This is a genomic window from Pseudomonas sp. B1(2018) (assembly GCF_003097365.1).
Classification (GTDB): domain Bacteria; phylum Pseudomonadota; class Gammaproteobacteria; order Pseudomonadales; family Pseudomonadaceae; genus Aquipseudomonas; species Aquipseudomonas laurylsulfatiphila.
Window position 1 is genome coordinate 57,672 of the sequence record NZ_PYUK01000015.1, and the last position, 110,150, is coordinate 167,821.

A 110,150-nucleotide genomic window follows, 5' to 3' on the forward strand; every position below is an offset into this window, starting at 1 on the left:
CAGTTCGCGATAGGCGGGGTCTACCCAGGCCCTTGCCACGACTCGCGCTCCATTGGCCGGATCGAAATCGTTTTCCATGATTTCGGTGAATTTCTCGACATAGCCTTCGGGTAGCAGTTCGCGTTCCTGAAGCGCATTTTTCAGGGCATAGGCGCGAGCGGATGCCGGCGCCGCAGTCTTGTTCAGGGTGTTACTCATGATCATTCTCCTCTTGGCGAATCACCGAGCAGTTCAGGCTCCGCACATCAGCCCTGTACCGGCGTGACAGTTGATGTATTCATAGCGCTGGTCCTCGGCGCGCATGACGCTCACTTCGTGGTAGCCCTTCCACTTCAGATCGGCCTGGAGCGTTTGCACCATGCGCATGAAGGTCCCGAATATCTCGATATGGGTGGGATGGGATTCTGACCAGCGTTCAAGGTGCGCCAGGGAGCGCCAGTGGCTGACCGAAAAACTCTTCTCTTGAAGTTGCCCGCTGGCGTCGATGTGCTGCATGTAACGATTGCTGTAACAACCGACAGGCTGGCCTTCATCTCTCAGGAAGTTCATGCCTTCGCGCAGCACGGGCTCCATCTCGCCGAGGTACAGCTCCCGTTCCTTGCCAACTGTTTCGGTCCAGTCCTGACCCGAGCGAATGACCACCAGGTTTTCATGCCCCCTGACAATCACACGGGAAGGCCTTTCTTCTGCCACCAGGTCCCCCGTAGGCGCCATGGCATCGGTCTGTGAAAGCGCGATCCGGTCGCGCATGGCGCCCCAGTAGCCATGTTCCTGAATCTCGTCGCTGCGGGTCGCCATGACCACGCCCACACCTTCCATGCCCTCTGGCATGGCATAGAGTGTCTCGAAGCGCTCAACGCCCGGCATCAGGATTTCCCGGAAGTAACCCAAGCCATCGCTGCCACGGGATTCGGCGTTCCACCAGTTGGCAACCTGCATGTTCGCTTCCCAGCGGGCGAAAGCGGCGGGATCGTCCCAATAGGCGATGGCCAGCATGTTGTCGTAGCCGGCAGCATCGACGTAGTGAGACAGGTCATGGTGATGAGGGCCATCGTCCAGGGTAAAGCTGGTCATGATCTGCCGCAGGGCTGCACACGCTGCACTCAACTGGCTCTCTCCTTTTGACTGGACACCGAAGTAACCCATTACGAACTGGGTGACTGAAGCATCGGCGCGTCCTACCCAGGCCGGGAATGGAGGGGTGTAACTGTCGTCGATGCGCCGGGTGCGAGTACGAGGGCACATCAGGTGCTTGTCGATTGCTGATTCCATGGGTTCCTCACAGTTTTTGATTGCCATTGACCGCCGATGCGCGGCATGACCTATGGCTGGCTCTTGTTGTTGGTTAAAGCGAGGTCAGAACACCCGCGCGTAGCGAAGATTCATCCGGAAGTCTTCTCGCGGGCCATTTTCAACAGACAGGTCCCGGCCCAGCTGAAGTTGCAACTGGTCCTTGGGGGTAAAGAAACGGGTTGCGGTGAGGCGCAAGTTGGTGGTGCGCATGGCACCATCCAGGTCAGCGCCATCGATCTCGACTTCTCCTCCCCACGTCTGCCCGAAGCCGACGCCCAGTGAAGTTGCCGGGTCCGGCATGTAACGCCCCATCAGCTGCGCAGCGTAGGAAGTTTTCTGCTTTAGAACATCCGAACCGGGACCGTAGTCGTCGTTGTTCCCATACCAGATCGCATCACCCACCAGATCCATCGCCCACTTGTCGTTGAAGTGCTTGATATAGGCCGTCTGGAAATCGACCTTCCAGCGGTTTTCGCCGAGGTTGATCGGATCATCCTTGTCATAGCTGCCGGTAGGTACGTACAGGTAGGCGTTGAGGCTGAAAGTATCGCGGGCGCTGTTAAGCAAGAACTTGATCGGCGCGGTCAGGATCAGGTCGCCGGTGCCGCTGGAATTTCCCAGTGCGGAAGCATCGCCGCCGCTGGAGACGTGACCGAAAGGCAAGAGGAACTGTGGGTCGATGGTGACTGAATCGCTCAACTGATAGACGTGCAGCAGACGCAGGATGCCGATGTCAGAGGTCAGGTTGAAATCTGAACTGGCTTCACGCCCATGGACGCGCAGAGAGTCAGTGGTAGCGTGCTGGTAATAAACCACGCCGATGGTGGCACCCGCGGGGTATTGCTCGTAGTCACCCGGCGCCACCTCCACGGCCAAAGTGGAAAAGGAAACGCCGATAAGCGTCAGCGCTGCCCATACCGATTGTTTAACCTCAGGAAGCAACAGTCTTATTGTTTTCATTATGTCTGCCTTGCTCGGAAAACCCCTCACGGGGAACTTGGGTCTTTGACCTTCCTGGTCGTGCGCCGGGCATGCCTGGCGTACGGGTCGACATCCAACGGCCATTCACACCGCACGTGTTTGTCGCTGACTCAAGGATGAGGCCGCTGTGCATCACACTTCTTGGCTCAGACGGAACCAAAAATATGCTCAGACGGCCCTTCCGTCTCAGGTAGCTGGCGAGTAGCCGGAGGCTGTTGTAAAAGTTGTCCCAAGGCATTTGCAGGCAGTTGCGTACAGGGAACTTCGCTATCCAGTCAAAGAGCCCCGACTGACAGGAAAAGCGAAGCAAACTATGGATCTATCCTGAAAATAAATTCAAAAAACAGGGGTACATTGCAATTGGTCAAAGACGCTCGGCAGTACTCCACAGTGATTCCGCAAACCGGTCGAAAGGTGCTGACGGGCACAGACTGGTCTAGCGAAAGTGTTGACCTCGCGACTCAAAGCAACTCTTTCAATGACCGGGTGGACTACTGGCGGGAAATGATCTTGCGACTGTTCGCCGACGTGGAAATCGGTGCAATTCCGAACCCCGATTTCTTCGGAAAAGTTCGCTCGCAAAAGTGTGAGTTCCTGCGCGTGAGCGATGTCGGAGCCGCGGCACAGGCTGTCAATCGACGGCACTTACAACCTACGTGCCGGGAAGAAGACAGATATTTCGCGGTACTGATGCTTGAAGGCACGGAATGCCTGGAGCAGGGTGGCAACCGAGCGGTGATCCGGCCGGGCGATTTCTCCATCTACGATGCAACGCGGCCGCATTACTTGACGTTCGAGAATGACTGGAGGCAGATCATCGTCAGCGTCCCCCGAACTTGCATCAACCAGTTGGTGGTCAATATGGAGTGCCGCACCGCAACGCGGATATCCACTGACGGCCCTGTGGGAAGGGTCATGCGCTCCTTCCTGGAGAGCATTGCCTCACAGATCGGCCAGTTCACTCCAATTGAAATGGCACGGCTATCAGAGTCGATTACACATTTGATCGCGCTGACACTTGGCCATCTGCAGCCCATGGACTCTGAGCATTCGCGCTCACAGGCGCTGACACTGATGCGGGTCAAAATCTACATTAACGACAACCTGGGCAACCCCACACTGAGCGCGCAGCAAGTTTCCCTGGCAACGGGGGTCTCCGTTCGCTACATCAACAAGCTGTTCGAACAGGAAGGTGTTTCCCTGATGCGCTACGTGCTGCGTCGGCGACTAGAGCGCTGCAGCAGCGATCTTCTCAATCCGATCAATACAGCGCATCGAATATCCGACATTGCCTTTCGCTGGGGCTTCAATGACCTTTCCCATTTCAGCCGGGTCTTCCGGGAGTTCTATGGTGTGGCGGCCAGAGAGTGGCGGGAATCACAATCGAAGCGATGATTGGCGCATATCTGCTGGCCGCGCATACGCAATCTTATGCCTCGACCGGTTGAATCCACAGCCGATTGCGGCCTGTCACGAAGGGCGGCTTGCGCCCCGGATTGTTCCGGGGCTTCGCACTAGCGACGATAGTAACGGCGATCGTCCTCGTAACGGTGGCGCTCCCAATCACGATGGCGCTCGGCTTCTCGGCGGGCTTGCTCTCTACGCCACTGATCTCTGCGCCACTGATCCCTGCGCCAGTCGTCTCGGCGCCAATCGTCTCTACGATCGTGCCAACGGCCGTCATGCCAGTATCGGTCGTCATGGGCAAGCAACGGCCCTGGCTGCTTGCCGGCCATGCTGGCCAAGGTCGGCCAAGGGTTGCCGGTGGCCTGGACGGGCGTCTGGACGGCTGGGGCTTGAGTTGCAAAAGCAGGGGTTGAGTCCTTCATCTGTGTGGCGGATGCCGAGCCCACTGCCGCGAACGCGAACAGGCCGAAGAGCACCCTCCGTGGGACATGGAATTTCATGAGCGAAGACAACCTCTGATGGACAATCGGACGTGTGGCTATCGGGCGGCGGGAAGCTTGTAAGGGGGCGTGCTTACCGAGCGGATGTGCCTATCCACATAGACCGGTAAATAGGGAAAAGTTCTAGGGGGCCGTTGCTTAAATAGCCAACGGTCTCAGTCGTGGGGTGGTAAAAAAAGGTTCATCACATAATTCCGGGAAACTGTAGGAGCTCCCGAAGGCTGCGATCTTTTGATTTTGACCTTCAGCAATCTCCAGATTGCAAAAGCAAGATCAAAAGATCGTCCGAACGCGGCCCGAGCCTTCGGCAGCTCCTACAGATATTTCGTAATCTGTGTTCCCCCGGGATTCCGTGAAGTACTAAAAAAAGTACCGGTTGCGACGGCCCTTGCAGCAGGAACTTCAGGGTATTGGCCGGGTCTATAGCGGCCCTGTATCGGCAGTGCCGTCCGAGTCCAGTCGAGTCCGCCCCCTGATGCCAAACAAGAGTTCTCTGCCGGTCCTCATCCTGGTGTTCTGCGCTGTCGCCTCGTTCAGTGCTGTCGCTGCCGAGCGAAGAGCGCCTGCGCAAAGCAACAACGCATCAACCACCCTGATCGAAACAGCCTCGCGGCAGTATGAAAACGGCCAACTGGACCAGGCCGCCGCCACGCTTGAGCGTGCCCTGCATATCCAGCCGAACAATCCAGCGACGCTGCATTATCTTGGTGTGTTGCGTCTTCAGCAGGGGCAGTACCAGCAGGCTGAAACCCTGGCGGCGCGCTCGAACATGCGGGTCGGTAACAACGTCCAGTTGCGCAACCGCAACTTCCAATTGATCCAGGCGGCGCAGCAGGCCCAATCTTCGGGAACCCTACCCAATGCCAACGCGGACGTGGTCGCGGTACAGAAGGGGCTGGAAGAGGAGACCCAAAGGCGCCGCGAAGCGCAAGTGGCGGTTGCTGAGCAATCCACTGCGGACACCGGGCGTGAGGTTGGCAACTTCACTACTGCTGAGGCAAATCGGGTTTCGGATGTACCGACGGCGGGAAGAGTAGGGGCCGAAGGTCAACTGCAAATGGCTAGTATCGGGTCAGAGAGGGCGTACGCTGAGTTCGAGATTCCCCGCGGCCATATGCCGCCTCCCGGTAAATGCCGAATCTGGTTTCCTGATCGTCCGCCGGGGCATCAGCCTCCACCGGGTAAATGCAAGAAGCTGCGATATCGGGTTCCTTCAGGGGCCTATCTGGTGCGTGGGTGAGTTTCCCGGTGTCCTTTTTTGGCTGACTGCTGACTGCTGACTGCTGACTGTCATGAAGGGCTTCTTCCGACTGCCCGCGATTCCAGTGGCCTGGCACGGTCGAAAATGAAACCGCGCGGAGCGGTGCATGGCGCAGAGTCTGCTCGTCACTGCGAAGTGGGTTAACGGGACGCGGGTCAAGACGTTGGCTGAAAGGTCCATCAATCAGCCAGGTGGTCTGCGTGTGGCGATCAGGTGTCAGTACTGAATCTATCCACGACTTCAAGCATGGATGCCTTGCTGGACTCCTGTGCCGAGGGAGGTGTCATGCTATCCACGCTTGAGTTCGTGCTTCACCCACTATGAAACCGTAGGCTCCTCACCACGTATCGTGCCCGCCGTGCTGGCGACCACAAGCGCCACGGCACAAGCCAGCAATGCGAATGCCGTGAAAACCCCCATCACATGCAAGCATGGCATGACATGATTCCAGGCTCGAGCCACCCCCAGGAAAGCGGCGAACAGCCAGCCACTCATGGAGAACGCCCCCAAGAGTGCAAGGCGACCGCGGTCGGCACTTGGTAACAAGACGAAGGAGGCTTTTTGCAACAACGGGAAGCCGACGCGATGCAACAGACCGCCGTTCAGAGTCAGCAGCGCGACAACCGCCACCTTGGCCCAGAGCTTCTGGTTGAGCAAATACGCAGTGCCCTCGAGGAGATACCCCTGAAGTACCAACAGCAGACCACTGCCCCAAAGGGCCAGTAACGCGAGGGTGGCGATTTTCCTGGTTTCTTCCAGATACTCAAGCTTCGCCTGATCCAGCGCTTCCTTGCGCCAATTCCAAAGCTTGTGATCGGCTAGCAATACCCTGCCGAGGGCAATACAGCTGGCGAGCAGATGAACGTACACGAGGAGCATTTTAAGCATTATTTTTTTTGACCTTCTTATTGTATGGACAATGCACTCCCTGCGTCCTGAGTTTGAATATTAATGATACGTATTCTTGCTTGTAACAACAAGTTTCAAACCCCTCCAGTCAGCATTTTTTGCGCTTGCCTGTACGTGTTGATTGGATCCATTCGGGCATCTGCAGGTTCAGGTGTTCGGTTCTAACCGAGAAATGCCGCTCCTGGCCGTTAAATGTCTGTCACGACTGCTGGATGCGAAGCGCCGCCCGAACTTGTATTAATCAGAGATTGGTCATCAGCTATGCGTCCGCGAGAGGTCGACGGGCTCACTGGCATTGCCCCACAAGCCCTCAAGTTTGAAATGGCTCTTGAGTTTCTGTGCCCACCTCTCACCTCAAACTCATCGAGTTTTTGAAATCACACCACTCATGTATTGATTTATATCGCGCAGATCCTGAATCCTCCAGGAGTACGGCGATAGCTTTACACCATTCTCTTGCAAAGTTCTTGGAGTCAAGTCTCCATTTGGACGAAGTATTATCGATGGCACAATAACACCCGGATAATCATTTAACCGTTTTTTGAAAGCGGAGGTTGTAAGGTCAGGCGTAGGAGGGTTGCTTTTATTAGCCAGTGGTCCTGTTCCTTTGAGATCTGTTCCGTGGCACATGATACATCTCTGTGAGTAGATACTTTTCCCGTTAACATTGTCCGCGAAGGATAGTGAAGTTTGAATGAGCGATAACATTCCGAGCGTGACGATGAATAATGTTTTCATTTTGATGCGGCCTTGTTGTTTAAAACAGATCTGAATCGAGGGGCAAATCCCGGAGTTGCCACTGCAACACTCAGTTCATTAGCAATGTGCTCGCGCCCACGAGAGGTCGACTGGCGAAACACAGTGATCAGGTTGTCAGCGGGCAGTTGTTGTATTCAGGTGCCAGAGGGCCAACTTGAGCGGGCGGTCATTTTGCTTGTCTGGCAACGTCGAAGCCGGGAGGCCGATGGGGGTTTTCGCCAGCGAATGCCTGTAGTTTCAGGCAGATAAGGGGCAGGGCGCCGTGCACTGTTTTCATTGTTTTCATCTTCCTTGATGGGATCAGCGTCGATTGGACGCGATCAGGTGCGCGGGAAAGATATCAGCCATCGTGTCGGCATACACCGTCATTTCTGCTGCCCGTTGAATCTACTCGTTTTTCTGGCGCATCCCAGTGACGTTTTTTGAGCGATTCTGACTTTCACCAGGGGCGGCAACTGCCGCCTCACGGAGGGGGGCGATTTCACCGAAAAGTGGTCATTCAAGGCGGTGTAGCTTGTGCTGGTCTACTATTTCGAAAGCCACGCCTTACGAAGGCCACTAGCTTGATCGTTATTGTTCTTAGAGAAATAACTCATGAAAAATAGAACACGTGACTTCTACAAACTCTTGCACGAAATCGAATATGAGATAGGAAGTGAGTGTTACAATGGGAGCATTCAAAACTTTGGGCCAGGTGGTGCTTGGGAAGGAGAGGGCAGGGACTTCCGCTACCCAATTCGTTTCACGAACTCTGAAGGCGGGCGCGAAAAATACAAAGGAACGTTTCCGTACACGAAAAGCTCTAGCGGAGAAGCGGCATACTGTATACTTGGTGAAGAGCGTTTTAGTTCGGCTCATTATGCCTTTGGGGCGAATGAACTTTATATCTTGCGAGGGATAAAGCACGCGCTCGAAAGGCTGGAGTCACGATTCAATATAGACTTTGACGAGCTATTAAAAAAAGAGAAAGCTCGTGAGAGTGAGGCAAAATAATTAGCCTAATCTATTCGCTTCGTTCGCTCGAATGCCCGTAAGCAGAGCTTGCGGACATTCGAGCGAACGGTCCCTATTGATACTCTCAACCGATCAAGGTCTAGCACTCGCTTTGGGCTGTCGCGACTATTCGCCATCGACCTCTATGAGTCGAATGCTTCAGTCGGGAGACTGCTTTCGACCCCAAACTGCTAAATGAGCAGTAGGCCTGTCGCACCTAATGTGCACGTTAATGTACTCTCACCGCCTTAGGCTTGGATGTACTTTGCACAGTAGCCGCCTGCAGCGGCGGTAGGGATACTGCCCAGTTAATTACAGGAGTTCAAAATTGAATAGAAATTCGCAGAAGACGCCCGAAATGTGGGGAAGTGTCCGGAAGGTGTCGGTAGTGACGTTCACCCTGGTTGTTGTGATTGGGGTAATGGCCATCTCAGCACTTGTTCAAAATCGTGGGCTGCATGTTGAAGCAAAACCCGATCGGATAGGTGTGACGCTGCAACCAGCAGAGCAACCGAGCCCTTCTATCTCCACCCACGGCGACGCCTCCCCCATCATCACCGCACCTGATGCGCATGTCGTAACCGAAGTCAAAGGGCCAAACAGGTCGGCGTCTGCAGATACCCCACCGAAGAACGGAATATCCACCCACGGTGCGGCCTCGCCAATCGTGACCGGGCAAGGCGCTGTGGTTAAATCCACAGTCGACACCCGGCCGTGATGAAAGAAAAACTTCGCCGCGCGGTGATGATGCTTTCGGTGCTGGTGTTGCCAGAGATTGTTCTGGCGCAATCCCAGAATATGCAGACCACGGGCCCGTGCTCGTCGATCGTTACCGGTGCGGGTGCATCGGGAAATAGCACTTGCATCGGCGTCACTGAACAAGTACTGAAGCGTCTGACCGACATCACCGCCGCTAGCCAGGGCCGGAGACTCTATGTTGCAGAGGCTTGGCTCAGTCCAACTCCGATGTTCGGACGACCCGGCAGTGGTAAGCAAACCGTAAATGAGCAGGTCTTTGTTTCAGCCCGTGTGACCAATATCACGGCGGCGCCAATTCTCCTGACGTCAGCCAAGTGGGAAATAGTGCAAGCGAGAAATCTGTCGAAAGGTGGCGCCTCATTCTTCTCCAAGAACTTGTTGTGGCCCGTGATTTCGATGAACAAGCCGATCAAAATCGAGCCTGGGGAACAGGTCGATGTCGAGTTCGCTGAAGGATTGGAGCTGAATGGGATGGCCAGCCGCATCCGTAAGAATCGAGCCCTGGACACTGCTTTTACGGTCCCGGCCGATCCAACGCGGATTAACGGCGACCAATACGTCAATTGGTTCGCCGAACAGATGGGCCTGCTGTACGGTGCCAAGGCAAAGCTGCGGCTCACGCTTTATGAGGGTGACTACAAACCTGTCGCCAGCCTGTTAGTGCCACTTGCCCAGGGCGTGGACTTCTTCTATCACGGCGAGGCGGTGGACCAGAAAGGAAACGTTCAGTACGCGCCCCGCCTGGCTTACGACGCCTTCCTGGGCCAGTACCTCGAAATGCGTGAGAAAATGGAGCCGGGGTTTAGTATCAACACTCCTCCAACGAGGGTGATCGAGGTGATTCCCGATCCTACCGTGTGGGGTAAGCAAAAGTATCGAGATCTCGGAGTTCAAGAGCAGCCGGAGGAGTAACGTGCTGCGGTGGGGTTTAATGATCAGAGTGATAGAGATCTGCGGCAGCTGCACTTATGGCTGCTATCCAGGCTGGCTGTACAGACTTAAATCTGAACCTCATGATGATGGTCCGCTCGCTCCCATGAAATTTATACCGAAATACCCTGTAGCCTAACGTCTCGTGAAACCTCCGCAGTTATCGATGACCTCTCCGTTCAGCACCGCTACAGCAACAGAGCGCGTATGGAATAGTGCCTTGACGGCTTTTGGGGTAAAGCTCATTTCCACTATTGCCATCACCTGAGGTAGGTAAATCGCCGACAGCTGCCTTTCACGAAGGGCAGCAATGGGTCCAATTCGGCCGGTTGTGACTAGTATAAATCTACATAATCCGGCTTGCGTGCGACCAGCAGAAACGGCCAAAGTGCAGGTATACAAGTAACGGTCACAGGTATGCATGCCGATGGCGTCATTGTAGGTGTTTGCTTTTTAACCCAGGCTTTGAGCCTATTGCCGGTCTTCTAATTGTTTTCCTCCATACCCCCAGCTAACATCAACATAAGTAGGAAACCCCACGTGCACGTAAAGGGACTTACCGTTATGGATAACGACGACTTATCTTCCTACCGATTTTTCAAGCATCGGAGCTTTCGACTCAGTGCAACGGCTTCATGCCCATGCCAGAATTTTAGCCCGCTGGAGTTTCGATATCGATGAATAATCGCGCCCTTACGGCCGTGCTTCTAATATCTATAATCCTATGCTCCCCACTAGTTAGTGCGGCAAAAGGAGTAGTTGTTTATTACAAATCTGGATGTAGTTATTACATTGTGCAGACCAATCAAGGTTATACACTTCTTGAGTGGTTCGGAGGAAACGATCCGGGCGAGGGGGATACTTTGATAGGCGATTATGAGGCGTACGGAATGAAAGATATTTATAATGCGACAGCTGACGCAGAAACAAAAGTTTGGGTAGAAGACTATATGCTCACTAAAGACCGCGCCATAGAATCTTACTTCGAAGAGTGTAATTGATCTCTCTTAACTTTCAACTTCGCTATCTGGACGATCCGTTTTTGGTAGCTTTCATCGGTAGCGATCGGACTCGAATTTCACGTAGCGGCTTGCAAAACAGGCGTTTTCACCAGTCAATGATCAGGCAGTTTTGGGAAGCCGGACTTTTTTCAACAGAATCGGCCAGGAGCAGTCAGTCAGCGCGCTTACAAGAGGAGAGGCGATACAGCTTCCCATTCAACTGACCTTGCTGCGATACCAGACGACAGTACGTTCATTATCAGCTTGGGATTTTCGTCTTTCGAACTGCCGTGATTCGTGCAGGACATGTCGCCAGCTGCTGCAACCGTAGCGCTTGGGCATCTGCTCTGGATAGGTACCTCCAATCCAGCGGATGGCTGCTTCCAGTCGCGTCCAGCCACCTTCGGCAAGCTTGGTTTCCGCTTCACGTAAACAACTGCATATCCCACTGCCGGGCCAATCGACTGAGCCATCCACCCGGATACCAACGAACACATCTTCAAATGCTTGGCTCTGCATAAACGAAGCCAGTTTATCTCGTGCCACACTCATGTGTTTGGCCCAGGATTGCAGATTCAGACAGTGCCGATTGATGGTTTCGTAGCTGTCCTCCAGAAAACCATCCGCCGCCTGGCAGCCTGATTCAGTCCAGAGATCGAAACGCTCAATGAAGTGGTGGACCAGTTCATTGCGCAGGTCAACGAGCTCCTTGAGAGCGGCCTTCGTTGCCTCATAGCGCTCGCCTGACATTTCCAACTGGTGTCGATAGCTGAACCAGATCTGGTCACCGGCATCGGCTTGCGTCTGTGATTCTTCATTTTGGGGCGACTGGGTCAGAAAGCTTTCGGTCAACATCCCCATCAACGTGCCCATGGTCTTTTTCTGGGCACATGCGATATTTTGCTCACGGATGATAGGCAGCCGGTCCGCAGGACCGCTCAGCTCGCCATGCGCGACAAGGGCTTTCAACAGCAGTTCGTATTGTTGCAAGCGCAACAGGCAGCGCCCCAGCTTGCGCTGCACTGTAGGTTGAAGGTCAGGTACATCATCCGAGGGCATGTCAGTGACTTCATCCATGATTAACGACTCAGGCATAAGTGGTAGGGCTGGAGCGATTCACTTCAATACGCTTGACCTGCCAGGAGGGCTTGCAACGCGTAAATCGGATGCTTTTCAAGCTCAGTGTAGGTTGAGTCAATCCGCTCGCTCATATCGCCTCGCTCTGCTCCTCGTTACTGCTTCTGCAAATCGCCAGATTTCCACGTCTTGTAGAAGAAGTCCTTGGTCGGGCCATAGAGGTGCAGGATCGCCAAGAAACCCATGTTTCACCGACCTGGATTTTGGGAGGAACACCCATGTGCACGTCAAATCTGCTGCGTGATCTTATTGAGTAAGCTCATGCACTACGGAAGATGCGACTGGGCCGTCCCATCAGTACGACTCCGCCAAACCGGAACGATCCATCATGCGAACACTGGCAAAGGTCGATTCGTTTCGTGCCTGGTCGAGCGCTGTCGGCGGTTTGGTCAATGACGGCTGCGTCGTCGCAGGCGTTGCCAATTTGCGATTCATTTCCGAGCCGGAACGCTCCTCACTGGGTGGCACTCCAAAGTACTCGCGATAGCATTTGGAAAAATGGGGTGTGGACACGAAACCGCATACATACGCCAACTCAATGATCGACAATGATGTTTGCTTGAGCAGTTGTCGCGCTCGAACAAGACGTAACCTCATGTAGTAGCGTGACGGCGTACATTGAAGGTATTTCTGAAATAGCCGCTCCAGCTGTCGACGTGACAGGTCAACGTATTCTGCAAGGTTATCCAGGTCGATCGGCTCCTCGAGATTGGCCTCCATCAACGCGACGATGTCCTGCAGCTTGGGCTGATGAGTTCCGAGCACATGCCTGAGGGGAACGCGCTGATGATCCTGTTCGTTGCGTATGCGCTCGTAGACAAACATCTCGGAGATGGCGGCGGATAATTCTCGACCATGATCGCGACCGATCAGGTGCAGCATCATGTCCATGGGGGCCGTTCCGCCGGAGCTTGTAAAGCGGTTTCGGTCGAGGGTGAACAGGCTCGCGCTGATGCTGACTCGCGGGAAGGCTTCCTGCATGGCCGCCAGAAATTCCCAATGCACGCTGCACTCGTAGCCGTCGAGCAGCCCGGCTTTTGCGAGCGCCCAGCTACCGGTGCACACGCCTCCCAACCGCCTGGATTGACGCGCCAGGGCTTGCAGCCAGGTAATGTGCTCGCGGGTAATCACGCTCTGGATTCCAATACCGCCGCACACGATTACAGTGTCCGCCACCAATGGATTTTTCCATGAAGCATCCGGAGTGATCTGCACGCCGTCACTGGCCCAGACAGGCTCTCCACCGGGGCTGAACGTATGCCAGCGATAGAGCTCTCGCCCCGACAACTGACTGGCCATGCGCAGTGGCTCTACTGCGGACGCCAGGGAAATGAGTGTGAATTTGTCCAGCAGCAGAAAACCGACGGATTGAGTCTTACCGTCGGACACGGTGGAGTTCGATGACATCGTGGTCATGTCCTCACAAAAAGCGATGACGGCCTGAGACACAGGAGCGGGTAATACCCCCAGTCCTGGCGTAGGGGGTATCAGGTTCGGCGCAACTACCTTCCGGGTTTTATCCCACCGATGTCACTCTCGCAGCCTGCGCAGGGTGACGCGATGTCACCAGGCCGATAAAGGAGATCGCCAGCGCCAGGCCAATGGTCGTGCTCACTTCGGTACGGTGATCAGGGGAGGCCATCATCACGGCCAGCGCCGCGCAGATGAACAGGATCACCAACCAGGTGAGCCAGGGAAACAGCCACATGCGAAAGGTCAGCTCGACGTTCTGCCGACGCAACATCCGGCGCATGCGCAGCTGCGACACCGCAATGGCCAGGTACACCACCAGGGCAATCGCGCCGGAACTGGCCAGCAGGAACTCGAACAACCCGGCAGGCATGAAGTAGCTCCACACGGTGATCGCCGCGCCCAACACGGTGCTGGCGATGACGGCTGCCCGCGGCACGCCTTCGGAGGAGGTCGCTTTCAGTGCCTTCGGTGCATCGCCGCGACGGCCCAGCGAATAAAGCATGCGCGAGGCAATGTAGATCGAGGAGTTCATGCAACTGGCCACGGCGATCAGCACCACCACGTCCACCATGAACTTGGCGTGGGGAATGTTCATGATTTCCAGCGCCCGCTGGTAGGAGCCTACCGAAGCCAGCAGCGGGTCATTCCAGGGCACCACGGAGATGACCACGAAAATCGACAGCAGGTAAAACACCCCGATGCGCCAGATCACCGAACGGGTGGCCTTGGCAATGTTCTGCGAGGGATTGTCGGATTCGGCGGCGGCGATGGTGACCGCTTCGGTACCGATGAAACTGAACATGATGGTGATGAAGGCGCCGACTACCGCCGACAGCCCGTTTGGAGCAAACCCGCCGTGCTCGGCCATCAGGCCGCTCAATCCGCTGACTTCCCGATCGGGAACCCAGCCCATCAACACGGCAAAGCCCACGCCGATGAAACCGATGATCGCCAGCACCTTGGCCATGGCGAACCAGAACTCGAATTCGCCGTACTTGGACACGCTGAACAGGTTGGTCACCACCAGTGCAATGATCGACACCAGGGCGAACAGCCAGGCATCGATCTGGGGAAACCACTGGTTCAATACATGACCGGCGGCCAGCGCTTCGATAGGGATCACCAGCACCCAGAACCACCAGTAGAGCCAACCGACGGTGAAGCCGGCCCAACGGCCGATGGCCTGGTCGGCATAGGTGGAGAAAGAGCCGGTGTCCGGGTTGGCCACCGCCATTTCACCGAGCATGCGCATGACCAGAACGACGAGCAGGCCAGAGAACAGATAGGCCAGCAGCACCGCCGGGCCAGCCGCCGCAATGGCGTGTCCTGAACCAACGAACAAACCGGCGCCGATAATACCGGCGATTGACAGCATTGTTACGTGACGAGGCTTGAAGCCCTGCGCCAATTGGCCACTCGAATCCTTGGAGCTCGGGCTAATCATTGGTTTTTTATTCTCTGCCGATCGACATTTAAGCGGATGGATAGGGCAACAGGTCATCATTGCTGCCTGCCGGGCTTCCTGAAGGAAGCACCCTTCAAACGCTGCAGTTCTTATCAAGCCCATCATCGTGACGTGGTCGTTTCGATGAAAAGGTGCGCCACCTTACCCGGCTTGTCCGATGATTCAGTTACCTGATCACGCCACATCCGTGTCTGATATCGACACGGAAAGTCATTGTGTTCGCGATGAAAACCCAATGGTCACTAAGTGGCCAAAGGCAATCATCCGGGTTCATTGAGGGGGGTTATTGGCTCGATAGGGTCCAGAGCGCCCGCAAATTTTGCCGAGACGAGTTATTGATAACGTTGTATGGCAGCATCAATTTGGCCAGTGGGTGAAGGTCGGCTTCTGGCCGATACAAGCCCGGCTGTTCCGATTGGGCCTCACGTTAGCCTGATCACCATCCCTACCGTCCTGGTGTGCGATTATTCCCAAATTCACGGGCATGCACCCAGTCGATGTTGAGCTACTCTTTTCCTGCCGGTTCCCAATGAGGAACTCGCCATGTGCGGCTAGCCTTTAACAGCCTGTTGAAAATTTTCCTTTTTTTGGCTCGCTCGCCTTGAAGGACACCCCCCTTGAACCCTTGGGGTCGGGTGCGCTGTTCAATAACTACGCAAAAGATATGTGTAACGAAATCGATTGAGAGTCGGCCCGAGTAGTCAGGCTGTCGGCTCATGTAGGTTTCGCGTCACTTCAAGCTTGACTGTCCACTGGCGGATGCCTGGTTCAGGTGTCCAATTCTCCTGGGGCGACGGGAGGCATGCGATGCGGCAACCGAAGATCGTAATCGTCGGTGCAGGATTGGTTGGCGGATCAGCAGCCCTGTTTGCGGCCGTGGCTATTCCGAGCGCCGAGATCGTCATCATCGATGTCGCGCGAATACGAGCCGAAGGGCAGACGCTGGACCTCACCCACGCAGCAGCGTTCTGGGGGCACAATCGCTTCTATGCCGGTGATTACGAGAACGCACGCGACGCGGACATCATCGTGATCACCGCGGGTGTCGGTCTGAAGCAAGGGCAGACTCGTCTGGACTTGGCCAGAACCAATGCGGCCATTGCAGCGCAAGTTGTGGATCGCACTGCACCGTTGGCCCCGGATGCGATCTACGTAATCGCGACCAACCCCTGCGATGTGTTGACCAGTGTCGTTTTTGACCGCCTGCGTTGCGCGCGCGAGCGCGTTATCAGCACCGGCACCTCCCTCGATACCGGGCGACTGCGATCGCTGCTCTCCGAGCGGCTGGGTGTCGTGGCGCCTGCGATTCACGCCTACGTTCTCGGCGAACACGGCGAATCCGCGTTGATCGACTGGTCCGGTGCGACGGTCTGCGGAATGCCCCTCGATATGTTCCTGGTCAGGAGCGGTAAAGAGTTGGGGCCTGCCAGCCGCGATCTGATCCTGCGCTCCGTGCACGAGGCAGCCACGCTCATCAAGGAAGGCAAGGGCGCCACCCACTATGGAGTCGCCAGTGCGATTGGGCGAATTTGCCAGGCCATCGTACATAACACCGACCTCATTCTGCCGGTCGCTGTCGTGCATGCTGAAGTCGAAGGCGTACCGGAGGTGTGTTTGTCGCTGCCGATGGTGGTCAATGGCAGAGGAGCGCAGTTACTGGCTTATCCGGAACTCGGCCCCATCGAGCGCGAGGCCTTGCAGCGCAGTGCGTGCATCGTCAAAGAGGCAACCGACAGCGTGCTTCTCGCCCGTTAGGGAAATTGCGCACGCTCTGAATAAACCGAACAGTGCCGCCAAGAGGTTTATATCATGGCTGTATTACCCGCTAAGGATTCGCAACCTGCAAGCCCGGCCATGACGAAACCGACGCCATCGGAAGGGCATCTCAGTAATGTCTGGAAATTTCTCGTCCCGGTGGGCATAGGTATCGTCCTCTGGTTCCTCCCGGCACCGGCCGGCCTCGACGTGAAGGCGTGGCACATGTTCGCCGTGTTCGTCGCCACCATCGCCGGCATCATGACCGCCCCTCTTCCGATGTCGGCGGTAGCCATTATCAGCGCCACGGTAGGTGTGCTGGTTGGCGTCGTGTCCTTTGCCGACGTCACCAAATCCACGGGGACGGACCTCGTCTGGCTGGTGATGCTTGCCTTCTTTATCTCCCGAGGCGTGATCAAGACAGGACTGGGGCACCGCATCGCTCTCCTGTTCATGCGGCTGCTGGGCAAGCGAACCCTGGGGCTGGGTTATGGACTGGTCATGACTGAACTCCTTATCTCGCCCGCCATGCCCAGCATCACCGCTCGCGCCGGGGGGGTGATGCTGCCGATTACCCGAGCGATGTCGGAGGTCCTCGGCAGCCATGCCGATGACCCTGAGTCGCGCGGCAAGGTGGGGAACTATCTGATCCTCTGTGCCTTCCACGCCAACATCATCACCGCAGGCATGTTCATCACGGCGATGGCGGGAAATCCCCTGGCGGTCAAGATGGCCGCAGATCAAGGCGTCTCAATCAGTTGGCTCGAATGGGCGGTGGCAGCATCAGTTCCCGGTTTGCTGTGCCTTGCCCTCATTCCGGTGGCCTTGCTGTGGATTGTCCGGCCGCAGATTCGCCAGACACCCGATGCGAAGGCCCTGGCACAGAGAGAACTCGTAGCGATGGGGCCCATCTCGGCCAAGGAAATCATCATGGCGGTGATCTTCGTTGGCTTGCTGGTGCTTTGGATTTTCGGTGAGGATCTGAAAATCGGAGCGACGCTGGCGGCGGCTCTCGGTGTCTCGTTGCTGTTCATCACCGGCGTACTGACCTGGCAGGATGCCCTAAATGAGAAATCCGCCTGGGACACCATGATCTGGATCGGCCTGCTGATCATGCTGGCCTCCAAACTCAATGAGTACGGCATGGTTTCGTGGTTCGGAAAGGAGTTCGGGGCACACCTGGAGGGTTTCCCGAGGCTGGCTGTCTATATGCTGGTGGCGGCGATCTATTGCTACATCCATTATTTCTTCGCTAGCGCCACGGCACATATCAGTGCTCTGTTTCCCCTCTGCATGGCGCTCATGGTCGCTGCCGGCATCCCGCCATTCACCGCAGCGGTCGCTCTCGGCATCCTGAGCAGCGTCAACGGTTGCCTGACCCAATACGGCATCGGTTCCGGGCCGGTCATGTTCGGTGCCGGTTACGTCACCCAGGGGGAGTGGTGGAAGACCGGTTTCTTGATGAGCGTCATCTACATGGTGATCTGGCTGGTCGTCGGCCCGCTTTGGTGGCAGTTGCTTGGACATGTTTGAGACGGCACCGGAGGATAGAAGTAGCCAGCCACCTGATTGAGAAGAGCGGTACCGCGTTGCGAAGCTGGGTGCGCTGTCTTCCTGCACCCGCTGTATCGGCAGGAGGAGGGATCCCGTTTCATTTCACCTTCAAAACCAGGGTTGATCATGCGGATCCGGATGAGGGGTACAGAGCAGCTTGTCAGCCTGTTGATGATGGCTGCGGGTATCAGCCTTGTCGCAATCATCACTAATGTGCAGGTTCTCGCCGCACCTCAAGTCACTCAAGAGATAAAAGGCTTGCTGGACTTTGTCGAACACAGTGAGTGTCAGTTTGTGCGCAATGGGAACGAATACCCAGGTCCCCGCGCTCGGGCCCATCTGGAGCAGAAACTGAAATATCTCGAAGGCAAGAACTTGGTGAACAGCGCAGAAGACTTCATCGATCTTGCTGCCACTAAAAGCAGCATGAGTGGCCGCGCCTATGAGGTGCGATGTTCAGAAGGTGTAGAACCGGCAAACACTTGGTTGAAGAGAGAACTACAGAGGCAACGGCAACTTCATTGATTTTGTCTCAAGTCCGATAACAGTCTGAATGGCGCTCCGTGGCCAAGAAGGAAAGCGCTCGACTTTTTCCGAGTGTCATATCTTTCCCCTGATTCAAAGAGACCCCTGATCGTCTGCTTTTGGCCGCTTGAAGACATTCGGGTATAGGCAAAGCGTGGCACGGTTTCCGGCGATATTTCGACGTCGCAGCGTTGCCGCGGCAAGGAATTCAATTGAGTTGGCATGGCTGGCGAACAGCCGTTGCGAGAGAAATAAATCTCATTTGCCATTTATTTGGCGCTCATCTGACGCTCGTCTGAAAAACGTCGGATAAATGACGTTTTGCGTTGTTCTTTTACCCTCCTGACCTAGGCTCAAGCCATGTGGGGAGGAGGTGAAGTCCATGCGCAAATTATTGATTGGCTCGTCGATGCTGGCCTGTCTGGTGGTGCTGGGCGGCTGGTTGAGTCGACCACAGCCGTTGCCGGTCAGGCTGCTGGAGGTTGAGCGCGGGCCGGTGGAGACGCTGGTGGCCAACACCCGCGCGGGGACGCTGAAGTCCTGTCGACGCTCGCATCTGTCCTTCAATGTCGGCGGCCAGGTTGCCGAGTTGCTGATCGCCGAGGGCCAGCGGGTCCAGGCGGGTCAGGTGCTCATGCGCTTGCGGCAGGACGAGCAGCAGGCCCGGTTGCAGGAGGCCGAGGCGCGGCTGGAGGCCCAACGCAACGCCCGCGAACAGCGCTGCCAGCAGGCTCATCTGGACCGGCGCGACCTCGATCGCCTGGGCCAGTTGGCCGACCGCAAGCTGGTTGCCGCCGATCGCCTCGATCAGGCCGAGACCAAGGCTAACCTGGCGAAGCTGATGTGCAATGCCAGTAACGTGCTGATCCGCGAGGCCGACGCCAGCCTGCAGTTGCAGCGTTCACTGCTGGAGCAGGCGACCCTGCGTGCGCCATTCGCCGGCATAGTCGCAGAAATCAACGGCGAACTCGGCGAGTTCGTCACCCCTTCGCCGCCGGGTATTCCCACGCCGCCGGCAGTCGACCTGATCGACGACAGTTGCCTGTATGTCGAGGCACCGATCGATGAAGTGGACGCTGCCCGGGTTCGCCCCGGAACTGCGGTGCGGATCACCCTGGATGCCTTCCGTGGCCAGCAGTTCGCTGGCCGCGTCAGCCGCATCGCGCCCTATGTGCGTGAACTGGAGAAGCAGGCGCGCACCGTCGATGTCGAGGTGCGCTTCGACCAGCCGCCGGCGAATCTGGTTCTGCTCACCGGCTATAGCGCCGATGTCGAGATCCTCCTGGAGCAGCGCGAAAGTGTTTTGCGCATCCCCACCGAGACCCTGCTGGAGGGGCAGCGCGTGCTGCGCTATGACCCCAGCGCCCGGGTGTTGCGCGAGGTGGCGGTGCAAACCGGGTTGAGCAACTGGCGCTGGACCGAGGTGCTCGCAGGGCTGGACGAGAACGCGCGCATAGTCGCCAGCCTCGAGCAGGAAGGGCTCAAGGATACCGTGGCGGTGATCCCGGTGGATGCGGCGGAGACCAGGCAATGATCCGCCTGCGCGGCGGCAGCCGCACCTTCCAGTTGGGCGAGCAGCAGGTGATGGGGCTGGACGGCCTGGATCTGGACATCGCCGCCGGTGACTACATGGCGGTGATGGGCCCGTCGGGCTCGGGCAAGTCGACCCTGCTGAACATCCTCGGTTTGCTCGATGCGCCGAGCGCCGGTGAGTACTGGCTGCAGGGCGAGGCCACGGCGACGCTGAGCGAGGCACGGCGCGCCCAACTGCGCAGCCAACTGATAGGTTTCGTGTTCCAGTCCTACCACCTGATCGCACGGCTGACGGTGCTGGAAAACATCGAGCTGCCGATGGTCCTCGCCGGCATCGGCACGGCGCAACGGCACAAGCGCAGCAACCAATTGGTGGAGCGCCTGGGGCTGGGCGATCGCATTGCCCACCGCCCGGGCGAGCTGTCTGGCGGTCAGCGCCAGCGCGTCGCCATTGCACGGGCGATGGTCATGCAACCGGCGCTGTTGTTGGCCGACGAGCCCACCGGCAATCTCGATAGCCAGGCCGGCGCCGAAGTCTTCAGCCTGCTGGAGGAGCTCAATGAAGAGGGGCTGACCCTGATAGTGGTGACCCACGACGCCAGCCTGGGTGCCCGTGCGCAGCGCCAGTTGCACATGCGTGACGGGCGGATCCACAGTGCTGCGTCGCAGCAGGCGCTGGCCTGATGCGTGCCGCCGATGCCCTGGCCTTCTGGCTCGGCGCCTTGCGTGGGCATCGCTCGCGCAGCCTGATGCTGCTGCTGGCCATCGCTATCGGGGTGGTGGCGGTCAATCTGCTCACCGGTCTCGGCGCGGGCGCGCGGGCCTTCGTCCTGAACGAGTTCTCGCTGCTCGGGCGCGACATCCTGATCGTATTCCCGGGCCGCAAGGAAACCACGGGGCGCATGCCGCCGCTCACCGGCCTGACGCCGCACGAGTTGACCTTGCAGGACGTCCAGGCCATCACCCGGTTGCCGGGCATCCGCCGGGTCGCGCCGATGCAGGCCGGGCAGATGGAGGTGATAGTCGGCAACCGCAATCGTGAGGTGCTGACCCTGGGCACCACCCGGGACTTCTTCGCCATTCGCCAACTGACGGTCGTCCAGGGCCAGCCCCTGCCGGCGCTGGACCCTGAGCAGGCCGAGGCCGTCTGCGTGATCGGCGGCAAACTCCGGCGCGAGCTATTCGGTGCGCGCCCGGCCCTGGGTGAATGGCTGCGCGCCGGCGACCGGCGCTTCCGGGTGGTCGGTATCCTCAGTGAGCGGGGCGAATCCCTGGGAATGGATTTCGCCGAAATGTTGATCATCCCGGTGGCCAGTGCCCAGGCCTTGTTCAATCGCGAGGGGTTGTTGCGGGTGTTTGTCGAGGTGCATGGGCCGAGCTTTCTCGAGCGCAGCAAGCGGCAGATACTCGCCGCGCTCAAGGAGCGCCACGAGGGTGAAGAAGACATCACCCTGATCAGCCAGGACAGCCTGCTCAGCGCCTTCGACGAGATACTCACGGTGCTGACCCTGGCGGTGGCCGGGATTGCCGCGATCAGCCTGCTGGTGGCAGGCATCCTGATCATGAACGTGACCTGGATTGCAGTGAGCCAGCGCAGCGCCGAGATCGGCCTGCTCAAAGCCATAGGTGTCACGGCGGCGCAGCTGCGCCTGCTGTTCCTCGGTGAGGCGGCGCTGCTCGCCCTGGCGGGGGCGCTGGCGGGGCTGCTGCTGGCCGAAACCTTGCTCTGGCTGGGGCGCCTGGCGTTTGATCTGCCGCTCTATGCACCCTGGTGGGCGCGCGCTAGCGCGGTGCTGCTGGCACTCGTCACGGCGCTGCTGTTCGCCTGGCTGCCGGCCGCTCGGGCCTCGGCGCTGGAGCCGGTGGCGGCGCTACGCCCGCCGGGAGCGCACTGATGCGCTGGCGAGATGGTTTCCGGCTGACCAGCTCGGCGCTGACCTGTCGCCCCTTGCGCAGCCTGCTGACCCTGCTCGGGATAGCGATCGGGATAGCCGCCGTGGCGTTGCTCACGGCCATAGGCGAAGGCGTGCGCGGTTATGTGCTGGAGAACTTCTCGCAGTTTGGTACGCGGATCATCACCGTGCGCCCGGGCAAGACCCAGACCAGCGGCCTCGGCGGTCTGCTCGGCAGCGTACGGCCACTGACCATCAGTGATACCGACGCCCTGCGGCGCTTGCCGCATGTCGAGGCGGCGGTGCCGATCATTCCGGGCAGCGGGGATGTCCAGTTCGGTGAACTGAGCCGGCGCAGCGACATTCTCGGTGGCGGCCATCAGCTGGCGCAGGCCTGGCGCATGCAACTGAGCCTGGGCGAGTTCCTGCCCGTGGCCCGTGACGGTCGTTCGCCGCCCTATGTGGTGCTCGGCCATCAGCTGCGTGTCGAGCTGTTCGGTGCACGCAATCCGCTGGGCGAGCTGGTCCGCGTCGGCGGCGTGCGTTTCCGGGTGATCGGCGTGATGGCGCAGAAGGGCCAGTTGCTCGGCTTCAACCTCGACGATATCGCCTACATCCCGGTGGATTGGGCCGAAAGCCTGTTCAACCGCACCGGGGTGGTCAAAGTGCATGTGGTGTTCGGCGCAGGCACCACTTCGCGGGTGTTGAGTCAGCAGATTCGCCAGGTGCTCAGCGAACGGCACGGCGAGGAGGACTTCAGCCTGAGCACCCAGGACGACATGCTGCGCAGCTTCAACCGCGTTCTCGGCACCCTGAGCCTGGCCATCGGTGCCTTGGGGGGCATTTCCCTGTTGGTCGGCGCCGTCGGCATTCTCACCATCATGACCACCACTGTGGGCGAGCGCACGGCGGAAATCGGCCTGTTGCGGGCGATTGGTGCCAGTCCGCGGCAGGTGCTCGGGCTGTTTCTCGCCGAAGCGACGCTGCTGTCCCTGGCCGGTGGTCTGCTGGGTCTGCTGTTGATGGGCCTGCTGCTCGGGCTACTGCACCTGGCCATGCCAAGCCTGCCCTTGGCGCTGCAGCCGTTGTTTCTGCTGCTGGCACTGCTGCTGGCGGCGGTGCTCGGCATTCTCGCCGGCCTGGCGCCGGCACTGCGGGCGGCCCGCCTGCATCCGGTGGCGGCTCTGCGCAGTGAATAGCGGCCAGGCCAATGAGCCTGACGGGGTGGCTGTAGGCTGGGTGACAATAACGAAAACGCCGGCGCTGGGCCTAATGCCGATCAGTTAAGCCCCGGACATTGTGGGAGCGAGCTTGCTCGCGATGGCAGACGGTCAGGCACCCCTTGTTTGACTGTCCAGCCGTCATCGCGAGCAAGCTCGCTCCCACAAGGTTTGCGGTGATCAAACGCTTAACTGACTGGCATTAGGCGCTGGGCCGGTGATTTTAATGGGTTGGCGGCGGCAAAAACCGAGTGCAAAACTCCGGCAGCAAGCCCTCGGAATTCAGAGTGTCCGTAGAGGATACATTCCTGCGGGCTTACGTTGATCAATGTTTCGAGTGACCGCTTAGGGGCGGTTGAGGCCTGTAATGAAGGGCAGCAACCGACCCAAAGCTGCCGGTGGCGACAAGTAGTAATCGAATACCGTGACTATTCTTTCGGTTATACAGCCAACAGGAATTGGTCAATGACCCCTCTCACAAAACGTAGAGTTTTACTCACAACAATGGCGTTGCTTGTAATGGTTCCGCCGACAGCATTTGCTGCATTATTCGGTGTTATGGGGCTGATGGCTTCAATCGCGATTATGTCAGAAGGCGACTTCTCGGGTTGGCTGACACTCCCAACGGTAGTGTTCGGTTGGCTAGGGGTTTATTCGGGGTGGCGCATCTACTTTGGACTACTGTGGTCGCGACCCAGATTCAGAAGCAAGGCCAGGTTGATGGTCGGCTTGTTGTGCGGAATGCTTGCAGCAGCGGTCATGATTTACGGTGTTCAACCGCTTAGTGTCAGTATCCCTTTATTTGCGCCCAGCATCATCGCTGCAGCTATTCTGGCCGTGCTGATGTGGAACAGTCCTGCTGAAAACCAATGATTAAAAGCGTCAAACTCACGTGCCATACACTGAGTGTTGAGCCGCCCATTGTGACATGCCAAATGTCCGCTACTGGCCGCTTTCAGCCTGTCACCAGGGGAAATCCATCAATCCAGAGCAGCCCTTCGCGAAAGGGCTGCTAGCGGTCAGAATCGGTCTCCTCTGCGCCTCGTAAACTCGACTTTCAGGCGCGCTTGGGGAGCTTCCAGTTCGGGCGGATGAAGTGGCATGTGTAGCCATTCGGTATGCGTTCGAGGTAATCCTGGTGCTCTGGTTCCGCTTCCCAAAAAGGCCCGGCCGGTTCTATTTCGGTGACTACTCGGCCCGGCCAAAGGTGTGAAGCATCGACATCGGCAGCGGTGTCCTCGGCAATGTCGCGTTGCTGTTCATTGAGGTAGTAGATCGCCGAACGATAGCTGGGGCCCTGGTCATTACCCTGACGGTTGGGCGTGCTGGGGTCATGTATCTGGAAGAAGAATTCAAGGATCTGCCGGTAGCTGATCACGGCAGGGTCGAAGACGATCTCGATGGCTTCGGCGTGGTTGCCATGGTTGCGATAGGTGGCATTCGGCACATCGCCGCCGGTATAACCGACCCGCGTGTGCAGCACACCGGGATAGCGCCGCAGCAGATCCTGCATGCCCCAGAAGCAGCCGCCGGCGAGAATGGCAGTTTCGGTTTGTCTGGTCATGGTCTGTCCTTCCTCTCGGGGACGTTGTGTATAGCCACTGTTATGAGGGCGTGTTGGCCAATTCCAAGGTTTCGCGCAAACAGGACTGGAATGACCGCTCCTGGCCGATTTCTGCCTGTCGCCACCATCAGCTTTGGGTCGGTTTCTGCCCTCCATGAGCGACTGAAACCGACCCAAAACGTACATGAGTGGCAGGCAACGCCCCGGCGATGTTCAAGGAGGAGCAGGGCGCCTGATGCAGAACGGACGATATTGATAAACCGGCGTGGCTCAGCCCGTTCCGAACCCCACTCAGGCAGGGAACCGGGCTATCCAGTGCCTGGCAATCTCTTCGCGCCGGCAGATCCACACCGCGTCGTAGCCTTGTACGTAATCGAGAAAGCGCGCCAGCGCCATCGCACGACCGGGATGGCCGCTGATCCGCCCATGCAGGCCGACGCTCATCATCTTCGGGTGTTGCGCGCCTTCCTGCCACAGCAGGTCGAACGCATCCTTGAGCAGCTGGAAGAAGTCTTCTCCGCAGGCGAAACCGTTCGGCAGCAGATAGCGGGCGTCGTTGTTGACCAGTGTGTAGGGGATCACCAGGTGGGCGGGCGAGCCCGGGAGCCAGTAGGGCAGGTCATCGTTGTAGGCGTCCGAGCTGTAGAGAAACCCGCCTTCCTCACGCAACAGGCGACGGGTGTTCTGGCTGACCCTTCCTGTGTACCAACCGACGGGGCGTTTACCGCAGGCCTGCTCGATCACGTCGAGGGTGAGGCGGATATGGCGCCGCTCCTGGTCTTCCGGCATGTCGCGATAGTCCAGCCAACGGTAGCCATGCCCGGCAATCTCATGCCCGGCCACGCAGAGCGCCTGGCCGATCGCCGGGGTGAGTTCCAGTGCCCGGCCGACGGCGAAGGCGGTCAGCGGCAGGCCTCGGGCGCGGAACAGTTCCAGAATGCGCCACACACCTGCGCGCGATCCGTATTCGTACATGCCCTCGACGCTCAAGTCCGGTTCCCCCACACGCGGCGGGCGGCCCGGTAGCTCGTGAAGCCAGGCCTCCGACTGGGCGTCGCCATTGAGCAGGCAGGATTCCGCGCCTTCTTCGATGTTGAGGACGAACTGGACCGCGACGCGCGCCTCACCGGGCCATCGCGGGTGGGGTGGACGGCCGCCATAACCGATGAGGTCGCGGGCGGACATCAGCCCAGCTCGAAGGTGGTGACGCCGAACACACGCTCGTGCGCGATCGCCGGAGGAGGGCCGAGGTACATGCGTGCGCAGCCGAACACCTCGGTCATGCCCTGTTGGCGCACGAGCGCCATGGCGTCGGGGTTGTTCTCCGGGGCATCGAGAAACAGCGGGCCACCCTGCGCAAAGTCCGCCAGGCGTGCGTAGAGGGCATTGGCCGCCAGGGCGTCATCGGCGAACAAGGGCCCGATCTTGCAGCCTTCCCGGCAGCGCCTTATCACGCCATAGCCGCTCAGCCTGCCCTCGCGCCGGCAACCCACGGCGAGAGCATCGGCCTGGGCTATCCACCCGCTCAGGAAAGTGACGCGCGGGGCGGGGAAGCAGGTGCGGTCGTAATCGACCACCTGATCGAACGGAAAGGCGGCCAACGGGACGATGTCCTGGTCGTCTGCCTGGGAGGTCGTCGGGCGCTCGGTGATCTCGGCACGAAAACGCAGGTTGCGATGGGAGAAGATGAAACCACCCTTGGCGTAGTAGTCCTGCATCGCGAAGACGCCGTCCATGCCGATGCTCGCGCCCGGGCGCAGGCGGGCGAGGAGTCGCTCGCGGCGTGCGTGCCAGAGGGTATTGCCCAGGCCCTGGTTGCGATACTCAGGCCGGACGATGAAAAAACCCATGAAACCGAATTCGCCATGGTAGGAGGTGATGGCACCGCCGCCGATCAATTCCTCGCCCCGGGACGCCGCGATGAAGGCGGCAGGGTCCGTGGCCCAGAACAGCTCGGCATCGTGAAGGCCGGGATTCCAGCCCTCACGGGCAGCCCACTCGACGAGTTCGTCCAGTTCGGGACGGGTCATGTTGCGTATGACCAACTGATTCGACACCGTGAAATTCTCCTCAGACGCTAATCGAGCGTGTGGTCCATCCCCGCCCGGAACCCTTTCGGTATAGCTTCAAGCCGTGTATTGATCCAGCGCGTGATGTCGCCTCAAGGCGTTCACCGGGGCGCTTTCAAAAAGCGTTGTTCATGATCCGGATCCGGCAACAGGCAGGTGTCGTATTTGCCGAAGAGCCGATAACGGTTGAGCGCAATGCGGTCGTAGGCCCAATCCCGAAGTGGGCGAGGGATGATGCGCAACAGGTTTACGGGGCGCCAGATTGCGGGCAACTGGGCAAAGATTTCGAAAAATGCTTGGGAACGCTCCCAGTAGAATCGGTCACGGATCACCGCCATGCTGTGGAATTGATCCAAGGGCAGACCTGCCCAGGCGAGCAGCGCCTGTCCTTCGGGTGACTGAACCGCCGCCAACCGCACGCGCCGCTGATGGTCATGGCGAATCACGAACCTCACCCAGCCATTGCACAGCTTGCAGACACCGTCGAACAACACCACCGTCTCACCGGGTTTGAGCAGCGGCGCGGGGGAGGGGAGGATTTTCGAGGCTGGCATGAGTGTGGGTCCAAGGGCGCCTGGGTATCCCGGATCATAACCGCGTGCCGGCGGTGAAGTCTGTGCGCGACGATCCAGTAACGGTGGGTTCCGTAATTGGTGCAGCACGTTCAGTCGACAGGGGCGCTTTGGTCGACAGCATCGGTGCGCTCCACTACTCGAATGCCTTTTTCCGCGAGCGCTTGCCGCACTGTCACTTGGTAGGCATCTATTGCACCGCGTAGCCAGGTCTCAAATTTTTGGCTGGCCGGTGAGTTCGGTCTTGCCTTGGGTTTGAACAGACTGTAGTTCTGCGCGCTGACCAGGCCCAGCGGGTAGGGAACGATCAGCTCGCCTGTTTGGATGGCGGGCAATGCAAGGAAGCTGTCGCCGATGGTCAGACCGCCACCTGATGCGGCGACCGATAGGCACAGGGTGGTTTCGTTGAACACTGTCTGCTGGCGACGCGGACCGCCAGGATCCAGCCCGGTCAGGGTACACCACTCGTCCCAGACATCGTAATTGGCATCGATCAGGTAAGGCGCTTCGCAAGGCTTGTGGCCCTCACCTAAATAGGTTTCTGCAAAGCTGCGGGTGCAGACCAGAACGTCGATCCAGCGGCACAGCTCAGTCTCTTCCAGCCCTCCGCCCGCCCTGGCTCCATGCATACCATAGAAAATTCGGAAGTCGAAATCCTCATCGAGGCGGAAGCTAAAGTTGTTTTCGGCGGTGATTTCTACGGATATCCCGGGATTGGCAACCAGAAACTTCCCAACCTGGCCGGCCAGCCAGCTTGACGCGAAGTCACGGCAGACCAACACCCGTAGATGCTCTCCCCGCCGTGCCCGGCGGCTGATGGTATCGGTGGTCAGCTGAATCAACTCGAAGGCTTGTTGCAGGGCCGCAAACAGCTCGCGGCCCGCCGAAGTCAGGCGGATCACATTGCCCGTGCGCTGGAGCAGGGCGCAGCCCATGTCGCTCTCCAACTGCGTAACCTGTTTTGACACTGCTGGACGCGTTACATGCAGCTCTTCCGCAGCGGACGAAATGCTATTGAGTCGGGCAACGGCCTCGAAGGCGCGAAGCGCGGTTAGCGACTGATGTTTTCTCAAAGGGGGCGCTCCGTAACCTGAAGTGACTCAGGCTGAAATCTTGTCACTTGCCCGTATAGGAGCCTGACTTTAGCTTTGACGTCAATCCCAACACGCAATTCCGAGGTTTCATAATGCTCCTACCCATCCGTTTTTCTTCGACTGGCCCAAGTGACTGGCAGCAATTGCCGAACGAGGCTCTGGAACATGCCGAGCTGATCGAAGGCCGGCCGATGGGCCTGGATCATGCCTACTTCTGCCGTAGCGAGCCACCGGTGAAGTCGGGTATCTGGCGTTGCGAACCTTACACCGAGCGTTACGAGAACTATCCGGCTGATGAGTTCATGGTGGTACTGGAGGGGGAGGTCACTCTCGAAGCAGACGGTTTCTGCGAAACCTATACCCAAGGTGATTCCTTTCTGGTGCCCAAGGGGTTTCGTGGTGTGTGGCGTCAGCCAGTTCCGATGCTGAAGTTTTATGTGATTGTCGGTTAGCCAGCTGAAGAGTTGGGTGTGAGTCATAACAACCAATCGCAAAGCGCAAACTGAGCAATCGCTCCTTTAAACCAACCCGGACCCTGAACCTGGCGCGGACATTGCCGAGCGGGGTGAATGGGTCTGCCTCCAGCATTACGTCTGTGGGAATCATTACCATGTCGACTCTAAAGCAAACATCGTTATCCAGCCCGCAAGACGAAGGGCGCTATGACTACATCATCGTCGGTGCCGGCGCAGCCGGTTGCGTTATGGCCAATCGCCTTGGTGAAGACCCGGACTTGCGGATATTGGTGATCGAGGCGGGTGGCAGCGATGCCTCGCTCTTCGTGTCGATGCCGGCCGCACTGTCGATCCCGATGAACACCAAGCGCTTCAACTGGGGCATGAAGACCGAGCCGGAGCCTGGCCTGGACGGGCGGCAAGTGAACCTGCCCCGTGGCAAAGGGCTGGGCGGCTCATCGTCGATCAACGGCATGTGTTGGGTTCGCGGAAACCCCATGGATTATGAGCTATGGGAGGCGCTGGGTGCCGATGGCTGGCGCTGGTCCAACGTGCTCCCTTACTTCCAGCGTCTGGAAAACGTCGAGGGCGGAGGCTCACTGCGCGGGGTCAATGGGCCGATGCACATCAAGCGGGGGCCGGAAACCAATCCACTCTATCGGGCCTTCGTCAAAGCCGGGAACGAGGCCGGCTACGCTTTAAGTGACAACATGAACAATCGGCAGCACGAAGGCTTTGGGCCGATGGAAATGAACGTTTGCGACGGGCGCCGCATGAGCGCTGCCCGGGCCTATCTGCGACCTGCCATCGCCCGGGGGAACGTACGTGTAATCAAGGGCGGCCTGGTTGACCGAGTGATGTTCGATGGCCGACGAGCAACCGGTGTTTTGTTTTCGGTAGCGGGCAAGCCAGCCCGAGCCATGGCCACGCGGGAAGTCATCCTGTCAGCTGGGGCCATCATGTCTCCGGTGATCCTCAAGCGCTCGGGCGTGGGACCTGCGAGGGAGCTCGCGCAGCAGGGTATTGCAGTGATCCATGACTCACCCGAAGTGGGCGAAAACCTGATGGATCATATGGAGCTCTACCTTCAGATGGAGTGCACCCAGCCGGTTAGCCTGTTTCCCACCCAGAGCCTTCTGGGCAAGGCCAGGATCGGTATCGAGTGGCTCGCTACCCGGCGCGGGCCTGGTGCGACCAACCACTTCGAGAGCGGCGGTCATATTCGCAGCCGGGCGGGCATCGTTTATCCCGACATCCAGTTTCACTTCCTGCCGCTGGCCATCTCCTATGACGGACAGACACTCGCCGCCGGGCACGGCTTCCAGGTGCATGTCGGCACAAAGCGTTCGAAGAGCCGCGGTTGGGTCAGGCTGCGTGACGCCCGTCCGGAAAGTTTGCCGCGAGTACGCTTCAACTACATGACCCATAGCGATGATTGGACGGAGTTCAGGGCCTGCGTTCGCCTGACGCGGGAAATCTTCGCTCAGCCGGCCTTCGCCCCTTATCGGGGTCGAGAACTGGCCCCGGGCGCGGCAGTGCAGGACGATGCCGCCATAGATGCCTTTCTCAAGCAGAAGTTGGAAAGCGCCTACCATCCCTGCGGCACTTGTCGTATGGGCAGCGACGAAGCTGCGGTGACATTCCCCGACGGTCGGGTGCGCGGCGTGGAAGCGCTGCGGGTGGTAGATGCCTCGCTGATGCCCGCTGCCACAGCTGGCGACTTGCAGGCACCAACACTGATGCTGGCCGAGCGGCTGTCAGATTTGATCCGTGGCCGTCACCTGCCGGAGGCGCAGGGCGCCGAGTTACTGGCAGATCCGCAATGGGCCACCCGGCAACGCGGCCCCAATATCACCCGAGACTATTCCGGCGAGCGAAATCGGCTAGCGGCCGCGTTATTGGAAAATGCCAAGGGACAACAGCTGCCGATGGTGGCGGGTTGAGTCACAGCGTTACCGGGCAACGAAGCTACGCATAATCGAGCTTTCGTTCTGCTTTCAGCTGTACAGGTAATAAACGTTACTGCGATTGACCAGCAATTGGAGGGTGCCCCGGAAAGTTTGATGAATGAAGCCTCAGTGATTCAGCCCCGATCAATCTCAATTAGGAAAACAAGAAAATGGGAACGACATCAAACGGGAAAACAGCCACGGTGACGCCTGTCATTCAGCAGGGCCGACTCGATGGTGCGGAACGGCGCTCTGTAGATTTCGTACCGGTGGCGGAGCGCCATGGCACGGTGCGACATCTAGGTGCGGTCTGGTTAGTTGCCAACATCAATCTGACCGCAATGGCTACCGGCGTTACCACACTGGCGCTTGGCGGTTCACTGTTCTGGACTCTGGTTGCCACCGTGTTCGGTTCACTGTTCGGAACCCTTTTCATGGCTCTGCATTCTTCGCAGGGGCCTCACCTGGGTCTACCGCAGTTAGTTCAGTCCAGAGCACAGTTCGGATTTTTAGGGGCCGCGATCACGGTGTGGGTCTTCGCCTTTGTGAACTACTTCAACTACAACGTCGCCGACGCGATCCTCGCAGGATCGAGTCTGCATTTCCTCCTCGGGATTCCAACTTCCTGGGGGTTCCCAATCGCGGTATTGATCGCCGGCACCTTGGCGCTGTATGGCTACCGGTGGATCCATCGGGTTAACCGATTCCTGGTCGCACCGCTGGCCTTGACGGTCGTGATACTCACCTTTGCTGCGGTGGCGCGGGGCGGGATTCCTTCGGGTGCTTTCACTCCGGGGCCCATTCAATGGCATTCGTTCGCGACCACCTTCGTAATCGTCGCAGGTTTCCAGCTTGGTTGGGCGCCATACGTATCGGACTACTCCCGCTACCTCCCACCCACCGTTTCCACTCGATCGTCGTTCCTGTGGACCTATCTGCCTTCAGCGATATCAGCGCTATGGGTGATCGGCCTTGGCTCCTTGCTCGCGGCAGCGACCCCCGGCGTCTCCGTCATCATGGCGATCGCGCAAGGTGGCGACGCCCTGATGGCAGGAGGTGGTCGAATAGCCGTCGCATTGTTGTTCATCGGTCTTCTGGTGGTGATGGCGCTCAACGCTTACGGAGGCAGCTTGACCCTGATCTCGATCGTCGACTGTTTCCGTCGGGTCCGGCCATCGTTGTTTTTGAGGGGCATCACAATCGTCGCGATGACCCTGTCCGTAGGCGTTGTCGCGGCAATGGTCGGGGAGGAACAATTCAATGTTTTCTACGGCAACGTATTGGTATTTCTGGCCTATCTGTTCACACCATGGACTGCAATAAACCTGGTGGACTTTTATATCGTTCGCAAGGGGTGTTATTCGATCCGCGAACTCTTCAATCCGGCCGGTATTTACGGCCGATGGGGATGGCAAGGAAACGTCGCCTATATCGGAGCACTGGTGATGATGGTGCCGTTTTTTGTCACCGAGCCTTTCACTGGATGGATAGCTCACCGGATGGGTGATATCGACATCTCGATGTTTGTAGGTCTTGTAGTCGCAAGCCTCCTCTATTTGCTCACATCTCGGACTCTTGATTTGAGCTACGAGCGAAGCCTGGTGGAAAAAGAAGGAATAGCTGGCGAGCTATGAAGGCAGTCCGATGTTTCGGGCAAAGAATTTATCCCTATCGACACGAAAAAGTAGAGTTAGAACCATGACGACAACCGGCTGGATTTGGGACGAAAGATTTATGACTCATGACACGCGGGCTTGGAGCCTACCGTGGCAGGAACCCATCGACCATCCTGAGAAGGGCGATACCAAGCGACGCTTCGCAAGCCTCGTCAAGCGAAGCGGCCTCGATCAATACCTTGTTCCGTTAGCATTCAGCCCGGCCTCGGAGTCCGATCTGTTGCGGGTACACACTCCGGAGTATGTCGATCGAATCCTGAACCCGACCGGTCCTGTCTGGAGCGATGCAGGCGACGGTGAAACGCCCGTCGGACCAGGGTCGGCAGACATTGCCAGACTTGCAGCAGGCGCTGTCATCTCGGCGTTCAATGCAGTCGTATCGGGTACTGTGACGAACGCCTACGCGCTCATTCGACCGCCAGGACATCATGCAATTGCCAGTCAGGGGATGGGCTATTGCATATTCCACAACACCGCGGTCGGAATCCGCCATCTGCAGCAAACAGGAGCGGTGAAACGAGTCGCGGTCATCGACTGGGATGTTCATCATGGTAACGGGACCGAGACCCTTTTTTATGACGATCCGTCAGTGCTGACGATCTCTCTTCACCAGGACGACCTTTACCCCATCGGACGCGGAAAGGTACAAGACATCGGAACGGGTCCCGGACTGGGTGCCAACTTGAATATTCCACTACCCGCAGGGTCGGGCCGAGGGGCCTACCTGGGCGCATTCGAGCGTGTCGTAATGCCTGCGGTCCGCCGTTTTCAACCGGATCTCATCGTGATTGCGAGCGGATTTGACTCCGCTGCGATGGACCCCTTTGGCCGCCAACTCCTGTACTCCGGGGCATATCGCGAGCTGACGACTCAGGTAATGAATCTGGCTGAAGAAGTGTGCAAATCGCGGGTCGTCGCTGTGCATGAGGGGGGCTACGATCCGTTGATGGGACCATTCTGCGGTCTCGCCGTGGTTGAAACACTTGCAGGGCGGCGAACCGCAGTCGAGGACCCATGGATGAACACAGTCGCGAATCTTCCGGAACAAGCTTTGTTACCGCACCATGACGCAGCGATACGAGCGTGTGAACAACTTCTCACGGGAGTACCTGATGGGTCCAAGAGCGCGCAATAACGGGGAATTTCAATAGCCTTCCACTGAAGGGGCAAGCCATTTGGCGATGAGGCGCCAGTGCTGACAAGCGCTGCGCCTCGACAAGACTCAGCCCACTGCCTGCAACCAGTTAAGTAAATCCATTTCCAGGCTGCCTGGCTGAGGGGGTTTGGGAGATAACAGGCAATAGCGTGTGCCGTCTTCAATAAATCCTAATGGCGCGGCTAAAACGCCGCTCTGGATATCGTCGCGCACCAAGTGCCATGGGCCAATGGCCACCCCGAGGCCTGCGACAGCCGCCTGGATGCTGAAATAAAAGTGCTCAAAAGATTGCATCTCCATGGCAGGAGCGGGCAGTCCTTTTGCAGTAGCCCACTCCTGCCAAGCTGTAGGTCGGCTATTAGTCTGAAGCAGCGGGGCCGAGGAACGCAGGCATTTCCTGCTTTTGCCAAACCATTGATCTACCTTTTCCGGCCGGCATACAGGGCCGATCTTCTCAGGGAATAGGGTTTCGGCATGATAGTCGGAGGGGCGAGGAAAATCGTCCCGCCGAATGGCCAAGTCGATGCCATGGTCGAATGAAAAGATGCCGCCGCCGGCCACTAAATGAATGTCCAGCCCTCGATGTTGTGTTTGGAAGTCGCTCCAACGAGGGATCAACCATCGCATTAACAGTGTTGGCTCGCAGGACAGGACAAGCTGACGAGTACGACGGGCGTCGGTGCGTATCTCGCGAACGGCCTGGTTCATCAATCCAAGCCCTTCACTAACTGCTTTCACCAGGCGTTTGCCGGCGTCAGTTAAAAAAACCCTTCGGTTACGCCTCTCGAACAGGTCAACGCCCAGATCCTCTTCAAGCAAGCGCACTGCTCGACTTATGGCACCTGGTGTCAGGTGCAGTTCGTCAGCCGCGCGTGCGAAGTTTTCGAACCGTCCGGCGGATTCGAAGCAACGCAACGCGAGCAGAGAGGGCAGGCGAGCCTCGGTGATTAGTGATTTGAAGTCACTATGTTCATCAGAAATCATCGTTATTACCAAAGAGCAGGATCTGTAAACATCGCTTTCTACTACCAGTAATTGAAGGGTGTCGCATGAGCGAATGGATAGCAGTAATCACCATTACAATACTCGCATGCATCAGTCCTGGGCCAGATTTCGCCATGGTTTCTCGCAACGGATTGCTGCTGTCTCGACGGGCGGGCGTCCTCACAGCTGCAGGAATTGGTATGGGGGTGCTTGTCCACGTCTGCTATACGCTGCTCGGACTAGGGTTAGTGCTTCAACAAACGCCTTGGTTGTTCAATGCGCTGAAGCTGGCTGGAGCTGCGTATCTCGTCTATCTAGGCATCCAGATGCTTCGATCCAAGCCGGCTATCGAACAGCTGGACGCACCGCCACCCGCCATGTCCGATCTGGCAGCTCTGCGGACGGGATTTCTCACGAACGCGTTGAATCCGAAAACATCGATCTTCATCGTCAGTCTGTTCATGGGTGTTATACAACCGGACACCGCCCTGACAATGCAAATTGCATATGGGCTGTTTATCGCTGGGGCGCACGCAGTGTGGTTCAGCCTCGTCGCGCTTTGCTTCTCAGCGGGAATGGTGCGCGAAAAATTGGTGGCTGCACGACTATGGATTGACCGAGTTTTTGGCGGCCTGCTCGTGAGCTTCGGGATAGTACTGACAATTGCTCAGCGTTCAGCCTGAGTTGAATTAGCCTTTGCGCAGGGCCTTTCAAGCACACCGCCTGTTCGAGTTGTTTCTCGACCTGGCCGATTGCTGCCTGTCTCGAGGGACATCAACAAACGCGGACGTAGAATCCAGCAAAGCGACTGAGTCAATCACAAACGGGGGCGAGCCCCGTCCGGATAAGCGGGCGCTCACTGATTGCCGACCCCCATCCTGCAATGTCGTTTTCACGTCACTACTCATTTGTAGTTACCCCGGGGGGGTAATTACGCGTCGCTTTACCGCGCTCCATACTCTGGCCAACCCTGGCGGATCGGGCCCTTACTTAACTGTGCAAGGAACAGAGATGAAGATTGAGTTGGTGCAACTGGCTGGCCGTGACGGCGATGTCGTTCACAACCTCGGGCGTACCTTGGAGGCCATCGCTACCTGCGCGGCTGACACGGATCTGTTGATCTTCCCGGAAACCCACCTGACGGGATTTGTCGATGCCGAGCAATTGGCGAGTGTGGCCGAACCCTTGGATGGCCCCACCTTGCAGGCCGTCCAGCAGTTGGTGCGCAAGCGTAATGTCTCGGTCGTCGTCGGCATTGCGGAGAATGATGGCGGCATCTTTTACAACACCTCGGTGCTGGTGACGCCCGAAGGTATCGCCTTGCACTACCGCAAGACCCATCTGTGGCCATCGGAGCGTGGTCTGTTCCAGCCGGGTGACCGCTATGTCACGGCACTGTGGAAGGGCGTGCGTGTCGGCATTCTGATTTGCTACGACATCGAACTCCCGGAAAGCGCCCGCGCCCTCGGACAGCTCGGCGCCGAGCTGATACTGGTCACTAACGGCAACATGGATCCTTACGGTCCGGTCCATCGCACGGCAATCATGGCTCGCGCCCAGGAAAACCAGGCGTTTGCTGTCATGGTGAATCGGGTGGGAGAAGGGGACGACGGCCTGGTGTTCGCGGGGGGCAGTGCAGTGGTCAATCCGTTCGGACAAATAATGTTTGAGGCCGGCCGCGAGGAGTGTCAACAGGTGGTCACGCTTGACCTTGGCCAGCTCAAGGAGTCCCGTCGGGATTACGACTATCTCAACGACCGTCGCCTGCATCTGACAGGTGTACAACTTGAGCATACGGACGGTCGTCGCGAGCTGCTGATTCCTTGAATCGCTCGAATTCTATCCCCCAGTAATACGTTGTTGATCTTGCCGATGTCGGCCCTGCCATATAAATCTAACAATCAGCAGGCGCAGCGCTGATATTTTAAACAGCGCTACCGCTCCGGAGTCTCCAGATGAACCCGAAAGTCGGTTTACAGCTAGTCCTTGCATCACTGTTGAGTACAAGCATTCTCTGCACTGAGGCTGCTGAGCCCCAGATGAATATCTACAGCTGGTACGACTTTATCGCACCGGATGCGACGAAAGATTTTCACAAGGAAACCGGCATCAAAGCGACGTATGACTCGTTCGATAACGCCGATGTCATGCAAAGCAAAGTCATGGCCGGTCGTAGCGGCTATGACGTGGTGATTGCTACCGATGGGCTGTTGCCTAACCTGATAAAGGCCGGTGTCCTCAAGGAAATAGACCGCGCGCAATTGTCCAATTATCACCATCTCAACCCGGATATCCTTGCCAAGTTACAAGCTAACGATCCCGGTAATCGATACGCAATTCCGTATATGTGGGCCACCACCGGGATTGGTTATGATGCGGACAAGGTCAAGTCGATCCTTGGTCCGGATGCTCCGGTCAATTCATGGGACCTGATTTTAAAGGAGGAGAACCTCGCCAAGTTGAGCCAATGCGGCGTGGCCATGCTGGACGCACCGGGCGAGATTTTTCCGATAGTAATGCATTACCTTGGGCTGCCCTATAACAGTCAGAATCCTGAGGACTTCCGCAAAGCTGAGGCGCTGTTGCTGAAGCTGCGCCCCTACATCCGTTACTTCGACTCATCCAAATTCAGCGCTGACTTGGCCAATGGCGACATCTGTGTGGTGCTCGGCTGGGCTGGCGGAGTTTTCGGGGCACAAGAGAGCTCCAGACTTGCTGGTAACGGCCGCAAGATCATCTATAGCATTCCTCGCGAAGGTGCTCCGGTTTGGGTGGAAAACCTTGTGCTGCTTAACGATTCCCCGAATCCAGCGCAAGGAATGGCCTTCATCAATTACATGCTTCGCCCTGAGGTCATCGCCAAGTCCTCCAACTACTTGGCATATCCGAATGCCAACAAGGACGCCACCGCGTTGGTCGAGGAGAATATTCGCAATAATCCTGACGTTTATCCGTCTAAGCAGGTTCTGGATACTCTGTTCCCGCTGGAGCCGATCTCGCTGAAAATGGAGCGCGTACGCACCCGTCTCTGGAGCAAGATCAGGACTGGGAGTTGAGCGTATCTGCGCAAGGATGATCAGGGCCTTTTGTTTGCACGGCCCTGGAGATCTATCGTGACGGCTGATGGCCGATTGTTGTCGGTCAAGAAGAATCTTTTTTTGCTCTTCTGTAGGAGCAGCCGACGCTCGATTGCTCGCGATGGACTTTAACGATGACGCGCAAACTGGATAAGCGTGGCGCACTTGAGCCCATCGCCAGCAATCGAGCGTCGACTGCTCCTACAGTTTCCCGGGATTGCGTGAAGAACCTTTTTTATTGGTTGCCCGGAGCAAGCTCGCTCCTGCAAAGCCCGCCGTGATCGGCCTCTCGAGAGGGCGTGCACCGCAAAAGCACCGCGAGGCGAGCTAACGCTCGGCCTCGTTTTGGTGGTGCATATGTTCCCCTGTAGGAGCTGCCGGAGGCTGCGATCTTTTGATCTTGATCTTCAGTAATCTCCAGATCGCAAAAGCAAAATCAAAAGATCGCAGCCTTCGGCAGCTCCTACAGATATTTGGTTATCTGTGTTCCCCCCCCGGGATTGCTTGGTGTAGCTTTTTTTTTTGGCCGCCTCCACAAATGAGTACAGGCCTATGCTTCTCGAAAAACCGAACGTGATATGACGTGTGTTTTCGCCAATCCGCGATACACCAACCCAGGCCATCCCTCGCCATTTTCAGATCACAGTTGAGTGACTGCACGGGCTTGCCCTCCATTGCATTCGACCTGACCAGTCACTGCCATTGGCAGTGCTTGTTGACAGAGGTGGCAGTGCCGCAACAGGATGGATGGACTCCCAGGAGCCATCATGAAGACCATCCTGCCCACCACAACCAACTCACTCCCACACCCGGATCAATTGCAGTCACTTGTTTCGTTTCTTGAGCACGAACCACATCCGATGATCGTGCTCGATCCGGACTACAACATCCTGGCTGCCAACATCGCCTATCAGCGGCAGTTTGGCAGCGCTGACAAACCCTTTATCGGCCACAAGTGTTATCAGGTTTCACACCATTACGATGTGCCTTGTGATCAGGCGGGGGAGAACTGTCCGATGAAAAAGGCGCGGGAAATGCGCGGACCGGATCGTGTTTTGCACATTCACCATACGCCTCGTGGTCCGGAGCATGTCGACGTCGAATTGCGCCCGATTCTAGACGAGCACGGTGTTATTACCGCCTACGTGGAGCGTCTCACACTGGTTCGCAGCGCATCGGCGCGACCCAGCAACGAAGGATTGGTTGGCCATTCACCAGCCTTTAACCTAGCCCTGTCGGAGCTGCAGCGAGTGGCACCATCAACGCTTCCGGTACTACTGCTAGGCGAGTCCGGTACGGGCAAAGAACTGTTCGCCCGCGCTGTACATGAAACCAGCGAGCGGGCCACTGGACCCTTTGTAGTCGTTGATTGTTCTGGTTTGACCGAAACGTTATTTGAGAGCGAACTATTCGGCCATGAAAAAGGAGCATTCACCGGTGCCACCGCACGAAAGCCTGGCTTGGTTGAAACGGCCCAAGGCGGCACGTTGTTTCTCGATGAGATTGGTGATGTTCCGCTGGCAATGCAGGTAAAACTCTTGCGCCTGATTGAGTCGGGCACTTATCGCCGCGTCGGCAGTGTTGAGACCCTTCACGCTAACTTCAGGTTAATTGCTGCGACCCACAAACCACTGGAAAAAATGATGGAGAAAGGTGAGTTCAGGCAGGACCTGTACTACCGCATCAGCGCTTTTCCAATTCAGTTACCACCCTTGCGCAACCGAGTTGAAGACATTGGTTTGCTGGTGAACTCATTTCTACAACGTGCCAGTACCGGCAAACGCCGGCTGACGATAGAAGCTGATGCCCTGATGCAATTGCAGTGTTTTGCCTGGCCGGGCAACATCCGTGAACTACGCAATGTTCTAGAAAGAGCGAGCCTGTTTGCTGACGATGGTGTGATCCGCTCCATACATTTACCTCAGGCATCCGTCGTGATGGCGGCTCAGGCCTCTACTTCCAATCTTTTCGATGGCAGTACGCTGGAACAGGCACTTGCTACTTTTATAGGTACCCGCAGTGAGCTTGCCAGGCACATGGGTATCAGCGAGCGTACTTTGTACAGACGACTGAAAGTACAAGGTTTGGTGTAGTAGCTAGCGCTCACGCTGCACGACTGCCAATGACTGCCAATGACTGCCATCCTGGCAGCGTATTAACCTGCCAAGGCATCCCGCGTCTTGGCGGTCTGCTATTTAAGTAATTGTTATCAAAAGATAAAAACAAAATATCACCTCCTGGTATGGCGTGTGCTTACCGCATAACCATGACCACTCCTGACAAGCGACTGCGCCGCCACCAATCTCAGTTTCTCGGAATGGTCCAGTGTGTTTGGTAACGCCAGGATCACCGCTGCGTATTTACCCGAACCTAAAAAAATAAAAACAGGTGTCTCTATGCTTCTCGACCATGCGTTGTTAATCGATGCCAGTGGTATGCCGATACGTCAGCACCATAAAAGTTATTCAACCGAATGGGATGAAATCAGCGACTGGTCGAGCCGCGTTTATATGCCCTATCGTGTGTCCCCTAAAGGGCATGCAATCAAGCCCCACGCAACCATGCATTCATCCAGGATTGGCGAGTTGACGCTGAGTCGTTTTGCCTATGGCGTGGCGGTGAGCGTCGATGATTTTTCGCCAGAAGCCGGGAATGCACTTTTGCTCACGACCATTCGCGGCAATGCCCGGCACTGGGCGCAGCGTTCTGTCACTGAAGATACGGCTGCGGGAGGATCCTTCATTGCCGATTGCAGTCGTGTCGATTACCGGATCGACCTTGACCCGGATCACTTGCAGCTGAATCTGACTATTCCTCATGGGATTTTGGAGCAGATGGCACAGCAGTGGTTTGGATTCGTGCCCGATGATCAGTTCTGGAGACACAAGTGCGTCATTGGCGGCGTTGGTTCGAGCTGGCTAAGTCTGCTGGAGTACACGGTTCGTTGTGTGGCGGAGGCACCCGAACACATGGCTAAAGGGCGTATGGGGGCTCACCTGGAGCAAAGTCTTTGCGTTCATCTGCTGCAAGAGTGGGCTGGCCGCGCCGCGCAAGCCGGGTTTGATTTCAGTAGTCCCATGAATCGGATTGCACCCCGTTACGTCAGGGCTGCCGAAGAGTTCATGAGTGCCAATGCCGCGAGCCTGCCGACGATGGCAGAGGTTGCCAGTGCGGTCGGGACCAGTGTGCGGGCATTGAGTGGTGCCTTCTCACGATTTCGCGGTATGACGCCTGGCGCATTCTTGCGCGAGCAGCGATTGCAGGGGGCGCGGCGCGATTTATTGGCGACGGATCCGGAGTCGGGCACGACCGTTTCGGCTATCGCCTTTCGCTGGGGATATCTGAATCTGGGTGAGTTTGCGGGGGGCTATCGCAAGCGTTTCAGCGAGTTACCCTCCCAAACCTTGCGACGCCGGCTGCGTTAGCGATTTGACGCAGGACAAGGGCACCGAGAGCTGTGTCGAAGCTGCTCTCGGTGCCCAGGAATCCAGTCATTTGCTGCGGATCAGAACACCCACAACAGCCGTAGGTTAACCCGCTGCTTTTCCTTGAAACCGTTGTCGACCGAGACGTCCTGGCCGTAATTGACCAAGGCCTGGAAGGCAGGGGTCAACCAGTATGATCCCCCGACACGGAACTTACTGGTGTTGGGTTCATCGTTCTGATCCTGTCCGTCAAGGCGTGTCTCACCACCCCAGAGTTGAGACGCACCGACATGCACCGACAGCTTGGGAGTCACGGCGTACCTCAGGTAGGTCTGGGCTTGCCATTGGGGCTTTTGGCGCAATGTCAGACCTTGACTCGAGAAGTCGTCATTTTTGCCAAACAAGGTCACATCAGCGGTGAGGTCCAGGGAAAAATTTTCAGTGAGACCGGTCACATACCCCGTCTGCAATATCATCTTCCAACGGTTTTCACCAAGGTTGAGTGCATCGTTTCGGTCATAGTTACCGGTCGGCACGTAAAGGTAGGGCGCAATGCCCCAGTAACGGTTCTTTGCCGGGTCATTCACCAGCCACAGGGTGGACGCCAGGATCAGATCACCCACGCCACTGGTTTGTCCCAACGAGTCGTTATCGCGTGTTCCTTCCAGGCGACCGAAGGGCAACAGGAATTGCGAATTGACGGTGTAGTCACCCAGTTGTTGGTAATTTGCGACTCGCAGTATGCCGATATCCGAGTCGAGCCCGGCTTTGACCGCAACCTTGTGACCATCACTGTAAAGCGAGCGCCGCTGCGCATGTTGCAGGTAGAGCAAGCCGATATTGCTGCCGGCTGGCAGCGCAGCAGCGTATTCGCCGGCATCCACATCGACGGCCTGGGCGGTGCCCGCCAGCGTGGCCATCACGAGACCGGCACCAATCGTTGAAGTGTCAAACGCGCATACCAAGGATCGAACGCGCGCAGGAGTACGTATGGAGAGCTCCATGAGTCACCTTTTTTGTTTTTGTTGGTTTTCAGAGAGGGAACAGTTTTTTGCACCATCGCCTGGAGCCCCTGGCGGGCTCTCATAGGACTTAAGGCGAATCAGCTACTGGCTTGGTTGATCAGATGGCGGTAGGCCGCTGTTTCGAAATCCAGATAAGCGTTGACCGAAACAGGGTCTGCGAAGGGCAATACCTGGGTGGCCCAAAAACCACCGATGCCGTTCTTGCGGTCGATCCAATAGTAAAGATTGGCCAATCCGGCCCAAGCCAAAGAGCCCGCAGGTCGGCCGGTGGGGGCGTCTTGTTCGTTGATCATGAAACTCAACGCCCATGACTTGGGCATGCCCGGGAAAAACTCCGCGGTGTTGGAGATGCTTGGAATAACGCCAGGAAGGGCTTTGACTTTCAGATTTTCAAGGCCGTTTTTTTCAGCGAAGCGAATCGTTTCCGGTTTCAGAATCCGTCCATGATCACCCTGCCCATCGTTAAGCCAGGCACGGATAAACAGGCAATAATCCTTCACAGTCGAAAACAGGCCATGACCGCCCATGTGCACTTCGGGCTCCTGCGAAACAATGGAGTCCTCGATTGCCGTCAGCGATCCATCCTCTTCCCGCTGATGCATGCCAGCCCGTCGCTGGAGCATCGACGGGGTCATGGTAAACCCGGTATCGGTCATGCCCAGTGGCTCGAAAATACGCTGTCGCATAACGTCACCCAGACGTTTGCCAGTAATGGCCTCCACCACCAGGCCGGCCCAATCCATACTGGAGCCGTATTCCCACTGTTCGCCGGGCTCAAACAGCAAGGGTGTTTTCAGTGCTGCCAGCGACCCGCCGATGACGCTGGGTTGTCCTTGTTCCTGAACCAGTCTGTTGTAGTTTTCGTTGAAGAACTCATAACCAAAGCCTGCCGTGTGAAGCAGAAGCATTCGAGTGGTGATGTGTTTTTTGGGGGCGCGAAGCCGTGGGGTGCCGTCGCTATCAAACCCTTCGAGCACCTTCAGTTCGCCGATCATCGGTACATAGGTCTTGGCAGGCGCATCGAGATCGAGTCGACCTTCTTCGACCAACTGCAGTACTGCTGTGGCGGTTATCGCTTTCGTCGTGGAATACATGGCGAAAACACTGTCGGTCGTCATTGCACCTGCTTGACCGGACATTCGTTGTCCCGATGCACCCTCGTAGAGCAAACCGTCGCGCCCGGTTATTGCTGCGACCACGCCTGGGACGCGTTGCTGTCCAGCCGTGACAGTATCGAGCAAGTGGTTGAGTGATGATGTAAAACCTGGATTCATTTTTTTATTCTCCTTAAACCCAACCTATAGTCCGCTCGGCTAGAGCCTATGGCGGGGCAGTGGTAGGACTGACTGGGCCGACGTCAAGTGATGAACGTCGGGCCAGTGGAGAGTACGAAAATGGAATCAGAGCGTTTGTCGGCTGCCGGCAGAGGATGTCGGAATCAGGCACTTATTCAAGTACCGCGCAGGTGGGTGCTGTTCGTTTGTATGAGCAGATGGCCCTGCTGAGCCTGCAGCGCCCTGGCAGTTATCGGTTGTACACGGCCCATCGCCTGACCCTGGTGCAGATGATCCGCACGGCCCAGGCGGTGGGGTTCACGCTGGGACGGCGGAACCTGAGATGGACAAGACAGGGTAGGGGTTGCCCCAAGGGACAGAGTCAAGCGCTGGCATCAGGCCCCGGCACTTCAAGATCATCGTTTTTGTGCAATCACACCACCCATGTATTGATTCAAATCGCGCAGGTCCTTAACGCTCCATGCGTGCGGCGATAGCTTTACGCCATTCTCACGCAAGGTTCCTGGAATCAAGTCGCCATTTGGGCGAAGTATTATCGAAGAGACAATCACGCCCGGATAATCATTCAATCGCTTTTTGAAAGCGGACGTTGTCAGATCAGGCGTAGGTGGATTGCTTTTATTGGCCAGTGGTCCTGTTGCCTTGAGATCTGTTCCGTGGCACATGCTGCATCGCTGTAGATAGAGATTTTTTCCATTGGCATTCTCCGCGAAGGCCAGTGAAGTTTGAGTCAGCGATAAAATTCCCAGCGAAGCGATGAACAGTATTTTCATTGTTTTTTATCTTCCTTGATGGGCTCAGCGTCGATCGGACGCGATCTGGTGCGCGGGAAAGATATCAGCCGTCGCGTCGGCCCCCAAGCGGTCTGATCGACCCTTGGCTTGGGTCGATCGGCGATGAGTACGGCATCGAAACCCAAATCGCGGGCAGCACGGCAAGTACTGTCTACGCAGTATCCCCGGGATGAAAGTCGTGTCATGCCTGTTCTCAGGCCCGATTGTGTGTCCCGGGCCGAGCGGCCAATTGCGAGCGGGGCGTCAAGATGGCCAAGGCAACCGTCACCATGAAGAGCGCCGGCACGTCACCTGCCAAGTGCCCCATTTGCCCCGGCTGGGTGACCGTCTGGACGGCCATGATTGCTGCGTGTACGGCGCTGGACCACACGGTGAACCAGATCAGGCTCAGATGGGCTAATGGATCACGTGCGGCCAGGATCAAGAACACGCCAAGTGTGGCGTAGATGCCAACGATCATCATCGGGTAGTCCGAGTGACCGACGTGCCAGGCCCAGCCGGACGGCCAGAACAACATGAGTGGGTAGAGAGCAAGGCAGGCGAGGCCAGCCAAAACCAGGGCGACACGCAAATACCTGAGGCGATCGACTAAGGTCATGGCTGACTTCCTCATTGGGCCTGACTCTAATTTGACCCCAAGTGGGGTAACAACGCCTTTACGGGCTTGATGGATAACAATCTGCTCAATCAGTTCCGGCAGTAGACAAGCATAGGCCTCGTTGCTTGGTGGTGCACGTGTGCCCCTGTAGGAGCTGCCGGAGGCTGCGATCTTTTGATCTTGCTTTTGCGATCTGGAGATTGCTGAGGATCAAAAGATCGCAGCCTTCGGCAGCTCCTACAGATATTTCGTTATCTGTGTTCCCCCGGGATTCCGTGAAGAACCTTAGTTAACCAACACCTCGTCCAGTGCCTGCTCGAGGGTGCTGACCGTGCGCTCGATGTTGTGCAGCTTTTCGAGTCCGAACAGGCCGATGCGGAAGGTCTGGAAGTCGGCCGGTTCGTCGCATTGCAACGGCACTCCGGCGGCGATCTGCAGGCCGTGGTCGGCAAATTTCCTGCCGCTCTTGATGTCGGCATCGTCGGTGTAGCTCACCACTACGCCAGGGGCCTGAAAGCCGGCTGCGGCCACGCTTTTGATGCCTTTGCCGGTCAACATTGCGCGCACCCGGTCGCCCAGCGCCTGTTGTTCGCTGCGGACCTTGTCGAACCCGTAGGCTTGCGTCTCTTTCATCACTTCGTTGAATCGCGCGAGGGAATCGCTGGGCATGGTCGCATGGTAGGCATGTCCACCCTGTTCGTAGGCCTGCATGATCTGCAGCCACTTTTTCAGGTCGCAGGCGAAGCTGCTGCTTTGCGTCTGTTCGATGCGCCCGAGGGCCAGGGAACTGAACATCACCAGGGCGCAGCAAGGGGAGGCGCTCCAGCCTTTCTGCGGTGCGCTGATCAGCAGGTCGACTGCGCATTTGTGCATATCAACCCAAATGGTGCCTGAGGCGATGCAGTCCAGCACGAACAGGCCACCCACCGCATGCACGGCGTCGCCGACGGCCCGCAGGTACTCGTCGGGCAGGATAATCCCCGATGAGGTTTCAACGTGGGGGGCGAAGACTATCTGCGGCTTGTGCGCCGCAATGGCTGCCAGCACTTCGTCCAGAGGAGGTGGGGCGTAGGCCGCCTGGCGACCCGTGTCGACCGGTCGGGCTTTCAGCACCGTGGTGGCCGCCGGGATGTTGCCCATCTCAAGGATCTGGCTCCAGCGATAACTGAACCAGCCGTTGCGTATCACCAGGCATGGCTGGTCGGTGGCAAACTGTCGCGCCACCGCTTCCATGCCGAATGTGCCGCTGCCCGGGACCACCGCAACAGCCTGGGCGTTGTAGACCTGTTTCAGGGTCGTGGAAATGTTCTTCATCACGCCTTGAAATGACTGCGACATGTGGTTGAGCGAGCGGTCGGTGTAGACCACTGAGTACTCGACCAGCCCCTCGGGATCGATATCGGGATATAGCTTTGACATGGGGTGACTCCTTTGGCAGGGATCTCAGTGGTATCGACCCTGCCCTAAGCCTTGGCAAATGACAAGATTGCCCGGGATTGAATGGCGACTTCTGTCGAGCGGTTGGCATCATCAGGTCGATTGCCGGGCGTAGTAATGCTCGCAGGTGGCGGTTGAGTTATGGGGGAGTGGGCCTTGAAGTGTGCCTCAGAGATCAGGACCAGCATTGGTCTCGCTGCGGGCGCGCCCCTGCATCGCTCGCCTGCAGTCCTTAAAATAGCCTGGTGATTTCATTCAGGATCCGATCCTGGGTTTGAGTACTTGGCCTGTGGCGATAAGCTACTGCGAGAAAGGCAACGCCTTCGTAGTCGCAGCGAATCGAAAAAGTCATGCCTTCACGCAACCCATAGACTGATCTTTCTCCTGCTTCAACAAAATATCTCGCTTTCGTAAGAGCCGCTCTGGCGTGCTGCAGGCAACCCGTTTGGCTAAGTGAGTGTTGTAGCCAACTGGTTGTGATTCGCACAGACGACGTCTCGCTGTCATCGACAGGTGGTCGAACAATTTCTTTATTCGCTGCAGTCATGTTCTCGTCGCTGGTGCAAGCGGTCAGCCCCATTGAGATAACACCCAGTAGAAAACCAAGGCGAACGCTTGAATGCTTGAGTGGATTTCGCATGGTGGGGCGTACCTGTGATGATCTGCAATGAATGAAGTGTCAGGCCGCACTTGCCGGTTTCCGTGCTGCCCTCAGGACTGCGGGTCGAACCCGAAGACGCGCAGTTCCTGGTCGCAGCGACAGGCCTTGGCGATGCGCGCTGCCCACGCTATGGCTTCATCGCGCGAAGGCAGTTCCAGCACGGTGAAGCCGCCGTCGAGCGTGGGCGCCCAAGGATAGCCGCCCATTGCAACCGCGCCGTCGGCAGAGACCAGTACGGGCGGTACGTCGTTGTCGATTCCGCCGCCGAAGACGTAGACACCGGCGGTTTTCGCCTCATCAATCACAGCGTGTGAGTCGCGGCGCACCGCTTCCCATTCGCCATCGGGCACAACCATTGCCGCGCTTGGAAAAGAGATCAGGTATTTGGCCACGGTGCTTCTTCCAGGAATTGATGGCAGTCGTGATGCCTGCGGGCGGCCTGCACCGTCCAATGGACTCGCTGGCTGCTCGGGTAAGCGTTTAAAGGCTAGCGCATTGGGCCACCGCAAGGCTGCCGCTCGTCGGCGACAGTGTCTGGCCGAAAGCTGCCCGTAGCGAAGGGAGGGGCGGCATGCCTGGCGATATGGTCTGGCAGCGGTTCGAAACTAAAAATGACAAAAACGTCAATATTGAAATATTCATCAATATTGCATACCTTGACCCTGCCTGACGCTGAGACCTGTGCGCCTCACGACTTCAATCACAACAAGGGCTCGAGATGAACAACAACAAGAAAGTTTGCGAATTGCCTTCCTCCACCGTCGATGTACTGATCGTCGGTAACGGTCCGGTAGGGGCGACAGTCGCGGCGCTGCTCGGCCGCTACGGGGTTACGACCCTGGTGCTGGACAAGCTCCATGAAATCGTACTGATGCCCCGTGCCATTGCTCTGGACAACGAGGCCCTGCGCATCCTGCAACTCGCCGGATTGTCGGAGGACGCTTTCGAAAAGATCGCTATCCCAGAAGTGAGGATGCACTCTCCGGTCCTCGGGCAATTCGGTCGAGCCGATACTCAAGGGTGCATCGATGGCCACCCCAAGCTTGTGACGTTCTATCAACCCGACCTCGAACGAGCGATGCGTGGCCAGGTTTCCCGACTCAAATCAGTGACCAGCCTGGGTGGTTTCGAGCTGGAGAGTCTGGTCGAGGAAGCGGACGGCGTGGTCGCCACCGTACGGGATGAAAATGGGCAGTCGCATGCCGTTCGCGCCCAGTACCTGATCGGTGCGGATGGCGCCAGCTCCAGGGTCAGGGCACTGATCGGCCAGGAGTTCGAAGGACAAACCTATGCAGAGGATTGGTTGATTGTCGATGCCAGGAACCGGCATCAGTCAGCCATTGATCACATCGAGTTTATCTGTGACCCGCGGCGGCCCACGCCGCACATGCCCGCCCCCGGTGGCAGGGAGCGTTGGGAATTCATGCTGCAGCCCGGTGAATGCCGGGAGGAACTGGAAAGCCCGGAAAGCATCGCGCGGCTCATTGCGCCATGGGTCAATCCGCAGGAACTGGAAATCGAGCGCAAGGCGGTCTATCGATTCCACGCGCGTTGCTGCAATAGATTCAGCAAGGGACGTACTTTCCTCGTCGGCGACGCCGCACACATCACCCCTCCTTTTGTGGGGCAAGGTCTCGTAGCGGGCCTGCGTGATGGTGCCAACCTGGCCTGGAAGCTGGCTTGGGTTCTTCGTGGTCACGCCGCGCCTGCGATACTCGATACCTATGATGCAGAGCGCCGCCCGCATGCCCAGGCGATGATCAACCTGGCAAAACTCATGGGCCGCCTGGTGATGCCCAAGAACAGGATCGCCGCATTCTTCATCCACGGCCTGATGCGCACGCTGGCGTTGACCCCCGCGACCAGAAGGTACTTCGAGCAGTTGGACATCAAGCCGAAAAACACCTTCAAGCACGGCCTGTTCGTGCAGCACCGCAGGGGTGACAAGCTGGTACGTGGCAGCCTGTTTCCCCAAGCCTGGGTGCGCACCCTGCAAAAGCAGATCAAGCTGAGCGACGACGCACTGGGAGACAACCTGACCCTGGTTGGATTCGGTGTTGACCCGCTGTCGCTGCTCTCCACTGATCAGATCGTGGCCTGGGAAAAGATGGGGGGCCACTTCCTGGAGGTCAGACCCCGCGGCCAACGTTCCGACGGCCGTTGTGACTTCATCGAAGACATGAACCATGACATCCTGCCGCTGGCTGCAAAAGGAACACTGGTCGCCGTTCGTCCTGACCGTATCATCATGCACCACGCCCCTGGCACAGAGGCCAGCAGACTCCTTCGAGACTGCCGGAGCCTGCTGATGAGTGATGACGCCACGCCTGACCGCGTTTCCATTACTATCAACGAGCCCACCCGATTGCGAGCTTGATCATGCCTTCCCCCACACTTTCGTTAGACGATGCCGCGCCCCAACCGCTTACCAGGGGCTACAAGAAGCGTGAGCGCACCCGTCGCGGCCTGGTGGACGCGGCATTGCGTCTGGTTGCACGCAAAGAGGTGGGGGAGATCGCACTGTTGGAGGTGGCCGCGGAAGCGGAGGTATCCAACGGGACCATCTACAACTATTTCCGCACGCGCGACGAAGTGCTGGAGGCGGTGGGCATCGCCATGGCCGCCGAGTTCTCTGACGTCATTTCCGAGTTGACCTCGGACGTGCAGTGCGGTGCGCAGCGGCTTTCGATTGGCGTTCGCATGTTTATCTGTCGGGCCGCTACCGATCATCAATGGGCAAATGCGCTGCTGCGCATCATCCATTTCGATCAGGCAATGCGCTCGCGCCTGGCTACCCATGTCCTTGACGATTTGCGCGAGGGGCTGCGTGCGGGCACTTTCGCCTACGTGGACGAAGGCGTTGCCCTGGACATGGTCTTGTCATGCACCACTGGAGCCATGCGCGCGGTTGTCGAGGGCCGTGCAGCGGTGGAGCACGATCTGCGGGTCAGCGAAATGATTCTCCAGGCGCTGGGCGCAACACCTGGCAGAGCCAGGAAAATTACCAGCAAGCCGCTTCCCGCCTGATCGGATGTCATCCCGACGTTGCCAGTGACTATCGGGCCGAGAGCTGCCCGAAAAAATACTGAACATGCATGTTCATTTGCGTGCTGTGCGAAGAGCTCATTTTTAGCCTTCTGTGGCTTCTCACGCTCTTTTTTCAAGAGATATAACGCTTTTTATCGGGATTAACGGATTTAATTCAAAAACCACTGTTGACGTCAATTGAGCACGCGTGTTCAATTGACGTCATAGAGGTAATCCTGGAGAGAGAACCGTGGAATCCCTGAATCCAACGCAACGCCGCCTTCATCAAGCCGCTTTTCGCCTGTTCGCTGAACGAGGTACCTCGCAAGTGAACATCCTGGACCTTGCACAAGCGGCCGGCGTGGCGCGCGGAACGGTCTATAGCAACATCGACAACATGGAAAGCCTGTTCGAGGCAGTTGCCGGGCAGCTTGCGGCGGAGATGCATGAGCGCGTCAGCAAGAGCTTCAACTCCCTGTCCGATCCCGCTCAGCGCCTTGCCAATGGCATCCGGTTCTTCATCCGTCGAGCGCATGAGGACTCCCAATGGGGGGCCTTTATCCATAAGTTCGCCATGAGCAACCCGGCATTGCGCGAAATGTTCAGCGGCCAGGCGACGACCGATCTTCTGAACGGACTTTCCAGTGGGCGCTACACCTTTCGCCAGGAGCAACTGCTCTCGATACTCACGCTGATATCGAGTAGCGTCCTCGGCTCTATTTTCCTGGTGCTGGAAGGGCATAGAACCTGGCGCGAAGCCGGCTCTGACACGGCTGAGCTGGTGCTGCGGGCACTGGGCATTCCACCGCAAGAGGCTCGTGCACTGTCAACCTCGGAGTTGCCGGTACTGCCGTCTCCAGACTGATCACCTAACCCACTCGACCCGATAACACCCCCTGATTTTTCAGGGGACGGGACAGCTTTGCCCTAAAAAACCGGGAAACAAGAACAATGACCCACAAAAAAGCACCGCACCGGCTGGCGACTCCGCAACCGGCCCGGCATCCGCAGCCGACAGTGAAGGCGCAGGATCTGACGCACCTGATCTTTCAACGGCCGGACTTGAACCAGGCGGCGCGCTTCCTGACGGACTTCGGCCTGACGGTAGCTCAGCAGGATGCCGATACGCTCTATCTACGCGCTGCTGAAGCAAGCTCCTACTGCTATCGCGTCCAGCGTGCCGAGCAGGCACGGTTTGTCGGGTTCGGATTGGCTGTCGAGTCTCTCGACGATCTGGAAAAACTGACCCGGATCCCGGGTGCGTCATCGATCGAGAAGTCGGAACATCCTGGAGGCGGGTATTGCGTCCATCTGAAGGATCCTTCCGGTTTCATCGTGGAAGCTGTTTTCGACCGGACGCCAGCCAGACCTCTGGTACACAGGGCGCCTCTATCCTGGAACCTGGCGCAGCAGCAACCGCGAATCAACGCCACACAACGCCCGCCGATGGCTCCGCCTGAGGTACTCAAACTCGGTCATATCGTGATTGAAGTGGCCGACTACCAGTCGACCTGTGCCTGGTACACCCGGCATTTCGGATTTATTCCCAGCGATGTGCAGGTACTGCCCGACGGCTCGCCTATCGTCGCCTTCATGCGCCTTGACCTCGGCGAAACGCCCGCCGCACACCATACGCTCGCGATAGCGCAGGGGTTCATGGCTGCCTATAGCCATAGTGCCTATGAAGTCGTCGATGCAGATGCGGTGGGCATGGGGCAGCGCGTCCTGCGGGAGCAGGGGTGGGAACACGCCTGGGGGATCGGCCGGCACATCCTGGGCAGTCAGATCTTCGATTACTGGCAAGACCCATGGGGCGACAAGCACGAGCATTACTGCGACGGGGATGTGTTCACGGCCACTCGGCCTACGGGCATCCATCCCGTGAGCCCGGAAGCAATGGCGCAGTGGGGGCAGCGCATGCCCAAGCGTTTCACAAAACCCAAGATGAGCTTGAGCAATGTGCGAGCGCTGGTCCGCAACCTGCGACGCAGCCCGGACTTGACGATTCGCAAGTTGATCACGCTGATGCGGATGTTCGGGTAGAGCGGCCGCCATGTCGGGCATCGCTACACGGTATGGCCGGCGAGACCTACTCAAAGCCGGAGCCTTGATCGCCAGCGGCTCGTTGATCTACCGCGTCGCCAGCCCACTCTCAGAACAACACCACAGTTCTCGCGCCATCGAGCGCGGGACAAACGCTGCCCCAGGAGTACCTTCAATGTCCGCTGTACACGTCGTCCGCTTTGAGTTTGAGAACGGTATCCACTGGGGCGTGCTGCGCCAAGACCGTATCACGATTGTCCCGGGCACTTTTGAGACCACGGGTGACTTCATCTGCCAGAACAGTATCGACGACCTCGCAAAACTCGAAGGTACGCAGTTGGAGGCGCACGAAGTGAAGCTGCTGTCGCCGGTCACCCGCAACCAACAGTTCGTCTGCCAGGGGGCCAACTACCGGCAGCACATGATCGAGTCGGGCATGGACCCGGATGCGAAGAAATACAACATGATGTTCACCAAGGCGAGCAGCTGCCTGGTGGCCGCAGACAGTGTCCTGATCAAGCCGCGCACCGTGCGCTTCCTTGACTATGAGATCGAGCTCGGGCTGGTGATGAAACGCGCAATCAGCGGCGCAGTGACCGTCAATGACGCCAACCTGCATGAGTTCGTTGCAGGTGTGGTCATTGTCAACGACTACTCGGCTCGCGACATCCAGATCCCGCAGATGCAGTTCTACAAGGGCAAGAGCTTCCGTACTTTTGGTCCGGTCGGCCCGTATCTCAGCCTGCTGGATGCCCAGGGCATGCATTACCTGAAAGCCCTGCAGTTGCGCCTGACGGTCAACGGCGAAGTCCGACAAAGCGACAGCACGGCCAACCTGGTGTATGGCCCCGCTGAAACTCTGACCGAACTCTCCACCGTCCAGGATCTCGCCCCCGGCGACCTGATCGCCACCGGTACGCCTGCGGGATGCGCACTGACCATCCCTTCGCCGGCCAAACAGCGCATTGCCGCCCTGATGCCGGAAGCCACCAAATGGAAATTTTTCCTCAAGGCGCAGGAAGGGCGGACGCAGTATCTCAAGGCAGGCGACGTGGTCGAGGCGCGTATTCGCAGTGCCGATGGCGTGATCGACCTGGGTGTGCAACGCAACCGAGTCGTAGAGGAGGCCTGAAAATGATGGTGCGATCTCTGAGCGACATTGAACGTATCGAGCAGGTCCCGCTGGCAGAGCGTGGCCTGGCTTCAAGCACTTATGAAGCACTGACCCGGGCAGCCGAGCTTGGCCCCAATGCGCCGGCACTGAGTTTCTTCGCCGACGCTACCCGTTTCAGGAACACCCATCACTGGAGCTATGCCGAACTCGTCGCCGACATCACTCGCGCGGGCAATGCCTTCCATGACCTGGGCATTACCCCGGGGGAAGTGCTGGCCTTCATCCTGCCCAACCTGCCGGAAACCCACTTCACCATCTGGGGTGGTGAAGCGGCCGGTATCGTCATGGCGATCAATCCACTGCAAGAGGCCAAGCAGATAGCGGCCTTGTTGCGGGCCGCGAACGCCAGCGTGGTGGTCACGCTCGCGCCGACTCCGGGCAGCGACCTGTGGCCCAAGCTGGCTTCACAGCTGGATCAACTTCCCCGGATCAAGCACGTCGTTTGGGTTGGCATGGGGCCTTACGTTGATGCAGCTCAGCGTGAATCCCTTGAATCCCTGGCAGAAACAGAACGTGAGTTGCACAAGGGCACCTCGATTCACGAGTTACGCACGCTGATGGACGCTCAGCCAGGCACGCACTTGAAGAGTGCCCGGCTGTTTCGCCCGGAGGATCGTTCCTCTTACTTCTGCACCGGCGGTACCACCGGCCTGCCCAAGATTGCGATGCGTACCCATGGGGCGGAGGTTTTCAATGCGTGGGCCATGGCCATGCACATGCAACCACGCGGCAGTGGTCAGGTCATCTTTTGCGGGTTGCCGCTGTTCCATGTCAATGCACAGCTGGTGACCGGCCTGATGCCTTGGACCCAGGGTGATCATGTCATTCTCGGCACGCCGCAGGGTTATCGCGGTGAGGGTGTGATCCCACGCTTCTGGGAGATGGTTGAGTACTTCGGCATCAACTTCTTTTCCGGCGTTCCAACCGTCTATTCAGCACTGTTGCAAAACGAGCTGGAAGGCCGCGACCTGTCCAGCCTTCGTTATGCCATGTGTGGTGCCGCGCCGATGCCGGTCGAACTTTTCCGGGCGTTCGAAGGCCGGACCGGGGTGAAGATCCTCGAAGGTTATGGACTCACTGAGGGCGCGTGCGTCTCTTCGGTCAACCCGCCCCATGGTGAACGCTACATCGGCTCCATAGGTATACGGATTGCCTATCAGGACATGCGCGCAGTCATGCTCGATGACGCTGGAGAGTATCTGCGCGACGCTGACTCCAACGAAATTGGCGTGATCACCATCACAGGCCCGAACCTGTTCGAGGGCTACGTTGAGGACAGCCATAACCGGGGTCTGTGGATCGAGATCAATGGTCAGCGCTGGCTGAACACGGGCGATCTGGGGCGTCAGGATGAAAATGGCTACTTCTGGCTGACCGGGCGTAAAAAGGAACTGATTATCCGCGGCGGCCACAATATCGATCCCAAGCAAATCGAAGAGGCTCTGCAAGCCCACCCGGCGGTGGCGTTGGCGGCGGCCATCGGCAGCCCGGACGCCTATTCGGGCGAAGTGCCGGTCGCCTACGTGCAACTGCGACCAGGCCACGTCTGCAATATTGAAGAGCTTGAGCAATTTGCTCAGCACCACATCAGTGAGCGGGCGGCCATTCCCAAGCGGATCGAAATCCTCGAAGCACTGCCATTGACGGCCGTTGGCAAAATCTTCAAGCCCGCCTTGCAGCAGCGCGAAGTGACCCGAGTCGTTCGGCAGGAAGTGGAACGCATGTGTCTGAAGGACATTGCGGTCGAGGTCATCCAGCATGAACAACGTGGGTTAGTCGCGTGCATCCGCGCCGGAACAGATCAAGCGTCTTTGGCCCTCCTTCTTGGTCGCTATAGCTTTCAAGTGGAGTGGCTCAAATGATTCCGGCTTCATAAGTTCGGCACCTCGGCCCTGGTAGTTGTCAGACAGGGCCTTTCACAACTTCGCACAACGCCTGCCGGCACTGCCAAGTGCACCGGAAGGCGAAGCTTTGCCTGCGCACCAATCAATAAAAACAATACGAGGTGGGAAATGAAACTGAGCAACCGTGCAACCCCGTGTCTCTCAGCTGTGCGAGAAGTGTCTTCCTGGATCAGGTTCACAGGTGCCGCGGTAATACTCAGCGTTTCAACAAGCGCAAGCGCCAATGGCATTGCCCTTAACGAACAAAGTGCAAGCAGTGCGGGAACTGCGTATGCGGGACGGTCATCTTCCGCGCTGGACGCCAGCACCATCTTTGGCAACCCTGCGGGCTTGACCAAACTGAAGCGTACCGAGATTTCCGGCGGAGCCGCGGTCGTCTCGGTGAGTGACGACATCAGTGATGCGCAAAGCAGTGCCCCGGGAACGAATAAAGGGGATTCGGTACCATTGGGTGTTGTGCCCTTCGCTTACATGTCGACCCCGCTGGACGATCGTTTTTCGATTGGCCTGGGTCTCTATGCTCCGAGCGGTCTGATCAATGATTACGAGAGCAGCTTTCAGGGTCGTTACCATGGTTCCTACAGCACGACCAAGGAAATAACGCTGCAGCCCACCGTTGCCTGGCGGATCAACGATTCCCTATCCATTGGTGGTGGACCGACCATCAACCGTTTCAATGCAAAACTTCAGAACGACCTGGCCACCGGCGCCCTGAACAACGGCGAGGACACACGGGTCACCATCAAAGGCGATGACACCGCACTTGGGTACAACGTCGGCCTCCTGGTTGACTTTACCGAGGCTACCCGTTGGGGGATTAACTATCACTCGAAGGTGGACTATGAACTAAAAGGGCATACCGAGATTTCCGGCTCCCCGAGCGTTGTCCCGCTGGATGGAAATTATGACAACAAGATAGACCTCACGATGCCCGAATCCGTGGACACGTCCATCACCCATCATTTCAACAGTCGCTGGACCGGCTACCTGGGGACCACCTGGAAGCGTTGGAGCCGGATCAAGAAGGTCGAGGCCGTCAACAGCGGCCTTACTCCCCTGGGCCAGGCGGCGGGGCTGGGAAGTGTGACCGAAGAAATGAACTGGCGGGACACCTGGAGCACCGCCGTTGGCGCCTCCTGGCAATGGAACCAACAATGGCTGCTGCGTGCGGGCTACGCCTATGATCCTTCGCCCATCAGAAATGCCGATCGCAGCGTGCGCGTTCCGGTTGGCAATCGCCAGGCCGTGACCCTGGGGGGGGCTTATTCACCGAGTCCGGATCTGACGATAGACTTTGCTTATGGTTATCTCTGGGATTCCAAAGTCTCGGTGAAGCAGTCGAACGACTCCGGTCTTCAACCGCAATACAGTGCCAACTACCGCAATAGTGCCAATGGCATTTCCGTGCAGGCCACCTATCGGTACTAAGCGACATCCGGTTCCTTGCTGTCGGTGCACTCTGGTCATTCGGGGGGCAGGGCGGAGCGTTCGATTTCGCCTTGCAGCAACGCCAGGGCCCGATCGAAGTCGAAGCGCTCGAGCTGCTGCGCTACCCGGCTCAGACGCCTGGCCAATGCATCATCGAGGGACAGGCGCCGTAACTCATCAAGCGCCTCGATGGCGGCGGTGTCACTCTCGGCCAATAATTGCCCGAGCCGGGTGAGCCGGTCACTGAGTTGCGCCTCGTGTTGCGGCGGCTGCGCCCCTGAAGCCGTTTTTTCCTCGGGCAAAAGCGCCAGCGCGCTCAAAACGGGTATCAAACACTGCCTGACCTCGGTCAAGTGAGCTTGCACGCCATCGCTCGGCTCGCCAGCCCGGCACGCTTGTTCCAGCTGGGCTGCAGCCTGTGCCAGCGCCCTGGCGCCGATGTTCCCCGCGTTACCACGCAACGTGTGAGCCATTCGAACAGCCGCCGTCGGATCGGCATCGGTGATTGCCGTTTTGAACTGTGCGACGAAGTTCTTCTGGGTCTCATGGAATGTGCGCAGCAGTCGCAAGTAAAGGGCCGTCTTGCCCGAGCAGGCAGCCAGCCCGGCGACCTGATCGATACCTGCAAGCTCGGCGGGCAACTGTCCGGATGTCTCGGCAACGGTCACCTCCCGCGCCCGGCCGTCACGCCCGGGCCGTGGCTGGATCCACCTGGCCAGCGTGGCGAACATGCTGTCTACATCCAATGGCTTGGACAGGTGGTCATTCATGCCGCAGGCCAGGGCGCGTTCGCGGTCCCCGGCCATGGCGTCGGCGGTCATGGCGATGATCGGCAATGCCGCGAAGTTCGATTGCTGGCGAATCCTGCGGGTCGCGGTATAACCGTCCATCACCGGCATCTGGCAGTCCATCAGCACACCGTCGAAATCGCTGTCCCGGGCCAACCTGTCGAGTGCCTGTTGGCCATCATCTGCCAGTTCGAGCTCGATGCCTGCCTCTTGCAACAAGTCGCACGCCAGCTCCCTGTTCAGTTCGTTGTCCTCCACCAGCAGCAGGCGCGCCCCCTTCAGGCGTGCCACGTTGTCAGCGCTCTGCTCGTTGCGTTCATGGGCGCGGGTAACGGTTTGGGGCGCTTTGCCGAACACTGTGCCTATGGCTTCGAGCAAGGTGGACGGCGTGACCGGCTTGGTCAGCACCACCGGCAGATGTACGTCCTGGTGCCTGGCCTGTTCAAGTAACTCCTCGCGATCAAGGGCGGTGACCATGATGACCGACGGTGTGCGTGCCAGGTTGGCGCAGCGCATCTGGCGGACTGTCTCCACCCCATCCATGCCCGGCATCCGCCAGTCCATCAGGACCAGGTCGAAAGGCAGCGAATCCTTCTCGGCCTGCGCCAGCATGCGCAGGGCCATGCGACCACTTTCGGCGACGTCCACTTCGACGCCGAAGCTGTGCGCCATGCCCGAAAGAATTTCCCGGGCACTGGCGTTGTCATCGACCACCAGCACGCGGATACCCATCAGCTCATCGGCGGTGAACATGCGCCGCGCAGTCGCCGCTGCCTGCAGGCCCAGACTTACGCAAAAGTGAAAGGTCGAACCGCTGCCCAGTGTACTTTCGACCCAGATGCGGCCTCCCATCATCTCCACCAGACGCTTGGAAATCGCCAGGCCCAGGCCGGTCCCTCCGTACTTGCGAGTGGTGGAACTGTCGGCCTGGATGAAAGACTGAAAAATTCTCCGGCATTGCTCTTCGCTCATGCCGATGCCCGTGTCGCGCACCCAGAAATGCAGCTCGACCGTGCCCTCGTCACTCCCGACGCGCTCGATGCCCAGCACGATTTCACCCTGTTCGGTGAACTTCGTCGCGTTGTTGCCCAGGTTGGCCAGGACCTGGCCCAGCCGCAGCGGGTCGCCAATCAGTGCGGTCGGCAGATCGGCTACCGTGCTGTAGAGCAGTTCCAGACCTTTATCCTCGGCCCTCAGGCCCACCACGTTGGTGAAGTTCTCCAGCACGTCTTCCAGGCGGAACGGAATAAGCTCCAGGTCCATCCTGCCGGCTTCGATCTTGGAGAAATCAAGGATGTCGTTGATGATCCCCAGCAGGTTCTCCGCCGAACGATGCACCTTCACAATGTAGTTGCGCTGCCGGTTATCGAGGTCGGTGCGCAGCGCCAGGTGACTCATGCCGATAATGGCATTCATCGGCGTGCGGATTTCATGGCTCATGTTGGCGAGGAATTCGCTCTTGGCCCGTGTCGCCTCTTCGGCGATCTCACGGGCGTGCTGCACTTGCGCCTCGGCGGCCTTGCGGTCGGTGATGTCGTAATACCAACTGGCGCTGATGTTGCGCTCACCGAGTGTCAAGGGTACGGCCGAGAGCAAGACCTCGAAACGTTCTCCTCCATCGCGCTGCAGGCTGGCCTCGAAGTTTAAAACCGCGCCCTTGGCGGCTGCGGCCAGGAAGCGGTCGTGTGCTTGTGCATCGCACCAGAAGCGACTTTCATCCATCTCGCCCAGTTGCTCGCGGCTGACGCCGAACAGGCCCTCCAGCTCCGGGTTGCAGTAACTCAGGCGGCCATCATCGCCACGGATCAGCATGGCCACCGGACTGCTGTCCAATACCGCACGCAACTGCGTTTCGCTGGATTTGAGCGCCGCTTGCATCTGCCGTCGCTCGCTGACATCGCGAACAGAAGCGCAGATGCACGTGCCACGCCCCTCCAGAAGCGGCAAGTGCGACAGGCCGATCTCCACGGAAAACAGACTGCCATCCTTGCGAAGGCCCTTGAGGTCATCGAGTTTCGCGCCCATTTGCCGGGTGCTGCCATGGGCGATGAAGCCATTGCGCAACGCCACATGCCGACCGCGCGCCGCGTCAGGCACCAGCCGCTCGATGGTCTCGCCCACCAGTTCACCCGTGGCATAACCGAACAGCGTGTCCAGCTGCGGGTTGGTCATCAGGATCTCGCCCTCGGCATTGATGACGATCATGCCGTCCGGTGCCGCCTCGAGGATCGCGCGGTACCAGGCCTTGGTGGCACGCAAGGCAGTCTGTTGTGCCTCCAGCTCCTTGGATTGCAGCTCCAGCCGCAAGGCCTGCTGACCCATTTCATCGGCCTGGCGCCGGGTCTCGCTCAGCAAGGATTGCACCGCCAGATGACGCTCCATCACCGCCATGGCACCGGCCAGGCGTGGCATGGCCTCCTGCAACAGCGACTGTTCACGGGCCCCCAGCGCTTGATAACCCGCCAGCTCGAGCATGCCGAGCAGACGCTCACCACGCAAAACCGGCTGTACCAGCAGATAGCTGGCCGGCACTTCACCCAACTGCGAATGCAAGCGTCCGAGCGGCTGCGTCAGCCCCTGCAATTCACGGGGCGCACGATCCAGCGCGCACTGCCCTAGAAGGCCGGCTCCCAGAGCCACCATCGGCGCTGGCGGGTAATCGGGATCGGTCGCGTAACCGCCAATCAATTGCAGGCTTTGATCCTGCTCTTGCAGGCTATAGAGCACGCCCCGGTAGATGCCGAGCATGCTCGCCATATGCCGCAAAAAGACCTGGGCCAGCTCCCGTGGCGTTTCCGCTTGTGGCAAGTCAGCCTGGAGTTGCTCGGTTTGCGCCTTGACCCAGCGTTGGCGTTCCAATTGTTGCGACTCGGTCTGCAGCGTCGCGATGGCACGCGCTAGATCACCGGTTTCATTTTGCAGATCGGTATGGGGAATCGTCCCGTCCAGTCGGCCGGCGGTCAGCTCGTCAACGGCGGCGCGAACCCGGTAAAGGGGCAGGCGAATCGAGCGGCTGATCAACCATCCCATCAACCACGCCAGTGCCAGGCCGCCCAGCAGCAATTGATAAGTGAGCCGGGTGCTGCGCCCGGCAAAGTCTGCGATCTGTTTGGCCGTGTCATGAATGGAGGCCTGTTTGATTCGCGCCATCTCCTTGAGCAAGTTGTCCCCGCGCTCATCCAGCCCCTGGAACCCGATGCTATTGATCATCCGCAAGGCTTGCGCCTGATCCCCAGCGGCCAGTTCCAGTGCTGCCTCACTGTCGTGCAGCAAACGCTTCAACAAAACCTCGAACGTGGCGAATCGCTCCTGGTTTTCCTCGCGCCAGAGGGTCGGTTGTGTCTGTAGCAGCGCCTCTTGAAGATGTTGTCGAGCCTCACGAAATTGCTCGATGCCCTTGCTACGATCATCTGCGTTGTTGCCGCCGACGGCATGCTGCAATCCCTGCATGAGATGCGACATCTGCACCCGTGCTTCCTGCAAGGGTTCAATACCCGCCAACTCATGCTGGTACAGCCTCTGCATATCCGTTTTCAACAAATCCTGGGTACGCAGGCTCTGCACGCCGAGCACCAGAACCAGCGCCCCCAGCGTCGCGAAGCCGAGGATCAGCTTGATACGAAGAGGCAGGCGTTCAAGCTGAGCGAGTACTCGGGTCATGGCAATTCCCGTTAATGAAAAACCGGCGCGTTGACCGTTCAGGGTTTCTGGAGAGTGCGATGCAGGTCGACCAGCCTGGCCATGTCCTGGTCGCTGTCCGTAAAACGCTCGGCGATGACATGGAATTGCTCGGCGTTGGCAAGGAAGGCATCACAGACGTCTGGGTCGAAGTGGCTCGCGCGCCCTTGCCGAATGATCTCCACGGCCTGTTCATGCGGCATTCCAGCTTTGTACACACGACGGCTGATCAGCGCGTCATAGACATCCGCCACCGCCATCAATCGGGCACTCATCGGGATTTCTTCGCCAACCAGTCCCTGCGGGTAGCCGCTGCCATCCCACTTTTCCTGGTGGCTGTAGGCGATTTCCTTGGCCATGCGCAGAAAGTCCACCGAAAGGCCCAACTGATCCTCTGCACGCTGGATGGCATCGCGCCCCAGGGTGGTGTGGGTCTTCATGATCTCGAATTCTTCCGGGGTGAATCGCCCCGGCTTGAGCAGGATGTGATCAGGAATGCCGATCTTGCCGATATCGTGCAGGGGTGCCGACCGGAACAGCTGGCGGATGCTGTCATCGTTCAGGAACGGATTGAAACGCGGGTGATCGCGCAGCAGCTCGGCCAGCAGCCTGACGTAGTGTTGGGTACGACGGATGTGGTTGCCCGTCTCGTTGTCGCGGGTTTCGGCCAGTGAAGCCATGGCCTGGATAGTGACGTCCTGAATGGCTATGACCTCACGGGTGCGGCGCTGGACTTCCTGTTCAAGGAAGTCGTTCTGATCGCGAAGGAAGTCAGCCGCGGCCTTGATCTTCAGTTGGGTCTGCACCCGGGCCAGGACCAGTGGTGGACTGATCGGCTTGGTGATGTAGTCGACCGCGCCCAGCTCCAGGCCCTGGATTTCGTTTTCCATTGACGCCAGGGCCGTGAGGAAAATGATTGGAATCTGGCGGGTGCGCAGATCTTGCTGCAGCTGACGGGCCACCTCATGACCCGACAGCCCCGGCATCATGATGTCGAGCAGGATCAGGTCCGGCAGTGGGTTGTTTTGCAGCACGCGCAACGCCGTTTCGCCGCTGTTGGCGGCCTTGACCCGATACCTGTCCTTGAGCAGGTCGGTCATCAGCATCAAGTTGTCTGGCGTGTCATCGACCACCAGAATGGTGGCCGCAGGATAAACATCCTGTTCAATATCCATGTTTTTTGGCTCCGCTGCCCTATGAAGGACTGCGCAAAGTCCCTCCATAGCAGACAAGCGTAGCTCTATTCATCGCAATTGCCGATGGAGAGCCAAGGCCGCTCAATAGCCGCCCTCGGAAAACACGGAATTGCGAAACGCCCGCTGAACGATTCAGCCAATCTGTTGCAACGACCGGTTGAATCCACAGCCGATAGCGACCGGTGAGCGTGGAAGATCGCTTGAGTCATTTCCCGCCCGGCGTATTACTTGTTTCGGGTCGTGCGTCCTGCGGCACTAGCGATGGTTGCGATAGCGTTCGGTCAAGGACTGCACGAGGGTGACGTAGGATTGCGTCTCGGCGTAGGGAGGCACCCCGTTGTACTCGACCACGGACGCTTCGCCGGCGTTGTAGCCTGCCAACGCCAGCACCTGGTTGCCGTTGAAACGCTTGAGCAGCCAGGCCAGGTAGCGCACACCGCCACGAATGTTCTGTCGTGCGTCGAACGGATCGTCCACGGCGAAGCGCTCGGCGGTGGCGGGCATCAACTGCATCAGCCCCTGGGCGCCGGCTTCGGAAATGGCGTAGGGGCGAAACGCCGATTCGGCATGTATCACTGCCCGGACCAGCGCCCGATCGACACCATAAAGACCCGAAGCGGCTTCGATCTCCCGGCGATAGGATTGGGTGTCCAGGCGCAGTGAGGCGACCTTGAAATCCTTCGGCGCCCTGCACAGGTAGCAGCCCTTGATGAAAAAGAGATCAATGACATCGACCCGTGCGGAAATCCCGACGGGGCGCCGGCTCACATATTGACGAACACCCCTGTGGATGAAGGTGAACACCCGAACCCGCACCGCGCCTGAGTTCTCGTCCTGCACAAACCGTGGCAGGGCCATTGCCTTGGTGCCGACACCGGCGCCGGCCACGCCATTGAGGCGAGTGCAGCGGGCGCTGGCGATGGCTTGGCTGGTGTAGCTGATGGCTCCGTCCCTGGCTTGGCACTTGTACATGGCGCTGGCGCACAGTGGAGCGACCAGCAAGGTCAGCCCGATACAGCCAAGAAGGCTCTTGCGAGCCCATCGCCATGCTCTGCAACTCATCACATCGCTCCGCGCCGCAGGCGCCGATCAGGCCTGGGGCGGATGGCCCGGGCGCTGCCTTTGGAGGGCCTGTTCCGGGTGACCCGCCTTTTGATCTGATAGTTATACGCCTTGTAATCGGCCTTGGGACTTGCGTTGACGTACGGGCTGCCGGCGACTCATGGCTACCGGTCAGCATCGGCAGAAATTGGCCGATCGATGCCTGTCGCGAAGGACTGAAACCAGCCAAAAGCAGCCCCCCAAAGCATCTATCAAACCGGGGACAATTCACTGTATCGTCGAATGGCTGCAGGCGAAGCGTTGATGACGTATCTGGCTTCGCCTATTCGAGAGATCTTTGACCAAACATGCGCGAGCTTTTAACAACGGGTCGGCTGTTGACCGCACAGTACAGCCCCCCGGCCAACACCAACCCCATCGCCCAACTAATGTCGGCGCCTAGCCAGTTCGCTACAAAGCCTGTGTAGAACGAGAGTTTCATGAAGGGAATCGTGCCGATTATCGAAACGGCATAGACCATGAGGGTTCGCCCGTTGAAGCGGGCGTAGCGGCCTTTAGGGTCGTACAGGTCACCTACTTCATAGTGGCCGCGACACACCCAGTAGTAATCAACCAGGTTGATCGCACTCCAGGGAATCAGCAAATACAACTGACCGATCAGAATGTCCGCAAAAAACGTGTCAAAACGGTACTGGGTGGCTATGGCGATCAGGGTCGCAGCAACGGTCAAAATGGCCATCACCAATGCTTTTGCTGGAGCCGTGACGTATTTGAGCCCTCCAAAGGCTCCGAATATCGTGACCGAAGACATATAGGCGCTGTACAAGCAGAGTACGTTGTACTGGATGACGCCAAGCGCGATCACGCCCAGTACCAAAGGTGCCCACGGGCCAAACAACATGGCAATGGCGGTTGCAGGGTCGCGCTCAAGCGCTGCAGGTATCGCTACTGCCAGTAAAGCGCCTAATGCCATCATGGCAAAAGAGCCCAGCGCGCAACCACAATAGGTTGTCCAGAACGTGGCACGGGTGCTCACGTTCGCGGGGAGGTAACGCGAGTAGTCTGCCACGTAGGGGCCGTAACCCAAGGTCCAGGAGGCAGCCTGCGCTATGACCAGGTTAAAGGCCGCCAACGTAAAGCCCGTACCTGAGACGGTTGTTGATGCCGCGTCGCTGGGGTGCAGCAGGATCAAGGCCAAGGCGCTTGCAAACACCAAGGTAGATAACAGGCTCATCCACGCCCCCATACGGTGGATCAGCTCGTAGCCTATAAAACCAATGATGAAAGTCAGAATGCCGACCACCACAATGGCCTGGTCGTCGCTCATTGGCACCAGCGCCTTTAAGGCATCGCGCATCAAGACGCCACTGGCGGCAAGAAATAGCACCGCCGCCGTGACCATTACCAGCAGGGGGATCGCGGCGCCGTAAACACCGAACTGTGCCCGGCTCTGGATCATTTGTGGAACCCCCAAGTGAGGTCCCTGGGCGGAGTGCGCGGCCATGAACACGGTGCCGACCAGATTGCCAATCAGCAGGCCCAGCAATGTCCAGCCGAAGCTCAACCCCGAGGCGATACCCAGCGTACCGACCATCAAAGCGGTCACTTGGAAATTGGAACTGAACCAGATGGTGAACAACCGCCGTGGCGTTCCGTAACGTTCACTGTGAGGGACAAACTCGATACTACGCTTTTCCAGCTTCACGACCGCCTCCTGATTTATTTTTATGATTATCAGATAGGTATCGATAGCTTTTCGGCCCAGCTGCGAACGCCTCATAGCTAGTAGCGCCATACCCTCGCGTAAATTGCAGGCGTTTTCACACAGGCTGGACCCAGAGCTGCCTGTCGCAGTCACCCCTGAATAATCCAGCGATGCCAATAACGGCGTGTGTAGTAAGCCCAGCAGCAATTAATGAATTGAATTTAATAATGTAGTGATTTTGAGTTAACCAACGCCTGTTGCTCACTTCGTATATTCCAGCCACACGCCGGCTGATCTCCCTTCGAAGGCGCACGAAAATAAAAGGTGGAGTTGACGATGAACACTTACAAAATTGCAGCGGTTCCTGGTGACGGTATCGGCGTGGAGGTGATCGACGCGGGTGTTGAAGTGCTCAAGGCACTGGCCGAATGCCTGGGCACCTTTGCCCTGGACTTCAAGCACTTTGACTGGAACTCTGACAACTTCCTCAAAAACGGCCACTACATTCCCGAAGGTGGCCTGGAAGAACTCAAGACCTTCGATTCCATTTTCTTTGGCGCCGTGGGTGCGCTCAATGTGCCGGACCACGTCTCCCTCTGGGGCCTGCGCCTGCCGATCTGCCAAGGCTTCGACCAGTACGCCAACGTGCGTCCGGCTCGCGTGTTGCCGGGTGTAAAAAGCCCACTGAACAACGGCCACGAGATCGATTGGGTGGTGATCCGCGAAAACTCCGAAGGCGAGTACTCCGGCAACGGTGGCCGGGTGCATCGGGGCTTGCCGGAAGAGGTGGCCACCGAGGTGTCGGTGTTTACCCGTGCCGGTGTCGAGCGAATCCATCGTTTTGCCTTCGAGCTGGCGCGTACCCGGCCACGCAAGCACCTGACCATGGTCACCAAGTCCAATGCCCAGCGCCATGGCATGGTGCTGTGGGATGAGATTTTCTACGAAGTGGCGAAGGACTTCCCTGACGTGAAAATCGACAAGGAGCTGGTAGACGCCGTGACCACCCGCATGGTGCTCAAGCCATCCACCCTGGATGTGATCGTGGCCACCAACCTGCACGCCGACATTCTCTCGGACCTGGCTGCTGCGCTGTCGGGCAGCCTGGGCATCGCGCCCACCGCCAACCTGAACCCGGGCAAGAAATTCCCGTCGATGTTCGAGCCCATCCACGGCTCCGCCTTTGACATCACCGGCAAAGGCGTGGCCAACCCGATCGCGACCTTCTGGACCGCCGCCATGATGCTCGAGCATCTGGGCGAGGTGCAGGCATCGCGTCAGTTGATGTCGGCCATCGAAGCCGTGACCGAGGCGGGCGTGCATACCCCTGACCTGGGCGGCACGGCCACCACTCGCCAGGTGACTGACGCAGTCATTGCGCTGCTGCGGCGTTAAACACTTCCTTATCGTGCTATTGCGCCACGGGGGCCGGTCACTCGGACCGGACTCCCGGGCATTTCCTGACAACAATAAAAATTCAGGGTCCGCCATGAAACGCATACTCGGCAAACTCTATGTACAAGTACTCATCGCCGTCGTACTCGGTGCAATCGTCGGGGTGCTGTTTCCCGAAACAGGGACAGCGCTCAAACCCATCGGCGACGGCTTCATCAAACTGATCAAGATGCTCCTCGCCCCGGTGATTTTCCTGACAGTGGTCAGCGGCATCGCACGCATGGAAAACATGAAGGAACTGGGGCGTGTGGGCGTGCGCGCATTGCTCTACTTCGAAGTGGTGTCCACCTTGGCCCTGGCCATCGGCCTGATCGTGGTGGATGTGTTCAAGCCTGGTGCCGGCATGAACATCGACCCCAAGGCACTGGACACCTCCAGCATTGCCACCTACACCACCCAGGCACCGCACAACTCGTTCATGGATTTCATCCTGAGCATCATTCCGGACACCATCGTCGATGCTTTCGCCAAGGGGAATGTGCTGCAGATCCTGCTGTTCTCTATCCTGCTCGGCGTAGCCCTGGCCAATGCCGGCCCCCGCGCCAGGATCTTCATCGACGTCATCGACAGCCTCATGCGCGGCATGTTCAACATCGTCAATATGGTGATGCGTCTGGCGCCCCTCGGCGCGTTCGGGGCCATTGCTTTCACCATCGGTAAATACGGTTTCGGCTCGATGTTCTCGTTGGGCAAGTTGATGGCCTGTGTGTACCTGACCTGCGTGGTGTTCGTGATCTTCGTGCTGGGGCCGATCTGCCGCTACAGCGGGTTCAGCTTGTGGAAGTTCCTGCGCTACATCAAGGAAGAGCTGTTCACCGTACTGGGCACCAGTTCCTCGGAGTCGGTGCTGCCGCAGATGATCACCAAAATGGAACAGGCAGGGTGCTCCAAGCCGGTGGCCGGCATGATGATTCCCGCCGGGCTGAGCTTCAACCCGGACGGCCAGGCCATCTACTACACCATCGCCGCCATCTTCATCGCTCAGGCGACCAACACGCCATTGACCTTGACCGACCAGTTGATTGTCCTGGCGGTGTTGATGTTTACCTCCAAGGGTTCGGCGGGGGTGAGTGGCTCGGGCTTCATCATCCTCGCCGCGACGCTGGCCTCCCTGGGCAACATTCCGGTGTCAGGCATGGTGCTGCTGCTGGGCGTCGATCGATTCATGTCCGAGGCCCGCGCCATCACCAATACCATCGGCAACGGGGTAGGGTGCCTGGCCATTGCGAAGTGGGTGGGGGCGCTGGATACAGCCCGGCTGAAACGGGTGCTCGATGGTGAAGAGCAGGTGGTGGAGGAGGTGGCAGCCGCCAAGGCCCCGAGCTTCACCTTGCAGCCTGAAAATGCCCATCCATTGGGTGGTGTGAAAACAGCCTCCCACATCTGATCGAAAGGTCGTCATTGAGCTGTCGATTTCCCCGTGGAGTCGACAGCATTTTTTTATCCGCGGTCTTCGATGTTATCGATCTGCTTGAAGCGTTCGATCAGAAAGTCGATCAGGCTGCGTACCCGGGCTGACAGGTGCAGTTGCTGCGGGTAGACCGCATACACGTCTGCGCGGGTGGGGGTATGGTCCTCCATCACCAGGCGCAGCCGCCCGCTGCGTACGTAGCGGGCGATGTCCCACTCGGCGCGCAGCAGCACACCGTAACCCTCCAGCGCCCAGTTCAGGGCGACCTCACCGTCGTTGCAACCCAGGGCCCCGCGAACCTTGATGCTCTCGGTCCGCCCGCCGTTGTTGAAGTTCCATACACCGTAGGGGGATTCGTTCTGGCGAATGAAAATGCAGTTGTGGTTTTGCAGGTCGGAGAGTTTTTCCGGGGTCCCATGCTTATCCAGATAAATCGGCGAAGCGCACAGCAACCGCCGGTTCGAGGCAATCTTGCGGGCATGTAGCGCAGCGTCCGGCAGCGTGCCGAAGCGAATGCCCAAGTCGAAGCCGTGGGTGGCGAGATCCAGCGGGTGGTCACTGATTTCCAGCTGGATTTCCACCTCCGGATAACGGGCGTAGAAAGCCGCCAGCGCAGGGCCGATATGCCGACGGCCGAAACCCAGTGATGCGTTCACCCGGATCAGCCCCTTGGGCGTGGCGCGGCTGCTGCTGACCAACTGCTCCATTTCGTCGACCTGGGTAAGAATGCGCGCGGTATGCGCGTAATACAGTTCACCCTCGGGGGTAAGGCTCATGGAGCGGGTCGTGCGGTTGACAAGCTGAACCCCCAGCCGTGCTTCCAGCGAAGCCAGGCGTTTACTGACGGCCGGTGGCGTTACGCCAAGCTCCCTGGCGGTGGCGACCAGGCTGCCCTGTTTAGCCAGCAGGAAGAAAAAACCCAAGTCCTGGGTGTTCGTCATTCATGACTCCAGATTAATTATCGCGTTGTTTTACGCTAAACCATCGCTTGCGTTTCAATTCATATACTCCAACCGATCCTGCGCGAAAAGCCTTTGTGTCTATGCCGTTTTCGCAGACGTGAGCGATTGGCCGGGCACGAGCCGTGAGGATCGTGGGCCTGGTTTTTACTGAGAGGAGGGTGATGCAAGGACCTGCGGTCCAGGCGTGGCAGAAAGGCTCAGGGCATTGGCAGGAAAGGGTGTTGCTGAGGGCATTACATGGGATCGGGAAGCACAACCTGTGGCGAGGGAGCTTGCTCCCGTTGGGGCGCGCAGCGGCCCTGCTCTTTGTTTAAAAAAAACAGGGGTCTGCTGCGCAGCCCAACGGGAGCAAGCTCCCTCGCCACAGGTGATCTGTTCGTACTTGAGTGAACAGAATCACCCACCCGCGGATCATTTAATGAAGCGTACCTGGGCGTTGATCTTCTCGATGATCGACCCTTTGCGCTCGTTGAAGCGCACCTTGTTCTGTTCGAAGAGGTTGTTGCCCTTGGTGTCGATGGAAATGATCAGTGGGCCGAACTCGCGTACCCGGTTCACCCAAAGGGTTTCCGGCATGCCCAGGTCCTGCCACTCGGCGCGCTCGATTTCCTCCACCTTGGTGGCGGCCAATACCGCGCAACCACCCGGGAACACCGCATGCACCGCCTTGTTTTCCAGGCAGCCAGCGGTTGTTTCAGGCCCCATGCCGCCTTTGCCGATGATCAGTTTGACCCCGGTTTGTTCGATGAACTGCTTCTCGAATTTTTCCATGCGCATGCTGGTGGTCGGCCCGATGGACACCATCTCGAAGTTGCCATCATCTTTCTTGCGCACAATGGGGCCGGCATGGAAAATCGCGCCACCGCGCAGGTCTACCGGTAGCTCGCGCTTGAGCTCGATCAGGCGACGGTGCGCCACGTCACGGCAGGTCACCAGTTGGCCTGTGAGGTACACCACGTCACCGACGTTCAGACCGGCCAGGTCCTCGTCCTTGATAGGGGTATTAAGGACTTTGATCACAGTACTACTCCTTCATGGGAGAGGATGTCGTAGGACAGGTCGGCGTTGATGCGGATCTTTCCGCGCCGATGCGCCCAGCAACCGGTGGACACGGCCACGCCAATGGTGGAAGGGTGACGCGCCGATGACTCGATGTTCACCCCCATCACACTGCTGTTACCGGTCAGGCCCTGCGGGCCGATGCCCACCTCGTTCAACCCTTCCTCCAGTAATTGCTCCATGAGTGCCGCGCTTTCGTTCGGGTGGCTGGAGTCCACCGGGCGCAGAATCGCCCGCTTGGACAAACGGGCAGCCGTCTCCACCGACGTCGAGACGCCCACGCCGACCAACAGTGGCGGGCAGGCATTGACGCCGCGCGACGTAATGACGTCAAAGACAAACTCGGTGATGCCTTCATAACCCTGACCAGGCATCAACACCTTCGCCGAGCCAGGCAACGTGCAACCGCCACCGGCCATGTACACATCGATCAATGCATAGTCGACATCCGGAATGATCTCCCAGTCCAGCCACGGAATCTTCGAGCCAGTGTTGGTGCCGGTGTTCTTCTCAATAAAGGTCTCCACCGCGTTATGGCGCAGGGGGCCCTTGATGGTGGCCTCGCGCGTGGCGTTTTCGAGGATGCTCTCCAGCTCGCCCAACAGCGGGAACCGGGCGCCGGCGCTGATGAAGTACTGAATCACCCCGGTGTCCTGACAGCTGGGCCGATCCAGCTTGTCGGCGTAGTCCTGGTTCTCGGCCATGGAGTCATAGACAGCAATGGCCAATGGATTGGTTTCCGCTGCGCGCAACTGGGCAGTCTTTTTCTTCACGTCGGTGGGCAGGCGCTTGCCGATATAGGCCGTGAACTTGGCCATCACATCAGTCAGCGAATCAACGGCTGAGTCTTTATCCACTTTGATTTCCTCACTGCATCTCAAGGCTTGTTTTTTTGTTTGGAGCTTTTGGTTGTGCAAAAGGACGCCGGCATGCCCAAGGGGCAATTCCATATGAAAGATGTGGTTAAGGCGCTGAATTAAAATTATCAGCTGAGCTAAAAGGATTGAATGGGGTCGTGGTTATTACACTGTTTACTTAAAGTTAATTATCGGGAGTGAAGTCGAGAGACGGATTGCTGGGTTGGAAAGACGCGTGAAATGGCTTTGGACGAGGGATGTGAATCGGGCATGGGGGAGTAGGTGAGAACCGGGCATCTCAACAGTGGGTATCGATTTTGATGGATTGCATTTGATCGGAAACGGACGACGGCTCAGGGGTGTGAGGTGTTGCGAGTAGGTCAGGAGGGGATGGCTTCTTCGGTTTTATTCCATGAAGCATTGCGGGTGGCCTGAATGGCTGCCACTGGCTGCTTTCTGCCTGTGGCGGCCGGCTGAAAACGACCGGTCATTCGTGACGGGCAGAAAACGGCCAAAATCTTCCCGTCACAACAGACCGGAAATGGCCCAAAGCTCTCATCGTAAGTCCACAAAAGGAGGGCATGGTTTTCGCTGATTTCAGCGTCGCGCAGACAGCTGTTGCGGCGCCAGAAATGCATCGTGGAAATAGTTACGAAACGCCTGCATCGCCGGGCTGAATTCGCGCTCGCGATGCCACGCCAGTCCGACACTCATCGGCGTCACCTTGTCGGTGACTGTCAGGGTTTCGATGCGTTTTCCTTCCAGTGACCAGGGGCGGTGCACCAGGTCCGAGAGGATTGCCACGCCGCTGCCATTGGCGACCATGCTGCGCACCGCTTCGACTGAACTGGTACGCACCCGCACGTTTGGCTGCTGATGCGCATGTTCCCAGTAGCGCATGGCGCTTTGTTCGGCTTCGTCGACGGTCAGCAGGATGTAGGGCTCTTTCGCGACGTCGGCGAGGCTGACGGCCGAGCGTTCGCATAGCGGATGATGGCTGGGCAACCAGAGCCGACGCTCGGAGTTGAAGAGGATTTCCGAGACGATGTCCGGGTGCGTCAGGTTCGCGGTCAGCACCACTGCCATGTCGAACCGACCCTCCAGCAGGCCTTCCTCGATGGCCGTGCGCTCCTGTTCGTGGACCTCGATGGCCACGTCCGGGTGCCAGTGTTCAAGGCGTTGCAGGTGGTGCGGCAGGAAGTACCCGATCACCGTGTAACTCGCTGCCAATCGCAACAGGCCACTGGCGCGAATGTCCGGCAGCGGGCTGTTCAACGCGTCATCGACGCTGCGCAGAATCACATAGGCACGATTGAGAAAGTGCCGACCGGCATCGGTCAGGCTCATGCCCTGGGCCGAGCGCTGGAACAACAGTGTGCCGAGAATCCCCTCCAGTTCCTTGATCGCGGTGGTCACCGCCGACTGGGAAATATTCAAATGAATCGCGGCTTGCGAGATTTGCCCGATTTCGGCCGTAGCGACGAAATAGCGGACCTGGCGCAGGGTCAGTGACATGAAAACTCCGGACGACGAGGTATCTGTTTTTCAGAAGATGGCCCATCTGATAATAGATCTTCCCAAGGGGGTGGCTGGAATTTAACGTGGCCTGCATGAAGTCACAAGCGTCAGGAGCAAGCGTCATGCAGGCAGTAGATTTCAACTCGGACATGGGCGAAGGCTTCGGTCCATGGACCATCGGCGACGGCGTCGACAATGAACTGATGGCCTTCATCAGCTCGGCCAACATCGCCACCGGTTTTCATGCCGGCGATCCCGGCACCATGCGTCGCACGGTCGAACGGGCGAAAAGCCTGGGCGTGGCCATCGGCGCGCATCCAGGGTTTCGCGACCTGGTCGGTTTTGGCCGCCGACATATCAATGCCCCGGCGCAGGAACTGGTCGACGACATGCTTTACCAGTTGGGTGCCTTGCGTGAACTCGCCCGGGTTCAAGGCGTGGCGCTGCAACACATCAAACCCCATGGCGCGTTGTACATGCACCTGGCCCGGGACGAGGAAGCCGCCCGTTTGCTGGTGGAGAACCTGCAGCGCCTGGAGCCTGAGTTGCTGCTGTATTGCATGCCCGACTCGGTGATCTGGCGCGTCGCCAAAGAGCTGGGGCAACCGGTGATTCGCGAGTTCTATGCCGACCGCGAATACGACTTGAGCGGCTCCATCGTCTTCACCCGCAACGTGCGCGCCTACGACCCGGCCCAGGTGGCCGCACGTGTGCTGCGGGCCTGCCAGGAAGGTGTGGTGCGCACGGTCGAAGGTGAAGACCTGGCGATTGAATTCGACTCCATTTGTTTGCACAGCGACACCCCTGGTGCTCTGTCGTTGGTTGAGGCCACACGCAGAGCGCTGGATAACGCCGGGATCAAGGTTCGCGCTCCGCGCTGAAGCTGGACGAATGCCCCGGCACACAGACGCCAGGGATTGAATACCGACTCATTTTTGCCTGCCTTTCTACAACTATTCCAAAAGGAACAGACATGGCCGAACACACTGTCATCACCCCATTGCCAGGAACTTTCTATCGCAAAGCCACACCCGAATCGGCGAACTACGTCGAGGTCGGCGCGCAAGTCAGCGCCGACACGGTGATTGGCCTGATCGAGGTCATGAAGCAGTTTTCCGAACTGACCGCCGGGACGGCCGGTCGCCTCAGCGCCTTCCTGGTAGAAGACGGTGATCCGGTGGAGCCGGGTCAGGTCCTCGCAACACTCGACGACGAGTGAGGGCACGATCATGACTCAAGGCATTCGTAAATTACTGATCGCCAACCGCGGCGAGATTGCCGTGCGGATTATCCGTGCCGCCAAGGAGCTGGGGATTCCCACCGTTGCCGCATGCAGCGAAGCGGACATCGATTCCCAGGCGGCGCGCATGGCCGACGAGGTGCACATTCTCGGCCCGGCCCGTGCCGATAAAAGTTACCTGAACGTCGAGGCATTGCTCGGCGCCCTGAAAGCTAGGGGCGCCAACGCGGTCCATCCGGGATATGGTTTTCTCTCGGAGAACGCCGATTTCGCCGAAGCGGTGCTCGCGGCCGGTGCGATTTTCGTTGGGCCAAGCCCCGATACCATCCGCCGCATGGGCGACAAGGCCGAGGCGCGGCGTACTGCGCAGGAGGCCGGCGTACCGGTGGTGCCGGGTTCGCCCGGTGAACTGTTCGACGTCACGTCGGCGCTCGAGGCTGCCGAATCGGTCGGCTATCCACTGTTGATCAAGGCTTCGGCCGGTGGCGGCGGGCGCGGTATTCGGCTGGCGGAAAACGCCGAGCAACTGAGCGAAGAATTTCCCCGTTCCCAGCGCGAGGCACAGGCAGCATTCGGCAACGGCGCGGTGTATCTGGAGCGGTTTATCAGCCGCGCCCGGCACATCGAAGTACAGGTGTTGGGCGATGGACAGCACGCCGTGCATTTGTTCGAGCGCGAATGTTCGCTGCAACGACGTCGGCAGAAAATCTTTGAAGAAGCACCGTCGCCGGCCCTCGATCCGCAGCAGCGCGAGACGCTTTGCGCCAGCGCCGTACGCCTGGCCGAGTCGCTGGGCTACAAGGGCGCCGGCACCCTGGAATACCTGTACGACGATGCCACCGGCGAGTTTTTCTTTATCGAGATGAACACGCGGATTCAGGTTGAGCACCCGGTCAGCGAGCTGATCACCGGTATTGACCTGGTTCAAGCCATGTTGCGCATTGCCGGTGGTGAGCCGCTGGGCTTCAAGCAAAGCGACATCCAGCTCCAAGGTGCCGCGTTGCAAATGCGCCTGAATGCCGAGGACCCGGCACGGGATTTCTTCCCCAGCCCCGGTCTGGTCGAATCGTTGATCTGGCCGCAAGGCAAGGGCGTTCGCGTTGACACCCATCTCTATCAAGGTTACCGCGTGCCGCCGTACTATGACTCGCTGCTGGCCAAGCTGATTGTCCATGGCTGTGATCGTGCCGAGGCCCTGGCTCGCGCACGGGTGGCAGTAGAGCAAACCACGCTCACCGGCATGGCCAACACCTTGGCGCTGCACGGAGAATTGCTGGAACAACCGTGGCTGCACAGCGCCGACTTTCACACCGGCACCCTGGAAACCTGGCTGGCCGAGCGCCGCAGCGGAGGTGAAGCATGAGTACTCTCATCCGCTACAGCTTTGGCGCCGATGAGCATTTGTTTGCCGAAGTCAGCGACAGCATGTCCCTGGACGCGTTCTTCAAAGGACTGGCCGTCACCCGCGCCGTGGAACGGCTGACGCTGGATGGCGTGCTCGATATCTGCCTGGCCAACGCCTCATTCCAGATTCGTTTCGACCCGGATCGCATCGCCCCTCACACCTTGCTCGAAGCGGTAAAAATCGCCGAGGCCGGAGCCGTTGCCGAGCGCACTTTGCAGACGCGGATTATCGAGATTCCGGTGCTCTACAACGATCCCTGGACCCACGAAACCCTGATGCGTTTTCGCGACCGCCATCAAGACCCGAGCGCCACGGACCTGGAATACGCCGCACGAATCAACGGTCTGGCCGACGTCGATGCATTCATCGCGGCCCACAGTGGCGCGCCGTGGTTTGTCTCGATGGTCGGCTTCGTTGCCGGGCTGCCGTTCATGTTCCAGATGGTCGAGCGCGAGCGTCAGTTGCAGGTGCCCAAGTACCTGCGTCCGCGCACCGACACACCGAAATTGACCCTTGGTCACGGCGGTTGCTTTGGTTGCATTTACTCGGTGCGCGGCGCCGGCGGTTATCAGATGTTTGGCGTCACGCCCGCGCCGATCTACGACCCGCAACAGAACCTCGCGTACCTGAAAGAACACATGGTGTTTTTCCGTCCAGGCGACATCGTGCAGTTCAAACCGATGGACCGTGAAGCCTACGACCACGCGGTGGCCGAAGTGGAAGCCGGTTGTTTTGATCTGCGGATTCGGCCAGTGGAGTTTTCGCTGGACGCGTTCCTCGCCGATCCCGTTGGCTATCCCAAGTCGTTGCAGGAGGTGTTGGCATGATCAAGGTCCTCAAACCCGGCCTCGCCACTTCGGTACAAGACCTGGGCCGCGAAGGGTATTACCACTTGGGCATTCCGCCATCCGGCGCGCTGGATCAATACGCCTTGAGCGCGGCCAATCAACTGGTCGGCAACCCGGCAGGTTTGGCGGCGCTGGAATGCACGCTGCTCGGGCCTGAGTTGGAGTTTCAGCAGGATGCATTGGTGGCGGTCAGCGGCGCGCACATGACGCCACGGGTCGATGGCGTGGAAATGCACCACGACACCGCGTTCATGGTGAAAGCCGGGCAAGTACTGCGCTTTGACTTTCCCAAGGCCGGTGCTCGTGCCTACGTGGCGGTGGCTGGCGGCATTGATGTGCCGGTGGTGCTCGGCAGTCGCTCCACCTATGCGCTGGGCGCTCGGCGGTTTTCAGGGGCGACGCCTGATTGCAGGCGACGAATTGCCGGTGGGCATCGCCAGTGGCAGGAGCCGCGCCGGGGCCAGTTTGCCCATGGCGTTACGGCAATCATTGGGTGGCGAAATCACCCTGCGGGTGGTGCCCGGCTTGTACTACCACCGCTTGACCGAATCGGCGGCGAAGAGCTTTTTCGCCGAGCCGTGGACGGTCGGTTCGGAAGCTGACCGCATCGGCTATCGCTTCAAGGGCGGTAGTGCGCTGAGCTTTCAGCCCCGGGAGCAGCCGTTCGGTGCCGGTTCTGATCCGTCGAACATCGTCGACAGTTGCTACCCGATCGGTTCGATCCAGGTGCCCGCCGGGCTCGAACCCATCGTGCTGCACCGTGATGCGGTGTCCGGTGGCGGCTACGCGATGATTGGCACGGTGATCAGCGCCGACCTCGATTTGATCGGCCAGATGCAACCCAACCAGAAGGCCCGCTTTGTCGCGGTAACCCTCGAAGAGGCGCTGGAAGCGCGACGTTCCTATAAGAAAAAACTCAGCTGCCTGAGCAAGCTGTTCCCTTCCTGATTCTGCCCGCCGTCTAGCGCGGGCCATGCCAAACGGTACGCCAACGCCGCACTTCGGTGCGGTGACGGCTGCCCGCGCTTCAACCTTTGACTGGTTTTGGAGTTCACGCATATGGCTGCTTTATCGCAATCGAGTCAAACCGGGCAAGACCCGGCGCATCATCCTGTTCCCACCGAAGCGCGCATGGGGCGACTGTCCCTGACCATGGCCTGGTGGGCGGTGTGCAGTGCGATGTTTTACATCGTGGTGGGTGCTTCATTGGCGTTGTCGTTCGGTGCGCGCAATGCGCTGATCGGCATGGTCCTGTCGGTGATCAGCTATGGACTGGTCAACAGCGTGCTCAGCCGCTTTGCGATTCGCAGCGGTTTGTCGGTGGCGTTGTTTTCACGGCTGTTGTTCGGCAGCACCGGAGCGTGCCTGGCGACATTGATTTTCTTCTCGACCGCGATCTATTACGCGGTGTTCGAAGGTTCGGTGATCGCCGTCGCGCTCAATCACCTGTACCCGGAACTGGTCTATCCGCTGGCGGCATTGGTGGTGGTGCTCTACAGCGTGCCGATGATCCTGGGCAGCGTGCAGCACTGGCTGGACAAGCTCAACGGTGTGTTGCTGCCGGTGTATCTCGGTGGTTTGCTGGTGGCGGTGGGGCTATCGATCAGCCGTTATGGCTACCAGCCGCAATGGCTGGATTTCGGCCCGGCAACGCCTGGTGCATTCGGCTGGTGGGATTGTTTTGTCGCCTACATGGGCGTCTGGGTGTTGATGCTGTTCACCTTCGACTATGCGCGTTTCGGCAAGCCTGAAGACGCCGAGTACCACGGTCGCTGGAACTTCGGCATGCCGTTCTACGCGGTGACGTTTCTGCTCAACGGCGCGGCGGGCATTTACCTGGTCAGCAGCATTCCCCACGAAGGCGCGCTGAACGAAGTCTCGGTGGTGATGGCGATTTTGCAGTTGATGGGCCTGTGGGGATTGCTGTTTGTCTGGGCCACACAAACCCGGATCAACACCGCCAACTATTACTTGGCAACCCTGAACATGCAGGCGTTCTTTGGTCGAATTGGCCTTCGCGGTTCGTACCTGATGTGGGCAGTGGCGGTGGGGGTGATCGTCTACGGCTTGATGCTCGCGGACGTGTTTGCCTACCTCCTCAAGGCGTTGGCCTATCAGGGGATTTTCGTGGTGGCCTGGGTGGGTGTGGCGTTGGCGCAGATTGTCTACGGACGCAGTGACGTGGCAGCGCTCGAACGGGTGGTCGCGTTTAACCCGGTGGGCTTGACGGCCTGGTTTGGCGCCACCGCATTGGGTCTTGGGTTGATGTTTTCCGGCAGCGGCCTGAGCAGCTTTTCCGCGCCATCTACCGTGATAGTTGCATTTGCCTTGCAAGCCGGCTTATCCCATCGAAGCCGGTTGCGGTTAGGGTTGGCGGAGTAGAGTTTTGCAGTCACTCATCCCGTACCAGCCTGCTCTAACAAGGTAGAGCGGGCAATGGGAAGCTCATTACAAATTCGCTGATGGGTTTTCAGTGACTGTTTCCGGCCGTTTTCTGCCTTTGGTGACCGGCTGAAAACGGCCAAGAGCAGACGCTCTCCCAAGGGCTGTTTTTGACTTTGTTTTCAACCAGTCGACATGTTTTCAGATTCTTTTTTTTCATGCCTGACTGTTATGGCCAAATCAACCCTCACTGTACCTGCGTCTGCCTAATCACCACCGGTTAGCATAACTTCTTCCCGAAGGACGTATTTTTATGCCGGACACCACTAATCTCTACCTTTTCGTTGTTGCAGCCTTGCTGTTGCTGATAGTGCCTGGCCCTAACATGGCTATCGTCACCAGTCATGCAGTTGCCCACGGCTGGCGCGCGGGTATCGCCGCAGCTCTGGGAATAACCCTGGCCGATGTGCTGATGACCATCATTGTCAGTACGGGGCTTGGCGCACTGGTAATGAGTTGGGCTCCTGCATTTGACCTGCTGCGGTGGGCAGGCGCTTGTTATCTGATGTGGTTGGCTTGGCAAGCATTGAGGGCTCCTCCTGTGGATACAGATGCTCAAGCAACACAGGCTTCGATGCGCAAGATTTTTGTCAGAGCCACGCTCAACAGCCTGTTGAACCCCAAAGCGCTGTTGTTCTTCATGGTATTCCTACCGCAGTTCGTCAGCGTGGGTGCAAGTAGCGTTACCTCACAGTTGATATTCTTGGGATTATTGCTTGCGCTGATCGCACTGATTTTCCATTCCCTGCTCGGATTCTTCAGCGGTCGACTGCATGGTCGTTTCCGCGAGGGCCTATTTTCCAAACGCCTTGGCACTTATAGCTTTGCTGTGGTGATGACGGCTCTGGCAGTACGTTTGCTAATGCTCAACCGGTCGGTTTAAAGGCTCGAAGCACATCAGTTTGGCATAAACTTTCTTGCGGACAGCAGCGGCGAACAACATGACTTAGTTCACGGCTCTTCTTGGTCGAATCATATTCGTCTGGTAGTTTCTCTAGATGTGATTCCAAGTAAGAACACATCTTTGTAAAACTCCCAAGCAAGGAAGCACCTTCATGAAAAAGACTCCTCTTTTCTCCCTTTGCCTGCTCGCAACGGCGATGTTGCTCGGCGCGACTGCCGTGCAGGCGCAGAGTGAGCCGGTGGCTCACGTGGCCGGGCCTGAGGCCGATGTGAAGGTGACCGAAACCTATGTGCGCATGATGGCGCGCGAAGCCTATTTCTGGGGTTGGCCGATGGCCAATATCTATAACCGGCGTCTGAAGTTCAAGGATCTGCCGCAAGCCGGCCTGATGGGCGGCATCGTGCCCGTGGCGCCGATCAATCATCTGTCGATGCTCACCGATTACATCTCGCCGGGTGAACGCCTGGTGGCCTGCCCGAACCAGGACGTGGTCTACGGCGCCGGCAGCATCGCGCTGGATCTGGAGCCGGTGGTCTTGCAGGTACCGGATTTCGGCGACCGGTTCTGGGTGTATCAGGTCGTAGACCTGCGCTCCGACAGCTTCGCCGAGCTGGGCAAGATGTACGGCACCAAACCCGGTTTCTACCTGCTGGTCGGCCCGGACTGGAACGGTAAGGTGCCTGAGGGCATCACCCAGGTTTTCCGCGCCAAGACCAACACCGGTTTCGTGATTCCACGGGTGTTCCAGGACGATACAACCGAGGATCGCAAGGCGATTCAACAGTACTTGTCCGGCATCGATATGTACCCGGTGTCCAAGTACGACGGCAAGCTCAAGCAGCGTGACTGGAGCAAGTCGCCGAAATTCCCGGCAGAAGCGGCAGGCGCCGAAGAAACCCGCTGGGTGCTCCCGGAAAAATTCTTCGATGAACTGCCGGCACTCCTCAAGGACGCCAAGCCATTGCCCGGCGAAGAAGCACGTTATGCGCAGTTGTCGGTACTGGCACAGATCGCCCAGCGTGATCCGGAGCTGAAAAAGGCCATGATCGACGAGGCGCAAAAGTCTGATGTCGAAGTGGTCAAGCCGCTGTTGCAGTTCCGCAACTATGGCAAGCAGTTGCCCAATCACTGGAGCACCATCGACAACGGCGCAGCGTTCGGCACCGACTACTTCCTGCGCACGGCGGTGGCCCGCTCGAACATCTTCGTCAACAAGCAGATCGAGACCAAGTACTTCTACCAGGACCTGGATCAGTCCGGCACGCGCCTCAATGGCGGCCAGCGCTACAGCGTGACCTTCCCTAAAGATGCCTTGCCGCCGGTCAAGGGTTTCTGGTCGCTGACTTTGTATAACGAACAGCACTTCTTCGCGGATAACCCGCTGGGCCGTTATTCCCTGGGCACCAAGAACAAATCACTCAAGCCCAATGCCGATGGCTCGCTGACGCTGTACGTGCAGAGCGAATCCCCGGGTGCCGACAAGGAAAGCAACTGGCTGCCCGCGCCCAAGGGCGCCGACTTCTCCCTCTACGTACGCGCCTATTGGCCTGAAGCCGCCGCGATGAACGGCCAGTGGACGCCGCCGGCGGTGGTCAAGCTCAACTGAAAACCATGCCATGTTTTATCTTCAAACTGCGCCACATAAGGACATCCCATGAGCAGCTTGCGTAACACCCTGACCGCCCTGGCAGTGGCGGTCTCCCTGAGCGGCGTCGCCGATGCCGCCACGCGGTACGAAGAGCTGGCCAACCAGCCCTTCGAAAACGGTTTCCCGACCGAGGCCACCGCACGCAGCATGATCGACGAGCTGATTTTCCAGCGTGCCGTGCAGTCGTATCTCTGGTCGTTGCCGGCCATCAACATCTGGTCGATGAAGGAGGCGTCGGAGAAACAATTCGGCGCCGGCTACAACATCCTGCCGACCTGGAAAAAGCGTATCAACGCCAAGACCTTGGTGACCACGCCGAACTCCGACCTGGTCTACGCCATGAGCTATCTGGACCTGGCGAAGTACGGTCCGCTGGTGGTCGAAGCACCGCCCGGCGTGCAGGGCATGTTCGACGATTTCTTCCAGCGGCCGATTGTCGGTCCGACCATCGATGGCAAGACCTGGCGCGGCGACGTCGGCCTGGCCGGCCCCGACAAGGGCAAGGGCGGCACCTATGTACTGTTGCCGCCGGGCTACACCGGCCCGGAGCCCACCGAAGGTTTCGTCTACCGCTCGCGGACCAACAACGTGTTCCTGTTCTGGCGCACCTTCTTCAAGGACCCGAAAGACCTGAGCGTGCCGGTGGCCGAAGTCGAGCGCACCAAGATCTATCCGTTGGGCAAGAAGGATTCGGCGCTGCCGATGCAGTTCCCCGATGCCACCGGTGCACCGATCAACATGCTGTTCCCCGAGGACGGCCGTTACTTCGACCTGCTGTCGCGCTTCATTGAAGCCGAAGCGGTCGACCCGGCGGACATGGACATGCGCGGTTTCCTGCATACCATCGGCATCGAAAAGGGCAAGGCCTTCGCCCCGGATGCACAGCGGCGCAAGCTGCTGGATGACGCAGCGCGCACCGCGTTCAAGATGAGCAAGGTGGTCACCAGTCATCTGCTGATGAAAGAGCCGGGCGGCCTGTACTACACGGATCGCCAGTACGTGAACACCTTCGCCGGGGAAAACACCGAGTTCCAGTCCAGCGGCACGTTCACCAACCTCGAACAGCGTGTGGCGTTCTTCACATCGGCCTACTCGGACAGCCCGGGCATGGTGATGAACATGGTCGGCGCCGGTGCCAAGTATCCCGCCACCACCCGCGATGCCGACGGCAAGTTCCTCGACGGCGCCCACACCTACAAGCTCAACCTGCCCGCCAATGTGCCGGCGGCGTTGTTCTGGTCGGTGACGGCCTACGACAACCTGACCGCCTCGGGCCTGGACAATGGCCAGCCGTTCCCCTCGCTCAACCAGATGGACAAACCGGCGCAGAACAGCGATGGCTCGACCGACCTCTACTTCGGCCCCGAATCACCGGGTACGGGCAAGAACTGGATTCGTACCGTACCGGGCAAAGGCTTCCTGGTGATCGTGCGTTTGTATGGTCCCAAGCAAGCGTTTTTCGACCAGAGCTGGAAGCCCAGTGATTTGATCAAACAGTAACGATGAACTGCCTTGCCCCGTTGTGAAGCGGGGCAGGGCGAACGGCTGGCGCTTGGAGTGTCTACGGCTGCGCCAGATCTTGCAGACCTGAACGATGCACGGAATGGCTTGAGCGCTGACATCCACGCCGCCACAGGTCCAGGCGCCTGGCGCCACTTCCTCAACCAGTGTCCAGCACAGGCTGCGTTGACGTGGATCGTTGCCGATTTGCTCGACCGAGAGGGCCACTTTCATCCCGAATGGTGATCCTCGACCCGCCGCTGGTGACGGCGGGCGCTGCGTCAGGTCAGAGCGATCTGATGTTGCAGCTGCTGCGACAGGTCCTGCGGCAGGGGCCAGGCAGTCAGTAAAGGCCTGTTGCGCTATCAGGTTCGCATACCGGAACCTGGTGCGCGCTGACCATGTTGTAGTTGAGCATGAAGCCGACGCCGCCCTCGGACTCCATCACTTCAGCCATCCAGCCAATAGGGTTGATGAACAATGAGTTGTCGTGGTTCAGCACTCCGACAGCCGCAGTGGTCTCATCAAAATCCCAAACGACATCGCCCCAGTGCCAGCCTTGCCCTTTTACGTATTGGCTGCCGAGCAACGCTCCAAGCGCAAATATGTCGCCCTCGGGCAGCGTTGTGCCACTCGCTTTGCAATTACGCACCCGCTCCGTAATCGCCGCAACCACATCAGCCGAAGCATGATCCTGAGTAAGGCTCAGTAAGTCGAGCCCCTGTTGGCTCAACACTTTGATCTCCTCTGCCAACTCGGCAGTCACCTTGCTAATTTCAGCCATTTTCATTCCTTCGTTTAAAAAACTGCGTCCAGATTCAATATTGGCACAACGTATTGGTTTTGGCTTGTCAGCCTCTTTAGCCTCATCAGCGGATACTGAGTACTCAAAGGGTTGCAAGGTGTCATGCATCGCGGTCCGGTTCGTGCATCGAACGTGCGAGCATTGAACCTTCATTGGAAAAAGTGATCGCACATCGACTACGATCTGTCTCTGCGGTTCAAGGAAGAACAGGTTCATGAAGTCACGCCAGGGAAAAGGAACGCATTGATGATTGTCGGAATCGACTTGGGTACCACCAACAGCCTGGTGGCTGTCTGGCATAACGGCGTTAGTGTTCTGGTTCCTAACGCACTGGGTCAGGTGCTGACCCCATCGGTGGTGGGACTGGACGATGAAGGCCGCATTCTGGTCGGCCAAGCTGCCCGCGAGCGCTTGCACACCCATTCCACCATGACCGCCGCCTTGTTCAAGCGCTATATGGGCAGTGCACACGCCGTGCAATTGGGTACGAAGTCGTTGCGCCCTGAAGAACTGTCGGCGCTGGTACTCAGGAGCCTGAAGGAAGACGTCGAGCGTGCCTACGGCGAACCGGTGACCGAGGCGGTCATCAGCGTCCCCGCGTACTTCAGTGATGCGCAGCGCAAGGCAACCCGTATCGCTGGCGAACTGGCCGGACTGAAAGTCGACAAGCTCATCAACGAACCGACCGCTGCCGCACTGGCCTACGGTTTGCCTCAGCACGGCAAGGAAACCACGTTCCTGGTCTTCGACCTGGGCGGCGGCACCTTCGATGTGTCAGTCCTGGAACTGTTCGACGGTGTCATGGAGGTACGGGCCAGCGCTGGCGACAACTATCTGGGCGGTGAGGATTTCGACCAGGTGCTGGTCGAGCGTTTTATCCAGACCCAGCGCGACCAGCCAGGATTTGCACCGACACAATCCATTGCCCACGCGCTGCGCCGCGAAGCCGAGCGAGTCCGCCAGGCGCTGGGACAGGAAACGGCGAGCGAATTTGTTTTGCGGGTGGACGGGCAGCAATGGAAGCATGTGTTTTCACAGGACGAGATGGCCACATTGTTCGCGCCCTTGCTCGAACGCCTGCGCCATCCGATTGAGCGCGCCCTGCGCGATGCCAGAATCCGTATCAACGAGCTCGATGAAGTGCTGCTGGTGGGTGGCACCACACGCATGCCGCTGGTGCGCAAGCTGGCCGCGGGGCTGTTTGGCCGCTTCCCGTCCATCCACGTCAACCCTGACGAAGCCGTGGCTCACGGCGCAGCCATTCAAGCCGCGCTGAAGTCCCGCAGTGCCGCCCTGGAAGAGGTGGTGTTGACCGACGTCTGCTCCTACACCCTGGGTATTTCAACCTCGGTATGGGTGGGCCAACACTATGAGGAAGGGCACTACCTGCCGATCATTGAGCGCAACAGTACGGTCCCCGTAAGCAGGGTAAAGACCGTGTGTACCGTCCATGAACTGCAGGAAAGCGTACTGGTGAAGATCTACCAGGGTGAGAGTCGTCTGGTGCATGACAACATCGCCTTGGGTGAACTGGAGATTCCGGTCCCGGTGAATACCGGTGGCGTTGTCGAACTGGACGTGCGCTTCACCTACGACATCAACGGCATTCTTGAGTGTCAGGTGCGCATTCCCATGACCGGTGAACAGCATGCACTGGTCATCGAAAACAACCCGGGTGTGCTCAGCAGCGAAGACATTGCCGAGCGCCTGCAAGCGCTGGCCGAGCTCAAGGTGCATCCCCGCGAACAGCAGATCAACACGGTGCTGATCGCCCGCCTGGAGCGTTTGTACCAAGAAAGCCTGGGCGAGCTTCGTGAGCAGATCGCTCATTGGGCCAACCTGTTTCAACAAGCACTGGCAAGCCAGGACGAGCGCCTGATTCGCCAGGCTCGCCATGATCTGAGCGGGCGCATCAGCCTGCTCGAAACCGGTGCCGGATACTGAGCCATGGCGTCTGATTTCGATTGCTGGGAGGTCCTCGACCTACCCGCCCGATCCGACGAGCGCAGCATCAAGCGCCAATACGCCAAACTGCTAAAGGTCACGCGTCCGGACGAGGATCCCGGCGCCTTCCAGCAACTGCGTGAAGCCTATGAGCAAGCCTTGCACATCCTGCGCGAGGGCTGGAGCGAGGTTGATCGGGATGCCGCTGACTCTACAGATCGGCCCACTGCAGAGAACCGGACACACCCGGGTCTGAAGCCCACGCGGTCCCTGCATGAGCAGGCCGTCGGGCTACTGGGCGGATTTGAAGACCGGGCGGTTGATCAATACTGGAACGAGGCATCGACCAGAGGCTGCAACGCCGAGTTCGAACGCCTGCTGTTCCAACGTTGCGTGAACGACCCTGAAGCGCATTGGCACCTTCTGACATGGGGCATCGAACAGCGCCAATGGCTGACGCCCTGGCAGCGGATCCCCGCCAGTGAATTTGAGCAGCATTGTCTTGCCCGCGCCCTGACGGCAGCGCTATACCGCAAGCTCGACCAGCAGTTGGCAACCGGTGAGGAACAGAACTTCTTCGACTGCCTGGAACACCACAGCCAACAAGCCTGGCTTGGTGATTTCGCACGTCGTCAGGCATTGCAGGTGCATGTCCTGAATCTGTTCCTGAATACCGAAGACTGGTCACCGCTGCTGTTTCAACGGGTGTGTCGATTGTTTGCCTGGGATGTTGAAGCGGCGGTGGTGCCCATTGCCCAGGACCAGTGGCAAGCGCTGCACAGGCGCTGCGAGCAGCAAACCTGGCTCGGCGAACTGCGTTCCTTGATGCAGCAACGTCAGCAACACCCCAGTGCGCGCGCCAATGCCGCTACGCTGTTCCTGCTGTCGACCCAACCGGTGCAGCAGGCGGAGCTGGCCACAGGTTTCGTTGAGGCTGACTGGCAGGCCTGCGAACAACTGGCAGAGACCTTTGCCACGCGTTTCCCCGACCTGCTGGGGATGTTCCCCAACCATGATCCTTGGTTCTGGAAGACCCTCATCGGTCACAAGGACCCGCCCCATGGCGTGAAACGTGCAGCCTGCGTCTTGACCCTGACCCTTGCACTGAACAACCTGCCAGGCTCCGGACTCATGGTGACGCTGCTTATGCTGCCACTCTATGCACTGGGTGGTGTGTTGGCGGCACAGGTCGGCAAATGGCTGCTCAGCCATTGGACCACCTTGACGCAATCGCTGCATGACCTCGACCAGCTTGCCAGTGAATGGTGTGTACGACACAAACTGACCGCGGATCGCCGTTACCTGGTGATCCGCAATGGCGGCCCGTTGCTGGCACTTGCCATTGTGATCTGGAACTGGCTTGGGGTGCTGGGGCTGGCGACTTATTTGGTCAACGGGGCGATCGGCCTGCTGCAGCCCGCCAGTGCAGTCCCGGCGGACCGCCAGTACCGTTGGCGAAGGCCACTGCAGGCGACCTATCGGATTGCCGGGCTCAGTTGGCTGCAATGGGTGTTTTGCGTATCGATGGTGATTGTCATTGGCTACGTGCAACTGCGCATGCCCGGCACCCTGCTCACTCAAGGTCGATTGCGCTAAATATCGTGCAGTCAATTCATCAAATCAGGGGAAATGGAATGTTCGAAAACATCAACGTCATAGGCGAGCCCAGGGTGCTGTCGACAGACGCCGAAGTCGATCAAGCGCAACATGCGCTGGGTAGTCGATTTCCCACCGGTTACCGTGAATACGTGACGCAATTTGGCGAAGGCATTCTCGGTGGTGTGTACATCCGGATATACCCGCCACATCAGATACTGCACGGTGAAAACAGTCAGGCTAACTGGCTGGATCGCATTAACCAATACTGGTTCTGGGATGATGACAAAGAGCTCATGCCCAAGGAAAAGGCCCTGCAGTGCATCATCATTGGTGATACCTACGACGGTGACGAACTCATTATTCACCCCGAGGATCCTGAGCGCATTTATGTGTTGCCGCGACACAGCGAAGCCGCGCTGGTTGCCGGCCACGGGCTGGTGGAAGCGATTGAATGGCTGTGCAGTTCGAACGTTCTGACGGAGTCCTTTACCGCGCGGGATTTCGAACCGTTTGACAGCCGAGTCGAAGCCTCTTGATGCATCACAGGCCTCGGTAAACGAATCGCAGGAAAACCGTATGGATCACCGGTTGAAGGTGTTTGAAAGTTTTGTAGCCCAGTTCAATACGTGGCCAGGCTCCCTTGGCCACCTGAAATTCAACCAGACCCCAGCCAATGTTTCTGCCATCGCAGAAGTCCCGAAAAGCGGCGTAATGCGCGATTATTTCGAACGGATAGACTTCTCTGCTCGACCGATGATCGGCGCGGACTTCAGCTTGCAGCTTTACGGCCCCCAGAACCTGGCAAAAGCGCAACAAGGCTGGCATACCACGGAAAAGGAAGATCCGGCATGGGGATGGAAAGACAGCTTTACGGTCTTTGCCGATCGAAATGGCGATGTGCTGGTTTTTGATCGCTGCGATGAGCATTCACCGATCTTCGGCTCGATTCAGAAAAGGTCGTTCAAGGTAGCGACAGACATCCTGGCGTTGATGGGTGCCTTGCAGGCGGGCATCGCCGTGCAAGTGCAGGAATTCAACGACGAAACAATCGATGAAGAGCAAAACTACAAGCCCGCCTTCCTGCACAGAGTCAGGGAAGTTGTGGGCACCGTTGCAGGTGCAGACGTGAACGGATTCATGAAGTTCTTTTTTGAATGAGTATGCTAAAAATCTTTCATCTGGTGCATCCGAATGAACGTGCGTTACACAGAAAAAAACCCACCTGCAGACGTTGAAAAGATCACCTGCACAGCGCAGCAGCTATCCATCAACCCAGATTCATGGATAACCAGATTCTGGTGGTCCTGCGACGGTGCAATGATCGAAGACCTCGTAAAAATTTATTCGACGGATGAAATAGCCGAGCGTCAACAGACATACGAAATAGCCGAGTACTTTCCAGGATATCTGTTGATCGGTGATGACTCGGGCGGCCGGCTGATACTGGTGGACAGATCTGCGATAGAACGTTTTTATCTGCTGGACTCGGGATGCCCATCCATCACGGATGGGCTGGCCTTTTCATCCATGGATGCCCTGATCAAGGAAGTTGTGGGCTAGTCCCGCCCATCACCGGCGCCGGACGACATCATTGAGCAGCCCGTCATGAGGACCCTATGAAGACTTACAGCATCCGCGAAGTTCTACAGCAGATCGAGCACATGCCCAATGCCTGGTTCTACTTGCCCAATACCGGGTGGACGCTGGACACACTTGGCGCGTTCTCACTGGACAGTCGGGACTTCCCCGCCAACTCGAATGAACACCTGCCACCACAGGTGCACAATGAAGGCTGGGTCGAAACTCTGGAAACGGCCATGATCGAGGATGTTATTTCCAACACGAACCAACAACGGGTCCAAGCCACACTGGATGATTACTTCATGGCGTTTAAATACTATTACCAGAACGATGCGTTCATCGTGCTCAAGCCTGGCGACGCCTCATGACCCCTACAGCGAGACGCCCGATGTTGACCCTGAGTAGCGAACGTCTTCAACGAGAGATTCAGGCAGCGTCCCTCAAGGCAATCGAACAATTTCGCAAGGACTTCCCGAACGCCGAGGTCTGCGGATTCGCGTTGTATTCAGACGCCGATGCGCGAAGCCTGGCGCCGGCCTTTAATACCAAAGACCACCTGACACGTTTGCAGGCTGAAAACCCCGATGACCGCCAGTACTTCAAGTGGTCTCCCGCCGAGTGGAGCCACGAAGCCTTTGGCGGACACTTCTTCGCGGACCTGTCGAAAACGCTGTGGAGCATGACCGACGCAAGCTCCCGGGAAAATTTCGAGCAGCATCGCAGTCAGGTTTTCGCGTTATGTGTGGCAGCCATGCAAAAGCTCACAGGCTCGACTTTCGAGCACGCCGTCCATGTATTTTCAGTTTCTGACTTTGAAAACGCACCTGAGGAAATCGCCTGGATCTGTGCGTTGAACACCCCTGAGCAGGCCGGCGAATTCAAGTCCTGGCTGGAGCAACACTCGCACGGGTGATGTATCGATGTAGATAAAAGGCAGTTTGAACCATAACCACAATTCACAATCTGACTGTTGTTACCCCATTGCCCTCAAGTTCAAGGAAGAATACGTCGAGTACGCTAACGCTTCCAGCTCAGGGCATGGCTTTGGATCAAGGACCTTCCAATGAATCTGCCACAGTTCACCTACCACCCGGACCCTGTTTCCAGCGGCTCGGTACAACCCTCCACAAACACCTGCATCAGCTGCGACCAGGCTCGCGGCTACATCTATGTGGGGCCGGTATACGCCGTCGAAGATTACGAAGCCTGCATCTGTCCCTGGTGCATTGCCGATGGGAGCGCTCACCAACGGCTCGGCGCAACCTTTATCGATGAAGACAGCATTGGTCTGGACGCTGAAGAAGAACTTGATGAAGCGCTGGTCACTGAGTTGAGCCAGCGCACACCCGGTTTTAATGGCTGGCAGCAGGAACGATGGTTTACCCATTGCAATGACGCAGGCGAGTTCATCGGCAGGGCAGGCCATACCGAGCTGCTTGCACTAGGGGTAGAAGCAATGACTGCCGTACAGGACGCGACGGGGCTGGAGGAAGGGCCTCAATGGCACAGGTTCTTCAGTGCACTGGACAAGGACCACGGCCCTACAGCCTACCTCTTCAGATGCCGCCATTGCTCTACGTTGGGTGCCTATCAAGACAACCATTGAACGAAAAACCAAGCGTATTGAGTCAGATCTCACCGCTATAGCAAGGACGACTGTCATGTCCCTCGTAGATACCTACCTTGCCGGTCTACGCCATGTGTTGCCGGCTGAAAACCTCGATCAACTGAAACTGGCACATGGCGCTTCGGCGACAGACTTGCAGCAGCTCACAGAGCATTATCCGCTGTGCCCGGCAAGCCTGCTGCAACTGCTCAGCCAGATCGACGGCACACACTTCAGGGATTACCACGACGGCACCGTCATGGTCCTGATGCTCGGCTCGGATGTGTTCGAGTACCCCTATTACCTCAGGTCCGTACGGCAGATACTTGAGGGCGCCCACGCTCACACCCGGAGCATTGCGCAGATATATGAGGGCTACCTGGATCAGGAACCCGACCTGATCGACCCGCTTATCGACAGCACATTGCCCATGAACAAACGGCTGTGCTTCTCCCACTGCATGAACAATGGGGGAACCTCAAGACTGTATATCGACTTCAACCCAGCGCCCGGTGGAACGGTGGGTCAGGTCATGCGATTTCTGCACGACCCTGACAGCTACAAAGTCATTGCGCAAAGCTTCGATTACTACCTGCAACAGCTGATCGATGACCACTACTCGTTTATCTACGAGGATGAATAACGTCAGCGTTGGTCGATTGCTGCCCATCACTGCAGATCGCAATCGGCCATAAGCAGGCATTCATACAACGTCCGCGTTTTCCTGATTGCCAGGATGGGAGAGGGGAACGGTGTAGCTCATCATCATTCCTGGCAGACGACTCATCCTTTGTTTTGTGCGCATCAATTATTTATCCGTACTCAGTCCGTTTGGATTGGTTTCCAGGTCAGGACTTCTCAACGAGTAAGGCCTTGAAGGCGGGTATGCAATTGTCTCCCTGCAGACTCTTCGACTCTAACGTTATCATTACCGGAAAATCGTCAAATGCGAGGAAGAAGTACTCGTTGTCTATCAGCACCTCCCAAATACGCACGTCAGCACCGTCAGACTTGCTGATGACCGATCCCCCAAGTAGTCCAAGAATAAACTCTGCATACTCAGGAAAAGACTCCCAATCGACACTCGATGTCAGGTTCAGGCATGATCGGCCGGCGTGCATTTTTTCAATAGTCAGTTCGCTTGGGACTATTTTGTTTTTCATCAGAATCTATCTCCGCCACCTGCTCTTGTTCGCACGTGCAGGCCGCCTCGTTCCCAGACGAGCGTCTTGGAGATCCTGGCGTTCAGTACCATTGCATACCTCCTGCTGCCCCGGCGTCCTGGTGACCCTTGGATGAAAAGCCGTCTATGCCTGGCCTTGGCTTGACCGACCCTGCCAATCGCGCAGCCATTGCATGCCCTTGGAGGTGTCGCCGCGTGGCCGGTACTCGCAACCGACCCAACCGGTGTACCCCAGTTGATCGATCAGCTCGAACAGGTAGGGATAGTTCAGCTCGTTGTTCATGTCCGGTTCGTGGCGATCCGGCACGCCCGCGATCTGGATATGGCCGATGCCGGCGATGTCCCGTCGCAGCTTCGTCGCCACGTCACCCTCGACGATCTGGCAATGGTAGACGTCGAACTGGACTTTGAGGTTGGCCTGGCCGACCGCTTTGCAGATGGCCTGGGCCTGATGTTGGTGGTTGAGGAAAAACCCCGGCATGTCGCGGGTGTTGATCGGCTCCAGCAATACGGTGATGCCAGCCTTGGCGGCTTGTGTCGCTGCGTGGTTGAGGTTTTCCAGGTAGGTTTGCTGGTGCCTGGCGCGATCCGCTTCGTTGGCCAGCAGCCCGGCCATGACATGGATGCGGTCGTTGCCCAGTACCGCGGCATATTCAAGGGCCTGGTCGAAACCGGCGCGGAACTCCGACTCACGGCCTGGCAAGGACACAGTGCCTTTTTCGCCGGCCGCGATATTGCCAGGCGGTGCGTTGAACAGGGCCTGGACCAGGCCATTGTCGTCGAGCCGCTGTTTCAATTGCTGTGGGCTGTAGTCGTAGGGAAACATGTATTCCACTGCCTGAAAACCATCGGCGGCGGCTGCGGCGAAACGGTCGAGAAAGTCATGTTCGGGATAGAGCATGCTGAGGTTGGCAGCGAAACGAGGCATGAAGACTCCTGCGGTCAAAAAATCGATCTGTGGGTTACCACTGCACACCAAAGGCTTCGTGCAATTCATCCAGCGCCACCTGGGGCAACGGAGCCGGTCTTGGATTGCTCATCAGCCACAGGCGTGCGGTTTCTTCCAGTTCTTCCAGGGCATAGCTGGCTTTGGACACCGAGCTTTCCCAGACCACCGGGCCCAGGCGTTCAAGCATCACGCCGCGCACGCGGTTGGCCAGTTGCGCCACACGTTCGGCCACCTTCGGTGAGCCGGGACGCTCATAGGCAATCAGCGGGATGTGCCCGACCTTCATCACCTGATAGGGCGTCAGCGGTGGCAGGATGTCATCCTCGTGCCAGACACCGGCCAGCGTCAATGCCACCAGGTGGGTCGAGTGGGTGTGCACTACGCCTCCAACCCCCGGGTTGCGATCGTAGACCTGACGGTGCAGGGCCAGGGTCTTTGACGGTTTGTCGCCGCTGACCCATTCTCCTGCCAGGCTGACCTTGGCAATCGCGGCCGGGTCGAGACGCCCCAGGCACGCGTCCGTGGGCGTGATCAGCCAGCCGTCCTCCAGCCGGGCGCTGATGTTGCCGGCGCTGCCCACCGTGTAGCCACGGGCATACAACGAAGCGCCGACCTCACAGATCTCTTCGCGCAGGGCGTTTTCGTTGCTCATGCCGGTACTCCTGCCAGTTGCTTGAGGGCTTTGTCGAAGAAATCCGCGCCGCCGAAATTGCCCGACTTGAGCGCCAGGGCCAGCGGTTCTCCGGGCATACTGACGCAAGCGGGTACACCCGGGTCGATTTGTGCGCCGATCTGCAACAACTGGATGTTCAGCGCCTGGACCACGGCCCCGGAGGTTTCCCCTCCGGCGACCACGAAGCGCCGGACACCTGCCTCGCGTAGCCTGCCGGCGATCCGGCCCATAGCCTGCTCGACCAGATGCCCGGCGCGCTCGGTGCCTAACTCACGTTGCACCGCCTTGACCTCATCCGGGGTACTGGTGGCATAGATCAGCACTGTTTGCCCATGGTCAGCGGCGAAGGCCAGCGCCTCATCGATGACCGGTTGTCCCGCCGCCAGGGCCAGGGGGTCGACACGAAAGGCCGGGCGACCTGCCTGCAGCCAGTTGGCTACCTGGCCATTGGTGGCCTGCGAAGCGCTGCCCGCGAGCACCACTTCACCGCCTTCGACCGCAGGCAGTTGTGCGGCGTCCAGGTCGCGCAATTTGCCGGCGCGTCGAAAGTTGTCCGGCAAGCCCAGCGCCAGTCCGGAACCGCCGGTGAGCAGCGCCAGGTCGGCGCAGGCTTCGCCCAGCACATGGAGATCGGCATCGGACAAGGCATCGGCGACGGCCATGCGCACCCCGTCGGCGCGAAGCTGCGCGATGCGCGCTCGAACGCGCTCGACGCCCCCGGACACGCTGTCATGGCGCAGCAGGCCGACCTTGCCCCGGGTCTGCGCTTGCAGCACGCGAACCAGATTCGCGTCCGTCATCGGCGTCAGCGGGTGATGTTGCATGCCCGACTCACTGAGCAATTGGTCCTGTACGAACAAATGCCCGCGAAAGACCGTGCGACCGTTTTCCGGGAAAGCCGGACAGGCGAGGGTGAAATCACTGTCCAGTGCCTCGAGCAAGGCGTCGCTGACCTGGCCGATGTTGCCGGTCGGGGTCGAGTCGAAGGTCGAGCAGTATTTGAAGAAAATCTGTTCGCAGCCACGCTCGCGCAGCCAGCGCAACGCTTCGAGCGATTCCTTCACGGCATCGGCGGCCGGCACGGTCCGCGACTTCAGGGCGATGACGATAGCGTCGGCGTCCAGTTGACCGGTGACATCGCCGGCGGGTATGCCGATGCTTTGCACGGTGCGCATGCCGCCGCGCACCAGCATGTTGGCAAGATCGGTGGCGCCGGTGAAATCGTCGGCGATGCAGCCCAGCAGCGGTCGGGCAGGGGCATTCAACATGTTGAACTCCTCAAACGGGTTTAGCCGGGCAGGTACTCATGGATGAACTGCTCGATCACATCGGTGAAATCCTCGTCCGCGGTGAAGCCCAGGTCCCGGGAATAGGTGGCGCAAAAGGCGCCTGGCCAAGAGCCGACGATGCGCTCGATCGGCGGATTGCGTTCCATGCGGATGCGCCCAGCCACTTCTGCGCCGGCGGTCTGGCGCAGGGCGTCGATCATGCGTTCGACGGTGATCGACAGGCCTGGCATGTTGATCACTCGACCCTGGGTCAGTTGCTCGCCGGACAGTTCATGACCATGGATCAGGTTGGCAATCGCCTGCGCGGGCGACATCAGCCAGAGCCGGGTATCGAGCGGTACCGGGCAGACGCTGGCTTGGCCGTTGAGTGGCTCGCGGATGATGCCGCTGGCGAAGCTGGAAGCGGCGAGGTTGGGCTTGCCCGGGCGCACCACGATGGTCGGCATGCGCAGGCTGCGTCCATCGACGAAGGCGCGCCGGCTGTAGTCGGCGAGCAGCAGGTCGTTCATGGCCTTTTGCGTGCCATAGGAACTCTGCGGCGCCCAGACCTGATCATCGCGGACACGTTCCGGCAACTGCCCGCCGAACACCGCGACCGAGCTGGTCATCACCCATTTCGGGCAGGTACCGAGCCGGCGAACGCGTTCGAGCATGTTCTGGGTGGCGGTGAAATTGATGCGCATGCCCAGTTCGAAGTCGCCTTCGGCCTGGCTGGAAACCACCGCCGCCAGATGGAAGATGCTGTCGGTGTTGGCATCGATCAGGCGGTCCAGCACTTCAGGGTTGGCGATATCGCCACACACCACTTTTACTCGGGGATCATCGATCCCCGTGAGTTCGACCATGTCGAAGGCGACGATTTGCCCGATGGGCCGGGACTGGCCAGTACGGTCGGTGAGCGAGCCACGCAGCAACAGCGCTTCGATCAGGCGGCGGCCAAGGAAGCCGGCTGCACCGGTCACGAGAATATTCATGAGTTACTCCAAACGTCAGCGGTTGACGAGTTTTCCGGGAATTCTGAAGACCAGCAGGGCGCCGAGGAACAATGCGCTTGCCATCACATACATGCCGATCGTGGTGCTGTGGGTGGCGTCCTTGAGGAAACCCATCAGGTACGGCGAGACGAAGCCCGCCAAGTTGCCCCAGGAGTTGATCAGGGCAATGCCGGCTGCCGCTGCCGTGCCGCCGAGGAAGGCGGTCGGCAGGCTCCAGAACAAGGGCAGGGTGCTCATGGCCCCCATCGAGCCCAGGGTCAGGCCGATCATGGAAACCGTGAAGTTGTCGCTCCAGGTCGCGGAGATGAACAGGCCGATACCACCGAGCACGGCGGTCAGCGCCAGGTGCCAGCGCCGCTCGCGCAGCCGGTCGGCGCTACGCGAAACCAGGATCATGGTCATTGCCGCCGCGGCGTAAGGGATGGCGGTGAGCATGCCGACCTGCAAGACATCGCTGACGCCGGCCTGGCGGATAAGGGTCGGCAACCAGAACCCGACGGTATAGAAACCGGCGATCATGCAGAAGTAGATGGCCGTCAGCAGCCAGATGCGCGGCTGCAGGAACACCTCTTTGAGGCTGTGTTTCTGGTGGCCGGCGGACTCCGCGTCGATGCGCGTCTGCAGCAGGGTTTTCTCTTCCCGGGTGAGCCAGCCGGCACTGGAGATGCGGTCGCTGAGGCAGAAAATCACCAGGATACCGACGGCGATCGAAGGCAATCCTTCGAGAAAGAACAGCCATTGCCAGCCGGCAAACCCGTGGTCACCGTTGAAGGCGCTCATGATCCAGCCGGACAACGGCGCGCCGATCAAACCGGACAGCGGCACGGCGGTGGCGAACAGGGCGTACATCTTGCCGCGACGATGGGTCGGGAACCAGTAGGACAGATAGAGGATGACGCCCGGGTAGAACCCGGCTTCGGCGATCCCCAGCAGGAAGCGCATGATGTAGAAGGACATTGGCGTACTCACCAGTGCCATGGCCGAGGAGATGATTCCCCAGGTGATCATGATGCGTGCGATCCACAACCGCGCGCCGACGCGATGCAGGATCAGGTTGCTGGGAATTTCCACGAGGAAGTAGGCAATGAAGAAAATCCCTGCGCCAAGGCCGTAGACGGCTTCGGAAAATTGCAGATCGTCGGACATCTGCAGTTTGGCGAAACCGACGTTCACCCGGTCCAGATAGGCGACCAGGTAACACAGCAACAGCAGCGGCAGGATACGCCACGCCACTTTGCGATACGCCAGATCCTCGAAGCGATCGGCGGGCACGGCGGCACCGGTTTGAATCACTGATTCAGTCATGTGTTTCCCCCATCCTTATTTTTGTAGTGGGTGACTTTGTTTTTGTCGGATTACATGATGTGGCGTTTTTTATCATAATACGTCATACGAATTCAACGGCTAAATCGAGGGAGGACGGCGGGTCTAAAATGCAGTACCGTTCACCGATTTGAGCCCAGAGATGCCTATGCCCATTCCTGACAAATCTTCCTGTAGCACCGATGCGCTGGGTGTCCTGAAGGACTCCGCCAAGGGCACGCTGTCCGATCAGGTGACGGCGGCCCTCAAGGCCTATATCGCCAGCGGCGAAGCGCTGCCGGGCGATCGCCTGCCCACCGAGCCCGTACTCTCGGAACGTTTCGGCGTCAGCCGCACAGTCATCCGCGAGGCGATCTCGCGCCTGAAGTCAGCCGGTCTGGTGGAGGTTCGCCAGGGCAGCGGTACCGTGGTCAGCGAAGGTGCGCACATCAAGGCGTTCACGATCGACCTGGATGTCGGCGGCTCGATCGAGGCGGTATTGAGGGTCACCGAATTACGCCGTGGCATCGAAGGCGAGGCGGCGGCATTGGCAGCCCAGCGGCATTCACCTGCGCAGCTGGAGGCCATCCACCAGGCGCTGAAGGCCATTGACGCAGCCGAGCAGGCGGGTCGCGATGGGGTAGAGGAAGACCTGGGGTTCCATCACTCCATTTCCAGGGCTACCGGCAATCCGCTGTACCCGTCATTGCACGAGTTCATCGCGCAATTCATCAAAGAGGCGATCCGCATCACGCGCTCCAACGAGGAGCGCCGCCGGGATCTGGCCAAGACCGTGCGGGCCGAACACTTCGCGGTGTACTCGGCCATTGCCGCGCGTGACCCCGAAGGCGCGCGGCATGCGGCGCTCAATCACATCAATAACGCAGTCGAGCGGCTCAAGAGCGCCGATCCCTCCTTCTGGAAGAACCCGGGAACGAGAAGTTCCTAGTCTGCGCACCTCTCAGTCGAGATGGCTGCCCACCACCTCGACTATCCGCTGAGCAATCTGCACGGCGTGGGTCTCCAGCGCGAAGTGGCCGGTATCGAGCATCTCGACCACCGCATTGGGGTTGTCACGCTTGTAGGCCTCGGCACCTGGCGGAATGAAAAACGGATCGCCCTTGCCCCAGATCGCCAGCGTCGGCACTTGGGCATCGCGCAAGAATTGCTGAAACGCCGGGTACAGCTTCAGGTTGTTCCGATAGTCATAAAACAGATCGAGCTGGATGTCCTTGTTGCCGGGTCGTTCCAGCAATAGCGCGTCCAGGTGATAACCCTCGGGTGCAATGAGATCGGGGTTGCTCACGCCTTCCACATACTGCCAGCGCGTGCCTTCCAGGTGCAGGATGGCATCGTTTATCACCTGGCGATTGGCGGGCGACGGCTCGTCCCAGTACTGGCGAATCGGCGCCCAGGCATCCCCCAGACCTTCGAGATAGGCATTGCCGTTCTGCGAAACGATCGCGCTGACCCGCTCCGGGTACGCCAGCGCCAGGCGCAGGCCGACCGGCGCCCCATAGTCGAAGAAGTACATCGCATAACGCTTGAGGCCCAGCGCATCGACGAACTGGCGGATCGTCTCGCCGAGGGCATCGAAGGTGTAGACGTAGTGGCGTTCGGCGGGCACCTCGGTGAAACCGAAACCGGGCAGATCCGGCGCAATCAGGCGGTATTTGTCGGCGAGCCGCGGGATCAGGTCCCGGAATTGGTGCGACGAGCTGGGAAAGCCGTGCAGCAGCAAGAGTACGGGAGCGTCGGCAGCACCGGCCTCGCGGTAGAAAACCCTGATGCCGTCGGCTTCGACGAATTTGCAGGCAGCGGTGGTGAGCGGGAGCGTGGTCATGACGGATGTCCATTGTAACTTGTTAAAGTTTTTTATACGGGTTACCTGTTTTTATTTTGCACGGACTTTGTAACTGGTCAAATAATTTTTGTAGGTTACAATTCGTGCATCGATTCCCGGGAGATTTCCATGACTGACGCCGTCGCCACGCCTGACTTGCCCGTACCGCTGGTGCTGGCCGACCATCCGGCGCTGGACCTGCTGAACACCCGAATGGTGGTCGACGGCCAGCGGCGCGACCTGCTCAATAGCGATGCCGACGCGGTGCGCTGGCTGGAGCAGATCGGTTTCGGTCTGGCGACGGAGGTGGCGGAGGGTGACGGGCAGTTGCTTGCCCGCTTGCGCAAGCTGCGCGACTGCATCGAGCGCCTGCTCGCCGCCCGTCGAGAGAACCGCGTGGCGGATCCGGCAGTGCTCAATGCCTTTCTGCTGCGGGTCGTGCCGCAACTGGTGTGGGAGGAGGCGGGTGCGCCGGTGCTGGATCGCTTGCACCAGGGCGATGCCGGCCACCAGCGTCTGGGCAGGCTCGCTTACGCCGCCGCGGAGTTGCTGGCCGAAGGCGATTGCAGCCTGGTACGCAAATGCGAAAGCGCCGAATGTTCACTGATGTTTTACGACCGCACCAAATCGCACAAACGACGCTGGTGCAGCATGGCGCTCTGCGGAAACCGGCATAAGGTCGCCGAATTCCGCAAGCGACGTCAGAGTGTCGCGGACTGAAGGCCATGAGGCTGCGTGGTATTGGCAGGGCGGCACCCGATCAGCCTGAACCACAGTCATCCGATCTTTCATCGCGCGTTGCTGCCTGTGAAGACCCCTCGTCGAAGGGTGCACGTTGAAATTTCCTGCCGCCATCACGCTCATCCATGGCGGTTTGTGCGAAAACCCGCTCGTTTGCCCGGGGTATTTGCACGAATCTGCACTGCTGTCGCTCGTATCATTTCACTCGGTAAAAACGCTGAGCATTTGCGATGACAAAAAACACGACCCTGTGGGACATCAGTCCACCCTTGAGTAGCGAAACACCGACCTGGCCGGGGGACACGCCTTTTCTGGAGGAGCGTGTCTGGACCTACGGTCCCGAATGCCCGGTGAATGTCGGACGCATCACCCTGTCACCGCACACCGGTGCCCACGTCGATGCGCCGCTGCATTACAGCGCTGACGGCGCGGCGATTGGCGCAGTCGCGTTGGATGTGTATATCGGGCCTTGTCGCGTTTTGCATTGTCTGGACAGCGGCGACCTGGTGCGGCCCGGGCAACTGGAAGGGCGTTTGCACGATGTGCCCGAGCGCGTGCTGCTGCGGACCTATCGCCAGGCACCGCTGGCTGCCTGGGACCCGGCGTTCACGGCCGTTGCCAGGGAAACCGTCGATTTGTTGGCCAGCCTGGGTGTGAGGTTGATCGGCATCGATACGCCGTCACTGGACCCGCAGCAATCCAAGACGATGGATTCGCACCGTGCCGTGGCCCGTCACGGCATGGCCATTCTTGAGGGGGTCGTGCTCGATGACGTGCCGGAAGGGGATTACGAGCTGATCGCGTTACCGCTACGTTTTGCCAACCTCGACGCCAGCCCGGTCCGGGCGATTTTGCGGCCGTTGAGTACTCAACAACGCGAGTGACCCGTTCGGGCGCCGGAACCAGGCGCCGGTTCCGGTGGCCGGTGTCAGGCGTTACTCTCGGTGAATTTTTCGTAGTACAGCTGCACGCTGTCCAGTGCCTGTGCCTGCAGCCAGGTCTTGATCGACTCCACCATCGGCGGCGGCCCGCAGACGTACATGTCGACCGGGCCATCGCGCAGTTCGGCGACGTCGAAGTGTTCGGCGATGTAGCCGCGCTTGCCGGTCCAGTGCGGTGACGGTTCGCTGACCACCTCGGTGTATCGCAGCCCCGGGAGGCGTTGCGCATACGCCTGGATGCGCGCCTGTTCGCACAGGTCGGCCGCATCGCGCACGCCGTAGTACAGATGCACGGGTTGCTCGCAGCCGCGCTCGGCCAGTTCGTCGAGCATGCCCAGCAAGGCAGACAGTCCGGTGCCGCCAGCCACCAGGATCAGTGGCCGGGCGACGTGGCGCAGATAAAAAGCCCCCAGCGGTGCCTCCAGAACGATGGGGTCACCCACCTGACAGCGGTCGCGGATGTAGTTGCTCATCACGCCATCGGGCAGCAGGCGAATCAGGAACTGCAGCCGATTGCTGACGCCCGGCCGGTTGGCGAAGGAGTAGGAACGCTTGTTCTCGGTCCCCGGAATCTGCAGCCGGGCGTACTGCCCGGGCAGGTAATCCAGCGACTGGCCCATATCGCCCAGATCCAGATGCAGGATCGCCGTGCTGGCCGACACCTGTTTGACCTCGGTGACCGTTGCCGTGAGTTGATCGGGGCCGGCGGCGTTGCACAGGCTGGAAGCGAAGTCGAAATAGAACGTTGCGTCGGATTTGACCCGGGTCTGGCAGGTGAGCATTTTGCGTTGTTGCAGGTCCTGGCTGGAGAGGGCTTCCTCATCCACATAGTCCTGGCTGTAATCGCCCGACTCGCAGCGCCCCTGGCAGGTTCCGCAGACGCCTTCGCGGCAGTCCAGGGGGATGTTGATGCCATTGCGCAGGGCGGCGTCGAGCAGGATCTCATTGGCCTGCACAGGGAAGAACAGCGTTTTGCCGTCGGCAAAGCTGAACGCGACTTTATGGTTCATGCCCGGTCTCCCTGGGTTCAGAGGTGATAGAAGTCGAGTACCGAATTGATGGTGTCGTTGAGCAGCAACACATGCTTGCGAACGATCAGCCAGCTATCGGCGTGGGGCTTGAGGCGATAGGTCGCGCGGCCGAAAAACTGCTCGGCCGTGGCCAGGCGGTAATACAGGGTGTGCCAGTTCAGCTGCACTTGCAGTTCATCGTTTTCCAGGGGGGCGATCCGCACGTTGCTGATCTGATGCAGGGTGCGCGGCATCGGCGTCGAGGACGCGGACTTGCCCGTGCGCAGGCGGAACACGCGGTCCTCCAGGCCTGAACGGTTGGGGTAGTAGATCAGCGACATTTCGCGTTTGGGGTCGCGGGTGTAGACGTGTTCGGAGTCCCATTGCGGCAAGTGGAACTCGCTGTGCTCGGCGAACAGCTGGACATAGGCATCCCAGTCCTGGGCGTCGCACAGTTCGGATTTGCGATAGAAAAACTGTTCGATCCGGTACTGCAGTTGCGCATTCATCATTGCACCTCACGGAGTTTCAGGGATTTGGCGTCCAGGCCGTCGAGCAGGAATTTCTGCCAGTTGCTGTGCTGGTTGACGTAAAGCCCTTCATGGGTGAACTCGGTGCCGGTCATGGCCGGGGCAATGCCGATCGCTTCGCTGTTGGGCGTGGCGCCGCTGGCCCAGCGGTGACTGCCGCGGGAGATATCGCTCCAGCGTTCCAGGCGCGCCTGGAAGCCACGCTGGGCTTCACGGAATTCCACCAGGTCATCCGGCGTGCCCAGACCCGAGACGTTGAAGAAATCCTCGAACTGGCGAATGCGGTTTTCGCGGTCGGCGTCCGACTCGTTCTTGACCCCCAGGCACTGGCTGATGATTTCAGTCTTGTTCCACGCCACCGGACGGATGATGCGCAATTGCGAGCTGATCTGATCGAGGAAAAACAGGCTCGGGTAGATGTTCAGGTTGCGCAGGCGATGCATCATCCACTCGGCCTTTTGCTGGCCATGTTCTTCGATCAGTCGCGGCATGATCGTCGCGTAGCCGGAGCGTACCGAAGGATTGGGCATGTCGCTGAACAGCAGGCTGTGACCGTTGTTGAACGCGAACCAGCCATCATCGGTATTGGCGTCGCCGGCGCCGAGCTTGCTGTAGTCGAGGGTGCTGCTGGCGGCGTTGCCGTTTTCGCTGTTGACCTGCTGGCGATGCTGCACCGTGGCGACATAGTTGTAGTGGACGGTGCTGACGTGATAACCGTCGAGGCCGTTTTCGTTTTGCAGCTTCCAGTTGCCGTCGTAGGTGTAGGCCGACTTGCCGGGCAGCACCTCCAGCTCACCGGTCGGCGACTGGGCAACCATCATGTCGAAGAACACTTTGGCATCGCCGAGGAAGTCTTCCAGGCTGTTGTCGGCGTGCACATCCAGGCTGATGAAGACGAAACCCTTGTAGCTCTGGATGCGGGCTTTTTTCAGGCCGCGTGTGGCTTTGTCGAAGCCTTCCGGATACTCGCCCGGTGCCTTGACCTTGACCAGGCGGCCATCGCTTTTGTAGCACCAGGCATGGAACGGGCAGGTGAAGGTCGATTGATTGCCCTTGCCCACGCGGGTCAGCGTCGTGCCGCGATGCTGGCAGGCATTGATCAGTGCATTGAGCCGACCCTCACCGTCGCGGGTAATGATCATCGGCTGGCGGCCGGCGCGCAGGGTCACGAAGTCGTGATTGTTGGCCAGTTCGCTTTCGTGGCAGGCGTAGATCCAGTTCTTCTCGAAGATCAGTTCCATCTCCAGATCGAACAGCTGCGGCTCGGTGAACATCTCCCGGGCGATGCGGAATACACCTTCTGCGGGACGGAAGTCCAGGCAGCTTTCGATAAACGTTTTCCATTGCTCGACGTTTCTTTCGCCACTCATGGTGTGCACCTTTTTTTATTCGGCTAATCGGTGCGCTCATTAGAGAAGCGGGGCGGGTGATGGTCTATCCGATAAGTTGGCGAAGGCAGTCCGTAAAATTGGGGGCCAGGTAACAGTCGGTTGGGCAGCGATGACACAAATCCGCCACCAGGTGATAAACGGCTGCACCTGATGGCGCCAATCAGATACTGTTTTGCACGACGTCGAGTGCGGATCGAGGGCTTTTGCGGCTTCGCCAGCCATGTCTTGTCCGCTTAGTTGCCAATCACTATCCGTTAATTCGGCACCGACGTTTTATGGCGTGGAAGTTGCTCCCATCCCGCCTGACAAGCGCCACCAGAGCGCGCAGAACCAGACTCCGTGAGTGCACCATGATGAGTAGCAAAGTGGATCCGCAGTTTCGCGACATTCGTGTCGACAGCGATAACCTGGAGGCTGCCAGAAGCTGGATGTCCGGTATCTGCGGACCCCATCGACTCGTGAGCGCGACCCCCGAACGGATCCGCTTTCATCACAACGCCAACATGTTCAAATCGATGGCCACCACCCTGGGCACCATCGAATACGGCACCGACGTCACCATCGATATCGAAGACGCCGAGCACTTCAGCAGCTACAGCCTGAGCCTGCCGTTGTCGGGCGAACAGGAGCTGAGCAAGGCGGGCAGCGTGGTCAGGTCCGACCGCGATCAGGGGGTCATCATTTCCCCCAATGAACACCAACTGCTGGCAATCTCCGGTGACTGTCGCAAGGTCCAGGTGGTGATTACCCGAGTGGCGATGAGCGAGGCTCTGGAAGGGATGCTGCAACGGCCGCTGGATGTGCCGCTGCGCTTCGAGCCGATGATGGATGCGATCGATGGGGCGTCGGCGTCGTGGTGGCGCATGGCGCGTTATTTCATCGACGAGCTGGAGCGAAGCAGTGAACTCTTCGAGCAGGTGGCCTTCACCCGGGACATTGAAAGCTCGCTGATCAAAGGCTTGATCCTCGCCCAGCCCAACAACTATTCGCAGGAACTGCGGGACGCGTTGGGCGTGAAGTTGCCGCACTACCTGGTCAGGGCTCGACAGTACATCCACGACAACGCCCGCGAAGTGTTGCACCTGGAGGACATCGAAGCCGCTGCCGGCGTTTCACGCTTCAAGTTGTTCGACGCGTTCAGGAAGTACTTCGCCTTGTCGCCCATGGCCTACCTGAAAAAGTATCGCTTGAATGCCGTACGCCAGGAAATTCTCGAGCACGGTTCGGCACGCAACATTTCCGGGATAGCCATGGGCTGGGGGTTCATGCACCTGGGCCGTTTTTCCAGCGAATACCGCAAGCTGTTCGACGAAACCCCGAGCATGACGTTGCAGCGCAAGGAGGCCCGGCGCCTGCACGGGCTCTGAAGGACACTGCGGTCTTACTTGCGTACCACCAGATCGAGCAACTGCTCGCGCTCCTTGATTTTCTGCAGGACGATCTCCGAACGTATGTCGGTGACGCCGGCGGTGCGGTTGAGGTGATTGACGATGAAATCCGAGAAGTGTTTGAGGTTGCGTGCCTGGACCCGCAACACATAGTTGCTCGCCCCGGTAATGACATAGGCGGTGACCACCTCCGGCCACTGCTGGACCTTCTTGATGAAGGTCTCGTGCCAGTCCTCGACGTCCTGTCGCAACGACACATGGACGATGGCTTCCAGCTCGATGCCCAACCGTTCGGCATTCAGCACCGCGCGATAGCCGGTGATGATTCCTTCGCTTTCCAGCAGGCGCAACCGGCGCAGGCAGGCCGACGGTGACAAGGCGACTTTCTCCGCCAGTTCCTGATTGCTGATTCGGCCATCCTGTTGCAGCTGATGCAGGATTCGCAGGTCTGTCGAGTCAAGATTCATGGTTTGAATAAATCCGCGTTTATGGGTGTTGGATTCGAATTATCTGCGAAATAACTACTACATGGCTGGTTACTTTGCACGAAAATTCTCCAAAGGTTCGTTCATTATCTCTCTACCCAAAGGCAGGTTGATCGCCTTGAACCAGGGCGCCTGATCCGGCTGATGCAACCCGCCCGGATGGCGTCCCATGACAAAAAAACAGGACACTCGATGACGACAAGAAACAGTTGCCTGGCGCTTGATGCCCAGGACGCTCTGGCGCCCCTGCGCCAGCAATTCGCGCTCCCCGAAGGGATTATCTACCTTGATGGCAATTCCCTCGGTGCGCGGCCGGTCGCGGCATTGGCGCGGGCACAAGCGGTGGTCGCCGAGGAATGGGGCAATGGCTTGATCCGCAGCTGGAACAGCGCTGGCTGGCGCGAGCTGTCCGAGCGTCTGGGCGACCGCCTGGCGGGTTTGATCGGCGCGGGGGCGGGGGAGGTCGTGGTGACCGATACCACCTCGATCAATCTGTTCAAAGTGCTGAGCGCTGCCTTGCGCGTACAGGCCACAAGGTCACCGCAGCGGCGAGTGATCGTCAGCGAATCGAGCAATTTTCCCACCGACCTGTACATCGCCGAAGGCCTCGCGCAGATGCTGCAGCAGGGTTATACCCTGCGCCTGGTCGACAGTCCTGAAGCCTTGCCGCAAGCCATTGACCAGGACACGGCGGTGGTCATGCTCACCCACGTCAATTACAAGACCGGCTACATGCACGACATGCAGGCCCTGACCGCGCTGACCCATGAATGTGGCGCGCTGGCCATCTGGGACCTGGCGCATTCCGCAGGCGCAGTACCGGTCGACCTGCACCAGGCCGGTGCCGACTACGCCATCGGCTGCACCTACAAGTACCTCAATGGCGGGCCGGGATCGCAGGCTTTTGTCTGGGTTTCGCCGTCATTGTGCGATCTGGTGCCACAACCCTTGTCCGGCTGGTTCGGCCACTCACGGCAATTCGCCATGGAGTCGCATTACGAGCCGAGCAGCGGCATCGCGCGTTACCTGTGCGGCACTCAACCGATCACCTCATTGGCGATGGTCGAGTGCGGTCTGGACGTGTTCGCCCAGACCGACATGGCCAGCCTGCGCCGCAAATCCCTGGCCCTGACGGACCTGTTCATCGAACTGGTCGAGCAGCGTTGCGCGGCTCATCAACTGAAGTTGATCACCCCGCGTGAACACGCCAGACGCGGCAGTCATGTCAGCTTCGAACACCCCGAAGGTTATGCGGTGATCCAGGCCCTGATCGACCGTGGCGTGATTGGTGACTACCGCGAGCCGCGCATCATGCGGTTCGGTTTCACCCCGTTGTACACAACCTTCACTGAGGTCTGGGATGCGGTGCAGATCCTCGGCGAGATCCTCGACCGCAACACCTGGTCGCAAGCGCGATACCAGGTTCGCCACAGCGTGACTTGAAACCTGCGGCGTCCTGGTCCAGCTGCGGGCATTTTCCCGCGGCGGGCGTTCGGGCGCCGGCAATAACCAGTTCTGCAATCACAATAATAAGGAGCACGCAGAATGAAACTGTCCCTCTGGCCTGCCTTGCCGCTCGCCATCTCCAGTTGCCTTGGCCAAATGGCCTGTGCCACCTCTGACAACGGATTTGTCGAAGACAGCAGCCTGACCCTGACCAACCGCAACTTCTATTTCTACCGCAACAACCTCAACAACCCGGGCGCTCAGAACTATCGGGACGAGTGGGCCCACGGGATCATGCTCGACTACCGCTCCGGCTACACCCAGGGAACGGTGGGTTTCGGGGTCGATGCCTACGCGCAGCTGGGCATCAAGCTCGACAGTGGCAAGGGGCGCACGGGCACAGGGTTGTTGCCGGTCGATTCCGATGGCCGTCCCGAGGATGAGTACTCCGAAGCCGGAGGTGCGCTGAAGGCGCGGATTTCGCAGACCGAGCTCAAGTACGGCAACCTGACACCGCTCAATCCGGTGTTCGGCACCGGCAATGCGCGACTGTTCACCAGCAGTGCCACCGGCTTCCAGCTGACCAGCAATGAGCTCAAGGCGTTGCAACTGGACATTGGCCACTTCACTGCCGGCAACGACAATAATTCGACCAATGCCGATGGCGCCCTTAAAGCGCTGTACGCCGGGGTGGAAACCCGCAGCGTCGATTACCTGGGCGGCAGCTATGCGCTGAGCGATCAGTTGAGTGTCAGCCTGTACGGTTCTCAGTTCACCGACATCTGGCGGCAGTACTACGGCAACGTCAACTACACCTATGTGCTGACGCCAGACCAGTCGCTGAACCTGGATTTCAATCTCTATCGCACCAACGATAACGGCGACAGCCTGGCCGGCAGGATCGACAACACCACCTGGTCGTTTGCCACCGCGTACAGGTTCGGTGCTCATCGGTTGACCCTGGCGTACCAGCGGGTCGATGGCGAAGAGCCGTTCGATTACCTGGGTTTCGACCAGCAACCGGGCACGTCGATTTTTCTCGCCAACTCGATTCAGGTCCTCGACTTCAACGCCCCCAACGAACGCTCCTGGCAACTGCGCTATGACCTGGACATGGCGCCTTTCGGCGTGCCGGGGCTGAGCTTCATGTCGCGTTACGTCAGTGGCGACCACATCGATGACAGCCATTACGACGGCGGCCCCAATGGCGCCTATGGGCGTTACGGCGATGACGGCAAGCGCTGGGAACGCGACCTCGAGGCGCGCTATGTCGTGCAGTCGGGCAAGGCCAGGGACCTATCAATACGCGTGCGTCAGGCCAGTGTGCGCTCCACAGCGCAAGTCGCCCGGGCCGACACCACGGACAACAACGAAGTCCGGGTGATCATCGAGTATCCACTGAGTATTTTCTGATCCGTGTCCTGCTGTGCGTGGCTGATCCCCACCGTTAAACCCACGACGTGCTCTTCAAGAAAGACAAAATCCAGAGGACATAGAAATGACCGATAACTGCGGTTTCGAAACGATATCCAACCGTGAACATGGCCTGCGGCGTCAACTGACGTCGGGGCAGATGAGCATGATCGCCATTGGGGGTGCAATCGGCACCGGGCTGTTCATGGGCAGCGCCTATGCCATCGGTTATGCCGGGCCGAGCGTGCTGTTGAGCTATGCCATTGGCGCAATCATCACCTTGCTGTTGATGGGCTGTCTGGCGGAAATGACCGTGGCCCATTCGACCTCGGGTTCGTTCGGCGCCTATGCCGAATTTTATGTCAGCCCGCTGGCCGGGTTCCTGGTGCGCTATGCCTATTGGGCGGCGATTGTGCTCGCGGTCGGTACGGAAGTGACGGCGGTGGCGATGTACATGAAGTACTGGTTTGCCAATGTGCCGGAATGGATCTGGATCGTCTCGTTCTCCAGCGTGTTGATCGTGCTCAATGCCATCAGCGTGAAGACCTTCGGTACCTTCGAGTACTGGTTCTCGACCATCAAGATCGGCGCGATTGTCGGCTTCATTATCCTGGCGGTGTATGTGGTGTTCGGTTCCGGCAATCCCGAATACGGCGTGCACAATTACACCGCTCACGGCGGTTTCTTCCCCAATGGCCTGCAAGGGATGTGGATCGCGGTGATCGTGTCGATCTTCAGCTACCTGAGCGTGGAGATGATCGCGGTGGCGGCCGGTGAGGCGAAGGATCCGGAGCAGGCGGTGAAGAAAGCCTTTCGCGGGACTATCGTGCGCCTGGTGGTGTTCTACCTGCTGACCCTGGCATTGATGCTGGCGATCGTGCCTTGGGTCCAGGCTGACCATGCCCAGAGTCCGTTCGTCACGGTCATGCAGGCCATCGGTATTCCCGGCGCCACCGGTGTGATGAATTTCGTGATCCTGATCGCGGCGTTGTCGGCGATGAACAGCCAGTTGTACATCACCACGCGCATGATGTTCAGCCTGTCTCGAGCCGGCTATGCGCCAAAATCCATGGGGGTGTTGAGCAAGACCGGGATCCCGTTGAACGCGCTGTTGCTTTCGAGCTCGGGGATCGCCCTGGCGACCTTGCTCAACATCCTGTACCCGGAAAGTTCGTTCACCCTGATGATGGCGATCTCGATGTTCGGGGCGATCTTTACCTGGTTCATGATCTTCCTCACTCACTACTGTTTCCGTCGTTTTCATGAACGCAATGGCAACCGCAAATTGTCGTTCCGCATGCGTCTGTTTCCCTACAGCACCTTGTTGGGGTTGGTCCTGATGGGGGCCGTGATGATCACGACCTACTTCACAGAGGCCTTCAAGATGACCCTGGTGTTCGGTGTGCCGTTCTTGCTGGTGCTGTCGGTTGTCTACGGCATTTTCTTCAGGAAATCCAAGGGCGTTGCGGTGCTGAATCCGCAGCCCAGGGGCTAGACCGAAGGGAGCCTCGCTGTTGCGTAGCTCCCTTGTTTGTAACGCCCGGCCGAATATCTGTTGACCTGGCTGTTTCGTACCAACAGACTTTGTCCTTTTTGTGTGTTCCTAAAGGTCCGTCTGATGCGTAAGTCATTCACTGTTGTTGCATTAAGTCTGCTTGTATCGCAGTACTCCCTCGCCGGCGAAGCCACCAACACGGCTATCGGTGGCGGTGTCGGCGGCGCTCTTGGCAGCGTGGTCGGTCAGGCTATGGGCGGTAGCACTGGCGCTGCGATCGGCGCCGGCGTCGGTGGCGCGGCCGGGGGCGCAATGACCGCCAAGAGTGGCAAGAAGACCGAGTCCGCTATTGGCGGAGGTCTCGGTGCGGCGGGTGGCCAGGTCATCGGCAACAGTGTCGGTGGTTCCACCGGTGGCCTGATCGGCGCGGGTCTGGGTGGCGCAGCAGGTGGTGCGATCGGCAACAATATGGCCGATGTCGGGCTACAAGCAAAAGAATAAACACAAGAATAAACATAAACACAAACATCACGACTGATCGCGGGTGCGAGACAGAGCATTCGGAATGCTTTGTTTTAAAAAGGGGAGCGGGCATGGCGCTCCCCTTATGGTTGGTCTTTCAGGTCATGCCCGAGCCGCCTTGACGTCTCGGCGATCACCCGGGGTAGAGGCCTCTCGCCCACTTGCCCTTTATCCATGAGCCATTGGCGTTCTGCCGATCATTCGATTGCTTTCACACAACGTTATCCATTTACGCCGAGTGCTGACGTGTCTCACCGTCGGTCGGCTTTCTGCTGCGCGGGTTGACCCGGAGCCAGAAAGGGCTAGTTTTCATTGGGTGGGAAAATTTCCCACGCCAAAGATTCAAGGGGAAACAGTAAAGCTTATTCCCATGCCGCTCCCGGATTGCAACGCGGATCGCGTTGACACTGCTCGCGGTAAATCACCAGGAGAATGCACGATGAACACTTACCTGCTTTTCAAGAAAGGTTTATTGGCGCTGGCAATCGGTGGCGTCCTTTCGTCCTCCATCGTTTTGGTACCGGACTCCATTTCCCATGACGCCACTGCCTATGCCAAGGATGGTGGTGGTGGTGGTGGTGGTGGTG

At 58.6% G+C, this 110,150-nt stretch carries 97 protein-coding genes and 4 pseudogenes (1 of these 101 only partly in view); 58 read left to right on the forward strand and 43 right to left on the reverse strand.

Going from position 1 to position 110,150, the window contains the following annotated elements:
* The 3 genes from nthA to C9422_RS22165 form a co-directional block, all read right to left on the reverse strand.
* Nucleotides 1–198 carry the 5' end (the start) of a nitrile hydratase subunit alpha gene (nthA, locus tag C9422_RS22155; RefSeq protein WP_104448132.1) on the reverse strand. Its footprint begins 426 nt before the window's first position, so the window shows 198 of its 624 coding nt (coding positions 1–198); the start codon lies at nucleotides 196–198; its stop codon lies off the left edge, out of view.
* 33 nt (nucleotides 199–231) lie between these two features.
* Complete coding sequence (locus C9422_RS22160; protein WP_116582224.1) at nucleotides 232–1,272, reverse strand: phenylacetaldoxime dehydratase family protein; 1,041 nt, start codon at nucleotides 1,270–1,272, stop codon at nucleotides 232–234.
* A gap of 84 nt (nucleotides 1,273–1,356) precedes the next feature.
* Complete coding sequence (locus tag C9422_RS22165; protein WP_116582150.1) at nucleotides 1,357–2,253, reverse strand: transporter; 897 nt, start codon at nucleotides 2,251–2,253, stop codon at nucleotides 1,357–1,359.
* Between the two features lie 381 nt (nucleotides 2,254–2,634).
* On the opposite strand from C9422_RS22165, the gene C9422_RS22170 reads away from it, so the two are divergent.
* Both C9422_RS22170 and C9422_RS22180 read left to right on the forward strand, forming a co-directional pair.
* Nucleotides 2,635–3,669 (forward strand): helix-turn-helix domain-containing protein, encoded by a 1,035-nt coding sequence (locus C9422_RS22170; RefSeq protein ID WP_256590012.1) that lies wholly within the window; start codon nucleotides 2,635–2,637, stop codon nucleotides 3,667–3,669.
* A 987-nt stretch (nucleotides 3,670–4,656) separates the two neighbouring features.
* Nucleotides 4,657–5,421 (forward strand): tetratricopeptide repeat protein, encoded by a 765-nt coding sequence (locus tag C9422_RS22180; RefSeq protein WP_116582152.1) that lies wholly within the window; start codon nucleotides 4,657–4,659, stop codon nucleotides 5,419–5,421.
* Nucleotides 5,422–5,760: 339 nt separating this feature from the next.
* On the opposite strand, the gene C9422_RS22185 is transcribed toward C9422_RS22180, so the two are convergent.
* The gene (locus tag C9422_RS22185; RefSeq protein ID WP_116582153.1) at nucleotides 5,761–6,330 is read right to left on the reverse strand and encodes a hypothetical protein; all 570 of its coding nucleotides are present in this window, start codon (nucleotides 6,328–6,330) and stop codon (nucleotides 5,761–5,763) included.
* Nucleotides 6,331–6,711: 381 nt separating this feature from the next.
* Nucleotides 6,712–7,089 carry a c-type cytochrome gene (locus tag C9422_RS32635; RefSeq protein ID WP_256590013.1) on the reverse strand — a complete coding sequence of 126 codons (378 nt, stop codon included), beginning with the start codon at nucleotides 7,087–7,089 and terminating at the stop codon, nucleotides 6,712–6,714.
* Between the two features lie 615 nt (nucleotides 7,090–7,704).
* Between C9422_RS32635 and C9422_RS22195 the strand changes: the two genes are divergently transcribed.
* The 4 genes from C9422_RS22195 (at nucleotide 7,705) to C9422_RS22205 (ending at nucleotide 10,793) form a co-directional block, all read left to right on the forward strand.
* Nucleotides 7,705–8,103: a hypothetical protein gene (locus C9422_RS22195; protein WP_116582155.1), complete on the forward strand. Its 399-nt coding sequence runs from the start codon at nucleotides 7,705–7,707 to the stop codon at nucleotides 8,101–8,103.
* A 388-nt stretch (nucleotides 8,104–8,491) separates the two neighbouring features.
* Nucleotides 8,492–8,821, forward strand: coding sequence for a hypothetical protein (locus C9422_RS32065; protein WP_133249028.1), 330 nt, complete (start codon nucleotides 8,492–8,494; stop codon nucleotides 8,819–8,821).
* Nucleotides 8,818–9,774, forward strand: a complete 957-nt coding sequence (locus C9422_RS22200) for a hypothetical protein (protein WP_256590014.1) — start codon at nucleotides 8,818–8,820, stop codon at nucleotides 9,772–9,774. The genes C9422_RS32065 and C9422_RS22200 overlap by 4 nt, the downstream gene beginning before the upstream one ends.
* 695 nt (nucleotides 9,775–10,469) lie before the next feature.
* Nucleotides 10,470–10,793, forward strand: a complete 324-nt coding sequence (locus tag C9422_RS22205; RefSeq protein WP_116582156.1) for a hypothetical protein — start codon at nucleotides 10,470–10,472, stop codon at nucleotides 10,791–10,793.
* A gap of 216 nt (nucleotides 10,794–11,009) precedes the next feature.
* Here the strand turns inward: C9422_RS22205 and C9422_RS22210 are convergent, their stop codons facing one another.
* From C9422_RS22210 to gabP, 3 genes are all read right to left on the reverse strand, one after another.
* Nucleotides 11,010–11,870 (reverse strand): OST-HTH/LOTUS domain-containing protein, encoded by an 861-nt coding sequence (locus tag C9422_RS22210; RefSeq protein ID WP_116582157.1) that lies wholly within the window; start codon nucleotides 11,868–11,870, stop codon nucleotides 11,010–11,012.
* Between the two features lie 354 nt (nucleotides 11,871–12,224).
* The gene (locus C9422_RS22215; protein ID WP_371924822.1) at nucleotides 12,225–13,337 is read right to left on the reverse strand and encodes a GlxA family transcriptional regulator; all 1,113 of its coding nucleotides are present in this window, start codon (nucleotides 13,335–13,337) and stop codon (nucleotides 12,225–12,227) included.
* 109 nt (nucleotides 13,338–13,446) lie between these two features.
* Nucleotides 13,447–14,847 (reverse strand): GABA permease, encoded by a 1,401-nt coding sequence (gabP, locus tag C9422_RS22220; RefSeq protein ID WP_116582158.1) that lies wholly within the window; start codon nucleotides 14,845–14,847, stop codon nucleotides 13,447–13,449.
* An 828-nt stretch (nucleotides 14,848–15,675) separates the two neighbouring features.
* Here gabP and C9422_RS22225 point away from each other — a divergent pair.
* From C9422_RS22225 to C9422_RS22260, 8 genes are all read left to right on the forward strand, one after another.
* Nucleotides 15,676–16,623 carry a lactate dehydrogenase gene (locus C9422_RS22225; RefSeq protein ID WP_116582159.1) on the forward strand — a complete coding sequence of 316 codons (948 nt, stop codon included), beginning with the start codon at nucleotides 15,676–15,678 and terminating at the stop codon, nucleotides 16,621–16,623.
* Between the two features lie 54 nt (nucleotides 16,624–16,677).
* Entirely contained in the window at nucleotides 16,678–18,156 is a 1,479-nt protein-coding gene (locus C9422_RS22230; protein WP_116582160.1) for a DASS family sodium-coupled anion symporter, read from the forward strand.
* A 147-nt stretch (nucleotides 18,157–18,303) separates the two neighbouring features.
* A complete protein-coding gene (locus C9422_RS22235) occupies nucleotides 18,304–18,702 on the forward strand; it encodes a DUF5329 domain-containing protein (RefSeq protein WP_116582228.1) in 399 nt (132 codons plus the stop codon).
* Between the two features lie 382 nt (nucleotides 18,703–19,084).
* Nucleotides 19,085–20,236, forward strand: coding sequence for an efflux RND transporter periplasmic adaptor subunit (locus C9422_RS22240; protein ID WP_007973025.1), 1,152 nt, complete (start codon nucleotides 19,085–19,087; stop codon nucleotides 20,234–20,236).
* Nucleotides 20,233–20,919: an ABC transporter ATP-binding protein gene (locus tag C9422_RS22245; protein WP_116582161.1), complete on the forward strand. Its 687-nt coding sequence runs from the start codon at nucleotides 20,233–20,235 to the stop codon at nucleotides 20,917–20,919. The genes C9422_RS22240 and C9422_RS22245 overlap by 4 nt, the downstream gene beginning before the upstream one ends.
* The gene (locus tag C9422_RS22250) at nucleotides 20,919–22,130 is read left to right on the forward strand and encodes an ABC transporter permease (RefSeq protein ID WP_116582162.1); all 1,212 of its coding nucleotides are present in this window, start codon (nucleotides 20,919–20,921) and stop codon (nucleotides 22,128–22,130) included. Before C9422_RS22245 ends, C9422_RS22250 begins: the two co-directional genes overlap by 1 nt.
* Nucleotides 22,130–23,326, forward strand: coding sequence for an ABC transporter permease (locus tag C9422_RS22255; RefSeq protein WP_116582163.1), 1,197 nt, complete (start codon nucleotides 22,130–22,132; stop codon nucleotides 23,324–23,326). Before C9422_RS22250 ends, C9422_RS22255 begins: the two co-directional genes overlap by 1 nt.
* 486 nt (nucleotides 23,327–23,812) lie before the next feature.
* Nucleotides 23,813–24,220, forward strand: a complete 408-nt coding sequence (locus tag C9422_RS22260) for a hypothetical protein (protein ID WP_116582164.1) — start codon at nucleotides 23,813–23,815, stop codon at nucleotides 24,218–24,220.
* A gap of 184 nt (nucleotides 24,221–24,404) precedes the next feature.
* Here the strand turns inward: C9422_RS22260 and msrA are convergent, their stop codons facing one another.
* The 5 genes from msrA to C9422_RS22285 all read right to left on the reverse strand — a co-directional run bounded on the left by msrA (nucleotide 24,405) and on the right by C9422_RS22285 (nucleotide 28,625).
* Entirely contained in the window at nucleotides 24,405–24,911 is a 507-nt protein-coding gene (gene msrA, locus C9422_RS22265) for a peptide-methionine (S)-S-oxide reductase MsrA (RefSeq protein ID WP_007973026.1), read from the reverse strand.
* A 291-nt stretch (nucleotides 24,912–25,202) separates the two neighbouring features.
* Nucleotides 25,203–26,096 (reverse strand): polysaccharide deacetylase family protein, encoded by an 894-nt coding sequence (locus C9422_RS22270; protein ID WP_116582165.1) that lies wholly within the window; start codon nucleotides 26,094–26,096, stop codon nucleotides 25,203–25,205.
* Nucleotides 26,096–26,968: a GNAT family N-acetyltransferase gene (locus C9422_RS22275; protein ID WP_116582166.1), complete on the reverse strand. Its 873-nt coding sequence runs from the start codon at nucleotides 26,966–26,968 to the stop codon at nucleotides 26,096–26,098. Before C9422_RS22275 ends, C9422_RS22270 begins: the two co-directional genes overlap by 1 nt.
* A 113-nt stretch (nucleotides 26,969–27,081) precedes the next feature.
* Entirely contained in the window at nucleotides 27,082–27,534 is a 453-nt protein-coding gene (locus C9422_RS22280; protein WP_116582167.1) for a thiol-disulfide oxidoreductase DCC family protein, read from the reverse strand.
* 110 nt (nucleotides 27,535–27,644) lie between these two features.
* Entirely contained in the window at nucleotides 27,645–28,625 is a 981-nt protein-coding gene (locus C9422_RS22285) for a LysR family transcriptional regulator (RefSeq protein WP_116582168.1), read from the reverse strand.
* A gap of 113 nt (nucleotides 28,626–28,738) precedes the next feature.
* Here C9422_RS22285 and C9422_RS22290 point away from each other — a divergent pair, with 113 nt between their 5' ends.
* From C9422_RS22290 to C9422_RS22305, 4 genes are all read left to right on the forward strand, one after another.
* Complete coding sequence (locus C9422_RS22290) at nucleotides 28,739–29,098, forward strand: cupin domain-containing protein (RefSeq protein ID WP_007973008.1); 360 nt, start codon at nucleotides 28,739–28,741, stop codon at nucleotides 29,096–29,098.
* A 158-nt stretch (nucleotides 29,099–29,256) separates the two neighbouring features.
* Nucleotides 29,257–31,044, forward strand: coding sequence for a choline dehydrogenase (locus C9422_RS22295; protein ID WP_116582169.1), 1,788 nt, complete (start codon nucleotides 29,257–29,259; stop codon nucleotides 31,042–31,044).
* A 176-nt stretch (nucleotides 31,045–31,220) separates the two neighbouring features.
* Entirely contained in the window at nucleotides 31,221–32,684 is a 1,464-nt protein-coding gene (locus tag C9422_RS22300; RefSeq protein ID WP_116582170.1) for a cytosine permease, read from the forward strand.
* A 64-nt stretch (nucleotides 32,685–32,748) separates the two neighbouring features.
* Nucleotides 32,749–33,861 (forward strand): class II histone deacetylase, encoded by a 1,113-nt coding sequence (locus C9422_RS22305; protein ID WP_116582171.1) that lies wholly within the window; start codon nucleotides 32,749–32,751, stop codon nucleotides 33,859–33,861.
* A gap of 87 nt (nucleotides 33,862–33,948) precedes the next feature.
* On the opposite strand, the gene C9422_RS22310 is transcribed toward C9422_RS22305, so the two are convergent.
* Entirely contained in the window at nucleotides 33,949–34,866 is a 918-nt protein-coding gene (locus tag C9422_RS22310; protein WP_116582172.1) for a LysR family transcriptional regulator, read from the reverse strand.
* 65 nt (nucleotides 34,867–34,931) lie between these two features.
* Here C9422_RS22310 and C9422_RS22315 point away from each other — a divergent pair, with 65 nt between their 5' ends.
* The 5 genes from C9422_RS22315 to C9422_RS22335 all read left to right on the forward strand — a co-directional run bounded on the left by C9422_RS22315 (nucleotide 34,932) and on the right by C9422_RS22335 (nucleotide 41,368).
* On the forward strand, nucleotides 34,932–35,549 hold the full coding sequence (locus tag C9422_RS22315; protein WP_116582173.1) for a LysE family translocator: 618 nt from the start codon (nucleotides 34,932–34,934) through the stop codon (nucleotides 35,547–35,549).
* Nucleotides 35,550–35,877: 328 nt separating this feature from the next.
* The gene (locus C9422_RS22320; RefSeq protein WP_102699850.1) at nucleotides 35,878–36,693 is read left to right on the forward strand and encodes a carbon-nitrogen hydrolase family protein; all 816 of its coding nucleotides are present in this window, start codon (nucleotides 35,878–35,880) and stop codon (nucleotides 36,691–36,693) included.
* Between the two features lie 128 nt (nucleotides 36,694–36,821).
* Nucleotides 36,822–37,922, forward strand: coding sequence for a polyamine ABC transporter substrate-binding protein (locus C9422_RS22325; RefSeq protein ID WP_116582174.1), 1,101 nt, complete (start codon nucleotides 36,822–36,824; stop codon nucleotides 37,920–37,922).
* 788 nt (nucleotides 37,923–38,710) lie between these two features.
* Nucleotides 38,711–40,036, forward strand: a complete 1,326-nt coding sequence (locus tag C9422_RS22330; protein WP_116582175.1) for a sigma-54-dependent Fis family transcriptional regulator — start codon at nucleotides 38,711–38,713, stop codon at nucleotides 40,034–40,036.
* A 303-nt stretch (nucleotides 40,037–40,339) separates the two neighbouring features.
* Entirely contained in the window at nucleotides 40,340–41,368 is a 1,029-nt protein-coding gene (locus tag C9422_RS22335) for an AraC family transcriptional regulator (protein WP_116582176.1), read from the forward strand.
* 80 nt (nucleotides 41,369–41,448) lie between these two features.
* Here C9422_RS22335 and C9422_RS22340 read toward each other — a convergent pair whose 3' ends face one another.
* The 8 genes and pseudogenes from C9422_RS22340 to C9422_RS22375 all read right to left on the reverse strand — a co-directional run bounded on the left by C9422_RS22340 (nucleotide 41,449) and on the right by C9422_RS22375 (nucleotide 47,570).
* Nucleotides 41,449–42,288: a transporter gene (locus C9422_RS22340; protein ID WP_256590016.1), complete on the reverse strand. Its 840-nt coding sequence runs from the start codon at nucleotides 42,286–42,288 to the stop codon at nucleotides 41,449–41,451.
* 182 nt (nucleotides 42,289–42,470) lie between these two features.
* Nucleotides 42,471–43,667 carry a serine hydrolase gene (locus tag C9422_RS22345; RefSeq protein ID WP_116582178.1) on the reverse strand — a complete coding sequence of 399 codons (1,197 nt, stop codon included), beginning with the start codon at nucleotides 43,665–43,667 and terminating at the stop codon, nucleotides 42,471–42,473.
* A 416-nt stretch (nucleotides 43,668–44,083) separates the two neighbouring features.
* Nucleotides 44,084–44,461, reverse strand: a complete 378-nt coding sequence (locus tag C9422_RS22355) for a c-type cytochrome (RefSeq protein WP_116582180.1) — start codon at nucleotides 44,459–44,461, stop codon at nucleotides 44,084–44,086.
* A 116-nt stretch (nucleotides 44,462–44,577) separates the two neighbouring features.
* Nucleotides 44,578–44,643, reverse strand: a pseudogene (locus C9422_RS22360) (cysteine hydrolase); the annotation flags it as partial.
* Between the two features lie 32 nt (nucleotides 44,644–44,675).
* Nucleotides 44,676–45,080, reverse strand: coding sequence for a DUF6632 domain-containing protein (locus C9422_RS22365; RefSeq protein WP_116582181.1), 405 nt, complete (start codon nucleotides 45,078–45,080; stop codon nucleotides 44,676–44,678).
* A gap of 285 nt (nucleotides 45,081–45,365) precedes the next feature.
* The gene (locus C9422_RS22370; RefSeq protein WP_116582182.1) at nucleotides 45,366–46,499 is read right to left on the reverse strand and encodes an aminotransferase class V-fold PLP-dependent enzyme; all 1,134 of its coding nucleotides are present in this window, start codon (nucleotides 46,497–46,499) and stop codon (nucleotides 45,366–45,368) included.
* A 250-nt stretch (nucleotides 46,500–46,749) separates the two neighbouring features.
* Nucleotides 46,750–47,157: a hypothetical protein gene (locus C9422_RS32070; RefSeq protein ID WP_133249029.1), complete on the reverse strand. Its 408-nt coding sequence runs from the start codon at nucleotides 47,155–47,157 to the stop codon at nucleotides 46,750–46,752.
* Nucleotides 47,158–47,228: 71 nt separating this feature from the next.
* Nucleotides 47,229–47,570: a YciI family protein gene (locus tag C9422_RS22375; protein WP_116582183.1), complete on the reverse strand. Its 342-nt coding sequence runs from the start codon at nucleotides 47,568–47,570 to the stop codon at nucleotides 47,229–47,231.
* Nucleotides 47,571–47,896: 326 nt separating this feature from the next.
* Between C9422_RS22375 and C9422_RS22380 the strand changes: the two genes are divergently transcribed.
* From C9422_RS22380 to C9422_RS22410, 7 genes are all read left to right on the forward strand, one after another.
* Nucleotides 47,897–49,555, forward strand: a complete 1,659-nt coding sequence (locus tag C9422_RS22380; protein WP_116582184.1) for a bifunctional 3-(3-hydroxy-phenyl)propionate/3-hydroxycinnamic acid hydroxylase — start codon at nucleotides 47,897–47,899, stop codon at nucleotides 49,553–49,555.
* 2 nt (nucleotides 49,556–49,557) lie between these two features.
* The gene (locus C9422_RS22385; RefSeq protein ID WP_116582185.1) at nucleotides 49,558–50,205 is read left to right on the forward strand and encodes a TetR/AcrR family transcriptional regulator; all 648 of its coding nucleotides are present in this window, start codon (nucleotides 49,558–49,560) and stop codon (nucleotides 50,203–50,205) included.
* 250 nt (nucleotides 50,206–50,455) lie between these two features.
* Complete coding sequence (locus tag C9422_RS22390) at nucleotides 50,456–51,070, forward strand: TetR/AcrR family transcriptional regulator (protein WP_116582186.1); 615 nt, start codon at nucleotides 50,456–50,458, stop codon at nucleotides 51,068–51,070.
* An 86-nt stretch (nucleotides 51,071–51,156) separates the two neighbouring features.
* On the forward strand, nucleotides 51,157–52,248 hold the full coding sequence (locus tag C9422_RS22395) for a VOC family protein (RefSeq protein ID WP_116582187.1): 1,092 nt from the start codon (nucleotides 51,157–51,159) through the stop codon (nucleotides 52,246–52,248).
* A 175-nt stretch (nucleotides 52,249–52,423) separates the two neighbouring features.
* The gene (locus C9422_RS22400; protein WP_116582188.1) at nucleotides 52,424–53,380 is read left to right on the forward strand and encodes a fumarylacetoacetate hydrolase family protein; all 957 of its coding nucleotides are present in this window, start codon (nucleotides 52,424–52,426) and stop codon (nucleotides 53,378–53,380) included.
* A gap of 2 nt (nucleotides 53,381–53,382) precedes the next feature.
* Nucleotides 53,383–55,284, forward strand: a complete 1,902-nt coding sequence (locus tag C9422_RS22405; protein ID WP_116582189.1) for an acyl-CoA synthetase — start codon at nucleotides 53,383–53,385, stop codon at nucleotides 55,282–55,284.
* Nucleotides 55,285–55,434: 150 nt separating this feature from the next.
* Nucleotides 55,435–56,754, forward strand: a complete 1,320-nt coding sequence (locus C9422_RS22410) for an OmpP1/FadL family transporter (protein ID WP_116582190.1) — start codon at nucleotides 55,435–55,437, stop codon at nucleotides 56,752–56,754.
* Nucleotides 56,755–56,789: 35 nt separating this feature from the next.
* Here the strand turns inward: C9422_RS22410 and C9422_RS22415 are convergent, their stop codons facing one another.
* The 4 genes from C9422_RS22415 to C9422_RS22430 form a co-directional block, all read right to left on the reverse strand.
* Nucleotides 56,790–61,202: a response regulator gene (locus C9422_RS22415; protein WP_116582191.1), complete on the reverse strand. Its 4,413-nt coding sequence runs from the start codon at nucleotides 61,200–61,202 to the stop codon at nucleotides 56,790–56,792.
* Nucleotides 61,203–61,240: 38 nt separating this feature from the next.
* Nucleotides 61,241–62,395 (reverse strand): two-component system response regulator, encoded by a 1,155-nt coding sequence (locus C9422_RS22420; protein WP_116582192.1) that lies wholly within the window; start codon nucleotides 62,393–62,395, stop codon nucleotides 61,241–61,243.
* Between the two features lie 276 nt (nucleotides 62,396–62,671).
* Nucleotides 62,672–63,478, reverse strand: a complete 807-nt coding sequence (locus C9422_RS22425; RefSeq protein WP_116582193.1) for a lytic transglycosylase domain-containing protein — start codon at nucleotides 63,476–63,478, stop codon at nucleotides 62,672–62,674.
* Between the two features lie 322 nt (nucleotides 63,479–63,800).
* Entirely contained in the window at nucleotides 63,801–65,183 is a 1,383-nt protein-coding gene (locus C9422_RS22430) for a cytosine permease (protein ID WP_116582229.1), read from the reverse strand.
* Between the two features lie 336 nt (nucleotides 65,184–65,519).
* Here C9422_RS22430 and C9422_RS22435 point away from each other — a divergent pair, with 336 nt between their 5' ends.
* Entirely contained in the window at nucleotides 65,520–66,578 is a 1,059-nt protein-coding gene (locus tag C9422_RS22435; RefSeq protein ID WP_116582194.1) for a tartrate dehydrogenase, read from the forward strand.
* A 94-nt stretch (nucleotides 66,579–66,672) separates the two neighbouring features.
* On the forward strand, nucleotides 66,673–68,025 hold the full coding sequence (locus C9422_RS22440; RefSeq protein WP_007972982.1) for a dicarboxylate/amino acid:cation symporter: 1,353 nt from the start codon (nucleotides 66,673–66,675) through the stop codon (nucleotides 68,023–68,025).
* A 53-nt stretch (nucleotides 68,026–68,078) separates the two neighbouring features.
* Here the strand turns inward: C9422_RS22440 and C9422_RS22445 are convergent, their stop codons facing one another.
* From C9422_RS22445 to C9422_RS22460, 4 genes are all read right to left on the reverse strand, one after another.
* A complete protein-coding gene (locus tag C9422_RS22445) occupies nucleotides 68,079–68,990 on the reverse strand; it encodes a LysR family transcriptional regulator (protein WP_007972980.1) in 912 nt (303 codons plus the stop codon).
* 432 nt (nucleotides 68,991–69,422) lie between these two features.
* On the reverse strand, nucleotides 69,423–70,031 hold the full coding sequence (gene ttdB / locus C9422_RS22450) for a L(+)-tartrate dehydratase subunit beta (protein WP_007972978.1): 609 nt from the start codon (nucleotides 70,029–70,031) through the stop codon (nucleotides 69,423–69,425).
* A complete protein-coding gene (gene ttdA, locus C9422_RS22455) occupies nucleotides 70,028–70,927 on the reverse strand; it encodes a L(+)-tartrate dehydratase subunit alpha (RefSeq protein ID WP_116582195.1) in 900 nt (299 codons plus the stop codon). Before ttdA ends, ttdB begins: the two co-directional genes overlap by 4 nt.
* 597 nt (nucleotides 70,928–71,524) lie before the next feature.
* Nucleotides 71,525–72,442: a LysR family transcriptional regulator gene (locus C9422_RS22460; RefSeq protein ID WP_007972975.1), complete on the reverse strand. Its 918-nt coding sequence runs from the start codon at nucleotides 72,440–72,442 to the stop codon at nucleotides 71,525–71,527.
* 125 nt (nucleotides 72,443–72,567) lie between these two features.
* Here C9422_RS22460 and C9422_RS22465 point away from each other — a divergent pair, with 125 nt between their 5' ends.
* From C9422_RS22465 to C9422_RS22505, 9 genes and pseudogenes are all read left to right on the forward strand, one after another.
* Nucleotides 72,568–73,326: a 5-oxoprolinase subunit PxpA gene (locus C9422_RS22465; RefSeq protein ID WP_007972974.1), complete on the forward strand. Its 759-nt coding sequence runs from the start codon at nucleotides 72,568–72,570 to the stop codon at nucleotides 73,324–73,326.
* A gap of 92 nt (nucleotides 73,327–73,418) precedes the next feature.
* On the forward strand, nucleotides 73,419–73,664 hold the full coding sequence (locus C9422_RS22470; RefSeq protein WP_116582196.1) for an acetyl-CoA carboxylase: 246 nt from the start codon (nucleotides 73,419–73,421) through the stop codon (nucleotides 73,662–73,664).
* A gap of 10 nt (nucleotides 73,665–73,674) precedes the next feature.
* The gene (locus C9422_RS22475; protein ID WP_116582197.1) at nucleotides 73,675–75,048 is read left to right on the forward strand and encodes an acetyl-CoA carboxylase biotin carboxylase subunit; all 1,374 of its coding nucleotides are present in this window, start codon (nucleotides 73,675–73,677) and stop codon (nucleotides 75,046–75,048) included.
* On the forward strand, nucleotides 75,045–75,917 hold the full coding sequence (locus C9422_RS22480) for an allophanate hydrolase subunit 1 (RefSeq protein ID WP_116582198.1): 873 nt from the start codon (nucleotides 75,045–75,047) through the stop codon (nucleotides 75,915–75,917). Before C9422_RS22475 ends, C9422_RS22480 begins: the two co-directional genes overlap by 4 nt.
* Nucleotides 75,914–76,886 (forward strand): annotated as a pseudogene (locus C9422_RS22485) (biotin-dependent carboxyltransferase family protein). Before C9422_RS22480 ends, C9422_RS22485 begins: the two are co-directional and overlap by 4 nt.
* A 111-nt stretch (nucleotides 76,887–76,997) precedes the next feature.
* Nucleotides 76,998–78,320 (forward strand): cytosine permease, encoded by a 1,323-nt coding sequence (locus tag C9422_RS22490; RefSeq protein ID WP_116582199.1) that lies wholly within the window; start codon nucleotides 76,998–77,000, stop codon nucleotides 78,318–78,320.
* Between the two features lie 313 nt (nucleotides 78,321–78,633).
* Nucleotides 78,634–79,263, forward strand: coding sequence for a LysE family translocator (locus C9422_RS22495; RefSeq protein WP_116582200.1), 630 nt, complete (start codon nucleotides 78,634–78,636; stop codon nucleotides 79,261–79,263).
* A gap of 172 nt (nucleotides 79,264–79,435) precedes the next feature.
* Complete coding sequence (locus C9422_RS22500) at nucleotides 79,436–80,890, forward strand: DUF1254 domain-containing protein (RefSeq protein WP_116582201.1); 1,455 nt, start codon at nucleotides 79,436–79,438, stop codon at nucleotides 80,888–80,890.
* 48 nt (nucleotides 80,891–80,938) lie between these two features.
* Nucleotides 80,939–82,432: a DUF1254 domain-containing protein gene (locus C9422_RS22505; RefSeq protein WP_102699896.1), complete on the forward strand. Its 1,494-nt coding sequence runs from the start codon at nucleotides 80,939–80,941 to the stop codon at nucleotides 82,430–82,432.
* A 343-nt stretch (nucleotides 82,433–82,775) separates the two neighbouring features.
* Here the strand turns inward: C9422_RS22505 and C9422_RS32640 are convergent, their stop codons facing one another.
* Nucleotides 82,776–83,453 carry a hypothetical protein gene (locus tag C9422_RS32640; RefSeq protein WP_256590017.1) on the reverse strand — a complete coding sequence of 226 codons (678 nt, stop codon included), beginning with the start codon at nucleotides 83,451–83,453 and terminating at the stop codon, nucleotides 82,776–82,778.
* 30 nt (nucleotides 83,454–83,483) lie between these two features.
* On the opposite strand from C9422_RS32640, the gene C9422_RS22520 reads away from it, so the two are divergent.
* The 9 genes from C9422_RS22520 (at nucleotide 83,484) to C9422_RS22560 (ending at nucleotide 90,610) form a co-directional block, all read left to right on the forward strand.
* Entirely contained in the window at nucleotides 83,484–85,181 is a 1,698-nt protein-coding gene (locus C9422_RS22520; protein WP_116582202.1) for a molecular chaperone HscC, read from the forward strand.
* Nucleotides 85,182–85,184: 3 nt separating this feature from the next.
* Nucleotides 85,185–86,777 (forward strand): J domain-containing protein, encoded by a 1,593-nt coding sequence (locus C9422_RS22525; protein ID WP_116582203.1) that lies wholly within the window; start codon nucleotides 85,185–85,187, stop codon nucleotides 86,775–86,777.
* Nucleotides 86,778–86,815: 38 nt separating this feature from the next.
* Nucleotides 86,816–87,316 (forward strand): SMI1/KNR4 family protein, encoded by a 501-nt coding sequence (locus tag C9422_RS22530; protein WP_116582204.1) that lies wholly within the window; start codon nucleotides 86,816–86,818, stop codon nucleotides 87,314–87,316.
* A 40-nt stretch (nucleotides 87,317–87,356) separates the two neighbouring features.
* On the forward strand, nucleotides 87,357–87,938 hold the full coding sequence (locus C9422_RS22535) for a hypothetical protein (protein ID WP_116582205.1): 582 nt from the start codon (nucleotides 87,357–87,359) through the stop codon (nucleotides 87,936–87,938).
* Between the two features lie 33 nt (nucleotides 87,939–87,971).
* Nucleotides 87,972–88,340: a hypothetical protein gene (locus tag C9422_RS22540; protein WP_116582206.1), complete on the forward strand. Its 369-nt coding sequence runs from the start codon at nucleotides 87,972–87,974 to the stop codon at nucleotides 88,338–88,340.
* A 56-nt stretch (nucleotides 88,341–88,396) separates the two neighbouring features.
* Nucleotides 88,397–88,729 (forward strand): hypothetical protein, encoded by a 333-nt coding sequence (locus C9422_RS22545; protein WP_116582207.1) that lies wholly within the window; start codon nucleotides 88,397–88,399, stop codon nucleotides 88,727–88,729.
* A gap of 20 nt (nucleotides 88,730–88,749) precedes the next feature.
* Entirely contained in the window at nucleotides 88,750–89,274 is a 525-nt protein-coding gene (locus tag C9422_RS22550) for a DUF4303 domain-containing protein (protein ID WP_165824806.1), read from the forward strand.
* A 150-nt stretch (nucleotides 89,275–89,424) separates the two neighbouring features.
* On the forward strand, nucleotides 89,425–89,967 hold the full coding sequence (locus C9422_RS22555; protein ID WP_116582209.1) for a CbrC family protein: 543 nt from the start codon (nucleotides 89,425–89,427) through the stop codon (nucleotides 89,965–89,967).
* 55 nt (nucleotides 89,968–90,022) lie between these two features.
* The gene (locus C9422_RS22560; RefSeq protein WP_102699904.1) at nucleotides 90,023–90,610 is read left to right on the forward strand and encodes an SMI1/KNR4 family protein; all 588 of its coding nucleotides are present in this window, start codon (nucleotides 90,023–90,025) and stop codon (nucleotides 90,608–90,610) included.
* A gap of 205 nt (nucleotides 90,611–90,815) precedes the next feature.
* On the opposite strand, the gene C9422_RS22565 is transcribed toward C9422_RS22560, so the two are convergent.
* The 7 genes and pseudogenes from C9422_RS22565 to C9422_RS22595 all read right to left on the reverse strand — a co-directional run bounded on the left by C9422_RS22565 (nucleotide 90,816) and on the right by C9422_RS22595 (nucleotide 96,361).
* Nucleotides 90,816–91,130 (reverse strand): DUF3630 family protein, encoded by a 315-nt coding sequence (locus C9422_RS22565; RefSeq protein ID WP_102699905.1) that lies wholly within the window; start codon nucleotides 91,128–91,130, stop codon nucleotides 90,816–90,818.
* Nucleotides 91,131–91,159: 29 nt separating this feature from the next.
* A pseudogene (locus C9422_RS32645) lies at nucleotides 91,160–91,228 on the reverse strand (methylmalonyl-CoA epimerase); the annotation flags it as partial.
* 46 nt (nucleotides 91,229–91,274) lie between these two features.
* On the reverse strand, nucleotides 91,275–92,078 hold the full coding sequence (gene otnI / locus C9422_RS22575; RefSeq protein WP_116582210.1) for a 2-oxo-tetronate isomerase: 804 nt from the start codon (nucleotides 92,076–92,078) through the stop codon (nucleotides 91,275–91,277).
* Nucleotides 92,079–92,112: 34 nt separating this feature from the next.
* Nucleotides 92,113–92,751 (reverse strand): aldolase, encoded by a 639-nt coding sequence (locus tag C9422_RS22580; RefSeq protein WP_116582211.1) that lies wholly within the window; start codon nucleotides 92,749–92,751, stop codon nucleotides 92,113–92,115.
* The gene (otnK, locus tag C9422_RS22585; RefSeq protein ID WP_116582212.1) at nucleotides 92,748–94,040 is read right to left on the reverse strand and encodes a 3-oxo-tetronate kinase; all 1,293 of its coding nucleotides are present in this window, start codon (nucleotides 94,038–94,040) and stop codon (nucleotides 92,748–92,750) included. The genes C9422_RS22580 and otnK overlap by 4 nt, the downstream gene beginning before the upstream one ends.
* A 20-nt stretch (nucleotides 94,041–94,060) precedes the next feature.
* Complete coding sequence (gene denD, locus C9422_RS22590) at nucleotides 94,061–95,035, reverse strand: D-erythronate dehydrogenase (protein ID WP_116582213.1); 975 nt, start codon at nucleotides 95,033–95,035, stop codon at nucleotides 94,061–94,063.
* Between the two features lie 15 nt (nucleotides 95,036–95,050).
* On the reverse strand, nucleotides 95,051–96,361 hold the full coding sequence (locus C9422_RS22595; protein WP_116582214.1) for an MFS transporter: 1,311 nt from the start codon (nucleotides 96,359–96,361) through the stop codon (nucleotides 95,051–95,053).
* 160 nt (nucleotides 96,362–96,521) lie between these two features.
* On the opposite strand from C9422_RS22595, the gene C9422_RS22600 reads away from it, so the two are divergent.
* Nucleotides 96,522–97,307, forward strand: coding sequence for a FadR/GntR family transcriptional regulator (locus tag C9422_RS22600; protein WP_116582215.1), 786 nt, complete (start codon nucleotides 96,522–96,524; stop codon nucleotides 97,305–97,307).
* A gap of 12 nt (nucleotides 97,308–97,319) precedes the next feature.
* On the opposite strand, the gene C9422_RS22605 is transcribed toward C9422_RS22600, so the two are convergent.
* Nucleotides 97,320–98,201 carry an alpha/beta fold hydrolase gene (locus C9422_RS22605; RefSeq protein WP_116582216.1) on the reverse strand — a complete coding sequence of 294 codons (882 nt, stop codon included), beginning with the start codon at nucleotides 98,199–98,201 and terminating at the stop codon, nucleotides 97,320–97,322.
* Nucleotides 98,202–98,330: 129 nt separating this feature from the next.
* Between C9422_RS22605 and C9422_RS22610 the strand changes: the two genes are divergently transcribed.
* On the forward strand, nucleotides 98,331–98,921 hold the full coding sequence (locus tag C9422_RS22610; protein ID WP_116582217.1) for an ABATE domain-containing protein: 591 nt from the start codon (nucleotides 98,331–98,333) through the stop codon (nucleotides 98,919–98,921).
* Between the two features lie 251 nt (nucleotides 98,922–99,172).
* On the forward strand, nucleotides 99,173–99,826 hold the full coding sequence (gene kynB / locus C9422_RS22615) for an arylformamidase (protein ID WP_116582218.1): 654 nt from the start codon (nucleotides 99,173–99,175) through the stop codon (nucleotides 99,824–99,826).
* 44 nt (nucleotides 99,827–99,870) lie between these two features.
* Here kynB and antC read toward each other — a convergent pair whose 3' ends face one another.
* Genes antC through antA form a run of 3 tightly spaced genes read right to left on the reverse strand, consistent with a single transcriptional unit; the run spans nucleotide 99,871 to nucleotide 102,793 of the window.
* Nucleotides 99,871–100,893: an anthranilate 1,2-dioxygenase electron transfer component AntC gene (antC, locus tag C9422_RS22620; RefSeq protein ID WP_116582219.1), complete on the reverse strand. Its 1,023-nt coding sequence runs from the start codon at nucleotides 100,891–100,893 to the stop codon at nucleotides 99,871–99,873.
* 17 nt (nucleotides 100,894–100,910) lie between these two features.
* Nucleotides 100,911–101,402 (reverse strand): anthranilate 1,2-dioxygenase small subunit, encoded by a 492-nt coding sequence (gene antB / locus C9422_RS22625; protein ID WP_007971272.1) that lies wholly within the window; start codon nucleotides 101,400–101,402, stop codon nucleotides 100,911–100,913.
* The gene (gene antA, locus C9422_RS22630; RefSeq protein WP_116582220.1) at nucleotides 101,402–102,793 is read right to left on the reverse strand and encodes an anthranilate 1,2-dioxygenase large subunit; all 1,392 of its coding nucleotides are present in this window, start codon (nucleotides 102,791–102,793) and stop codon (nucleotides 101,402–101,404) included. The genes antB and antA overlap by 1 nt, the downstream gene beginning before the upstream one ends.
* 374 nt (nucleotides 102,794–103,167) lie before the next feature.
* Here antA and C9422_RS22635 point away from each other — a divergent pair, with 374 nt between their 5' ends.
* A complete protein-coding gene (locus C9422_RS22635; protein WP_116582231.1) occupies nucleotides 103,168–104,181 on the forward strand; it encodes a helix-turn-helix domain-containing protein in 1,014 nt (337 codons plus the stop codon).
* A gap of 14 nt (nucleotides 104,182–104,195) precedes the next feature.
* Here C9422_RS22635 and C9422_RS22640 read toward each other — a convergent pair whose 3' ends face one another.
* Entirely contained in the window at nucleotides 104,196–104,669 is a 474-nt protein-coding gene (locus C9422_RS22640; protein WP_007971266.1) for an Lrp/AsnC family transcriptional regulator, read from the reverse strand.
* A gap of 210 nt (nucleotides 104,670–104,879) precedes the next feature.
* Between C9422_RS22640 and kynU the strand changes: the two genes are divergently transcribed.
* The 4 genes and pseudogenes from kynU to C9422_RS22660 all read left to right on the forward strand — a co-directional run bounded on the left by kynU (nucleotide 104,880) and on the right by C9422_RS22660 (nucleotide 109,579).
* A complete protein-coding gene (gene kynU / locus C9422_RS22645; protein ID WP_116582221.1) occupies nucleotides 104,880–106,130 on the forward strand; it encodes a kynureninase in 1,251 nt (416 codons plus the stop codon).
* Between the two features lie 102 nt (nucleotides 106,131–106,232).
* Nucleotides 106,233–107,546 carry an OprD family porin gene (locus tag C9422_RS22650; RefSeq protein WP_116582222.1) on the forward strand — a complete coding sequence of 438 codons (1,314 nt, stop codon included), beginning with the start codon at nucleotides 106,233–106,235 and terminating at the stop codon, nucleotides 107,544–107,546.
* 85 nt (nucleotides 107,547–107,631) lie between these two features.
* The gene (locus C9422_RS22655; protein ID WP_116582223.1) at nucleotides 107,632–109,041 is read left to right on the forward strand and encodes an amino acid permease; all 1,410 of its coding nucleotides are present in this window, start codon (nucleotides 107,632–107,634) and stop codon (nucleotides 109,039–109,041) included.
* A gap of 123 nt (nucleotides 109,042–109,164) precedes the next feature.
* A pseudogene (locus tag C9422_RS22660) lies at nucleotides 109,165–109,579 on the forward strand (glycine zipper domain-containing protein).
* The last annotated feature ends 571 nt before the right edge of the window (nucleotides 109,580–110,150 follow it).

Coding starts and splice junctions, on each gene's coding strand:
- antC (WP_116582219.1), bottom strand. CDS start 100,893: ATGAACCATAAAGTCGCGTTCAGCTTTGCCGACGGCAAAACGCTGTTC.
- C9422_RS22460 (WP_007972975.1), bottom strand. CDS start 72,442: ATGTCACTGACCCTGCGCCAGGTCCGCTATTTCGTCGCTACGGCCGAA.
- otnK (WP_116582212.1), bottom strand. CDS start 94,040: ATGTTGAATGCCCCTGCCCGACCGCTGCTGGGCTGCATCGCCGACGAT.
- C9422_RS22280 (WP_116582167.1), bottom strand. CDS start 27,534: ATGCCAGCCTCGAAAATCCTCCCCTCCCCCGCGCCGCTGCTCAAACCC.
- C9422_RS22250 (WP_116582162.1), top strand. CDS start 20,919: ATGCGTGCCGCCGATGCCCTGGCCTTCTGGCTCGGCGCCTTGCGTGGG.
- kynU (WP_116582221.1), top strand. CDS start 104,880: ATGACGACAAGAAACAGTTGCCTGGCGCTTGATGCCCAGGACGCTCTG.
- C9422_RS22240 (WP_007973025.1), top strand. CDS start 19,085: ATGCGCAAATTATTGATTGGCTCGTCGATGCTGGCCTGTCTGGTGGTG.
- C9422_RS22370 (WP_116582182.1), bottom strand. CDS start 46,499: ATGTCAAAGCTATATCCCGATATCGATCCCGAGGGGCTGGTCGAGTAC.
- C9422_RS22480 (WP_116582198.1), top strand. CDS start 75,045: ATGAGTACTCTCATCCGCTACAGCTTTGGCGCCGATGAGCATTTGTTT.
- C9422_RS22435 (WP_116582194.1), top strand. CDS start 65,520: ATGAACACTTACAAAATTGCAGCGGTTCCTGGTGACGGTATCGGCGTG.
- C9422_RS22595 (WP_116582214.1), bottom strand. CDS start 96,361: ATGACTGAATCAGTGATTCAAACCGGTGCCGCCGTGCCCGCCGATCGC.
- C9422_RS22260 (WP_116582164.1), top strand. CDS start 23,813: ATGACCCCTCTCACAAAACGTAGAGTTTTACTCACAACAATGGCGTTG.
- C9422_RS22500 (WP_116582201.1), top strand. CDS start 79,436: ATGAAAAAGACTCCTCTTTTCTCCCTTTGCCTGCTCGCAACGGCGATG.
- C9422_RS22465 (WP_007972974.1), top strand. CDS start 72,568: ATGCAGGCAGTAGATTTCAACTCGGACATGGGCGAAGGCTTCGGTCCA.
- C9422_RS22545 (WP_116582207.1), top strand. CDS start 88,397: ATGAAGACTTACAGCATCCGCGAAGTTCTACAGCAGATCGAGCACATG.
- C9422_RS32635 (WP_256590013.1), bottom strand. CDS start 7,089: ATGAAAACATTATTCATCGTCACGCTCGGAATGTTATCGCTCATTCAA.
- C9422_RS22505 (WP_102699896.1), top strand. CDS start 80,939: ATGAGCAGCTTGCGTAACACCCTGACCGCCCTGGCAGTGGCGGTCTCC.
- C9422_RS22405 (WP_116582189.1), top strand. CDS start 53,383: ATGATGGTGCGATCTCTGAGCGACATTGAACGTATCGAGCAGGTCCCG.
- C9422_RS22420 (WP_116582192.1), bottom strand. CDS start 62,395: ATGGATATTGAACAGGATGTTTATCCTGCGGCCACCATTCTGGTGGTC.
- C9422_RS22355 (WP_116582180.1), bottom strand. CDS start 44,461: ATGAAAATACTGTTCATCGCTTCGCTGGGAATTTTATCGCTGACTCAA.
- C9422_RS22235 (WP_116582228.1), top strand. CDS start 18,304: ATGCGGATCCGGATGAGGGGTACAGAGCAGCTTGTCAGCCTGTTGATG.
- C9422_RS22310 (WP_116582172.1), bottom strand. CDS start 34,866: ATGATTTCTGATGAACATAGTGACTTCAAATCACTAATCACCGAGGCT.
- C9422_RS22635 (WP_116582231.1), top strand. CDS start 103,168: ATGAGTAGCAAAGTGGATCCGCAGTTTCGCGACATTCGTGTCGACAGC.
- C9422_RS22550 (WP_165824806.1), top strand. CDS start 88,750: ATGTTGACCCTGAGTAGCGAACGTCTTCAACGAGAGATTCAGGCAGCG.
- C9422_RS32070 (WP_133249029.1), bottom strand. CDS start 47,157: ATGCGAAATCCACTCAAGCATTCAAGCGTTCGCCTTGGTTTTCTACTG.
- C9422_RS22475 (WP_116582197.1), top strand. CDS start 73,675: ATGACTCAAGGCATTCGTAAATTACTGATCGCCAACCGCGGCGAGATT.
- C9422_RS22495 (WP_116582200.1), top strand. CDS start 78,634: ATGCCGGACACCACTAATCTCTACCTTTTCGTTGTTGCAGCCTTGCTG.
- C9422_RS22330 (WP_116582175.1), top strand. CDS start 38,711: ATGAAGACCATCCTGCCCACCACAACCAACTCACTCCCACACCCGGAT.
- denD (WP_116582213.1), bottom strand. CDS start 95,035: ATGAATATTCTCGTGACCGGTGCAGCCGGCTTCCTTGGCCGCCGCCTG.
- C9422_RS22300 (WP_116582170.1), top strand. CDS start 31,221: ATGGGAACGACATCAAACGGGAAAACAGCCACGGTGACGCCTGTCATT.
- C9422_RS22325 (WP_116582174.1), top strand. CDS start 36,822: ATGAACCCGAAAGTCGGTTTACAGCTAGTCCTTGCATCACTGTTGAGT.
- C9422_RS22610 (WP_116582217.1), top strand. CDS start 98,331: ATGACTGACGCCGTCGCCACGCCTGACTTGCCCGTACCGCTGGTGCTG.
- C9422_RS22580 (WP_116582211.1), bottom strand. CDS start 92,751: ATGAGCAACGAAAACGCCCTGCGCGAAGAGATCTGTGAGGTCGGCGCT.
- C9422_RS22565 (WP_102699905.1), bottom strand. CDS start 91,130: ATGAAAAACAAAATAGTCCCAAGCGAACTGACTATTGAAAAAATGCAC.
- C9422_RS22520 (WP_116582202.1), top strand. CDS start 83,484: ATGATTGTCGGAATCGACTTGGGTACCACCAACAGCCTGGTGGCTGTC.
- C9422_RS22295 (WP_116582169.1), top strand. CDS start 29,257: ATGTCGACTCTAAAGCAAACATCGTTATCCAGCCCGCAAGACGAAGGG.
- C9422_RS22215 (WP_371924822.1), bottom strand. CDS start 13,337: ATGTCATCGAACTCCACCGTGTCCGACGGTAAGACTCAATCCGTCGGT.
- C9422_RS22490 (WP_116582199.1), top strand. CDS start 76,998: ATGGCTGCTTTATCGCAATCGAGTCAAACCGGGCAAGACCCGGCGCAT.
- C9422_RS22415 (WP_116582191.1), bottom strand. CDS start 61,202: ATGACCCGAGTACTCGCTCAGCTTGAACGCCTGCCTCTTCGTATCAAG.
- antA (WP_116582220.1), bottom strand. CDS start 102,793: ATGAGTGGCGAAAGAAACGTCGAGCAATGGAAAACGTTTATCGAAAGC.
- C9422_RS22535 (WP_116582205.1), top strand. CDS start 87,357: ATGGATCACCGGTTGAAGGTGTTTGAAAGTTTTGTAGCCCAGTTCAAT.
- C9422_RS22270 (WP_116582165.1), bottom strand. CDS start 26,096: ATGTCCGCCCGCGACCTCATCGGTTATGGCGGCCGTCCACCCCACCCG.
- C9422_RS22210 (WP_116582157.1), bottom strand. CDS start 11,870: ATGGATGAAGTCACTGACATGCCCTCGGATGATGTACCTGACCTTCAA.
- C9422_RS22560 (WP_102699904.1), top strand. CDS start 90,023: ATGTCCCTCGTAGATACCTACCTTGCCGGTCTACGCCATGTGTTGCCG.
- C9422_RS22315 (WP_116582173.1), top strand. CDS start 34,932: ATGAGCGAATGGATAGCAGTAATCACCATTACAATACTCGCATGCATC.
- C9422_RS22230 (WP_116582160.1), top strand. CDS start 16,678: ATGGCTGTATTACCCGCTAAGGATTCGCAACCTGCAAGCCCGGCCATG.
- C9422_RS22380 (WP_116582184.1), top strand. CDS start 47,897: ATGAACAACAACAAGAAAGTTTGCGAATTGCCTTCCTCCACCGTCGAT.
- C9422_RS22290 (WP_007973008.1), top strand. CDS start 28,739: ATGCTCCTACCCATCCGTTTTTCTTCGACTGGCCCAAGTGACTGGCAG.
- C9422_RS22640 (WP_007971266.1), bottom strand. CDS start 104,669: ATGAATCTTGACTCGACAGACCTGCGAATCCTGCATCAGCTGCAACAG.
- kynB (WP_116582218.1), top strand. CDS start 99,173: ATGACAAAAAACACGACCCTGTGGGACATCAGTCCACCCTTGAGTAGC.
- C9422_RS22255 (WP_116582163.1), top strand. CDS start 22,130: ATGCGCTGGCGAGATGGTTTCCGGCTGACCAGCTCGGCGCTGACCTGT.
- antB (WP_007971272.1), bottom strand. CDS start 101,402: ATGAATGCGCAACTGCAGTACCGGATCGAACAGTTTTTCTATCGCAAA.
- C9422_RS22345 (WP_116582178.1), bottom strand. CDS start 43,667: ATGAATCCAGGTTTTACATCATCACTCAACCACTTGCTCGATACTGTC.
- C9422_RS22445 (WP_007972980.1), bottom strand. CDS start 68,990: ATGACGAACACCCAGGACTTGGGTTTTTTCTTCCTGCTGGCTAAACAG.
- C9422_RS22540 (WP_116582206.1), top strand. CDS start 87,972: ATGAACGTGCGTTACACAGAAAAAAACCCACCTGCAGACGTTGAAAAG.
- C9422_RS32640 (WP_256590017.1), bottom strand. CDS start 83,453: ATGAACCTGTTCTTCCTTGAACCGCAGAGACAGATCGTAGTCGATGTG.
- C9422_RS22205 (WP_116582156.1), top strand. CDS start 10,470: ATGAATAATCGCGCCCTTACGGCCGTGCTTCTAATATCTATAATCCTA.
- C9422_RS22160 (WP_116582224.1), bottom strand. CDS start 1,272: ATGGAATCAGCAATCGACAAGCACCTGATGTGCCCTCGTACTCGCACC.
- msrA (WP_007973026.1), bottom strand. CDS start 24,911: ATGACCAGACAAACCGAAACTGCCATTCTCGCCGGCGGCTGCTTCTGG.
- C9422_RS22400 (WP_116582188.1), top strand. CDS start 52,424: ATGTCCGCTGTACACGTCGTCCGCTTTGAGTTTGAGAACGGTATCCAC.
- C9422_RS22180 (WP_116582152.1), top strand. CDS start 4,657: ATGCCAAACAAGAGTTCTCTGCCGGTCCTCATCCTGGTGTTCTGCGCT.
- C9422_RS22605 (WP_116582216.1), bottom strand. CDS start 98,201: ATGACCACGCTCCCGCTCACCACCGCTGCCTGCAAATTCGTCGAAGCC.
- C9422_RS22365 (WP_116582181.1), bottom strand. CDS start 45,080: ATGACCTTAGTCGATCGCCTCAGGTATTTGCGTGTCGCCCTGGTTTTG.
- C9422_RS22385 (WP_116582185.1), top strand. CDS start 49,558: ATGCCTTCCCCCACACTTTCGTTAGACGATGCCGCGCCCCAACCGCTT.
- C9422_RS22600 (WP_116582215.1), top strand. CDS start 96,522: ATGCCTATGCCCATTCCTGACAAATCTTCCTGTAGCACCGATGCGCTG.
- otnI (WP_116582210.1), bottom strand. CDS start 92,078: ATGCCTCGTTTCGCTGCCAACCTCAGCATGCTCTATCCCGAACATGAC.
- C9422_RS22440 (WP_007972982.1), top strand. CDS start 66,673: ATGAAACGCATACTCGGCAAACTCTATGTACAAGTACTCATCGCCGTC.
- C9422_RS22305 (WP_116582171.1), top strand. CDS start 32,749: ATGACGACAACCGGCTGGATTTGGGACGAAAGATTTATGACTCATGAC.
- C9422_RS22320 (WP_102699850.1), top strand. CDS start 35,878: ATGAAGATTGAGTTGGTGCAACTGGCTGGCCGTGACGGCGATGTCGTT.
- C9422_RS22410 (WP_116582190.1), top strand. CDS start 55,435: ATGAAACTGAGCAACCGTGCAACCCCGTGTCTCTCAGCTGTGCGAGAA.
- C9422_RS22425 (WP_116582193.1), bottom strand. CDS start 63,478: ATGAGTTGCAGAGCATGGCGATGGGCTCGCAAGAGCCTTCTTGGCTGT.
- C9422_RS22650 (WP_116582222.1), top strand. CDS start 106,233: ATGAAACTGTCCCTCTGGCCTGCCTTGCCGCTCGCCATCTCCAGTTGC.
- C9422_RS22470 (WP_116582196.1), top strand. CDS start 73,419: ATGGCCGAACACACTGTCATCACCCCATTGCCAGGAACTTTCTATCGC.
- C9422_RS22245 (WP_116582161.1), top strand. CDS start 20,233: ATGATCCGCCTGCGCGGCGGCAGCCGCACCTTCCAGTTGGGCGAGCAG.
- C9422_RS22225 (WP_116582159.1), top strand. CDS start 15,676: ATGCGGCAACCGAAGATCGTAATCGTCGGTGCAGGATTGGTTGGCGGA.
- C9422_RS22165 (WP_116582150.1), bottom strand. CDS start 2,253: ATGAAAACAATAAGACTGTTGCTTCCTGAGGTTAAACAATCGGTATGG.
- C9422_RS22195 (WP_116582155.1), top strand. CDS start 7,705: ATGAAAAATAGAACACGTGACTTCTACAAACTCTTGCACGAAATCGAA.
- C9422_RS22185 (WP_116582153.1), bottom strand. CDS start 6,330: ATGCTTAAAATGCTCCTCGTGTACGTTCATCTGCTCGCCAGCTGTATT.
- C9422_RS22335 (WP_116582176.1), top strand. CDS start 40,340: ATGCTTCTCGACCATGCGTTGTTAATCGATGCCAGTGGTATGCCGATA.
- gabP (WP_116582158.1), bottom strand. CDS start 14,847: ATGATTAGCCCGAGCTCCAAGGATTCGAGTGGCCAATTGGCGCAGGGC.
- C9422_RS22655 (WP_116582223.1), top strand. CDS start 107,632: ATGACCGATAACTGCGGTTTCGAAACGATATCCAACCGTGAACATGGC.
- C9422_RS22555 (WP_116582209.1), top strand. CDS start 89,425: ATGAATCTGCCACAGTTCACCTACCACCCGGACCCTGTTTCCAGCGGC.
- C9422_RS22530 (WP_116582204.1), top strand. CDS start 86,816: ATGTTCGAAAACATCAACGTCATAGGCGAGCCCAGGGTGCTGTCGACA.
- C9422_RS22395 (WP_116582187.1), top strand. CDS start 51,157: ATGACCCACAAAAAAGCACCGCACCGGCTGGCGACTCCGCAACCGGCC.
- C9422_RS22525 (WP_116582203.1), top strand. CDS start 85,185: ATGGCGTCTGATTTCGATTGCTGGGAGGTCCTCGACCTACCCGCCCGA.
- C9422_RS22340 (WP_256590016.1), bottom strand. CDS start 42,288: ATGGCCACGCTGGCGGGCACCGCCCAGGCCGTCGATGTGGATGCCGGC.